General features: G+C 66.9%; 101 protein-coding genes, 2 tRNA genes, 2 pseudogenes and 1 riboswitch. Of the genes and pseudogenes, 49 read left to right on the top strand and 56 right to left on the bottom strand.

Translation table 11 applies throughout. From position 1 onward, the window contains the following. Both A7X12_RS12295 and A7X12_RS12290 read right to left on the bottom strand, forming a co-directional pair. Nucleotides 1-804: pseudogene (locus A7X12_RS12295) on the bottom strand (IS3 family transposase); the annotation flags it as partial. Nucleotides 805-1360: 556 nt separating this feature from the next. Continuing rightward, nucleotides 1361-1434: transfer RNA gene (locus A7X12_RS12290), tRNA-Gln, on the bottom strand. 177 nt (nucleotides 1435-1611) lie between these two features. On the opposite strand from A7X12_RS12290, the gene A7X12_RS12285 reads away from it, so the two are divergent. Then, nucleotides 1612-2649 carry a Ppx/GppA phosphatase family protein gene (locus A7X12_RS12285; protein WP_084445397.1) on the top strand — a complete coding sequence of 346 codons (1038 nt, stop codon included), beginning with the start codon at nucleotides 1612-1614 and terminating at the stop codon, nucleotides 2647-2649. Nucleotides 2650-2667: 18 nt separating this feature from the next. Continuing rightward, nucleotides 2668-3360 (top strand): RlmE family RNA methyltransferase, encoded by a 693-nt coding sequence (locus A7X12_RS12280; RefSeq protein WP_064311918.1) that lies wholly within the window; start codon nucleotides 2668-2670, stop codon nucleotides 3358-3360. A 42-nt stretch (nucleotides 3361-3402) separates the two neighbouring features. Here the strand turns inward: A7X12_RS12280 and A7X12_RS12275 are convergent, their stop codons facing one another. From A7X12_RS12275 to ligK, 3 genes are read right to left on the bottom strand one after another with little or no spacing between them, the layout of a single operon-like run. Continuing rightward, entirely contained in the window at nucleotides 3403-4278 is an 876-nt protein-coding gene (locus tag A7X12_RS12275; protein ID WP_064311917.1) for an amidohydrolase family protein, read from the bottom strand. Continuing rightward, nucleotides 4275-5336: a 4-oxalomesaconate tautomerase gene (locus A7X12_RS12270; RefSeq protein WP_064311916.1), complete on the bottom strand. Its 1062-nt coding sequence runs from the start codon at nucleotides 5334-5336 to the stop codon at nucleotides 4275-4277. The genes A7X12_RS12275 and A7X12_RS12270 overlap by 4 nt, the downstream gene beginning before the upstream one ends. Beyond that, nucleotides 5329-6003, bottom strand: a complete 675-nt coding sequence (gene ligK, locus A7X12_RS12265; RefSeq protein WP_064311915.1) for a 4-carboxy-4-hydroxy-2-oxoadipate aldolase/oxaloacetate decarboxylase — start codon at nucleotides 6001-6003, stop codon at nucleotides 5329-5331. The genes A7X12_RS12270 and ligK overlap by 8 nt, the downstream gene beginning before the upstream one ends. A gap of 100 nt (nucleotides 6004-6103) precedes the next feature. Between ligK and A7X12_RS12260 the strand changes: the two genes are divergently transcribed. The 6 genes from A7X12_RS12260 (at nucleotide 6104) to A7X12_RS12235 (ending at nucleotide 11431) form a co-directional block, all read left to right on the top strand. Next, nucleotides 6104-7261: a LysR substrate-binding domain-containing protein gene (locus A7X12_RS12260; protein WP_064311914.1), complete on the top strand. Its 1158-nt coding sequence runs from the start codon at nucleotides 6104-6106 to the stop codon at nucleotides 7259-7261. A gap of 64 nt (nucleotides 7262-7325) precedes the next feature. After that, nucleotides 7326-8198: an NAD(P)-dependent oxidoreductase gene (locus tag A7X12_RS12255; protein ID WP_064311928.1), complete on the top strand. Its 873-nt coding sequence runs from the start codon at nucleotides 7326-7328 to the stop codon at nucleotides 8196-8198. Then, nucleotides 8195-9220, top strand: coding sequence for an amidohydrolase family protein (locus A7X12_RS12250; protein ID WP_064311913.1), 1026 nt, complete (start codon nucleotides 8195-8197; stop codon nucleotides 9218-9220). Before A7X12_RS12255 ends, A7X12_RS12250 begins: the two co-directional genes overlap by 4 nt. Continuing rightward, nucleotides 9217-9621 carry a protocatechuate 4,5-dioxygenase subunit alpha gene (gene ligA, locus A7X12_RS12245; RefSeq protein WP_064311912.1) on the top strand — a complete coding sequence of 135 codons (405 nt, stop codon included), beginning with the start codon at nucleotides 9217-9219 and terminating at the stop codon, nucleotides 9619-9621. The genes A7X12_RS12250 and ligA overlap by 4 nt, the downstream gene beginning before the upstream one ends. Further along, nucleotides 9621-10466, top strand: coding sequence for a class III extradiol dioxygenase subunit beta (locus A7X12_RS12240; protein WP_064311911.1), 846 nt, complete (start codon nucleotides 9621-9623; stop codon nucleotides 10464-10466). Before ligA ends, A7X12_RS12240 begins: the two co-directional genes overlap by 1 nt. A gap of 23 nt (nucleotides 10467-10489) precedes the next feature. After that, nucleotides 10490-11431, top strand: coding sequence for a Gfo/Idh/MocA family oxidoreductase (locus tag A7X12_RS12235; protein ID WP_064311910.1), 942 nt, complete (start codon nucleotides 10490-10492; stop codon nucleotides 11429-11431). Nucleotides 11432-11574: 143 nt separating this feature from the next. On the opposite strand, the gene A7X12_RS12230 is transcribed toward A7X12_RS12235, so the two are convergent. Beyond that, nucleotides 11575-12447: a helix-turn-helix domain-containing protein gene (locus A7X12_RS12230; protein WP_064311909.1), complete on the bottom strand. Its 873-nt coding sequence runs from the start codon at nucleotides 12445-12447 to the stop codon at nucleotides 11575-11577. Nucleotides 12448-12561: 114 nt separating this feature from the next. Between A7X12_RS12230 and pobA the strand changes: the two genes are divergently transcribed. Both pobA and A7X12_RS12220 read left to right on the top strand, forming a co-directional pair. Next, nucleotides 12562-13731: a 4-hydroxybenzoate 3-monooxygenase gene (gene pobA, locus A7X12_RS12225; protein ID WP_064311908.1), complete on the top strand. Its 1170-nt coding sequence runs from the start codon at nucleotides 12562-12564 to the stop codon at nucleotides 13729-13731. Between the two features lie 2 nt (nucleotides 13732-13733). Continuing rightward, nucleotides 13734-14744 (top strand): aldo/keto reductase, encoded by a 1011-nt coding sequence (locus A7X12_RS12220; protein ID WP_064311907.1) that lies wholly within the window; start codon nucleotides 13734-13736, stop codon nucleotides 14742-14744. A gap of 33 nt (nucleotides 14745-14777) precedes the next feature. On the opposite strand, the gene A7X12_RS12215 is transcribed toward A7X12_RS12220, so the two are convergent. The 3 genes from A7X12_RS12215 to A7X12_RS12205 all read right to left on the bottom strand — a co-directional run bounded on the left by A7X12_RS12215 (nucleotide 14778) and on the right by A7X12_RS12205 (nucleotide 17949). Beyond that, nucleotides 14778-15467 (bottom strand): GntR family transcriptional regulator, encoded by a 690-nt coding sequence (locus A7X12_RS12215; RefSeq protein WP_064311906.1) that lies wholly within the window; start codon nucleotides 15465-15467, stop codon nucleotides 14778-14780. A gap of 43 nt (nucleotides 15468-15510) precedes the next feature. Next, nucleotides 15511-16587, bottom strand: a complete 1077-nt coding sequence (locus A7X12_RS12210; RefSeq protein ID WP_232318488.1) for an aromatic ring-hydroxylating oxygenase subunit alpha — start codon at nucleotides 16585-16587, stop codon at nucleotides 15511-15513. A gap of 162 nt (nucleotides 16588-16749) precedes the next feature. Beyond that, a complete protein-coding gene (locus A7X12_RS12205; RefSeq protein ID WP_064311904.1) occupies nucleotides 16750-17949 on the bottom strand; it encodes an MFS transporter in 1200 nt (399 codons plus the stop codon). Nucleotides 17950-18291: 342 nt separating this feature from the next. On the opposite strand from A7X12_RS12205, the gene A7X12_RS12200 reads away from it, so the two are divergent. Next, a complete protein-coding gene (locus A7X12_RS12200) occupies nucleotides 18292-19224 on the top strand; it encodes a LysR family transcriptional regulator (RefSeq protein WP_064311903.1) in 933 nt (310 codons plus the stop codon). Nucleotides 19225-19227: 3 nt separating this feature from the next. Here A7X12_RS12200 and A7X12_RS12195 read toward each other — a convergent pair whose 3' ends face one another. The 4 genes from A7X12_RS12195 to A7X12_RS12185 all read right to left on the bottom strand — a co-directional run bounded on the left by A7X12_RS12195 (nucleotide 19228) and on the right by A7X12_RS12185 (nucleotide 27651). Then, on the bottom strand, nucleotides 19228-20307 hold the full coding sequence (locus A7X12_RS12195) for a tryptophan 7-halogenase (protein WP_064311902.1): 1080 nt from the start codon (nucleotides 20305-20307) through the stop codon (nucleotides 19228-19230). Further along, a complete protein-coding gene (locus tag A7X12_RS12190; protein WP_064311901.1) occupies nucleotides 20304-23240 on the bottom strand; it encodes a LodA/GoxA family CTQ-dependent oxidase in 2937 nt (978 codons plus the stop codon). The genes A7X12_RS12195 and A7X12_RS12190 overlap by 4 nt, the downstream gene beginning before the upstream one ends. A gap of 519 nt (nucleotides 23241-23759) precedes the next feature. Next, nucleotides 23760-23939: a hypothetical protein gene (locus A7X12_RS25535; RefSeq protein WP_157105584.1), complete on the bottom strand. Its 180-nt coding sequence runs from the start codon at nucleotides 23937-23939 to the stop codon at nucleotides 23760-23762. Between the two features lie 127 nt (nucleotides 23940-24066). Then, nucleotides 24067-27651, bottom strand: a complete 3585-nt coding sequence (locus A7X12_RS12185; protein ID WP_064311900.1) for a hydantoinase B/oxoprolinase family protein — start codon at nucleotides 27649-27651, stop codon at nucleotides 24067-24069. Between the two features lie 96 nt (nucleotides 27652-27747). On the opposite strand from A7X12_RS12185, the gene A7X12_RS12180 reads away from it, so the two are divergent. The 4 genes from A7X12_RS12180 to A7X12_RS12165 are packed head-to-tail and all read left to right on the top strand — an operon-like array spanning nucleotide 27748 to nucleotide 30892. Beyond that, nucleotides 27748-28263, top strand: a complete 516-nt coding sequence (locus A7X12_RS12180; protein WP_064311899.1) for a winged helix DNA-binding protein — start codon at nucleotides 27748-27750, stop codon at nucleotides 28261-28263. A gap of 12 nt (nucleotides 28264-28275) precedes the next feature. Further along, complete coding sequence (locus A7X12_RS12175) at nucleotides 28276-28935, top strand: 5-oxoproline transporter, DUF969 family subunit (RefSeq protein ID WP_064311898.1); 660 nt, start codon at nucleotides 28276-28278, stop codon at nucleotides 28933-28935. Next, a complete protein-coding gene (locus A7X12_RS12170) occupies nucleotides 28932-29894 on the top strand; it encodes a 5-oxoproline transporter, DUF979 family subunit (protein WP_064311897.1) in 963 nt (320 codons plus the stop codon). Before A7X12_RS12175 ends, A7X12_RS12170 begins: the two co-directional genes overlap by 4 nt. Continuing rightward, entirely contained in the window at nucleotides 29891-30892 is a 1002-nt protein-coding gene (locus tag A7X12_RS12165; RefSeq protein ID WP_064311896.1) for a DUF2891 domain-containing protein, read from the top strand. Before A7X12_RS12170 ends, A7X12_RS12165 begins: the two co-directional genes overlap by 4 nt. Before the next feature lie 884 nt (nucleotides 30893-31776). On the opposite strand, the gene A7X12_RS12160 is transcribed toward A7X12_RS12165, so the two are convergent. After that, entirely contained in the window at nucleotides 31777-32169 is a 393-nt protein-coding gene (locus tag A7X12_RS12160; protein ID WP_064311895.1) for a MerR family transcriptional regulator, read from the bottom strand. A gap of 74 nt (nucleotides 32170-32243) precedes the next feature. Here A7X12_RS12160 and A7X12_RS12155 point away from each other — a divergent pair, with 74 nt between their 5' ends. Then, on the top strand, nucleotides 32244-33008 hold the full coding sequence (locus tag A7X12_RS12155) for a glutaredoxin family protein (protein ID WP_064311894.1): 765 nt from the start codon (nucleotides 32244-32246) through the stop codon (nucleotides 33006-33008). A 6-nt stretch (nucleotides 33009-33014) separates the two neighbouring features. Here A7X12_RS12155 and copD read toward each other — a convergent pair whose 3' ends face one another. Both copD and copC read right to left on the bottom strand, forming a co-directional pair. Continuing rightward, nucleotides 33015-33920 (bottom strand): copper homeostasis membrane protein CopD, encoded by a 906-nt coding sequence (copD, locus tag A7X12_RS12150; protein WP_064311893.1) that lies wholly within the window; start codon nucleotides 33918-33920, stop codon nucleotides 33015-33017. Continuing rightward, entirely contained in the window at nucleotides 33920-34303 is a 384-nt protein-coding gene (gene copC, locus A7X12_RS12145) for a copper homeostasis periplasmic binding protein CopC (protein ID WP_064311892.1), read from the bottom strand. The genes copD and copC overlap by 1 nt, the downstream gene beginning before the upstream one ends. 126 nt (nucleotides 34304-34429) lie before the next feature. Between copC and A7X12_RS12140 the strand changes: the two genes are divergently transcribed. The 7 genes from A7X12_RS12140 to A7X12_RS12110 are packed head-to-tail and all read left to right on the top strand — an operon-like array spanning nucleotide 34430 to nucleotide 40159. Further along, nucleotides 34430-34705: a hypothetical protein gene (locus A7X12_RS12140; protein ID WP_064311891.1), complete on the top strand. Its 276-nt coding sequence runs from the start codon at nucleotides 34430-34432 to the stop codon at nucleotides 34703-34705. After that, nucleotides 34702-35142 (top strand): periplasmic heavy metal sensor, encoded by a 441-nt coding sequence (locus A7X12_RS12135; RefSeq protein ID WP_064311890.1) that lies wholly within the window; start codon nucleotides 34702-34704, stop codon nucleotides 35140-35142. The genes A7X12_RS12140 and A7X12_RS12135 overlap by 4 nt, the downstream gene beginning before the upstream one ends. Next, nucleotides 35139-35702: an RNA polymerase sigma factor gene (locus A7X12_RS12130; RefSeq protein ID WP_064311889.1), complete on the top strand. Its 564-nt coding sequence runs from the start codon at nucleotides 35139-35141 to the stop codon at nucleotides 35700-35702. The genes A7X12_RS12135 and A7X12_RS12130 overlap by 4 nt, the downstream gene beginning before the upstream one ends. Nucleotides 35703-35753: 51 nt before the next feature. Continuing rightward, entirely contained in the window at nucleotides 35754-37616 is a 1863-nt protein-coding gene (locus tag A7X12_RS12125) for a copper resistance system multicopper oxidase (protein ID WP_064311888.1), read from the top strand. Continuing rightward, complete coding sequence (locus A7X12_RS12120; RefSeq protein ID WP_064311887.1) at nucleotides 37613-38752, top strand: copper resistance protein B; 1140 nt, start codon at nucleotides 37613-37615, stop codon at nucleotides 38750-38752. Before A7X12_RS12125 ends, A7X12_RS12120 begins: the two co-directional genes overlap by 4 nt. A 10-nt stretch (nucleotides 38753-38762) precedes the next feature. Next, entirely contained in the window at nucleotides 38763-39524 is a 762-nt protein-coding gene (locus tag A7X12_RS12115) for a COG4705 family protein (protein ID WP_157105583.1), read from the top strand. Nucleotides 39525-39574: 50 nt separating this feature from the next. Next, nucleotides 39575-40159 carry a DUF305 domain-containing protein gene (locus A7X12_RS12110; RefSeq protein WP_198162018.1) on the top strand — a complete coding sequence of 195 codons (585 nt, stop codon included), beginning with the start codon at nucleotides 39575-39577 and terminating at the stop codon, nucleotides 40157-40159. Between the two features lie 122 nt (nucleotides 40160-40281). Here the strand turns inward: A7X12_RS12110 and A7X12_RS12105 are convergent, their stop codons facing one another. From A7X12_RS12105 to A7X12_RS12080, 6 genes are all read right to left on the bottom strand, one after another. Then, nucleotides 40282-40695, bottom strand: a complete 414-nt coding sequence (locus A7X12_RS12105; RefSeq protein WP_064311886.1) for an OsmC family protein — start codon at nucleotides 40693-40695, stop codon at nucleotides 40282-40284. A 35-nt stretch (nucleotides 40696-40730) separates the two neighbouring features. Next, nucleotides 40731-41204 carry a hypothetical protein gene (locus A7X12_RS12100; RefSeq protein ID WP_064311885.1) on the bottom strand — a complete coding sequence of 158 codons (474 nt, stop codon included), beginning with the start codon at nucleotides 41202-41204 and terminating at the stop codon, nucleotides 40731-40733. An 11-nt stretch (nucleotides 41205-41215) separates the two neighbouring features. Continuing rightward, on the bottom strand, nucleotides 41216-42451 hold the full coding sequence (locus tag A7X12_RS12095; protein ID WP_064311925.1) for a molybdopterin-dependent oxidoreductase: 1236 nt from the start codon (nucleotides 42449-42451) through the stop codon (nucleotides 41216-41218). 88 nt (nucleotides 42452-42539) lie between these two features. Next, a complete protein-coding gene (locus tag A7X12_RS12090; RefSeq protein ID WP_064311884.1) occupies nucleotides 42540-43691 on the bottom strand; it encodes a TDT family transporter in 1152 nt (383 codons plus the stop codon). Continuing rightward, complete coding sequence (locus A7X12_RS12085) at nucleotides 43688-44560, bottom strand: LysR family transcriptional regulator (protein ID WP_064311883.1); 873 nt, start codon at nucleotides 44558-44560, stop codon at nucleotides 43688-43690. Before A7X12_RS12085 ends, A7X12_RS12090 begins: the two co-directional genes overlap by 4 nt. 79 nt (nucleotides 44561-44639) lie before the next feature. Next, nucleotides 44640-45086: a uracil-DNA glycosylase gene (locus tag A7X12_RS12080; protein ID WP_232318487.1), complete on the bottom strand. Its 447-nt coding sequence runs from the start codon at nucleotides 45084-45086 to the stop codon at nucleotides 44640-44642. Nucleotides 45087-45459: 373 nt separating this feature from the next. Here A7X12_RS12080 and copM point away from each other — a divergent pair, with 373 nt between their 5' ends. Further along, on the top strand, nucleotides 45460-45822 hold the full coding sequence (copM, locus tag A7X12_RS12075) for a CopM family metallochaperone (protein WP_084445393.1): 363 nt from the start codon (nucleotides 45460-45462) through the stop codon (nucleotides 45820-45822). Then, nucleotides 45819-47234, top strand: coding sequence for a YncE family protein (locus A7X12_RS12070; protein WP_064311881.1), 1416 nt, complete (start codon nucleotides 45819-45821; stop codon nucleotides 47232-47234). Before copM ends, A7X12_RS12070 begins: the two co-directional genes overlap by 4 nt. A 24-nt stretch (nucleotides 47235-47258) precedes the next feature. Here the strand turns inward: A7X12_RS12070 and A7X12_RS12065 are convergent, their stop codons facing one another. Together A7X12_RS12065 and A7X12_RS12060 are read right to left on the bottom strand one after the other, a co-directional pair. After that, complete coding sequence (locus tag A7X12_RS12065; protein WP_084445391.1) at nucleotides 47259-47996, bottom strand: DsbA family protein; 738 nt, start codon at nucleotides 47994-47996, stop codon at nucleotides 47259-47261. After that, the gene (locus A7X12_RS12060; RefSeq protein WP_064311880.1) at nucleotides 47993-49405 is read right to left on the bottom strand and encodes a voltage-gated chloride channel family protein; all 1413 of its coding nucleotides are present in this window, start codon (nucleotides 49403-49405) and stop codon (nucleotides 47993-47995) included. Before A7X12_RS12060 ends, A7X12_RS12065 begins: the two co-directional genes overlap by 4 nt. A gap of 23 nt (nucleotides 49406-49428) precedes the next feature. Continuing rightward, nucleotides 49429-49503: riboswitch (Fluoride riboswitch) on the bottom strand. A 304-nt stretch (nucleotides 49504-49807) separates the two neighbouring features. On the opposite strand from A7X12_RS12060, the gene A7X12_RS12055 reads away from it, so the two are divergent. Then, complete coding sequence (locus A7X12_RS12055) at nucleotides 49808-50350, top strand: hypothetical protein (RefSeq protein WP_064311879.1); 543 nt, start codon at nucleotides 49808-49810, stop codon at nucleotides 50348-50350. Between the two features lie 259 nt (nucleotides 50351-50609). Here A7X12_RS12055 and A7X12_RS12050 read toward each other — a convergent pair whose 3' ends face one another. Together A7X12_RS12050 and traA are read right to left on the bottom strand one after the other, a co-directional pair. Next, nucleotides 50610-50840, bottom strand: a complete 231-nt coding sequence (locus A7X12_RS12050; RefSeq protein ID WP_064311878.1) for a hypothetical protein — start codon at nucleotides 50838-50840, stop codon at nucleotides 50610-50612. Nucleotides 50841-50842: 2 nt separating this feature from the next. Beyond that, the gene (gene traA, locus A7X12_RS12045; protein WP_064311877.1) at nucleotides 50843-53872 is read right to left on the bottom strand and encodes a Ti-type conjugative transfer relaxase TraA; all 3030 of its coding nucleotides are present in this window, start codon (nucleotides 53870-53872) and stop codon (nucleotides 50843-50845) included. A gap of 171 nt (nucleotides 53873-54043) precedes the next feature. On the opposite strand from traA, the gene traD reads away from it, so the two are divergent. Then, nucleotides 54044-54367, top strand: a complete 324-nt coding sequence (traD, locus tag A7X12_RS12040) for a conjugal transfer protein TraD (protein ID WP_064311876.1) — start codon at nucleotides 54044-54046, stop codon at nucleotides 54365-54367. 13 nt (nucleotides 54368-54380) lie between these two features. After that, on the top strand, nucleotides 54381-54599 hold the full coding sequence (locus A7X12_RS12035) for a conjugal transfer protein TraD (protein WP_232318486.1): 219 nt from the start codon (nucleotides 54381-54383) through the stop codon (nucleotides 54597-54599). On the opposite strand, the pseudogene A7X12_RS12030 reads toward A7X12_RS12035, so the two are convergent. The 5 genes and pseudogenes from A7X12_RS12030 to A7X12_RS12010 form a co-directional block, all read right to left on the bottom strand. After that, a pseudogene (locus A7X12_RS12030) lies at nucleotides 54594-55061 on the bottom strand (YbaK/EbsC family protein). The gene A7X12_RS12035 and the pseudogene A7X12_RS12030 sit on opposite strands and share 6 nt — an antisense overlap. Continuing rightward, the gene (locus A7X12_RS12025; RefSeq protein WP_064311875.1) at nucleotides 55061-55336 is read right to left on the bottom strand and encodes an HU family DNA-binding protein; all 276 of its coding nucleotides are present in this window, start codon (nucleotides 55334-55336) and stop codon (nucleotides 55061-55063) included. Before A7X12_RS12025 ends, A7X12_RS12030 begins: the two are co-directional and overlap by 1 nt. Nucleotides 55337-55409: 73 nt before the next feature. Next, nucleotides 55410-56333: a HEPN domain-containing protein gene (locus A7X12_RS12020; RefSeq protein WP_064311874.1), complete on the bottom strand. Its 924-nt coding sequence runs from the start codon at nucleotides 56331-56333 to the stop codon at nucleotides 55410-55412. A 71-nt stretch (nucleotides 56334-56404) separates the two neighbouring features. After that, a complete protein-coding gene (locus A7X12_RS12015) occupies nucleotides 56405-56614 on the bottom strand; it encodes a sigma factor-like helix-turn-helix DNA-binding protein (RefSeq protein ID WP_064311873.1) in 210 nt (69 codons plus the stop codon). After that, nucleotides 56611-57519 (bottom strand): ArdC family protein, encoded by a 909-nt coding sequence (locus A7X12_RS12010; RefSeq protein WP_064311872.1) that lies wholly within the window; start codon nucleotides 57517-57519, stop codon nucleotides 56611-56613. Before A7X12_RS12010 ends, A7X12_RS12015 begins: the two co-directional genes overlap by 4 nt. Before the next feature lie 764 nt (nucleotides 57520-58283). Here A7X12_RS12010 and A7X12_RS12005 point away from each other — a divergent pair. After that, a complete protein-coding gene (locus A7X12_RS12005; protein ID WP_064311871.1) occupies nucleotides 58284-58499 on the top strand; it encodes a helix-turn-helix transcriptional regulator in 216 nt (71 codons plus the stop codon). A gap of 123 nt (nucleotides 58500-58622) precedes the next feature. Here the strand turns inward: A7X12_RS12005 and A7X12_RS12000 are convergent, their stop codons facing one another. After that, nucleotides 58623-59213, bottom strand: a complete 591-nt coding sequence (locus A7X12_RS12000; protein ID WP_064311870.1) for a PIN domain-containing protein — start codon at nucleotides 59211-59213, stop codon at nucleotides 58623-58625. Nucleotides 59214-59215: 2 nt separating this feature from the next. Beyond that, on the bottom strand, nucleotides 59216-59671 hold the full coding sequence (locus tag A7X12_RS11995) for an excisionase family DNA-binding protein (RefSeq protein ID WP_064311869.1): 456 nt from the start codon (nucleotides 59669-59671) through the stop codon (nucleotides 59216-59218). A 274-nt stretch (nucleotides 59672-59945) separates the two neighbouring features. Here A7X12_RS11995 and A7X12_RS11990 point away from each other — a divergent pair, with 274 nt between their 5' ends. Further along, the gene (locus A7X12_RS11990) at nucleotides 59946-60332 is read left to right on the top strand and encodes a response regulator (protein WP_064311868.1); all 387 of its coding nucleotides are present in this window, start codon (nucleotides 59946-59948) and stop codon (nucleotides 60330-60332) included. On the opposite strand, the gene A7X12_RS11985 is transcribed toward A7X12_RS11990, so the two are convergent. Next, nucleotides 60322-61836, bottom strand: a complete 1515-nt coding sequence (locus A7X12_RS11985; protein WP_064311867.1) for a PAS domain-containing protein — start codon at nucleotides 61834-61836, stop codon at nucleotides 60322-60324. The two genes, A7X12_RS11990 and A7X12_RS11985, sit on opposite strands and share 11 nt — an antisense overlap. Nucleotides 61837-62297: 461 nt before the next feature. Here A7X12_RS11985 and A7X12_RS11980 point away from each other — a divergent pair, with 461 nt between their 5' ends. The 4 genes from A7X12_RS11980 to A7X12_RS11965 all read left to right on the top strand — a co-directional run bounded on the left by A7X12_RS11980 (nucleotide 62298) and on the right by A7X12_RS11965 (nucleotide 65467). Then, nucleotides 62298-63803, top strand: coding sequence for a serine hydrolase domain-containing protein (locus A7X12_RS11980; protein ID WP_084445389.1), 1506 nt, complete (start codon nucleotides 62298-62300; stop codon nucleotides 63801-63803). 86 nt (nucleotides 63804-63889) lie between these two features. Beyond that, the gene (locus A7X12_RS11975) at nucleotides 63890-64162 is read left to right on the top strand and encodes a PadR family transcriptional regulator (protein ID WP_064311865.1); all 273 of its coding nucleotides are present in this window, start codon (nucleotides 63890-63892) and stop codon (nucleotides 64160-64162) included. Further along, nucleotides 64159-64803 carry a hypothetical protein gene (locus A7X12_RS11970; RefSeq protein ID WP_064311864.1) on the top strand — a complete coding sequence of 215 codons (645 nt, stop codon included), beginning with the start codon at nucleotides 64159-64161 and terminating at the stop codon, nucleotides 64801-64803. The genes A7X12_RS11975 and A7X12_RS11970 overlap by 4 nt, the downstream gene beginning before the upstream one ends. A 145-nt stretch (nucleotides 64804-64948) precedes the next feature. Continuing rightward, the gene (locus A7X12_RS11965) at nucleotides 64949-65467 is read left to right on the top strand and encodes a hypothetical protein (protein ID WP_232318485.1); all 519 of its coding nucleotides are present in this window, start codon (nucleotides 64949-64951) and stop codon (nucleotides 65465-65467) included. A gap of 150 nt (nucleotides 65468-65617) precedes the next feature. Here the strand turns inward: A7X12_RS11965 and A7X12_RS11960 are convergent, their stop codons facing one another. The 3 genes from A7X12_RS11960 to A7X12_RS11950 all read right to left on the bottom strand — a co-directional run bounded on the left by A7X12_RS11960 (nucleotide 65618) and on the right by A7X12_RS11950 (nucleotide 67514). Next, the gene (locus A7X12_RS11960; protein WP_157105582.1) at nucleotides 65618-65911 is read right to left on the bottom strand and encodes a hypothetical protein; all 294 of its coding nucleotides are present in this window, start codon (nucleotides 65909-65911) and stop codon (nucleotides 65618-65620) included. 158 nt (nucleotides 65912-66069) lie between these two features. Further along, nucleotides 66070-67269: a tyrosine-type recombinase/integrase gene (locus tag A7X12_RS11955; RefSeq protein ID WP_064311862.1), complete on the bottom strand. Its 1200-nt coding sequence runs from the start codon at nucleotides 67267-67269 to the stop codon at nucleotides 66070-66072. 154 nt (nucleotides 67270-67423) lie between these two features. Next, nucleotides 67424-67514, bottom strand: a tRNA-Ser gene (locus A7X12_RS11950). A gap of 79 nt (nucleotides 67515-67593) precedes the next feature. On the opposite strand from A7X12_RS11950, the gene A7X12_RS11945 reads away from it, so the two are divergent. Further along, complete coding sequence (locus A7X12_RS11945; protein ID WP_064311861.1) at nucleotides 67594-68484, top strand: peptidylprolyl isomerase; 891 nt, start codon at nucleotides 67594-67596, stop codon at nucleotides 68482-68484. 4 nt (nucleotides 68485-68488) lie between these two features. Here A7X12_RS11945 and A7X12_RS11940 read toward each other — a convergent pair whose 3' ends face one another. Genes A7X12_RS11940 through A7X12_RS11925 form a run of 4 tightly spaced genes read right to left on the bottom strand, consistent with a single transcriptional unit; the run spans nucleotide 68489 to nucleotide 71986 of the window. Beyond that, nucleotides 68489-69082, bottom strand: a complete 594-nt coding sequence (locus tag A7X12_RS11940; protein WP_064311860.1) for an ABC-type transport auxiliary lipoprotein family protein — start codon at nucleotides 69080-69082, stop codon at nucleotides 68489-68491. An 8-nt stretch (nucleotides 69083-69090) separates the two neighbouring features. Then, complete coding sequence (locus A7X12_RS11935) at nucleotides 69091-70056, bottom strand: MlaD family protein (RefSeq protein ID WP_064311859.1); 966 nt, start codon at nucleotides 70054-70056, stop codon at nucleotides 69091-69093. After that, nucleotides 70056-70880, bottom strand: coding sequence for an ABC transporter ATP-binding protein (locus A7X12_RS11930; protein ID WP_064311858.1), 825 nt, complete (start codon nucleotides 70878-70880; stop codon nucleotides 70056-70058). The genes A7X12_RS11935 and A7X12_RS11930 overlap by 1 nt, the downstream gene beginning before the upstream one ends. After that, nucleotides 70877-71986: an ABC transporter permease gene (locus A7X12_RS11925; protein ID WP_064311857.1), complete on the bottom strand. Its 1110-nt coding sequence runs from the start codon at nucleotides 71984-71986 to the stop codon at nucleotides 70877-70879. The genes A7X12_RS11930 and A7X12_RS11925 overlap by 4 nt, the downstream gene beginning before the upstream one ends. Nucleotides 71987-72047: 61 nt before the next feature. Here A7X12_RS11925 and A7X12_RS11920 point away from each other — a divergent pair, with 61 nt between their 5' ends. From A7X12_RS11920 to A7X12_RS11910, 3 genes are all read left to right on the top strand, one after another. Continuing rightward, a complete protein-coding gene (locus tag A7X12_RS11920; protein WP_064311856.1) occupies nucleotides 72048-72725 on the top strand; it encodes an HAD family hydrolase in 678 nt (225 codons plus the stop codon). 91 nt (nucleotides 72726-72816) lie between these two features. Beyond that, complete coding sequence (locus A7X12_RS11915; RefSeq protein ID WP_064311855.1) at nucleotides 72817-74526, top strand: histidine kinase famiy protein; 1710 nt, start codon at nucleotides 72817-72819, stop codon at nucleotides 74524-74526. Next, nucleotides 74523-77120 carry a PAS domain-containing protein gene (locus A7X12_RS11910; RefSeq protein ID WP_232318484.1) on the top strand — a complete coding sequence of 866 codons (2598 nt, stop codon included), beginning with the start codon at nucleotides 74523-74525 and terminating at the stop codon, nucleotides 77118-77120. The genes A7X12_RS11915 and A7X12_RS11910 overlap by 4 nt, the downstream gene beginning before the upstream one ends. Before the next feature lie 7 nt (nucleotides 77121-77127). Here the strand turns inward: A7X12_RS11910 and A7X12_RS11905 are convergent, their stop codons facing one another. The 4 genes from A7X12_RS11905 to A7X12_RS11890 all read right to left on the bottom strand — a co-directional run bounded on the left by A7X12_RS11905 (nucleotide 77128) and on the right by A7X12_RS11890 (nucleotide 81360). Then, the gene (locus tag A7X12_RS11905) at nucleotides 77128-78141 is read right to left on the bottom strand and encodes a glycosyltransferase family 4 protein (protein ID WP_064311854.1); all 1014 of its coding nucleotides are present in this window, start codon (nucleotides 78139-78141) and stop codon (nucleotides 77128-77130) included. 112 nt (nucleotides 78142-78253) lie between these two features. After that, on the bottom strand, nucleotides 78254-79837 hold the full coding sequence (locus A7X12_RS11900; RefSeq protein ID WP_064311853.1) for an alpha-amylase family glycosyl hydrolase: 1584 nt from the start codon (nucleotides 79835-79837) through the stop codon (nucleotides 78254-78256). Nucleotides 79838-79898: 61 nt separating this feature from the next. Then, the gene (locus tag A7X12_RS11895; RefSeq protein WP_064311852.1) at nucleotides 79899-81014 is read right to left on the bottom strand and encodes a glycosidase; all 1116 of its coding nucleotides are present in this window, start codon (nucleotides 81012-81014) and stop codon (nucleotides 79899-79901) included. Nucleotides 81015-81051: 37 nt separating this feature from the next. Further along, nucleotides 81052-81360, bottom strand: coding sequence for a chorismate mutase (locus A7X12_RS11890; RefSeq protein WP_064311919.1), 309 nt, complete (start codon nucleotides 81358-81360; stop codon nucleotides 81052-81054). 81 nt (nucleotides 81361-81441) lie between these two features. Between A7X12_RS11890 and A7X12_RS11885 the strand changes: the two genes are divergently transcribed. Beyond that, nucleotides 81442-82455 (top strand): polyprenyl synthetase family protein, encoded by a 1014-nt coding sequence (locus A7X12_RS11885; RefSeq protein ID WP_064311851.1) that lies wholly within the window; start codon nucleotides 81442-81444, stop codon nucleotides 82453-82455. An 82-nt stretch (nucleotides 82456-82537) separates the two neighbouring features. Here A7X12_RS11885 and A7X12_RS11880 read toward each other — a convergent pair whose 3' ends face one another. Then, complete coding sequence (locus A7X12_RS11880; protein ID WP_064311850.1) at nucleotides 82538-82753, bottom strand: hypothetical protein; 216 nt, start codon at nucleotides 82751-82753, stop codon at nucleotides 82538-82540. Nucleotides 82754-82813: 60 nt separating this feature from the next. On the opposite strand from A7X12_RS11880, the gene hrpB reads away from it, so the two are divergent. Both hrpB and A7X12_RS11870 read left to right on the top strand, forming a co-directional pair. Then, nucleotides 82814-85357: an ATP-dependent helicase HrpB gene (hrpB, locus tag A7X12_RS11875; RefSeq protein ID WP_064311849.1), complete on the top strand. Its 2544-nt coding sequence runs from the start codon at nucleotides 82814-82816 to the stop codon at nucleotides 85355-85357. A gap of 11 nt (nucleotides 85358-85368) precedes the next feature. Beyond that, nucleotides 85369-85650, top strand: coding sequence for an ETC complex I subunit (locus tag A7X12_RS11870; RefSeq protein WP_064311848.1), 282 nt, complete (start codon nucleotides 85369-85371; stop codon nucleotides 85648-85650). Between the two features lie 9 nt (nucleotides 85651-85659). Here A7X12_RS11870 and A7X12_RS11865 read toward each other — a convergent pair whose 3' ends face one another. The 5 genes from A7X12_RS11865 to A7X12_RS11845 all read right to left on the bottom strand — a co-directional run bounded on the left by A7X12_RS11865 (nucleotide 85660) and on the right by A7X12_RS11845 (nucleotide 88849). Further along, a complete protein-coding gene (locus tag A7X12_RS11865; protein ID WP_064311847.1) occupies nucleotides 85660-86190 on the bottom strand; it encodes an NUDIX hydrolase in 531 nt (176 codons plus the stop codon). Between the two features lie 10 nt (nucleotides 86191-86200). Then, nucleotides 86201-86872, bottom strand: a complete 672-nt coding sequence (locus tag A7X12_RS11860; protein WP_084445387.1) for a TPM domain-containing protein — start codon at nucleotides 86870-86872, stop codon at nucleotides 86201-86203. 2 nt (nucleotides 86873-86874) lie between these two features. Then, nucleotides 86875-87750, bottom strand: a complete 876-nt coding sequence (locus tag A7X12_RS11855; RefSeq protein WP_064311845.1) for a TPM domain-containing protein — start codon at nucleotides 87748-87750, stop codon at nucleotides 86875-86877. Next, nucleotides 87750-88130: a TPM domain-containing protein gene (locus A7X12_RS11850; RefSeq protein ID WP_157105586.1), complete on the bottom strand. Its 381-nt coding sequence runs from the start codon at nucleotides 88128-88130 to the stop codon at nucleotides 87750-87752. The genes A7X12_RS11855 and A7X12_RS11850 overlap by 1 nt, the downstream gene beginning before the upstream one ends. A 128-nt stretch (nucleotides 88131-88258) precedes the next feature. Further along, nucleotides 88259-88849 carry a LemA family protein gene (locus A7X12_RS11845; RefSeq protein WP_064311843.1) on the bottom strand — a complete coding sequence of 197 codons (591 nt, stop codon included), beginning with the start codon at nucleotides 88847-88849 and terminating at the stop codon, nucleotides 88259-88261. Between the two features lie 140 nt (nucleotides 88850-88989). On the opposite strand from A7X12_RS11845, the gene mscL reads away from it, so the two are divergent. Continuing rightward, complete coding sequence (gene mscL / locus A7X12_RS11840) at nucleotides 88990-89448, top strand: large conductance mechanosensitive channel protein MscL (protein WP_064311842.1); 459 nt, start codon at nucleotides 88990-88992, stop codon at nucleotides 89446-89448. Nucleotides 89449-89473: 25 nt separating this feature from the next. Here mscL and A7X12_RS11835 read toward each other — a convergent pair whose 3' ends face one another. The 3 genes from A7X12_RS11835 to A7X12_RS11825 form a co-directional block, all read right to left on the bottom strand. Then, nucleotides 89474-90613 (bottom strand): GNAT family N-acetyltransferase, encoded by a 1140-nt coding sequence (locus A7X12_RS11835; protein WP_064311841.1) that lies wholly within the window; start codon nucleotides 90611-90613, stop codon nucleotides 89474-89476. A 97-nt stretch (nucleotides 90614-90710) separates the two neighbouring features. After that, complete coding sequence (locus A7X12_RS11830; protein ID WP_064311840.1) at nucleotides 90711-91166, bottom strand: hypothetical protein; 456 nt, start codon at nucleotides 91164-91166, stop codon at nucleotides 90711-90713. After that, nucleotides 91163-91810, bottom strand: a complete 648-nt coding sequence (locus A7X12_RS11825; RefSeq protein WP_064311839.1) for a histidine phosphatase family protein — start codon at nucleotides 91808-91810, stop codon at nucleotides 91163-91165. The genes A7X12_RS11830 and A7X12_RS11825 overlap by 4 nt, the downstream gene beginning before the upstream one ends. A gap of 264 nt (nucleotides 91811-92074) precedes the next feature. Between A7X12_RS11825 and A7X12_RS11820 the strand changes: the two genes are divergently transcribed. The 3 genes from A7X12_RS11820 to A7X12_RS11810 all read left to right on the top strand — a co-directional run bounded on the left by A7X12_RS11820 (nucleotide 92075) and on the right by A7X12_RS11810 (nucleotide 94984). Continuing rightward, a complete protein-coding gene (locus tag A7X12_RS11820; protein WP_064311838.1) occupies nucleotides 92075-92689 on the top strand; it encodes an outer membrane protein in 615 nt (204 codons plus the stop codon). Between the two features lie 148 nt (nucleotides 92690-92837). Further along, nucleotides 92838-93950 carry a DNA polymerase III subunit beta gene (gene dnaN, locus A7X12_RS11815; RefSeq protein ID WP_064311837.1) on the top strand — a complete coding sequence of 371 codons (1113 nt, stop codon included), beginning with the start codon at nucleotides 92838-92840 and terminating at the stop codon, nucleotides 93948-93950. Nucleotides 93951-94219: 269 nt separating this feature from the next. Next, nucleotides 94220-94984: a Coq4 family protein gene (locus A7X12_RS11810; protein ID WP_064311836.1), complete on the top strand. Its 765-nt coding sequence runs from the start codon at nucleotides 94220-94222 to the stop codon at nucleotides 94982-94984. An 81-nt stretch (nucleotides 94985-95065) separates the two neighbouring features. Here the strand turns inward: A7X12_RS11810 and A7X12_RS11805 are convergent, their stop codons facing one another. Beyond that, the gene (locus tag A7X12_RS11805) at nucleotides 95066-95866 is read right to left on the bottom strand and encodes a hypothetical protein (RefSeq protein WP_064311835.1); all 801 of its coding nucleotides are present in this window, start codon (nucleotides 95864-95866) and stop codon (nucleotides 95066-95068) included. A gap of 75 nt (nucleotides 95867-95941) precedes the next feature. Here A7X12_RS11805 and recF point away from each other — a divergent pair, with 75 nt between their 5' ends. Next, nucleotides 95942-97009, top strand: a complete 1068-nt coding sequence (gene recF / locus A7X12_RS11800) for a DNA replication/repair protein RecF (protein WP_064311834.1) — start codon at nucleotides 95942-95944, stop codon at nucleotides 97007-97009. Between the two features lie 3 nt (nucleotides 97010-97012). Here recF and A7X12_RS11795 read toward each other — a convergent pair whose 3' ends face one another. Next, a complete protein-coding gene (locus A7X12_RS11795) occupies nucleotides 97013-98416 on the bottom strand; it encodes a M20/M25/M40 family metallo-hydrolase (RefSeq protein WP_064311833.1) in 1404 nt (467 codons plus the stop codon). Nucleotides 98417-98512: 96 nt separating this feature from the next. On the opposite strand from A7X12_RS11795, the gene A7X12_RS11790 reads away from it, so the two are divergent. Genes A7X12_RS11790 through A7X12_RS11780 form a run of 3 tightly spaced genes read left to right on the top strand, consistent with a single transcriptional unit; the run spans nucleotide 98513 to nucleotide 103442 of the window. After that, complete coding sequence (locus tag A7X12_RS11790) at nucleotides 98513-100924, top strand: ligase-associated DNA damage response DEXH box helicase (RefSeq protein WP_084445385.1); 2412 nt, start codon at nucleotides 98513-98515, stop codon at nucleotides 100922-100924. A 53-nt stretch (nucleotides 100925-100977) separates the two neighbouring features. After that, nucleotides 100978-101976, top strand: coding sequence for an aspartyl protease family protein (locus A7X12_RS11785; RefSeq protein ID WP_064311831.1), 999 nt, complete (start codon nucleotides 100978-100980; stop codon nucleotides 101974-101976). A 32-nt stretch (nucleotides 101977-102008) separates the two neighbouring features. Further along, on the top strand, nucleotides 102009-103442 hold the full coding sequence (locus tag A7X12_RS11780) for a mannitol dehydrogenase family protein (protein WP_064311830.1): 1434 nt from the start codon (nucleotides 102009-102011) through the stop codon (nucleotides 103440-103442). Nucleotides 103443-103597 lie beyond the last annotated feature (155 nt).

Here is a 103597-nt window from a genome sequence, read left to right as displayed (position 1 = left end):
TCCTTCATGATGGTTGCTTGATGGGATGCCAAGGTGTCCGGGGGCATGCCCCCGGACACCTTGACCGGCGATCTCGGCGGGGGTCTTCCCGCCCAGTTTCGAGTGCGGCCTGATGTGGTTGTAGTCATGCCGCCAGGCGTCGAGCACGAAGCGGGCGTGCGCCAGTGACGTGAACAGCGTCTCGTTGAGGCATTCGTCGCGCAACCGCCCGTTGAAGCTTTCGACGAAGCCGTTCTGCATCGGCTTGCCCGGCGCGATGTAGTGCCATTCGACGCGCCGTTCCTGCGACCAGCGCAGGATGGCCGAGGAGGTCAGCTCGGTGCCATTGTCGCTGACCACCGTATGCGGCTTGCCGCGCAGCCCGATCAACCGCGTCAGTTCGCGCGCGACTCGAACGCCCGACAGCGACGTGTCGGCTACCAGAGCGAGACATTCCCGCGTGTAGTCATCGACCACGCACAGGATGCGGAAGCGACGGCTGCACGTCAGCGTGTCGGATACGAAGTCCAGCGACCAGCGCTGGTTCGGCCCGTCTGGCAACAGCATCGGCGCCCGCGTGCCTAAGGCTCGCTTGCGGCCGCCGCGACGGCGGACCCGCAGGTTCTCCTCGCGGTAGATGCGCCGCAGCTTCTTGTGATTGGGCGTCATGCCCTCCCGCGCCAGAAGATAGCCGAGGCGACGATAGCCGAACCGGCGGCGCTCCGCCGCCAGCTCGCGCAACCGCGCCCGCAAGGGCGCATCATCGCCCCTGGTCGGCTGATACCGGATCACCCTGCGGCTCACGCCAACCAGACTGCACGCCCGAGCCGAATCGTTAGACTCACTTCCTGCGACCGTTGAGGTGTCGTGGCGCACCACGTGGCAGATCGAGAACCACTCCGGTGCGCCATCTTCACAGGCCCTGGCATAGTTCAGGCCGCCATAGGCGGTAACGCCAACACTCTCCACGGCGCCGTTCGAGAAGTTGAATAATGGGTGATTCGGCAAGATCGCGACGAACCCCTCGAGGGCGCCGGTATGAGGCGACCGGCGGATGATACAGGAATATCCTGTCCCCGAATCGCGGAAGGCGATCTTCTCCGCTTCCTTGTTCCAGGGGCCGCGGGTGCGGGGTGCGAGGTCTTTAACGTGGTAGACCGCTTCGACAGGGACGAGGTCGCTGCCAAAGGCCCGCATCTGATTCGTCCGTTCGACGACGGCTTTGGGATCGACGGTTTTTGGAGGTTTTCGTTTGGCCATCCGGCTGCTCCTTTTTGACTGGAGCGCGAATATGATGACCGAGTCTGCAGCTTTGCCAACGCTTTCGCGGGCACACCTAAGTGTCCCGGAGGGCAAGCTAATTTGGCAAGGGACAAGCTGTTGGATGCCCCGTGAGGATTCGAACCTCAATTGACGGAGTCAGAGTCCGTAGTCTTACCTTTAGACGACGGGGCACCGGACAGGACGCGCCAGATAGGGGGATGCAGCGCCCCTGTCAACGCGCAAATGCGCGCTCGCCTTGCTCTTGCGTCAGACCTCGTCTAGCCTCGCATCCAAGCACCGGCCGGACCGTTTTGGTCTGGTGACGGAAGAAGATAAGTGAGTGATGTGATGGGGGATGGCTCCGCCAGAATGCCCCGCGGGAGGCGCGTTTCCGCCGCCCGCCCCGTGGCGCCGCCAGCCGCGAAGGGCCCGGCCGCGCGCTGGCCCGAGGCGCGCCACTATGCGGCGCTGGATCTGGGTACCAACAATTGCCGGCTGCTGATCGCGCGACCGCAGGGGGGCGGGTTCGCCGTGATCGACGCCTTCTCGCGGATCGTGCGGCTGGGCGAGGGACTGGCGACGACCGGTCGCCTGTCCGACGCGGCGATCGAACGCACCCTCGCGGCGCTGCGAATCTGTGCGGACAAGCTGAAGCGCCGCAATGTCGCGCTCGCGCGATCGGTGGCGACCCAGGCTTGTCGCCAGGCCGTGAACGGGGCCGAGTTCATCGAGCGGGCCTATCGCGAAACCGGCATCGCGCTCGACATCATCACGGCCGAGGAGGAAGCACGCCTGGCCGTACTCGGCTGTCATGCGCTGCTCGAACCCGGCGACGGACCGGCGCTGGTGTTCGATATCGGTGGCGGCTCGACCGAGCTGGTACTTGTCGATTCGCACGCGCCCATTCCGCGCATCCTCGACTGGCACAGTGCCCCCTGGGGCGTGGTGTCGCTGAGCGAGGCGACCGGGCAGAGCAAGGCCGTGGGCGCCGATGCCCGCGCCGCCGCCTATGCCGACATGCGCGCCCGGGTGCGGGAGAGCTTCGCGCCCTTCGTCGCCCGGCTGCGCCCCCCCAAGGGCACGCGCCGGCTGCTCGGCACCAGCGGTACGGTGACGACGCTCGCCAGCGTGCATCTGGGGCTCGCTTCCTATGATCGCTCGGCGGTGGACGGGCTGATCGTGCCCAGCGCGGCGATGCGCGAGGTGAGCGGGCGCATTGCGGCCATGAGCGTCAAGGAACGCGCGCAGGTGCCGTGCATCGGCAACGAGCGGGCCGATCTGGTTGCCGCCGGATGCGCGATCCTGGAGACGATCCTCGACATCTGGCCCGCCGAGCGGCTAGGCATCGCCGATCGCGGCATTCGCGAAGGCATATTGCGGCGGCTGATCGGCGGCGCGCCCTTATAAGGTTGTGAGGAAGATTCGATGAGCAGGGGCGGTGGCCGCGGCCATGTTCGCGTGCGCACGGCGCGCGGCCGGACGGCGCAATCGACGCGCTGGCTGGAGCGCCAGCTGAACGACCCCTATGTCCGGCGGGCAAAGGCCGAGGGCTATCGCAGCCGCGCGGCCTATAAGCTGACCGAGCTGGACGAGAAGTTCGGCTTCCTGAAGGGCGCCAAGCGCGTGGTCGATCTCGGCGTCGCCCCGGGCGGCTGGACGCAGGTGGTGCGGCGCGTGCTGCCCAAGGCGGCGGTGGTCGGCATCGATTTGCTGCCGGTCGATCCGATCGACGGTGCGACGCTGTTGCAGATGGACTTCATGGACGACGCCGCGCCGGATCGGCTGATCGAGGCGCTGGGCGGCACGCCGGACCTGATCCTGTCCGACATGGCGGCGAACACCGTCGGGCATCCGCAGACCGATGCCCTGCGTACGATGGCGCTGGTGGAAACCGCGTTCGACTTCGCGATCAAGACGCTGGCGCCCGGCGGCGATTTCGTCGCCAAGGTGTTCGCCGGCGGCGCGGATTCGGCGCTGATCGCCGAGATGAAGCGCAATTTCGCCACCGTGAAGCACGCCAAGCCCCCCGCCAGCCGCAAGGGCTCCGTCGAATGGTATGTGGTGGCGCAGGGCTTCAAGGGGCGCAGCGAAGCCGCGTCGGAGCCGGAGGCGGAGTAAGCGACGGTCCTCCCCCTGGCGGGGGAGGATTGCGGCGGCGGGTCAGGCTTCGTCGGGCCAGTAGAGTCGCATCGGATTGGCGACGAGCAGCTTGTGTTGCAGCGCTGCGGTGGGAGCGAGGCGCGGAATCATGTCGACCAGCGCGCCGTCGTCGGGGATCGCATCCTGCATGTTCGGGTGCGGCCAGTCGGTGCCCCACAGCACGCGATCCGGATAGTCGGCGACCAGCGGCGCGACGGCGCGGGCGAAATCGTCCCAGGGCGGCCCTTTGGCGTCGAGCCGGTCGGGGCAGGTCACCTTGGTCCAGATATCGTCCCGGCTGTCGAGCAGCGCGCGGAAAGCCTGCATGTCCGGTCCGTCGGGCCCCTGCGCCACGTCCGGGCGTCCCATATGATCGATCACCAGCAGCGTCGGGATCGCGTCCAGGAACGGCCGCAGTTCGGCGAGAATGTCCGCCTCGAAATAGACGACGACGTGCCAGCCGAGCGGCTGGATGCGGCGGGCGACCTCCAGGAACTTGTCCTTGGGGGCATCGTCGACCAGCCGCTTGAGGAAGTTGAAGCGCACGCCGCGAATGCCGCCTTCGTGCAGGCGCTCCAGCTCGGCATCGCTGATCGCAGGATCGACGACGGCGACGCCGCGTGCCCTGCCGTTCGACTTGGCGATGGCGTTCAGCGTCGCGGCATTGTCGGTGCCGTGGCAGCTCGCCTGGACGATGACGTTGCGCGCGAAGCCCAGCTTGTCGCGCAGCGCGAACAGCATGTCCGGGCCGGCATCTTCCGGCAGATACTTGGCCTTGGCGCTGAACGGAAACGCCGCCATCGGTCCGAAGACATGGCAATGTGCGTCTACCGCGCCCGGCGGGGGGGTGAAGCGCGGCACGCTGGGATCGGCGTGCCAGCTGGTGATGCGGCTCATGCGAAAACCTCTCCGTCCATCAGCTTGCGGGCGGTCCGCAGCATGGCTGCGGTGACCACTGCGCCGCTTTCGTCCAGTTCCATGACGCAGGTGGTCTCGCCGCTCGGGTGCTCGACCGACAGCGTCTTGCGCGCTCCTTCGGGGATCACCGCCACGTCCGCGGCGGGAGAGCCGGGGATCAGGCAGGCGGTGGCCACGCTGACGGCGCCGAGCACGCCGATCGACGCATGGGCGCGGTGCGGAATGAAGCTGCGCACCGTCACTGCACCGCCATGCTGCGGCGGGGCGACGAGCATCATCTTCGGCACGGATTTCTCGCGCACATCGCCAAGGTTCATCCGTTCGCCCACCGCGAGGCGGATCGTCTCGATTCGGGCCTTCAGCGCCGTATCCGCATCGAGCGTGTCGCGATCTTCATAGCCGGTCACGCCGACATCCGCCGCCTTGATCACCACGCAGGGCATGCCGTTGTCGATCAGCGTGACCGGGATACCTTCGACCACATCGACCGCTCGTCCGCTGGGCAGCAGCGCGCCGCAGGACGAGCCGGCGGTGTCGCGGAATTCGAGCGGGATCGGCGCGGCGGTGCCGGGCACGCCGTCGATCCGCGCATCGCCGGCATAGGTGACGCGGGCCTGGGGTGTCTGCACCGTTGCGACGGCCTGCTGTCCGGTATTGACGAGATAGACACGGACGCGGGTCTCGCCTTCCTCCGCTTGGACGAGCCCGCGTTCGATCGCGAACGGGCCGACACCGGCGAGGATGTTGCCGCAATTCTGCGCGTCGGAGACGATCGCCTGATCGACGAAGACCTGGAGGAACAGGTAATCGACATCCACGCCGTCACGGGTCGACTTGCTGACCACCGCGACCTTGCTGGTCAGCGGATCGGCGCCGCCCATGCCGTCGATCTGGCGGGGGTCCGGCGAGCCCATGATGCGCAGCAGAAAGGCGTCGCGCTCGGCGGTGTCGGCTGGCAGGTCCTCGGGGAGGAAGAAGGCGCCCTTGGAGGTGCCGCCACGCATCCACATCACCCGGGCGGACAGGGTCTCAGACATATTTCAGCCCCATCTCTTCGAGGCGAGGGCGCATGTTGTAGATGTCGAGGCCCAGCTCGCCGGCGGCCAGCCGCTTGCGCTTGGCTTCCTCCAGGGCTTCGCGGGCTTGTGCCTTCTCCAGCACCGCCGCCGCTTGGGCGCGAGGGATAACGCACACGCCGTCGTCGTCTGCCACGATCACGTCGCCAGCGTTCACCAGCGCATTGGCGCACACCACGGGCACGTTGACCGAGCCCAAGGTCGCCTTGATCGTCCCCTGCGCATGGACCGCCTTGGACCAGACCGGGAATCCCATCGCAGTCAGGTCGCGTACATCGCGCACGCCGGCATCGATCACCAGCCCGCGGCAGCCGCGTGCCTGGGCCGAGGTGGCGAGCAGATCGCCGAAATACCCGTCGGTGCAAGGGCTGGTCGGCGCCAGCACCAGGATGTCGCCGTCGCGCAGCTGCTCGATCGCGACATGGACCATCCAATTGTCGCCCGGCGGCGCGGAGATGGTGACGGCGCTGCCGGCGATCCGTGCGCCGGTATAGATCGGCCGCAGGTGCGGGGCGAGCAGGCCCGTGCGGCCCTGCGCCTCGTGGACGGTCGCCACCCCGGCATGGGCGAGGCCGTCGATCACCGCAGGATCGACGCGTTCGATATTTTGGACGACGATGCCAGACATGGCAGCTCCTCTGATCTTTTGCCGGAGGAGGTGCGCGCGCGGCGCGGCGGCATCCAATCGGAAGGATGGCAGGGCCATTAGTTTTTGCTAATCGTGACGGATGCAGGTCGATCATCTCAATATCCGCCACCTCGCCGCGATGGCGGCTGTGGTCCGGCTGGGCAGCGTCAGCCGCGCGGCCGATGCGGTGCACCTCACCCAGCCGGCGGTGACGCAGGGCATCGCCAAGCTGGAGGCGCAACTGGGCCTGGCATTGTTCGAGCGGCGCGCGGCCGGCATGGCGCCGAGTGAGGCCGCCCTGCGGCTGGTGCCGCGGGTGGAGGCGGCGCTGCGGCTGATCGGCAGCAACCGGGTGACGGCGGCGCAGCTGCGCGCGTTCGTGGCGCTGGCGCAGCAGGGCAGCTATCCGGCGGCGGCGCAGATTGCGGGCGTTACCGTTTCCTCGGTCCACCGCGCGGTCGGCGATCTCGCCCTGGCGCTGGAGCAGCGGCTGGTCGACCGGCGCGGTCGCGGCCTGGTGCTGACCCATCACGGCGTGCAGGTAGCGCGGCGGCTGCGGCTGGCGCTCGCCGAGCTGCGCGCCGGCGTGGAAGATCTGGGCGAGCTGCTCGGCCGGGCGTCGGGCCGCATCTCGATCGGCGCGATGCCGCTCTGCCGGGCACGGCTGTTGCCCCATGCGATCAACGCCTTCCGACGCGACCAGGCCGGCATTGACCTGCTGATCCATGAGGGCGCGCATGGCGAACTCGTCGGCCCGCTTCGCGACGGCGAGATCGACCTGATGATCGGCGCGCTGCGCGATTCCGAAACGCTCGGGCCGGATCTGGTCCAGACCCGGCTGTTCGATGACCGGCCCACGATCATCGGTCGCGCCGGCCACCCACTGGCCGAGGAAGTCGATCGGCTGGCGGCCCTCAATCGCTTCGGGTGGATCGTGCCGCCGGAGGGGACACCGCTGCGCACCTTGTGGCGCAACCTGTTTGCCGAGATCGGTGGCCCGTTGCCGCCGGTTCCGATAGAATGCGGATCGGTGATGACCATCCGTGAGCTGCTCCAGGCAGGCGACGAACTCACCCTGCTGTCGATCGACCAGCTTTCGGTCGAACTCGCTAGCGGCCTGCTGGCGGATCTTGGCCCGGCGCCGGGTGCGGTGACCCGCACGATCGGCGTGACGCATCGTGCCGACTGGCGCCCGACGCGCGCGCAAGCAGCATTCCTGGAAACGCTGCACGCCTCTGCGGTTATACTCTATACGTAAAATCTTATAGCGCCCGGGCGGATTCGATTGGCCGTGCGGACACGCCTCCGCCATGCCGCATGCCATGCAAGACAGGATCGCCCTGATCGGCTTTGGAGAGGCTGGCTCGACCTTCGCCCGTGCGGGCGGCTGGGAGGCCGATGCGCGGGTATTCGATCGCAAGACCGACCTGTTCGGCGCCGACGCGATGCACGAGCGCTACGCCGAAGCCGGCGTGGAAGGTGCTACGACGCTGGTCGACGCGGTGGCGGGCCGCCCGCTGATCCTGTCGCTCGTCACGGCCGACCAGGCACTTGCCGCCGCCGAGGCCGCCGCCCCCCACCTGGCGCCGGGCGCGCTTTATTGCGACGGCAACAGCGTTGCGCCGCAGACCAAGCAGGCGGCTGCCCGCGCGGTGGAGGCGGCGGGTGCGCACTATGTCGACATGGCGATTCTCGCCCCCGTCGATCCGGCGCGGCTCGCCGTGCCACTGCTGCTGAGCGGCGCGCAGGCGGATGCCGCGGCTTCGGGGCTGGCCGTGCTGGGCTTTCAGAATATCAGCGTGGTCGGCGATGCCGTCGGCCGCGCCTCGTCGATCAAGATGATCCGGTCGGTGATGGTGAAGGGCATCGAGGCGCTGACCGCCGAATGCATGCTCGCCGCTGAAGCCGCAGGGGTGCGCGACGCGGTGCTCGCTTCGCTCGACGCGAGCGAGCGGCCCCGGCCGTGGGAGGCGCGTGCCGATTATAATCTCGACCGCATGCTGATCCACGGGCTGCGGCGCGCGGCCGAGATGGAGGAAGTGGTCAAGACGATTGAAGCGCTGGGCACCGGCGCCGCCATGACCCGCGGCACGGTCGAGCGCCAGCGCGCGATCGGCATGCTCGGGCTCGGCACCCCGCCCGAGGGGCTGGGGGCCAAGCTCGCCGCGATCGAGGAGAGGACGAAATCCGCATGACGATGATCATCGACTGTCACGGCCATTACACCGTGCTGCCCAAGGCGCACGATGCCTGGCGCGAGGCGCAGAAGGCCGCGTTCAAGGCCGGCGAGACGCCGCCGCCCTATCCGGAGATCAGCGACGCCGAGATCCGCGAGACGATCGAGGCCAACCAGCTGCGCCTCATCAAGGAGCGCGGCGCCGACCTGACGATCTTCTCGCCGCGTGCCTCGGCGATGGCGCCGCATGTCGGCGACGAGACCGTGGCCAAGGAATGGGCGCGCCGCTGCAACGACCTGATCGGGCGGGTGGTCGACCTGTTCCCCGAAACCTTTGTCGGCGTGTGCATGCTGCCGCAGAGCCCCAAGGCCGATATGCAGGGCTCGATCGCGGAGCTGGAGCGCTGCGTCACCGAGCTCGGCTTTATCGGCTGCAACCTCAATCCCGATCCCGGCGGCGGCCATTTCACCCATCCGCCGCTGACCGACCGCTACTGGTACCCCTTCTACGAGAAGATGGTCGAGCTGGACGTGCCGGCGATGATCCACGTCTCGGGCAGCTGCAACCCGGCGATGCACGCCACCGGCGGCTATTACATCGCCGCCGACACGATCGCGTTCATGCAGCTGCTCGAAGGCGATCTGTTCAAGGATTTCCCGACGCTGCGCTTCATCATCCCGCATGGCGGCGGCGCGGTGCCCTATCATTGGGGCCGCTATCGGGGCCTGGCGGACATGCTTAAGAAGCCGTCGCTCGACGAGCATCTGATGCACAACATCTTCTTCGACACCTGTGTCTATCACCAGCCGGGCATCAACCTGCTGGCCGATGTGATCGACAACAAGAACATCCTGTTCGGCTCGGAAATGGTCGGCGCGGTGCGCGGTATCGATCCGACGACGGGCCAGTATTTCGACGACACCAAGCGCTATGTCGACGCGCTCGATCTCCCCGAGGCCGAGCGCCACGCGATCTTCGAGGGGAATGCCCGCCGCGTCTTCCCGCTGCTCGACGCCAAGCTGAAAGCGAGGGGGCTATGACCACCGATATCCACGCCTATCTGGCCGATCTGGAGGATATCCCGGGCACCCGCGTCTACACCGCGGCGCGGGCGCGGCAGGGCTATTGGATGAACCAGTTCGCGATGAGCCTGATGCAGGCCGAGAACCGCGAACGCTTCAAGGCCGACGAGCGCGCCTATCTCGACGCATGGCCGCTTTCCGAGGAGCAGAAGCAGGCGCTGCTGGACCGCGATTACAACCGCTGCCTCGATCTGGGCGGCAATATCTATTTCCTCGCCAAGCTCTTCTCCACCGACGGGCTCAGCTTCCTGCAGGCGGTGGGCACGATGACGGGCATGCGCCCGGAGGAATATCAGGCGATGATGGTCGCCGGCGGCCGTAGCCCGCAGGGCGTCCGCTCGATCCGGGAGAAGCGTTGATGGCACGGATTACCGCGGGCGTCGCGACCAGCCACGTCCCTGCCGTGGGCGCGGCGATCGATCTCGGCAAGACCGCAGAGCCCTATTGGCAGCCGGTGTTCGCCGGCTATGACTGGTCGAAACAGTGGATCGCGGGCGAGAAGCCCGATGTCGTGATCCTGGTCTATAACGACCATGCCTCGGCGTTCGACATGCGGATCATCCCCACCTTCGCGATCGGCTGTGCCGAGCGCTATGGCATCTGCGACGAGGGCTGGGGCCCGCGCCCGGTGCCGGAGGTGATCGGCCATCCCGATCTCGCTTGGCATATCGCGCAGAGCTGCATCCTCGACGAGTTCGACCTGACGATCGTCAACGAGATGCAGGTCGATCACGGCCTTACCGTGCCGCTGAGCCTGCTGTTCGGCCAGCCAGAGGCCTGGCCGGTGCAGGTCGTGCCGCTGGCGGTCAACGTCGTCACCTATCCGCCGCCTTCGGGCAATCGCTGCTGGCTGCTCGGCGAGGCGATCGCGCGGGCGGTGGCGAGCTATCCCGAGGACCTGAAGGTGCAGGTCTGGGGCACCGGGGGCATGAGCCACCAGCTCCAGGGTCCCCGCGCCGGGCTGATCAACGCCGAATGGGACAATCGCTTCCTCGACTGGATGAGCGGCCCGTATGGCGACGAACTGCGCGCGATCCCGCATATCGAATATCTGCGTGAGACGGGGTCCGAGGGCATCGAGATGGTGATGTGGCTGATCATGCGCGGCGCGCTGGGGCGCGACGTGCGGGCGCTGCACCGCCATTACCATGTGCCCGCTTCCAACACCGCGGTCGGGCATCTCGTGCTCGAACCCGTCCGCTGATCCAGACCTTACAGGAGAAACCCATGCGTATTGCCCTGGCCGGCGCCGGCGCGTTCGGCGAAAAGCATCTCGACGGCCTCAAGCTCATCGACGGGGTGGAAATCACCTCGATCATCAGCCGCACCGCCGACCAGGCCGCCGCCGTCGCTGCCAAATATGGCGCCAAGCATCATTCGACCGAGCTGGCCGATGCGCTGGCCCGCGACGATGTCGATGCGGTGATCCTCTGCACCCCCACCCAGATGCACGCGCAGCAGGCGATCGCCTGCATGAACGCCGGCAAGCACGTCCAGGTCGAAATCCCGCTGGCGGACAGCTGGGCGGATTCGCAAGGCGTGCTGGCCAAGCAGCAGGAGACCGGGCTGGTTTGCATGGTCGGCCATACCCGCCGCTTCAATCCGAGCCATCAATGGGTCCACAACCGCATCACCGCGGGCGAACTGGCGGTCCAGCAGATGGACGTGCAGACCTATTTCTTCCGGCGCAAGAACATCAACGCCAAGGGCCAGCCGCGCAGCTGGACCGACCATCTGCTGTGGCACCACGCCGCGCACACGGTGGACCTGTTCGCCTATCAGGCCGGCAAGATCGTCCAGGCGCATGCGGTGCAGGGGCCGATCCATCCCGAGCTGGGCATCGCGATGGACATGTCGATCCAGCTGAAGAGCGAGACCGGCGCGATCTGCACCCTGTCGCTCAGCTTCAACAATGACGGGCCGCTCGGCACCTTCTTCCGCTATATCTGCGACAACGGCACCTATATCGCCCGCTACGACGATCTGGTGGACGGCAAGGAAGCGCCGATCGACGTCAGCAAGGTGGATGTGTCGATGAACGGCATCGAACTGCAGGACCGCGAATTCGTCGCGGCGATCCGCGAGGGGCGCGAGCCCAACAGCTCGGTGGGCAAGGTGTTCGATTGCTACCGCGTGCTCGGCGAGCTGGAGACGCAGCTGGCGGGGTGACCTTCATCCTCCCCCGCCAGGGGGAGGTGGCGCCGCAGGCGACGGAGGGGGCGGATGCCAAAACCTCTCAGCCGGCGTGGTTCCTCCCCCTCCGAGCCGCTGCGCGGCCCACCTCCCCCTGGCGGGGGAGGATCCCGAGTGCGTTATTCGGCTCGCGTGCGAAACCCGCGCGGCGATATGCCGACATGCCGCGCGAAGAAGCGCGAGAAATAGGCCGGGTCCTCGAAGCCGACCGCGTCGGCGATCTCGCTCACCGAGAGCTGCGAATAGAGCAGTAGCCGCCGCGCTTCGAGCAGTGCCCGCGCGTCGAGCATCGCCGCCGGGCTGCTCCCCGCCACGCGCGAACAGGCCAGCCGCAGCGCGGTGACGCTCACCCCCAGCACGCGGGCATGCACCGCCACCGGCTCGCGCAGGCGGAAACGCGCCTCGATGCGCGCCCGCAGACGCGCGACGATCTCCGCCTCCCGCCGGCTACCCGATCCGGTGCCGCCCGCCGGCCGCGCCTGGCGCAGACTGCGCACCAGGATGGAGAGCAGCGCCGCTTCCACCGCGGCGCGCTGGCCGGGCGCGGACCAGTTGAGTTCCTGCTGCACCTCGCCGAGCGCCGCCGCGACCGCCTCGCCCCCGGCCGTGTCGAGGGCCAGCGCCCGCGGTTCGCGGAACAGTGTCTCGAGCGCATTGTCGCGGGTGGCGAGCTGCGCGAGATAGGCGTCGGCGATGGTGCACACCCAGCCGCGCGACTCCGAATGCCAGGTGAAGCCATGCACGATCCCCGCCGGCACCAGCAGCAGCGCGGGCGCATCGAACGCGACTGTCTCCGCCTCCGCGGTCATCGATCCGCCGCCCTCGGCGATGAGGATGACATGGTGGAGGTCGCGGTGCAGATGCGGTCGGATCGTCCATTCGCTGGGGCGCGAGCGATCGTCGAGGCTTTCGACATGGACGAACCCCTCGGCGACGCTGCGCTGCGGTTCGCCATAGAGGTAAAAGGCGGGGACGGGGCTGCGTTGGCGCATCCCGATACTGTGGCAGGGCCGGGCGGATCGTCCAAGTAAAAGGTTGACCTCTCCCTCACGCGCGGCCTGCGGCTGCGGCAGCATGGCGCCAACGAAGATAGAGGAGAGGCGCATATGCGTACCCAGGTTGCGATCATCGGTGCGGGCCCCGCGGGGCTGCTGCTCGGCCATCTGTTGCGGGCGGAGGGGATCGAGGTCGTCGTGGTCGAGCGCGCCACCCCCGACTATATTCTTGGCCGCATTCGCGCCGGCGTGCTGGAACGCACCGCCACCACGCTCATGGAGCGGATCGGCATCGCCGAGCGGATGCGCCGCGAGGGCCTGCCGCATGACGGTTTCGCGCTGGCGGACGGCGACCGGCTGATCCGCATCCCGGTGACCGAGCTCACCGGCCATCATGTGCTGGTCTATGGCCAGACCGAGCTGACCCGCGACCTGATGGACGCCGCCCCCGAACGCGGCCTGCAGGTGATCTACGAGGCCGCCGACGTCGCGCTGCACGATGTCGAGGGCGACGCGCCGTACGTCACCTACACCAAGGACGGCCGGGCGGAACGGATCGACGCCGCCTTTATCTGCGGGTGCGACGGGTTTCACGGCCCCTCGCGCAAGGCGATCCCGGCCAGCGTCGGTACGGCGTTCGAGAAAGTCTATCCGTTCGGCTGGCTCGGCATCCTCGCCGATGTGCCACCGTGCGACCATGAGCTGATCTACGCCAATCACGACCGCGGCTTCGCGCTCGCCTCGATGCGCTCGGCGACGCGTAGCCGCTACTATATCCAGGTGTCGCTCGACGAGAAGCTGGAGGACTGGCCGGACGATCGGCTGTGGGACGAACTGGCGGTGCGGCTGGGGCCGGAGGCGGCGGCGAACCTCACCCGCGGTCCGGCGCTGGAAAAGTCGATCGCGCCGCTGCGCTCGTTCGTGTTCGAGCCGATGCGCCACGGCCGGTTGCTGCTCGCCGGCGACAGCGCGCATATCGTGCCGCCCACGGGTGCCAAGGGGCTCAACCTCGCCGCGTCGGACGTGCACTATCTGTCCGAAGCGCTGGTCCGCCACTTCAAGGCGGGCGATCAGGACGCGATCGGCGGATATTCGCAAAAGGCGCTCGCCCGGGTCTGGAAATCGGAGCGCTTCTCGTGGCAACTGACCAAGCTGATGCATCGTTTCCCGGATAACGATGCGTTCGATCGCCGGATGCAGCTGGCCGACCTGGACTATATCGCCACGTCGCGCGCGGCCCAGACGACGATCGCCGAGAACTATGTAGGATTGCCGCTCTGACCATGACCTCGCTGCCCACCCGCACGATTGGCCCGTTCACCGTCTCGGCGATCGGCCTTGGCTGCATGAACCTCAGCCACGCCTATCTGCCGCGCCCCGACGCGGCAGCGGCGGCGCGGCTGCTGCTCCATGCGCTGGATGCGGGGGTGACCTTCCTCGATACCGCCGCGCTCTACGGCTTCGGCGCGAACGAGGAACTGCTGGGGCGGACGGTCATGCACCGCCGGGCCGAGTTCACCCTGGCGAGCAAGTGCGTGCTGGGCGGGGCGGACGGCAAGCGCGGGATCGACGGCAGCCCGGAGGCGATCACCCGCACGCTGGAGGAGTCGCTGCGTCGGCTGAACGTCGAGCATATCGACCTGTATTACATGCACCGGCTCGACCCCAAGGTGCCGGTGGAGGAGTCGGTCGGCGCGCTGGCCCGTGCGGTGGAAGCCGGCAAGATCGGCGCGATCGGCCTCTCCGAAATGTCGGCGGCGACGCTGCGGCGCGCGCATGCCGTCCACCCGATCGCGGCGATGCAGACCGAATATTCGCCCTGGACGCGCAACCCCGAAATCGCGGTCCTCGATGCCTGCGCCGAGCTGGGGACCGGATTTGTTGCGTTCTCGCCGGTCGCGCGCGGGCTGCTGGCCGGCAGCGTGGGCGCCGAGGGGCTGCCGCAGGGCGACCTGCGCGGCGGCATGCCGCGGTTCCAGGGCGACAATCTCGCGAAGAACCTCCAGATGGCCGAACGCTTCCGCGCCATTGCGGGGGAAGCGGGATGCAGCATGGCCCAGCTTTGCATGGCCTGGGTGCTGTCGCGCCGTGATTTCATCGTACCGATCCCGGGCACGACGCGTATCGACCATCTCGACGATCTGCTCGGCACCTTCACCCGTCCGGTGTCGGCCGAGGCGCTGGCAGCGGTGGATGCGCTTTTTCCCCCCAACGCCGCCGCCGGCCCGCGCTATGCGGCGGAAGCCCAGTCGCAGGTCGATACCGAAGTCTGGGAAGACGAGCAGCTTGCCTGAGCGGCGGCTTCCTTCCCGGCGATAGACGGAGGATCAGTCCGGCAGCATGCGGAACGCGCGGCGGTTCGCGATCGCGACCGCGGCGTGGCCGCGCATCAGTCGCTCGGCCCGGTCCGCGTCGCCGGCACGGATGGCCTCGAACACCGCACGATGCTCCGCATGGGCGGCGAGAAGATGGCGATATTCGCCGTCCAGATCCTCCCAGTCGAGTGCCAGTGCTGCAGCCGAGGCGAAGGGGAGGTGATTGTTTCGGCCCAGCGCCAGTGCGATGGACGGGTTGCCGCTTGCTGCAATCAGGAGGTCGTGGAAGGCGAGATTGTAGCGATAGAATCCGTCCAGATCGCCATCGACGAGATGCCCCTTGGCGAACAGCGCGTCGCCCTCCGCCAGGACGGCTTCGAAGCGCGCCTGCTCCGCGGGGGTGAGGCGTCGTTCGGTCACGCGGCGAACGGCCAGTCCTTCCAGCACGCCGCGCACTTCGATCGCACCGGTGATTGCCGCCGCGTCAACGGCACGCGGGGTGTATCCGCGCGCACCCAGTTTCACGACAAGCCCTTCATGTTCAAGCGCCCGGAGCGCAGTCCGCACCGGCATGCGCGAGACACCCAGCGCCTCCGCGGTGGGAATCTCGGCGATCCGGTCCCCAGGCTTGATCGTGCCGTCGGCAATCATCCGGCGGAGGGCGACCAGCACTTGCTGGCCTGGCTTTGCAGGCTTTTCCATCGTCCGCGCTTAAAGCATCGCGCGGGCGATGGGCCAAGGGGAGTCAGGCGGCTTGGGCGTCCTGCGTCCGTTCGGCGGCAATGGCGCGATCGATCATCAGCCGCGATCGCACACCGCCGGCGTCGATGTTGAGCTTCATCAGGCGGCGCTCGGGATAGCGCAGCAGGTTGGCTTGCTGGCGCTCCAGCATCTCCAGGTCCTCGCCGAAGATCTTGCCCTGGCCGGTGCGGATCGTGTCGGTGAGTGCTGCGTCGGCAACGGCGAAACGGCGTGCCATGCCCCAGAAATAATGGTGCGAGGTTTCGGTCTCGGGCGTGATGAAGTCGACGACGATGCTGGAAGCCTTCCAGCGGTCCTCGGCGTGGTAGCCGCCGTTCCCGGCAAGCGCGACACCCACTTCGATCAGTACGTGGCTCGGCAGGGTGAAGCGGCAGATCTGCCAGCGATCGACGGGCTGGTCGTCGGGCAAGCCGGCGCCGCGCAGCGCCATCTTCCAGAAGGGCGGCGCTTCGATACCGCCCATGAACCGACGGGTGACGACCTGCTCACCGTCGATCAGCGTCTCGACAGGGGCTTCGTCGATTTCCTTCTGGCCGATACTGGTGCTGTGGACATAGGTTTCGTGGGTCAGGTCCATAAGGTTGTCGACCATCAGCCGGTAGTCGCAGGCGATGTGGTAATAGCCGCCCCCATAGGCCCATTCGGCGTTCTCGGCCCAGTCGAGATGGTGGAGTTTACCCGGGTCTGCGGCCTCCGCATCGCCGGGCCACACCCAGATGAAGCCGTAGCGTTCGATCACGGCGAAGCGCCGGACGCCGGCGAACTTCTCCACCCGCTGGCCGGGCATCGATGTTGCGCGACCGGCGCATCCCATGACCAGCCCGTGATAGCCGCAAACCAGCTCGTCATCACGCACGAAGCCCAGCGACAGGGGGGCGCCGCGATGCGGGCAAAAGTCTTCCAGGGCCGTGACTGCGCCGGCTGCGTTGCGGAAGAACACCATGGGCTGGCCGCAGATGGTGCGGCCGAGGGGACGGTCAGCGAGCTCCTCGGCCGATGCGGCGACATACCAGGCGTGCAGGGGCCAGGGGGGCGAGATCGCGTCTAAGGGCGCTGCCACAGCATCCTCCATCCAAATGCATCGTTGTTATTGGATCCAATATGACTGAATTTGGAGGGGGGTCAATCACCAAGTTGCATGCGCTTCGGCACCCGTGATGGGGCTCCTACTGGCGTGACCCATGGCAACGGAGGGCGGGGAAGAACGACTGGCCACCCGCCATCAGTGCTCCTTATGGACCAGCGCCAGCCCGGCCAGGTTCAAGAGGAGGGCCGTTGCGACGAACCCGCTCCAGCCAAGCCCGGCCATGAGAATCGGGGTGAGCAAGGAGAAGAGGCTGCCGCCCAGAAAGGTGCCGGTCGAGTAGAAGGCGTTGAGGCGCATGCGGATCTCGGGAGTTAGTCCGTACAAGGTAGCGCGCAGGGTCACGTCGGTCCCGATCGAGCCGATTCCGACGAGCACCATCCCTGCCACGATGCCGAAGTAGCTTGCGGGTATCAGCAGCAGCGCCACCCACCCGGCGGTGTTGAGGAGGAAGGCCAGCCGCAGTGCCGGCGCCATGCTGCGCCGGTCCGCCAGGCGGCCAAGCACCGGTGCCGAAAGGGCTGCGGTCACCGCGACCAGGGAGAGCCCGCCGATCTGCCGCGTGTCCAGATGGAAGGGGGCCTCCTGGAGATGGAGTGTGAGGCCTACCCAGAGCATGTTGAAGCTGCCGAAGCTCAGCGCCTGGAGCAGGGTCGATCGACGCAGCAGCGCGGAGGTCTGAGCAAGCGTGACAAGCGGGCGCATGAGCTCGCCATAAGGTTGTGGCCGAAGGTCGGGCGTCGGAGGCATGCAGCGCCGCATGACCGTGGCCATGATGAATGTCGCGAGTGCGGCGGATGCGTACACGGCGCGCCAGCCCCACGCGAACCCGGCCATTCCGGCAAGGGACCGTCCCAGCATGATGCCGGTGAGAATGCCCGTGGCGAGCATCCCGGTGATAGTGCCCCGGCGCGCCGGCGCCACCAGTCGGGTGGCGTAGGCCGGTAGAAGATAGGTAACGATGCCACATAGTCCGGCGACAAGGCCGGCTAAGAAGAATAGCGCCGGGTGTTCGGTGGACGCCATCACACTCAGTGCAACCGCCTGGAAGAACAGAAGCGTGGTGGTCATCATCCGATTGTCGATACGATCGCCCAATGGGAGAATGAGAAACATGCCTGCGGCGATGCCGACCTGCGTCATGGTCGGCGCGAGCCCGGCGAAAGACTTTGAAATGCCGAGGCTTCGGGCGATGTCGAGGAGCAGCGGCTGGCTATAATAGTTGTTCGCCACGCATACCGCGCATGTCAGGCCGATCAGCAGAAGCGTGCTCGGTGAGAGGCCGCGGGAGCCGCCCACGCGCGTGCCGCCACCATCGGCTGTGCTGGAGCGGCTCATGCCTGCGGCTCAACCGGCCGCACCGCGTGCGGGTAGCTTGATGACGGTGGGGCGTCGAAAGCGGCGTTGAAGATGGCGTCGTGCGCGACGCCGATCGCTTGGCCGCATTCCATCCGTGCCGACGCTTCGCGGCGAGGTCGAAGAAATCGGCTCGGCGCCCAGGCTCGCCTTTCGTCACGTACCGTCGTGGTCCGGCGCGCTTGGCGAGAGAGGGAAATGTGCGGCATCGATCAATTTACCTTCCTTCGAGACCAGTCGCCTCGCAGGACCCGAGATACGGCTTCCCATCTTCGTCAACTAGGCGCCTCTTTTTAGAAGCAGCTTTCCATTCTATGAGACGTCATGGATCGCCTCGAAGCTATGGCATTGCTGGTCGCAACGGTAGAATGTGGCAGCATGTCGGCTGCTGGTCGCAAGCTTGCGGTGCCTGTTGCCACCCTCAGCAGAAAGCTGTCGGAGCTGGAAGCGCATCTTGGCGTTCGCCTTCTCACGCGCTCCACTCGGAGGCTGGAGCTGACGGAGGCCGGTGCTGCCTATCTCGCCGCTTCCCGTCGCATTCTCGAAGAAGTAGCCGAAGCGGAGCGGGAGGCGACGGGCGAGTATCTGCAGCCTCGCGGCGAGCTCGTGCTCACCTCACCGCTTTCTTTCGGTCGGCTGCACGTTCTGCCGATCGTCAACGCGTTCCTGAGCGAGAATCCCGAAATTTCAGTTCGGCTTGGCCTTTCGGATCAACAGATGGACCTGATGGGCGAGCATATCGACCTCGCCTTTCGCATCGGCAACCTGGCGGACAGTCAGCTGGTAGGCCGCCGCATCGGCGACATACGATGGGTAGTCGTGGGGGCACCCGATTTTCTTGCAGCGCATGGCACGCCCAGCGTGCCGGCCGAGGCGGCAGCACTGCCCTGCGTTGGCGTCGACTACATGCATCTTGCCAGTTCGTGGCGGTTCCGAGATTTGGAAACCGGCGCCGAGCATCTGCAACCCGTGCGGCCGCGCCTAGCGGTGAGTACGGCACATGCTGCCATCGATGCGGCGGCTGCCGGTATGGGGCTGACGCAGACAGTGTTGTACGAGGCAGCGCCCGCGATAGCGGCAGGCAAGCTGAAGATCGTTCTGCCTGCGTACGAGGCCCGGCCGCTTCCTCTCTCGATCGTGTATCCTGGCCGCGGGAGAATGCCGCTCAAGACGCGCAGTTTTCTTGACTTCGCCGCGCCGACACTAGCAGCCGAGATGCAGCGCCTGGATGCGATCGCTCGCGGCGCCAGCCTCTAGCGCTCACCGCATTGGGCTGGCGGCGATGGAGCGGCGTTGCCAGAACGGCGCGGCCGGCCACCGCCGCTCCATTGCATAATAGGTTCGGTGGTGCGCGAGATAGGCGTGCCAGATGCGGGCAATCCGTGTAGCGTGCCCCTGTATCGCCGCGGCGTTTCCGCCGAGCAGCGCGCGCGCCGCCTCACCGGCCTCCATGCCCGTGACCAGCGCGTTGAACAGCCCTTGCGAGGAAAGTGGATCGAGCGACATGGTGCAGTCGCCTGCGGTGAACCAGCCCCTCCCGGCGGCGCTGCCAGCGGCGCTGTGCGCGGCACAAAGCGCCGAGCTCGACGCGTCCGCCGGATCGATATCGCCGATCGCCGCCGCCAGGCCCGGGACGCGCTGCGCCGCATTGGAGGGGCCTTCTTCCAGTACCTGGCGCAGCATCGGCTGATCGCTGTCACCATGGAAGGCGATGACGCGCCTGCCGTCCGCGAGCGCTGCCGTATACCACCAGCCATCCGGCACGGCTTCGGTGTACGTGGCGGGATCCTCGCCGCGCTGCCGCACCCGCTGATAGGCGCAGGCGAGCTTGTCGGTCGCCATGCGGCGCTGGCCGTACGCGCGGAGAAGGCGCGAGCGCCTGCCGCCGGCGTCGATGACGAGATGCGCGTCGAGCGCCTCGCCGGTATCCAGCGCGATCGTCCAGCCGGACGCGGTACGCACCAGCGCCTCGACCGCCGCAGGTGCGATCAGCATCGCCCCGCGTGCCACCGCATCGGCGCGGAGGTCTCGTTCGAAGCGTGCGCGATCGAGCCGCCAGCCGACACCGTCCGGATCGCGAAAGGCGTCGAGCGACACGGCCTCCTCGGAACCCCAGCGGCTGACCTTGAGCGGGGCTTCGGCATGGCCCGCTGCCGCGAAACGCTCCCACGCGCCGATCGCGATCAGAACGCGGCGCGCGGCACCGGGCAGCGTCTCGCCGATCCGCCAGCCGGGATCGACGACGCGATCGATCAGCGCCACCGACGCGAAGGGCGCCAGTGTGGCGGCGGCGGCACACCCCGCCGCGCCCGCACCGATGACCGCGACATCGACCTTCACCGCTGTCGCGGCAGCCCGCGGGGGAAGCGATTGACCAGGTCGATGCCCGACAGGTCGACTTCGGTCGCCGAGCGCACGCCGCGACGTTGCGTGGCCTCGGCGCGCAGCTGCCGGGGGGCGGTGCCGAGCATTTCGCCCTTTTCGGTATAGCTTTCCTCCTCGGGCGTGATCAGCTTGGCATAGTCCTCGACCTCAATGAACGCCGGGAATTCCGGATCGCCGGGGCCTTCTCGAACCTCGACGACGCCGAGGAAATCGAAGTGCTGGATCATATTGTTGATCTGATGGGTGTAGCCGTCCGCGCCGAGCGGCTCGATCCACGCTTCGCGGTTGGCGAACGCCTTTTGTCGCTCCGACATCGGCCGGCTCTTGTCCATCACGATGTCGTAATTCTCGCGCGTCAGCACTTCATTGGGCACGCGCGCCGGCCAGAAGCTCGGGACATAGGGATCGTAGCTCGGCGTATAGCCCGAGCGGCAACTGCTCGTGTCCGTCTGCCACGGCACCGCCATCCAGCGCGTGATCCCGCCGGGGAGCTGGCCGTAGAGCGGGCCATTGGGAATGGTCACCGAATCGGTGGTAAGCACTTCGCTCTGCAGCGGTTCGACCCAGCCTTCGGGAGCATGGAGGAAGCGGAACGGCGCCATGTACATCGTTGCCGAACGCACCGGCCAGGTCATCTCGCAGCCCGGGTGAAAGGCATCGGCGAGGCAGAATTCGAGCGCCGCCTGAGTCAGCATCTCGCCCTGCTCGGCGAGCGGCACCTCTTCGATGTCGCGGGGCGGCTGTCGGTTGGGATCGTAATCCTCGTCGAAATTGCCTTCCGCCCAGCATTGCAGCATCGCCATCTGGCAATCGCTCAGCACCGCATTCTGGCGCGGCGTATCGGCCGGCGGGATGTTCATCGCATCGCCATAGAGCCAGGGCCAAGGCACCGGCGAATAGCTGTCCGTCTGGAAGTTGCGGAAGTTGTTGTAGATCACCCGCCGCTGCTCGCGATAGACGGGGCTGGCGCTGGAGAGCCGCTGGAGCGCCTCCGCGCTGGTCAGGTCGAACGCGCCTTCCCAGCCGAACCCGCCGGCGAACCCGGCATTGACCCATTGCAGCCCTTCCATCCGCTCGAAGATCGGCAGGATCTCGCGGGTGAAGGACGGGCGCTTCGGCGCGGCGAGCATGTTGGCCTTGATCGCGACGTCGCGCATCAAATCCCACATCGTGCGGACCGACTTGCGCTGCGGCCCGTAATTGGGCGGCGCGACGACCACCCAGGCGGGCACGACCTGGAGCTGCTCGCCGTTGAGCACGACCTTGGCCGTGATCGGGCCGTCCGAGACATCATCATACCAGCCTTCGTTGTTGGCGAAGGTGATCGCCGCCGCACCGTCATAGCTTTGCGAAATGCCCTTGCCGCCCAGCAGGGTCAGCCGCTTGGCGTCGTCGGTCGACGCTTCGCCGAGCGCGACGGGGATCTCCATGAACGCGCCGTCGAATTTGGCTGACGCATTGGCGCCGCGCAGGGTCTGCGCCTTGGGCGTGATCGCCAGCCGCGATCGGTCGGCGACACCCGGATTGCGCAGCGTCGTCGGCGGCGCATAGTTCGCCTCCGGAATGTCGAGCGCCAGCTGGAACCCGTACCAAGCCGCCTTCTGGTTGGCGAGCTGGACCGTCCATTCGATCTCCGCGTCCGAATCCTTGCCCGTCAATTCCCGAACGATCTCGCCGCGCGCGTTGCAGCCATAGATCCGGAAGCGCGCGGCCTGGCGCTTGAGCTTCTTGTGCTTGTCGCGGTAGCTGCCGGGGGGCAGCGGCAGCGGATCGATCACTTCGGGGCCGTAGAAATACTCGTCGCTGGAACCCACCCGTGCGACCCCGATCGCTGGATAGATCACCGCCTGGACGATGCAATGGTCCTCGGGAAAGGGTTCGGGATGGGCCGGGCGCGGCGCCACCGGGTCCTGCAACGGCTGACCATTGGCGGTGTGACGCATGCGGGCGCCGGCGGCATAGACCTCGCGCCGCACCACCGCGATGGAGGATTCCTTGCTCGGGGCATTGGCGGCGGGCACGCGCCATATGTTGAACGCGAGACCCTGGCCATACTCGGACTGACCGCGCGCATCGACACGTTGGCGCGGGATTTCCACCGTCGCGACCGGTACGAACGCGCTTTCCGCCTCCGGCCATTCCACCATCGCCTGATCGAGCGGCATGGTTTCCGGATTGGTGCGGCGCTGCACCTCCAGCACGAAGCGATATCCGCGGGTCGACAGGCGGTTGAGGAGGTCGATCGCCAGATAATCGGGGGCGTCGTCGGCCACGTCCTCGGGCGGGGTTTCGGGAACGAGCCGGTATTTGACGATCTCGCCGCCCAGATGGAACGGCAGGATCGCCCAGTAGGTGGTGGTCAGCACCGATCCGCGCGGCGCCGTCATCGCATTCAGGATCGCATTGGTTTCCGGGTGGCGCGCGAGATAGGCGTCATAATCGTGCTGGACGACGCCGGCATAGGTGAACTCGACCATCTGCTGCGCATCGTCGACGAAGAAGCGCGACGCCGCCTGCATGATCAGATCGGCGGTGTTGCCGACTTCTCCAAGCGCATTCTCGCCGGCCACCCCGAATAGCTTGAGGCCGATGCCGAGCGTCGAGCCCAGGTCCGGCGCGGTCGGCGCGGTGTCGCTCGAAAAGCGCATCCAGGCATCCAGGCGCGCATGCGCGAAAATGCCGACGCACCAGTCCTCGGGGATATCCGGGTGCCGGACGAACTGGCCATGGGCGACGCCGTGCAGCTTGCGGAAGACGGCACGCTGCGCGGGTGGCGGATCGACGCGGGTTCGCTTGGCCTGACCCATTTCGACGAACATCTCGACCAGCCGCTTGGTGGCGGTTTCTGGCGTATCGAAACATTTCGGTACGGGCAGTTCCTTTTCCATGTAATCCTCCCGCGAATACGGCCAACACAAATTCACGCGTGTCGAACGAAGATCGTTCGCAGCGCTTTCTTGGGCCCGAGAGATTCATGGCAATCTAGATGGCAGGATTGTTCTTCCTGCGTCCATCATTGGCCCATGGATATCGAATCATCAGTTTGAAGTGATTGAGTCCGATCCGGAGAGCAATTGCGATAATGTCAGGAAGTACGGCCGGCGCAAGCATAAGATGCTGCATGTTGGTGCTTTGATCTCAAGAACGGATGCGTGTGACCCATGCCTCTATCCGAATGCCTTGGAAGGACCGAATATGTCGTCCAGAGGTGTCCGCCGGGCACCGCCGGTAGACAAGCATCAGCAACAGATTGCGCTTGAGCGTGCTTGCCAGCGTACAGGCGTCGATGACCGCGTGTACCGTTTGGAGAACAAACCCCTACAGCTGCTCCGCGTCCAGCTCCGCGGGCGCCGACAACGCGCTGCCACGGGGCTCTATGTGGACCGATCTATCATCCGATATTCGCATTAAGCGCAATTAAGCGAAATAATCGCAATCGGGCTGTGTTTCGGCCAGTAGATGCCGTCGATTATCTCTGCTGAAGCACCATGTGAAGGATGTCCCATGATCGGCGCAGCGACGTGCCGCGGGTCGATGCCGTTGAATACTTGGCGATTGAGCAAAGCGCCGCGCGCGGTTTGTTCCAAGCTGGCTGTTCCTGCTAGCAAGAACGGATCTCGCCGCCGGTGATCGGCTTTGCCCCTATGATCTGCCAGTGCGAGGTACCCCCTGCGCTGACGACCCGAAGGGGCTGCCGCCAGGCCCCCTTAGCGCTTAAGATTCAAGACCCGCACCAAAGCCGCCCCCGCCGGGGGTTTCGATCACAATCCGGTCGCCGCTATCCAGCTCGGCGCGTGCGGTTCCGCCGATCGTCTCGCTCCTGCCGTCCGCGCGTTCGATCCGCTGGGTGCCAGGTTGCCCCGGGCTCCCACCGGCAAGCCCGAACGGTGCCACCGTCCGTCGAGAGGCGACCAACGTGACGATCATCGGCTCAAGCACAGTCACCGCGCGTACCGCGCCGTTGCCGCCCGGCCATCGCCCCGCTCCACCCGATCCTCGCCGGATCGCGAATTGCTCGAGCCGCACCGGATAGCGCAGCTCCAAAATCTCGGGGTCGGTGATCCGGGTGTTGGTCATGTGCGTGTGCACAGCCGAGGCACCGGCAAAGCCGGGGGCCGCGCCTGCGCCGCCGCAGATCGTCTCGTAATATTGGTGGCGGTCGTTGCCGAAAAGGAAGTTGTTCATCGTCCCCTGCGAGGCTGCTGCCGCCCCCAGCGCGCCGAGCAGCGCATTGCACAGCGCCTGGCTGACCTCGGTATTGCCGGCAACCACCGCGCTGCCCGGCGGCGGCGCGAGGAACGAGCCTTCGGGGATGACGATGCGCAGGGGCGCAAGGCAGCCTTCGTTGAGCGGGATCGCCTCCCCCGCCAGGCAACGAAACGCATAGAGCACCACCGCGCGCGTGACCGAGGGCGGCGCGTTGAAATTGCCCGCACTCGCTGGACCGGTGCCGGTGAAGTCGATCACCGCCGTGCGCGCCGCCTGATCGACCATCACCGCCACCTTGAGCGGCGCGCCATTGTCCAGCCGGTCCTCGAACACGCCGTCCTGCAAACCGGCGACCACCCGGTGAATGCTCTCCTCGGCATTGGCCATGACATGGCCCATATAGGCGCGGACCATCGGCCAGCCCCGGGCGGCGACCAGTGCCCGCAGTTCAGCCACCCCGGTGGCATTGGCGGCAAGCTGCGCCTTGATATCGGCGACGTTGACGTCCGGGTTCCGAGCCGGCCATTCGGCCTCGGTCAGCAGCCGGCGGAACGCGGCTTCCTGGAACACGCCGCCATCGACGAGCAGGAAATCGGCGATCACCACACCTTCCTCGGCGAGCCGCGCCGATTCCGGCGGAGTCGATCCGGGGGTGAGCCCGCCGATATCGGCATGATGGCCGCGATTGGCGACGAAGAATCGAAGTTCTCCGCCGTCGAACACCGGGGTGATCACGGTCACGTCGGGGAGATGCGTGCCGCCATGGAAGGGATCGTTGAGCGCGATCGCATCCCCCGGCTTCAGCGTCGCCCCGCGCCGCGCCAGCACCGCGCGCACGCTGTCGCCCATCGCGCCGAGATGCACCGGAACGTGCGGCGCATTCGCCACCAGCCGCCCCTCCACATCGAACAGCGCGCAGGAGAAATCCAGCCGCTCCTTCATGTTGACGCTGCTCGAGGTGTTGCGCAGCACCACCCCCATCCGCTCGGCGATGCCCATGAACTGGGTGTTGAACAGTTCCAGCTGCACCGGATCGGCGATCGCCGGATCTGCTTCGACGCGGGCGCCGGCGCCTTCGTGATCCAGCACAAGTTCGCCGCCGTCCCGCACGCCGAGCACCCAGCCCGGCTCCACCATCGTCGTCGCGGTCGCCTCGCGGATCAGCACCGGGCCTTCCAGACGATCGCCGGGGCGCAACGCCGCGCGATCAAGCACCGGCACCGCATGCTCGGCGCCGCCCGTCCACAACGGCACGACTGCCAGGGCAGCAGGGATCGGCCCCTCACGCGGCGGCAGCGGCGGCAGCGCAACGGTCTCGCCGGGCAGCACCGCCTCGACCATCAGGCTCTCGATCACGATGTCTCGGTCCGGGCTGGTGAAGCCGAACCGCGCCTGGTGCGCGGCCTCGAACGCCGCGCGCATCGTCGTCGCCTCGCCGAGCGGTACGCCAAGGGCGGTGTCGGTTCCGGCATAGCGCAGATGCGCCGTGCTGGCATGGTGCACTGCAGGGCCGCCGCCGAGATCGCCGGCCGCTTCCCTCCCCAGCAGCAGCGCCAGCGCCTCCACGTCCGCGACCACTGCGGGGACAAGAGGTTGCTCGACCGAGCGCTGGCGGAGCGCAGCGCGATCGGCCAACCCCATGCCATAGGCCGAGAGCACGCCCGCCAATGGATGGATCAGCACCTGCCGCATCCCCAGTACCTCGGCGACACGGCAGGCATGCTGCCCGCCCGCACCGCCGAAACATTGCAGCACGAAGCCGGCGACATCCTCGCCGCGCTCCAGGGCGACGCGCTTGATCGCCGCCGCCATGTTAGCGACCGCGATCGAGAGGAAGCCCTCCGCCACGGCGCGCGGATCCTGCGGCGTGCCGGTTGCCGCCGCGATCTGCTCGGCCAGTGCGGCAAAGGCCTGTGCCACCGCGTCCCGGTCGAGCGGCTGGTCCCCGGCGGGGCCGAACACGGCGGGGAAATGCTCGGGGCGGATCTTGCCGACCAGCACATTCGCGTCGGTCACGGTCAGCGGCCCGCCGCGCCGATAGGCAGCCGGACCCGGATTGGCGCCTGCGCTGTCCGGTCCCACCCGGTAGCGCGTGCCGTCGAAATGCAGGATCGAACCGCCGCCGGCCGCCACCGTTTCGATCGCCATCATCGGAACGCGCATCTCGACGCCTGCCACCTCCGCATCGAACACCCGCTCGAAGCTGCCGGCATAGAGCGCCACGTCGGTGGAGGTGCCGCCCATGTCGAAGCCGATCACCCGGTCGAAGCCCGCCCGCTCGGCGGTGCGCGCCGCGGCGACGACGCCGCCGGCCGGGCCGGAGAGGATCGCGTCCTTGCCCTGGAAATGCGCGGCATCGGCAAGCCCGCCATTGGACTGCATGAAATGGAGCGGCGTGCTGCCCAGCGCACCCGCGACCCGATCGACATAGCGGCGCAGCACCGGCGACAGATAGGCGTCGACCACGCTGGTCCGCCCCCGCGCGACCAACCCGATCAGCGGGCTGACCGCATGGCTGGCGGAAACCTGCGCGAACCCCGCCGCGCGTGCCAGGTCGGCGACCCGCGCCTCGGTCGAAGGGTGCGCCCAGGCATGGGTGAGCGCGACCGCCACCGCTTCGTGGCCGGCGATCCGCGCCGCCCGCAGATCGGCAAACACGGCATCTTCGTCGAGCGGCACGATCGTCTGGCCGTCGCGGTCGATCCGCCCGCCAATCTCCAGAACGCCGTCGTGGAGCGGCAGCGCAGGCCTGATCGCGAGATCGAACAGTGCGGGTCGCGCCTGGTTGCCGATCGCCAGCAGATCGGCAAAGCCGCGATCGACCACCAGCAGCGTCCGCGTCCCCTTGCGCTCCAGCAGCGCGTTTGTGGCCACCGTGGTGCCCATCTTCACTTCGTCGATGAGGCCCACCGGCCAGGGATCGTCCACCCCGAGGCCGAGGATTTGCCGGATGCCGGCAATCGCCGCATCTTCATATAGTTCGGGGTTCTCGCTGAGCAACTTGGCGGTGGAGAGTGTGCCGGCGGGCGCGCGCGCGACGATATCGGTGAAGGTGCCGCCACGATCGATCCAGAACCGCCACCCGCCCATGTCCCACACCCTCAACTACAATTTATCGATGAATCGCAGTATAAATGTTGACAGTTCGATTGCATAGCGCAAGCTTCCTGCAGCGGGAGGTAGACGATGTCGGAGCAGGCGAGAGGCAAAGCGATCGTATCGTCAGCGCATCTCGCCGATGGCGCCGCGCCGACCTTGTCGGAGCTGGAGTTCAGCCTCACCCTCGCCGCCACTGCCTATCATCGCTGGATCGCGCGCTGCGCCGCCGCAGCCGGCATCGCGCTGGCCCCGCTCGAAGTGCTGATCCTCCATACCGTCCGCCATCGCGACCGGCCCAAGCGGCTTGCCGACATCGCGCTGGTCCTCGACGTCGAAGACACGCATCTCGTCACCTATGCCATCCGCAAGCTGGAGAAAGCCGGGCTGGTGACGACGCGGCGCGCGGGCAAGGAAAAGCTGATCGCCGCGACGCAGGCGGGCGTGGAGTTCTGCACTGCCTATCGCGCAATCCGGGAGACGGTGCTCGCCGAGTCCGTCGCCGCCGATGGCCCGGATGCCGCGGCGCTGGCCCAGGCCGCCGGGCTGCTACGCCGCCTCTCCGGCCAGTACAACCAAGCGGCCCGCGCCGCCGCGACGCTCTAAGGAGGCGTAGCGATGCTGGTCCTGTCGGGCATCGTCATCATCGTCCTGGGCTTTGCGCTCCGCATCCATCCGCTGCTGGTCGTCACCGCCGCGGCGTTCGCCAGCGCGGCGGCGGCCGGGCATGGGCCGATCGCGGTGATCGCACTGATCGGGAAGGCCTTTGTCGACGCGCGCTTCCTTGCCGTCGCCTGGCTGGCGCTGCCGGCGATCGCGTTGCTCGAACGCGCGGGGCTGCGCGAACAGGCGCGCGCGGTCGTGCAGCGGTTGCGGCGGGCGACGGCCGGCCGTGTGCTGCTCGGTTATTTCCTGCTGCGGCAGGCGGCAGCCGCGCTCGGCCTCACCGCGCTGGGCGGCCATGTGCCGATGGTCCGCCCAATCGTCGCGCCGATGGTGGAGGGCGCGGCCGAGCGCGACGCCGACGCGCCGCTCGACGACGACACGCGCCAGCGCCTCCGTGCCCATGCCGCCGCAGTCGATAATATTGCACTGTTCTTCGGCGAGGACGTGTTCATCGCAGTCGGCTCGATCCTGCTGATCCGGGCGATCCTGCAGCAGGAAGGTGTAACAGTCGCGCCGCTGGAAGTGGCGATATGGGCGATCCCCACCGCGCTTGCCGCGCTGCTGATCCACGGAGCCCGGCTGTTGCGGCTCGACGGCACGCTCCCGCGATGATCGGCTTAGACGCGATCGGCATCGCCGCCGCCACCCTCCCCGCCGCGGTCGCGCTGCACCATGCGCGCGACACGCATTCACCCCGGCACTGGCGGAATGCCGCCTTCTGGGGCGCCTTTGCCGTCACGCTCGGCGCAGGCCCCTGGCTCCCCGATCTGGTCAATGGCTGCCTCGTGCTGGCAATGGTCGCGCTGGCGACGCTGGGACTCAAGCCGGGGCCCGTCACCACGACCGATGACTCGACCCGCGCGACGCTCGCCCGGCGATGGGGCGCCCGGCTGTTCCTGCCGGCGCTGGCGCTGCCGCTGGTTACCCTCGGCGGCACGCTCGCCCTTCCACAGGGGCGGCTGGTGGGCATCACCTTGATCGACCCAAAGCAGGTGACGCTTGCCGCACTTGCCACCGGGGCCGCGGTTGCCCTTGCCCTCGCGCTTCTCCTGACCCGTCCGCCCCGCGGCACCACCGCCACCGAAGCGCGCCGCCTGGTCGACGGGATCGGCTGGCCGATGGTCCTGCCCCAGATGCTCGCGGCGCTGGGCGGCATCTTCGCGCTGGCCGGCGTCGGCAAGGTCGTGGCGGGCGGCGTGCTAGGGTTGGTCGCGGTCAATACGCCCTTCGTCGCGACCCTGGTCTATTGCCTGGGCATGGCGCTGTTCACCCTAGTGATGGGCAACGCCTTTGCAGCCTTCCCGATCATGACGCTGGGCATCGGCGTGCCGATCCTTATCCACCAGCTGCACGGCGACCCCGCCGCGGTGGCAGCGCTAGGCATGCTGTCCGGCTTCTGCGGTACGCTGCTCACGCCGATGGCGGCCAATTTCAACATCGTCCCCGTCGCGGCACTGGAGCTGCGCGACCGGTTCGCGGTGATCCGCGTGCAGGCACCGACCGCGCTGCTGCTGCTCGTCTTCAACATTGCGGCGATGACGCTGCTCGCCTTTCCCGGAAGCCCGAAATGACCCCCGATCTCGCCGCCAGCTTTGCCCGCATCGCGCTCGGCCATGTCGAGCGCGAATATCCGCACAAGGCAGACCATGTGATGGACGGGGATGCGGACGCCTATATCCCGCATCTCGTACACCCCATCTTCTACGGCAGCTTCGATTGGCACAGCTGCATCCACGGCTATTGGCTGCTCGCGCGCGTGCGGCGGCTATTCCCGGAGCTTGCCGAAGTGGCCGCGATCGATGCGCTGTTCACGCGCGCCATCACGCCCGGGAAGGTGGAGGCGGAACGCGCCTATCTCGACCGCCCGAGTGCGCGGAGCTTCGAACGCCCCTATGGCTGGGCCTGGGCATTGATGCTGGCCAGCGAGCTGATCGTTGCCGACAGTCCCCATGTCGCCACCCTGCAACCGCTGGCCGATGCGTTCGTCGCGCGCTTCCAGGCGTTCCTGCCCAAGCTGCACTATCCGGTGCGTGCAGGCTTTCATTCCAACACCGCCTTCGCGCTGGTGCTGGCCGAGCGCTATGCGCGAGTTTCCAGCAACGAAGCGTTCCAGACCACCCTCCGCGAAGCCGCATTGCGGTGGTTCTCACACGATCGTGGCGCGCAGGCATGGGAGCCGAGCGGCGAGGACTTCCTGTCTCCGACGCTAATGGAGGCGCTGGCGATGCATGCGCTGCTGCCGGCGGAGCGGTTCGCACCTTGGTTCGCCGCATTCCTTCCGGATCTCGCCGCCGGGCAGCCCGCCACTCTGTTCACGCCCGCCCGGGTCAGCGATCGCAGCGACGGCAAGATCGCTCACCTCGACGGGCTTAATCTCAGTCGCGCTTGGGCCATGCGAAGCTTGGCACGTTCGGTTTCCGATGTAGTTGCCAGCGTATTGAACGCAGCCGCAGCGCAGCATCTCACAACAGCCATCGACGAAGTGGCAGGGGACTATATGGGTGAGCATTGGCTCGCCAGTTTTGCGATGCTTGCGCTGACCGGGACCGACGGTACGCGAAGGCGATAGGTTCGAGCTGGCGCGTCCCCGCATCGGCCCGCGTCCTTCGGGGCACTTGGGGTAAGCTGCAAGCGAGCGGTTCCCGTAGATGCCCCACCGGCCATACCGCGCCATGGAAGTGAAGGCGAGCGTAGCAAGGGCACAGAGAGGGTGAGGGTGAGGGTGAGTCGACCGACGAACAACGGAATCGGCCCATCGGGAGCGGAGTGCCGGTATACGGGCTCAGCTTCAACCTTCCCTACCTACCCTTGGATGCGCAGCGGAACCAGAAACCGCTATTTCTGCGGCTTTTCTGGCAGTTTTGGGAAGCCCCAAAAAGGGCGCAGGTGGCGGAGCGGGAGGAAGCCCAAGATTGATCTTAAGTAATTCAATTAACAACTAAATACATGAGACCGCGAGACGCGCCCCCACATTTTTCCCCACACTTTTTGTGAGATTGCCAGGAACGATCTGGCACGACTGCCGACCGCTACTCGCCCACTTTCAGCCGCTAGGAGGCGCTTGAGGGCTTCCCAGAAGCGGACATGGCGCGAGCTTGGTTCGCGGTAGGTCCCGACGCGCCGGCAGGGAGGGGGCACCCAGCTGCGCACCTACTCTCAGACGGCCAGCCAGGCGACTGATCAACCCAAAAGCGGACCCGGGCGCACGGCCCGCAGATCCACCTCGCCAGGGACCGGGAGTGGGACTTTCCTGCCGTTCCCGGTTCGCTCCTTGAATGGCGGCTTTCGTCGACAGCGGACGCCCTAGCCGTGCATGGATGCCATCGCCGATCGACTGACGTGAGCTGTGTGCAGAATGCCGGATTCGGGACAACGAAGCCAGTTTAGCTGCCAATCGCCTATAGTCGGCCCCACACCCGATTGCGTTTGTGCAGGACAAGCTGGCGCTGGAGCTCAGGCGCAGCGCTCAAATGCGGTGATGATCGGACACGCGCCAGCGGCTGTGTTGGCGCACTCGCTCGCGAGTTTGGCTAGCGCGGCTCGTGCGGATTGCATCTCGGCGATTTTCGCATCGATCGCCGCGATCCTGGCTTCGGCAAGATGCCGGGCCCGCGTCCGGTCATCGACCGCGTCGAGGCCAAGCAGTTCGCCGATTTCCTCAAGCGTGAAGCCGGCGGTCTGGGCCGAGCGAATGAACCGCAGGCGCCGCACATCGTCGTCGCCATAGCGCCGGATGCCCGCGTCGCGCGTAGGCTCGGCCAGCAACCCCCGCCGCTGGTAATAGCGGACCGTCTCGACCCCGACCCCGCCCTTCGCGGCGAGCTTGCCGATCGTCAGCATTTCCATGCCTTGACTCCGTACCATGGTACGGAACCTATATGGGTCGGGACCGATCAATCGCAAGGCGATGAGGACCCGCAATGACCCACCAATCCCCCAGGCGCGCGACGCTCTATCGCATGGTGATGCCCGAGCATGTTTGCCCCTATGGGCTGAAGGCCAAGCACCTGCTCGAGACCCAGGGCTATGCGGTCGATGACCGCTGGCTCAAGACCCGCGCCGAAACCGACGCGTTCAAGGCCGAGCATGGCGTGAAGACCACGCCGCAGACCTTCATCGATGGTCGGCGGATCGGCGGCTATGACGATCTGCGCCGCTTCTTCGGCAAGTCGGTGCCCGATCCGGATGCCACCAGCTACACGCCGGTCGTCGCTGTGTTCGCGATGACCGCGCTGATGGCGCTCGCCGTAAGCCAATCGGTCTATGGCACGCCGCTCACGGTCCGTGCCGCCGAATGGTTCATCTCGCTCAGCATGTGTGTGCTGGCGCTGCTCAAGCTGCAGGATGTCGAGCGCTTCTCGAGCATGTTTCTCAACTACGATCTGCTGGCGCGGCGCTGGGTGCCCTATTCCTACGTCTATCCGTTCGCCGAAGGTGCGGCTGGTGTGCTGATGACCGCCGGTGTCCTGACCGGGCTCTCCGCCCCGGTGGCGCTGGTGATCGGCGGGATCGGGGCGATCTCGGTGTTCAAGGCGGTCTATATCGACAGGCGGGAGATCAAATGCGCCTGTGTCGGCGGATCGAGCAAGGTGCCGCTCGGCTTCGTCTCGCTGACCGAGAATGTCATGATGGTCGCGATGGCGATCTGGATGGGGCTAGGGTCGCTTGGTCTGGTGCATGGCTGATCGCCGCTACAGGGAAGCCGGGGGCGCGAGCGTGCCGAGCCACGAGACCACCGCCAGGACCGCGAGTATGGCCGAGAACTCCAGCCCGAGGCTGAGCCGCAGACGAGCCATGGTGGTCGGGGTTGCGTCGCCCTGCAGGGCAGGTGCGAGCTGCCAGCGATTTACCGCCGCCAGCACCAGCATCGCCGCGAACAGGCCGAGCTTGGCCAGCAGCAGGCGGCCATAGTCGGTGGTGACGAGCATGCCCAGCCGTTCCGGTCCGACGAGGATATAGCCATTCAGCAGTCCGGTCAGGATGAGCACGGCAACGATGGCTGTCCCGGCGCGCGCAAAGCCCGCGAGTGCGTCGCGGGCGATGTAGAGCGATTCCGCATCCCGCGCGCGACCGACCAGCAGGAGAAAGGCGATCAGCGCACCGAGCCAGGCCGAGGCGGCAAGAAGATGGAGTATGTCACCTAGAAGCTGGGCCGTGCCCCAGACGCCTTCACCCGCCGCGCCATGCCCGGTCCAGGCGAGGCTCGCCACCGCGATGCCACCCGGCAGGACCAGAGCCCGGCAATATCGCATGGTCCAGTGCCGTCTAGCCAGGGCGAGAGCCAGCACCGCCAGCAGCGCGAGCACACGCGCCGTCCATGCCCAGCCGATGCCGGTATCGGTCAACAGCATGATCAGCGTCGCTCGGTCCACCTGCGTCACGCCGACCCCGAGCATCGCGGCCGCCATCAACAGAAAGCCCGCTGCGCTCAGCCCCAAGCCGCTCAGCGACAAGGCGACGATGGGCCATCGCAGCGAAAAGGCCGTCATACGCGCCGCGGCTGGGAGGCCGTAGCGCGCGAAGGCCGGCAAGCCGAACAATGCGCCGAGATCGAGGTAGAGACCCCAGCGCACAGCAACCAACGGCCAGTCGGACATCACCGGACCGTGAAGGTCACGCTGCCGGTAACGCGGTGGGTATCGCCCGACACGGCGTGCCAGTTGACCGCATAGCTGCCGGCGGCGAGCGGTCGACCGAAGGCGATCTCCAACGTCTTGCCATCGGCAGTGACGCTCGTCTTTGCGCCGTTGATCTTCATCGGCGGGTGATCCTTCATGCCGGGCATCGCCGTCATCACTATCTCGGCCCCGGTCATGGCCGGCATCAGCCGCTCGTTGAACGTCAACGTGACCTGACGCGGAGCACTTACCGTCGATGCGGCGGCCGGTGTGCTGCTCACCAATTTGGGATGCGCAAGCGCCGGACCGGCCAGGCCGATAGAGAGTGCCGCCAGCGCCGACAGGATGATCTTCTTCTTCATCGAACCACTCCAACCATGTTCAAGCATCCAATACGCAGCGCCGTCTGCTATCCCTCGATCCGTCGGCAGTGATTTGGCGATGAGGGATGTCACGCCCGGTTGCGTATGGCTGGGGTAGATGGAGTGATGACGATGGATGTGGATGCGGCCCTGCGACGGATGCGGGAACTACCGGTCGATCCGCGACTGGCGGGGATCGAGGGCGGCGTGTTCGACGGTATCGCGGATGCCCGCGGCAAGCCGCTTGGCGGCCGGCTGGTCGGCCTAGCCGCCAGCCTTGCGCTGCTGATCGGTCTGCTTGGCTCGACCATCCCCGGCTATGCCGATCCGGCACCCTCCGCCGCGCCGTTCGGTACACCCTCGGCGCTCGCTCCCTCGACATTGCTCGGTACCGTCGAGTGACCGACCGCCGCCGCCTGCTCCTGATCGCCGCCATCGCCTTTCTGGCAGCAGTCGCCGGCGCGTTCATCGGGCGCGCCTTCATTGCCCGGCCCGCGCCGGTCGAGAATGCGCTGCACACGCTGCTCCATCACGATCTCGATCTGGACAGCGGTCAGAAAGCCCGGATGGACGAGATCGAACGGCGCTTCGCGGTCCGCAAGCAGGCGCTCGATCTCGAGCTGCGCGCCGACAATGCCCGGCTCGCCGGCGCGATCGAGGCGGAACATGGCTATGGCCCCGGCGTCGCGGCGGCGGTCGACCGCTCGCACCAGGCGATGGGGCAGCTCCAGAAGGAAACGCTCGAGCATATCTTCGCGATGCGGGCCGTGCTCAAACCCGATCAGGCGGCGAAATTCGATGCCGCGGTGGTCAAGGCGCTCACGGCCAAGGAACGGTGAGCCTCGACCTCGCCGGCTGCTCGGACGGCGAGCTGGCGGCGCTCGCATTGGCCAGGCGCCAGGCGGCCTATGCCGAACTGATGCGCCGGCATCGCGAGAGCGTGTTCCGGCTGCTGCGCGGGCTCGTCGGAGACAGTGACGCGGCGATCGACCTGACCCAACAGACCTTCATCGCCGCCTTTGGCGCGCTGGCGCGCTATGACGCCGAGCGCCCGTTCCGCGCATGGATCGGGCGGATCGCGGTCAACAAGGCGCGCGACTGGTCGCGGCGGCGGGCGGTGCGCCGCTTCTTCACCTTCGCGCGACCGATCGAGGAGGCGCATGCCGTCGCCGATTCCGCTGCCGCCAGCGACGTCCAGATCGCCGACCGGCGCGAGCTGGAACGAACGATGGCGGCGATCGCCGAGCTGCCGGTCAACCTCAGGCAGGTCCTCGTCCTGCGGACCATCGAGGGCATGAGCCAGGCGGAGACCGGCGAGACCCTCGGGATCGGCGACAAGGCGGTCGAGACTAGGCTCTACCGCGCGCGCAAAAAGCTGGAAGAGATGCTGAGGGGTTGAGGGCGTCTCTGCGTAAACCCTCCATACGCACGCGACAGGGACTGGTATTTCATGGACTTCTCGACCGTCGATCGGCGCACCTTGCTGCGCGGCCTCGGGCTGGCCGGCGGCACCGCGGCGCTCGCGGCATGGATGCCCGCCTGGGCGCAGCCGGTATCGCAAGGCCTGCCGACCGTCTCGGGTGACGACATCACGCTGCGCATCGCCTGGCAGATGATGACGATCGACGGCCACCGTTCGCTCGCGATCGGGATCAACGGCACGGTGCCGGCACCGCTCATCCGGCTGCGCGAAGGCCAGAAGGTGCGGCTCAACGTCATCAACGATCTCGACGAGGACAGTTCGGTCCATTGGCATGGCCTGCTGGTCCCGCCCGAGCATGACGGCGTGCCCGGCATCTCGTTCCCCGGCATCAAGCCGCGCTCCAGCTATCTCTACGAGTTCCCGGTGCGCCAGAGCGGCACTTACTGGTATCACAGCCATTCGGGCTTCCAGGAGCAGCTTGGCCTCTACGGCCCGATCGTGATCGATCCCGCCGGTGCCGATCCGGCCCAGTCCGATCGCGAGCATGTCATCGTGCTGTCGGACCACAGCCAGCTGTCGCCCGAGGCGATCTTCCGGCGGATGAAGGTCAATCCGGGCCATTTCAATTTTCAGCGCCAGACGCTGTCAGGGCTCCTTTCGGGTCGCGACCAGAAGGAGAAGGACCGTCTCGCCTGGGGCAGGATGCGAATGGACCCGGCCGATATCTCCGACGTAACCGGCGCGGCCTATACCTATCTCGTCAATGGTCATGGGCCGGCCGACAACTGGACGGCCCTGTTCACCCTGGGCGAGCGTGTCCGCCTGCGTGTGATCAACGCGTCGTCGATGACGACCTTCAACGTGCGTATTCCCGGCCTCAAGCTGACCATCGTCCAGGCCGACGGCCAGAACGTGATGCCGGTCGCGGTCGACGAGTTCCAGATCGGCGTCGCAGAGACTTACGACGTCATCGTTACGCCGACCGAGGACAAGGCGTTCACGCTGGTCGGCGAGGCGGTCGACCGCTCAGGGCTGGCGCGTGCCACGCTCGCACCGCGTGCCGGCATGGTCGCGCCGGTCCCGGCGCTGCGTCAGCGCCCGCTCGCCACCATGAAGGATATGGGCATGGACATGGGCGGCGACATGGCGCCGCGCGGCGTCGATCCCAGCGCCGAGCAGTACGCCTCGCGCACGCTTGCGACGCCGGGAAGCCCCGCTGCCGCGCCCATGGCCGGCGTGGATCATGCGACCATGGATCGCGGCGCGATGGACCATTCGGCGATGCCGGGGATGGATCATGGTGGCGGCGCGATGGCCGGCCATGACATGGGCTCGATGCGCATGCGCGACTTCGGCAATGCGCCGCAGGTGAAGCGCGGTCCGGGGGTGCAGACGATCTCACCCATGCCGGTCGATCGCACCGGCGAGCCGGGACAGGGCCTAGCCGATGTCGGCCACAAGGTGCTGGTCTATCGCGACCTGATGGCGTTGGAGCGCAATCCCGACGTCCGTGCGCCCTCGCGCAGCATCGACCTCCACCTGACCGGCAACATGGAGCGGTTCATGTGGTCGCTCGACGGCGAGAAGATGTCGGACGTCCACGAGCCGATCCCGTTCACCGAAGGCGAGCGGGTGCGGGTGAACCTGATCAACGACAGCATGATGGCGCATCCGATCCACATCCATGGCCATTTCTTCGAGCTGGTGACGGGGCATGGCGACCGCGCGCCGCGCAAGCACACAGTTATCGTTCAGCCCGGCGGGATCGTCACCTGGGACTTCACCGCGGACGCGGTCGGCGACTGGGCGTTCCACTGCCATCTCCTCTACCACATGGCGGCGGGCATGATGCGCGTCGTCAGCGTGCGTCAGAAGGGAGATGCAGCATGACGCATCTCGCCTCGCTCCTGTCCGCCAGCGCCCTGATCGCGCTCGCATCGCCTGCCGCCGCGCAGGATCATTCGATGCACGATCTGCCGGGCATGGCGATGCCGTCCGCCAAGCCGGCGGCAAAACCCAAGCCGAAGCCCAATCCCGCCACCCTGGCGCCACGCAGAAGCCAGCCTGCTGCAAAACCTGCATCCCCTACGCCCGCAAAGCCCGTACCGGCTCCAAGCGGCCACGAACGCCATGACATGGGCGGCATGGCGATGCCGACGAAGCCGGCGCAGTCTGCACCGGCGCAGGATAATGGCGCCATGCCCGGGATGGACATGCCGGCCGACCATGCTGGCCATAACATGGCGGCGATGCCCTCGGGAGACCAGGCCGGCACCGATCTCCCCGCTGGCAGCGCACCCGCGCCAACGCCACCGATGGATCATTATGCCGATCGCCAGTTCCCCAAGGCCGATATTGCGCATGCCCGTGACATGATGATGCGCGAGAGTGGCGGGCAGACGATGGCGACGGTGATGTTCAACCTCGCCGAATATCAGGCGCGAAGAGGGAGGGATGGCTATCGCTGGGATGGCGAGGCCTGGCTCGGCGGCGATATCAACCGGCTGACCATCAAGTCTGAGGGCGAAGGCGTGCTGCGCCAGGGCGTCGAAGCCGCCGAAGTGCAGGCGCTCTACAGCCGCGCGATCGGTCCCTACTTCAACCTCCAGGCCGGCGTGCGGCACGATTTCAGGCCGAGCCCGTCGCGCACCTATGCCGTCATCGGGTTCGAGGGCCTCGCGCCATACTGGTTCGAGGTCGAGGGCGCGGCGTTCCTGTCCGACAAGGGGGACGTGTTCGGCCGGCTCGAAGGCTATTACGACCAGCGGATTACGCAGCGTGTCGTCCTGCAGCCGCGCATCGAGCTCAACCTGTCGGCGCAGGACGTGCCCGAGAACCGCATCGGCGCCGGCCTCAGCAGTGCCGAGCTCGGCCTGCGTCTGCGCTACGAGGTCACCCGCCAGTTCGCGCCCTATGTCGGCATCTCCCACGAGGCGAAGATCGGCCAGACGGCACGCTACGCCCGCGCCAATGGCGATGATCCGACCACGACCAGCTTCGTCGCCGGCATGCGGATCTGGTTCTGAGGAGGGCGTCATGATCAAGCCGGATATGGACGAAGTCGCCAGCAAGGTGCCGGCGGTCACGCTCGGCTTCTGGGCCATCAAGATTCTGGCCACCACGCTCGGCGAGACTGCGGGCGACACGCTCAGCATGAGCCTCGACATGGGATATCTGGTCAGCACGGCGATATTCGGCGGATTGCTCGCGCTGTTCATTGCGGCGCAGATCAAGGCGCGTACATTCCATCCGGCGCTTTACTGGACGACGATCCTCGCCTCGACGACGGCGGGCACGACGCTCGCCGACTTCGCGACCCGGTCGCTCGGCATCGGCTATAGCGGCGGCTCCTTGCTGCTCCTCACACTCGTGCTCGGCTCGCTGGCTGCCTGGAAAGCGACACTCGGCCGGATCGCCTCGGATGATCTGCGCGGCATGCGCCCGGAGCTGTTCTACTGGGTGACGATCACCTTTTCGCAGACCCTCGGCACGGCGCTGGGCGACTGGCTGGCAGACACCGGCGGACGCGGTTACCTCGGCGCGGCGGTGATCTTCGCGCTCGCGCTCGCCGGGGTCGCCGCGCTCTACCGGTTGACCCGCACCAGCCGGGTGCTGCTGTTCTGGGCCGCTTTCGTCCTGACCCGCCCGCTCGGCGCGGCGGTCGGCGACTTTCTCGACAAGCCGCTCGCCAGCGGCGGCCTCGACCTGAGCCGACCTCTCGCCTCGGCGGTGTTGCTGGGCGCAATCGCCCTGTTACTCGTTGTCATTCCGCAACGTGCCGGGCGGCATCCGGCGTGAAGCGAAACCATGGGGTTATGCAGCGCAGAGATCAGGAGAGAGGTGGAGCGATGAAGGATCAAAAACAGGGCAGCGGCATGGGCTATGGCCGGTTCGCCGCGATGATCGCGACCTCGACGGTCGTGATGTTCGGGCTCATGTATCTCAACACCTATGCGCTCGACCATGTCATGTTCAGCCAGACGCGCATGTGGATGGCGCTCCTCATGGGGGCGGTGATGGCGATCATCATGCTCGGCTTCATGTGGGGCATGTACCCCAATCGGCGCGCCAATATCGGCATCGTCGCCGGTGCCGCGGCCGTCTTCGCAGGCCCATTGTGGCTGGTGCGCAGCCAGGAGACGGTCGACGATGTCGCCTATATGAAGGCGATGATCCCGCACCATTCGATCGCGATCATGACCAGCGAGCGGGCGCACATCCGCGACCCGCAGGTGCGCAGACTGGCCGATGGCATCATCGATGCCCAGGTTCGCGAGATCGCCGAGATGAAGCGGATGATCGCCCGACTGGAAGCCAATCCGGTCGCCGCCGGGGCGCCCGACCTGCGCTCCTATCGCGACCTTGGCACGCAGCCCCCTGCACCGCAGACCGATGAGAGCACCGGCATCGATACGCGCAAGAAGGTCCGATAAGCATGGGTTCGCCACGAATGCTCGCCTGCGGATCCCGGATGGCAACTTGCGACACAAGCTTGATCGGGCCCCCGACTCTCAGCTCCTGAAAGTTGCTCTGGTCCGCGGGGACTTGGGATGGGTCAGGTCGCGTTCGTCTCCACGGTCGCACCGCGCGTAAGCATCCGATGGATCGGGCATATCTCCGCTATTTCGAGCAGACGGGCGCGTCGGTCGCCCGGAAGGTCGGCAGGGAAAGTGATCGCGCGGACGAAATGATCGGGCGGATTGCGCGTCGCATCCCGCGTGAGAACGACTTTTGCCCGAACCGCGCCGAGCGCCCAGCCTTTGCGCTTTGCATACATCCGGATCGTCTGGAGCGTGCATGAAGCCAGCGCCGCCTGGACCAGCTCGTGGGGCGTCGGGCCCAAGTCCAGTCCGCCGAGCTCCACGGGTTCGTCGACGACGAATGCGGCCGGTCCCGCGACCATGCGGAGTTGGAGCCCGCCTGTGCCCAGATCTTCGGCAGTGGTCGGCCGTCCCATTTCCGTGGTCATGCTTTTCCTCGTTAAATCCAATGGACAGTCTGCGGTCAGCCGGTAGCGCCCGAAGACTCGGGCGCCTGCTTACGCGAACTGCCCTTAACCGCCGACGCCGGTTGCTGGCCGGGCATGGCGGACAGATAGGACACGATTGCCGGCATGTCCTTCTCCGCAACCGGCGCCTTGTAGACATCGCGCATCTTGGTGACGATGCCTTTCCACTGGTCCGGCGCCAGTGCCGGCTGAGTCATCGCCATGCTCGCCGAATGGCACGAGGTGCAGCTAGCATTGATGATGTCGGCGTTGGGGCCATCGGGATATTGCTGGTCGTCGATCGGCATATCGATCGAGGACGAAACCAGCGTGAACCCACCCGCCGACACGCTGGACGGCGGGGGTGGAGGCGAATGTTCGGCGACGGTCCTGGGCGCAGGCCGCTCGGTGGGTGGCCCGATCGCCACCAGCGCGAGGACGAATATCGCAAACATGCCGACGACGATCACGCCGATCGAGGGAAATTTCATGGCGCGCCTCCTCAGCCGGCGATGATCGTGGTGGTTTCGATATTGCCGCGCATGAAGCCGCCGGGGTTCCAGATCGGCTGCAGCGGCTGGGCAACGCCGCGGGTGTTCACGCACCGCGCCATGATCGCATTCGAGCCCCGCGCCAGCGGCACTCGGCTGTCCCAGCGGCGGAAGCTATACGCTCCCTGGTCGGGCCCGAGCCGGCTCGCGTACCAGTGCCGCCCGCCATCGGGCGAGACATCGACCCGGGCGACGCCGCAGTCGCCGCCCATCGCGATCCCGCCGACCTCGATCGTCGGCTCCCAGGCGATCGCCTGCCCATCGGGCAGGCTGGTCATCCAGCTGCGCGGGATCATCCGGTTGATCGGCACGGCCGGGAAGTCCTTGGTTCCCGGCGCGACATTGGCGCCCGGCGTTGCCGGAATCTTGTAGGCCTTAGCCATCCAATATTGGTCGTCGGGTCCGGGCAGCACCTCGATCGAGTTCAGCATCTTGACCCAATAGGTCGAATACCAGCCGGGCACGATCAGCCGGCAGGGAAAGCCGTTGAGCAGCGGCAACTGCTCGCCATTCATTCCGAAGGCGACCATCACCTCGCCATCGCGGGCATGGTCGATGTCGAGCGCCTTCTCGAAATCGGGCGCTCCCGCGACCACCGGCTGGTCGAGCGCGCCGAAGCGGACCTGCACCGCGCCGGCCTTGACGCCCGCCAGATCGAGGATGTCGCGCAGCCGTACCCCGAGCCACTTGGCGTTGCCCATCGCGCCATTGCCCCACTGCGCGCCGGGGACGCGCGGCTGGAACAGACCCCGCGAATTGCCCGAGCATTGGTTGACCGCGGCCAGCTCGACCCGCGGCAGCCGCAGCAACGCGTTGAGGCTGATCGACAGCGGCTTCTCGACATGGCCGAAAACGTTGAGGCGGAAGCTGTCGACGTCGATCGAGGTCGGGATATCCGCCCAGTGCCAGCGCACGAAGAACTGGTCGTTCGGCGTGAACACGTCGCGCTCGAACACCTCCATCGGCGTCTCCAGCAGCGGCGGGTGGACGCGCTGCAGGATCATGCTGCCCTTGCCGGGAAAGGCACTGGTCATCGGCCGGGTGCCGTTGCCGCCGGGCAGATGCAGGTCGGTCAGCGTCTCCGCCAACGCCGGGGCCGCCGCCAGGCCGAGCGTGCCAAGCGCGGTGCGGCCGAGAAGCCGGCGGCGGCTGGTCTCGCCGGCAAGTGCGGCGTCTAGCGTATCCATCATCACTCTCCCTGTCGCGTTACAGGCTGGCGGATTGCGGGGCGGTTCGGCAAGCGATCGGACAAACCGTTCCGATCGCCAATGCGGATCAATTCGGCTGGGCGATGCAGGGCGATACGAACAGATGCCCGCGCCAAGCCCCGGCCAGCGTCTTTGCCCCGACGACCAGCCACATCGCGGCAAGGGCGATGGTCAGTATGGTCCCGTAAATCCCGAAGAACCCCAGTCCCAGCGTCGTGCCCAGCCGGAAGGTCGCGACCGTGTAAACCCCGAGCGGGAAGGTATAGCCCCACCAGCCCAAGTTGAACGGAATGCCGGCGCGCCAGTAGCGGATGGTGATCAGGGTCGCGAGAGCGAGCCACCACAGGCCGAAACCCCAGAGCAGCAGCCCGGCGATGGTGCCGATGCCCTGCGCCACGGGCCCGAGCGCCGCCAGTCCGTTGGCCGCGAGGATTGCCGGCGCATCGCCGCCCAGGACGAGCATGCCGAGCGCGCCGGTACCGATGGGGCCGAGCGCCAGCCAGCTCGACGCTGCCATGCTTTCGTGCGGCAGCTTGTGCAGCGCCATGCGCAGGATCAGGATCGCAAGGATGCCGAAGGCGACGGGCACCGAATAGGCCCAGAGCACATAGGAAGTGACGAGGACCGTGAACTGCGCCTGCGCGCCGGCCAGATGCGGTGCCAGCAGCCCGCCGCTGGCACCCGCCACCTCCGCGGCGACGATAGGTAGCAGCCAAACTGCCGTCATCTGGTCCAGGGAATGCTCGTGCCGGGTGAACATTAGATAGGGAATGACCACGCCGCAGCTCAGCGCCATCGCCACGTCGACCCACCACAGCAGCTCGGCGACACCGACGATGCCCTGGCCGAAGCGGCCGATACCGAAGGCGAGGCAGCCATTGATGATCGTCGCCAGCCCCATCGGGATCGTGCCGATGAACATCGACACGGTATTGTGCCCGAAGATCCGCCGGGCCTCCTGCCCGAACAGGATCCAGCGCGCGCCGTAGAGGCCGGCGAACAGGGCGAACAGGCCGATGTTGAACAACCACAGCACCTCGCCGACCGGCCGAAGCATGACACCCCAGCCGGGGATCTGCGGCAACGCCAGCGCGAGGATACCCGTGCCCATCGTCGCGGCGAACCAATTGGGCGTGAACTGGCGGATCATCTCGCGCGGGTGATCGAGGCGGCTCAGCGGCTTCAGGCCCTGAAGAACGGTTTGCGGGTCGGCGTTCATTTCGCCTGCTCCTTGATAAGGTCGGTAAGCGCATCGGCGGCGCGGGTGCGGTAGCGCTCCTTGTGGCGCAACGCGTGAAACGGGCGGTCGGGCAAGCCGAGCGGGAGCTCGACCAAATCGCCGGCCTTGAGCGCGCGCGCGACCACCAGCCGCGAAAGGACCGCGACGCCCGCGCCGGCCTCGACCGCGGTGCGGACGGCTTCGTTCGACGGCAGCGTCATCGTGACGTTGAGCCCGCCGGGATCGAACCCGCGCATGCGCAGCACATCCTCGAAGGTGGAGCGCGTGCCCGAACCCTGCTCGCGCACGATCCAGTTGGCCCGGCGCAGCCAGTCCTCGTCGACATGGCCGGCATCCGCATGGCCGACGAGCACCATTGGATCGGTGCCGACCACCCAATGCGCCAGCGCGGGCTCGTCGATCATGCCCTCGACAAAACCCAGCTCCGCCGCGCCATCGAGCACGCGCCGGGCAGCGCCCTCGCTATTGTCGATGGCTAGCTCGACCGCGATCTGCGGGTGACGGACATGGAAAGCGGCCAGCCGGGGCGGCAGCCAGTAGCTGGCGATGGTCTGGCTGGCAACGAGCCGGAGCGTGCCGCGCTGCAGCCCGCCATATTCGGACAGCACCAGTTCGGCGTGCGCCGCCTGGCCAAGTACAGCGCGGGCTTCGTCGAGGAACATCCGGCCGGCTTCGGTCAGCTCGATGCCGCGCCCCACGCGGTGGAAGAGCGGCACGCCGTGGCGTGCCTCCAGCGCCGCGATCGCGCCGGAAGCGGCGGACTGGGTGACGTTCAGCGCTTCCGCGGCGCGGGTCACATGCTCGCGCTCGGCCACGCCGACAAAGATTCGTAATTGTTCGAGGGTCATCTCGGCCTCCTGAGAACCAGAGATAGACCGTGGCAATCAATCTATCCAACAGTTTGGTATGTTCGATCCAATCGCAACATCAGATTGATTGAGTGCGAAGGATCGTCGCGGCCTGCGCCAGTAAGTCGCCAATGCGCCGCGCGACATCCGGGCTGGTGCAGACATTTGCGGGGCTTGGATGGGGGATTTCGACAATCGTGATGCTGGATCTCGCGTCCGCTATCGTCTGTCGCGCCTGCGCCGCGACGCGGCCTGCCAGAACGACGACCGCCAGCCTCGGTAGCAACGCGATCAGCGCCGGAATGGTCTCGGCACCCTCGCGGATTTCGGCGCGGGTTAGCGCTCGGTTTCTCGCGCCGGGGGCATGCACGATCCGCGGCACCGCGTTCCACAAGAGAGTGTCCTGCCGGACGATTCCCGCTTCGGCCAGGAACCGAGAGAGGTTGCGCCCGGTGCCGCTGGGATTGTCCCGGGAAACGAAGCGGATCGGCGCGTCACCGGGACCCGGCGTTTCCAGCAACAGCAAGAGGCGCGCATCAACGCCGCCGTCGAGCGGATCGACATGGGGGACGCGCCTCCCACCCTCCGCCAGTCGCGCTCGCCAAGCTTCGAGGGGCGCAAATCGCGGCGTCCCAAGGATCGCCAACCTTTCCTCGGGCGTTGGGCCGCTGATCGATCGCGGCTTCATATCGCAATGACAGGAAGGATCGGTTGGACCGGGTAAAGGCGTGCGATCATCTTTGGGCGTCATCGGGCTGTACGGCCCGCTCGTTGGAGAATTTCGATGGCGACTGAGGCATATCCTTGAGAACCCACATCGACTGTTCGATCTCCGCGCTTCCCTCACGCGAGGACATCGGGAAACCTCCTCGTCCAACTCTCATCGATAGAGGATCTACATGAAGAAGCGCTGGCCCATCACAGCGGGCGTCCTCCTCTTCGGTGGAAGCTATGCCGCAGCCGCGCAGGTCGATGGCTTTGCGGAGACCATGGAAGCCGCCATGGCCCGGATGCACACGGCGATGATGATCAAGCCCAGCGGCGATCCCGACCGGGACTTCGCAGCGATGATGATCCCGCACCATCAGGGTGCCGTCGAAATGGCCGAAGCCGAGTTGAAATATGGCAAGGACGAGCGGCTTCGCCGGCTTGCCCAGGGCATCATCGTCGAGCAGCGGCAGGAGATCGCAGTGATGCAGGCGGTCCTCGCAGAAAAGGGCGGCCCGCCCGAAACGCACAGTGCGCACGGAGCAAAGCAATGAAGAATATCAGCCTGATCGCGCTCGCGATCGCGACACCGGCCGCGGCACAGCAGGTGCCCTTCGCCGGCGCTGACCGGCCCGTCAGTGCGCAGGATCGCTTCTATACCTCGGACCAGTTCTCGAACACCGTCTCGGTCATCGACCCTTCCACGAACAAGCTTCTCGGCGTGATCCGGCTCGGCGATCCGACGCCTGCCAATCTCAGCCCACTCTATCGCGGGCAGTTGCTCGTCCATGGCATGGGCTTCTCGCCGGACCACCGGACGCTCGCGGTCATCTCGATCGGTTCGAACTCGGTGAGTTTCATCGACACCGCGACCAACACCGTGAAGCACACGACCTATGTCGGCCGTTCCCCGCACGAGGCGTTCTTCCGTCCCGATGGGCGCGAAGTCTGGGTCAGCGTGCGCGGCGAGGACTATATCGCGGTCCTCGACGGTCGAACCTATGAGGAGACCGGCCGGATCACCGTGCCGAACGGCCCCGGCATGACGATCTTCTCGCCCGATGGCCGCTATGGCTATGTCTGCTCGAGCTTCACGCCCGAGACCGTTGTCATCGACACCGCGTCGAAGAAGATCGTCGGCCGGGTGAAGCAGGAAAGCCCGTTCTGCCCCGACATCGCCGCCTCGCCCGACGGCAAGCAGGTCTGGCTGACATTGAAGGATGTCGGCAAGGTTATGGTGTTCGACGCCCGACCGCCCTTTGCCGTGCTGAAGACAATCCCCACCGGCGCGATCACCAATCACGTCAATCTGGTGCGCACGCCCAAGGGCCAGTTCGCCTATGTCACGATCGGGACCGAAAACCGCGTGAAGGTGTTCCGCACCGATAATTTCGCGCAGGTCGATAGCATCGCGGTGGGCACCCTGCCGCACGGTCTATGGCCGTCGGGCGACGGCAGCCGCATCTATGTCGGACTGGAGAATGGCGACGGCGTTGCGGTCATCGACACCGCAAGCAATCGCGTGATCGCCACCATCCCGATCGGTCAGGGACCGCAGGGCGTCGCCTATGTGCCCGGCGCAGTGCCGAGCGGCGACGGGATGGCCAACCTCCAGCCGCTCGCCAAGGCCGGCGAGAAGATGCAGCTGATGCTCGGCGGGACCGGCCAGTCGCAGGTAACCCTGTTCGACCAGGGACAGGTCCAGATTCTCCAGGCCGTAGTCGCCGGCCTGCCGCCCAAGATGCCGTTCGTGCTCGGCCTGTCGGATCGCGCCGATGGGTCGGGACCGATCGAGCCGCTCGCCAAGTTCATGACGAACCCCGCCGGCGGCGCGATCGTCAACGCGATCGGGCCGCTGCGCCAGATCGTCGCCCCGGACTCCGCGGCCCCGCGCCGCTACCTCGTCATCGTGGCGGGCGAGCCCGACAAGCCCGGTGCGGTCGTGCAGGTGCAGCAAGGGCAATAGCGCGAGCGTCGTGCGGAAGTGCCACTATGCCGGTGACGGCGTCTGGCGCTTCCGCACGACTTCCAGGATCGCGCGCATCGTCTCCTCGTCGACACCGCCCGGGATCAGATAGTCGCCGACCACCATGCCGGGGGTGCCTTGCAGTCCCAAGGATCGCGCAAGCCGGTCATTGTCGGCCAGGATGGCGTCGATGCGCGTGCGATGTTGCGCAAGGTCGCGATCGAGCCGTTCCGGGTCAAGCCCAGCCCGCGCCACGGCAGCCCGTAGAGCCGCATCGTCAAGCGGACCCTCGCGGTTCATCAACGCGGTATCGAATTCGGCGTGCCGGCCCTGAAACGCACTGGCGATCGCATAGCGTGCGGCCTTGCGCGACTGCGCACCCAGGATCGGCCAGTCGCGATAGACGATGCGGAGGTCGGGGTTCGCCGCGATGGCGCGCGCTAGGACGCCGTGCAGCTGCCGGCAATGGCGGCAGGCGTAATCGGAAAAGAGGACCAACGTGATCGCAGGCTTGTCCACGGCGCGCTGCGGCACGCCAGCGATCGGGGCACGCTGGACCTCCGCTACTTTAGCCTGCTGAGCGGCCTCTGTGACGGGGGCGGAAGTGCATGCCGCCAGGACCACCATCGCCGAAGCAGGCACCAAACATCTGAAAAATCTTGTCATCTGCGCTCCTCGCAAGCTGCGAATGATGCGATACCGCAGCGGGGGCGCTCTATGCGCAAGCTCGGCCTTTCCAATCGAGTACTCGATCCAGATCATTCCAATCGGCCGCGCCGATCCTCGTCTGATCGGGATGGCGGTCGCCGCAACAGCGGCGAGCGCGCGGCGCGGATGCCGCGCAGCGTCGTCTCGGGAAGCAGGTCGTGCGCCGGGGTCTTGGGGACCGCGAGGCGCTGGGAGAGATAGATGCCGCTATGGCCCGAGCAGAGATAGGCGACGAAGCAGGCAGTCGCGAAATAGACTGCGTGTGTCGCGCCGAAGAGCTCGATCCCCATGATCGTGCAGGCGAGCGGCGTGTTGGCCGCACCGGCGAACACCGCGATAAAGCCCAATGCAGCGAAAAGGCCGATCGGCGCGCCGAACAGTGCCCCCAGGGTGTGGCCCAGGGCAGCGCCGATGAAGAACAGGGGCGTCACTTCCCCACCCTTGAAGCCGAAGCTCAGCGTCACGACCGTGAAGAGCAGCTTGAGCGCCCAGCTCCAGTAATCAGTGCCCGGCGCGAAGAACCCGGCGATGGTCGCGGCATGGGGATCGGGCGACCAGACGCCGAGCCCAAGATAGTCGCGGGTGCCGAACAGATAGACGAGCGCGATCACGGCGACGCCACCCAGCAAGGGCCGGAGGGGCGGATAGGCCACCAGCTTCTTCACGCGGTCGCCCAGCATGTGGTTGGCTTCGGCGAAGAGCAGCCCGACCAGACCGAAGGCGATGCCTGCCACGGCTGCCTCGACGAGCAGCAGGAGCTGGACCGCGACCGGCCCGACCGACTCTGCGAGATAGTCGATCCGGTAGGGCGTGTGGTGGATGCCCCAAAGCTGGCAGGTCCAGTCGCCGGCCACACCCGCGATCAGGCAGGGGACGAGCGCGCCATATTGGACGCGCCCGATCGCAAGCACCTCTAGCGCGAAGACGGCTCCGGCAAGCGGGGTTCCGAACACCGCGCCGAACCCCGCGGCGATGCCGGCCATGAGCAGGATGCGCGTGCTGGATGCGTCGAGTCGGCACAGCCGGCCGAACGCGCTCGCCAGGCTTCCGCCGAGTTGGACAGCCGTGCCTTCGCGCCCTGCCGAGCCGCCGAACAGATGCGTCGCGACCGTGCCGATGAAGATCAGCGGCGCCATGCGCAGCGGCACGCCGCCGCCGGGCTCGTGGATCTGCTCGACGATAAGGTTGTTGCCGCCTTCGACGCTGCGGCCCATCGCGTGGTAGAGCAGGCCGATCGCAAAGCCTCCGATCGGAAGCAGCATCAGCAGCCAGGGATAGGCGAAGCGCAGCTTCGTCGCAGCGTCGAGGCTCCAGAGAAAGGCTGCGCAGAGCGACCCGACCGCGGCGGCCATCGGGACGAGGATGGCGACCCAGCGCAGCGCCGACATCGCATGGTCGTGTCGGGTCCGCAGGAAGTACGCCAGGTCGAGATTATGGACGAAAGTGTTGAACGTTGCGCGCACGATTCCTCCTTGCTGCCTTGCGGCGCCAAGTAGGAATCATCGACCCTTGCGAGGGCGGTTCGGCCGAAGCCCGGCAGAAATCCATTGCCGTGGGGTGCCTATTCCGGAGGTGCCTATGCGGGTCAAGGCTTTTCCGAGCCTGCCCATCCGACCGATTTCGCTTCAGCTCCAGCGGCAGCTTTCGGCGTGAGCCGACATGCCGAGCCCCAGGGCGGAACGGCGTATTTTGGTCGACAGCTGCCGGCGCGTTTTGGGTCACAGCGACCGTTGCCCGGCAACCTGTAGAACGGCAGGTGCTGCCAAAACATGACATCACACTCGCCGCGCAGGGTTACCAAGTACCCACTTGCTGCTGCCCCTGCGTTTTGCGATCCCGCCGTGACATAGATTCTGGGAGAAGGCATGGCAGGGGCAGAGTATAACGGCGTTGAAGGCATTCTTCGCATCAAGGATGCAGCAGGACGACAAGACACTGCCGCGCCGGAAATCCTTACGCTTCATGCAGCGGTGGAATCGGAACTCGACGTAGTTCTCAAAAGGCTGATGCCTTTCCCGGAGAAGATATTCAGCAAGGGGCCGCAACTCAGTTTTGCTCTCAAGGCTCGGCTGCTCGCTGCACTGTGGAAGAAAGACCCGGCAGACGCAGACAAGCTCAATGCGGTCCTGAAAGCCTTCGAGGATTTGCGGAACGGTATTGCTCACCCGGGCCATGGATCGACAAAAACCCTCAAGGCGAAGTTGGATGAAGCTTACCGAAAGATAGACGCGAGCGCAGGTGACGATCCTGCGATGTTCGAGATCGCCGTGGGCATTTGTGCGTTCATGACCGACGATCCTGATGCCGTTGAGGTCTTCAGGAAAGTCTTAGCCGAATACAACAAGCTAGGTGCCAAGAGGGAGGCGTTTGTGTTCGACACTTGGAACCGATTTTTGCAGAATGAGTAGCCCCTAGATTGCTGGACGGCTTCGATCCTAATTTTGAGGACAGGAGACGACGATGGGGAAGGCTAATTTCAGCGATGAGTTCAAGCGTGACGCGGTGGCCCAGATCACCGAGCCGGGATCAGCTACCCTCGAGCTGAACGATCCAGATTTGGGGCGCGTTGCTGCCAGACGGTTTGACGCCGACCGAGTGTCAGCTTTTAGCAGCGACTGCCGTTGGAGGCCCGACTGGCGAACGGCCCAAGTTGGTCGATAGCGGCGGTTATGGCGTGTTGGGCTGACATGATTTATCCCGCGCCGCCATGCGCAGCCTACCCATTCTATAGCCGTCGCGGATCTTCTCCAAGTCCGGTCCATAGTCGCGCGCATGCAATTCCTGCTGCCGGGCCGCGAAGCCATCAACCGCAGCAGTCAGCCCGGCCAGCTTGCGCGACATGTCGTTGAACGCCTGGACCGTCTGGTCCGCTTCTACGGGAGGTTCGTGGATACCCATGGCTACATTCCTATCCCAAGACCCCGATCGCGATCGCGATCGATCGAGAAGGTGAGCTGACGAATGATCGAGCGGGTACGGGCATCGTCGCCGAGCGCGCGGCCGACACCGCCGTCACGGCTGCCCGGTGCCCATTCCGGCGACCATTGCCGCCCGAACAGCTGACTGCCTCTGCGACTGAGCGTGGCGCCTAGCGCCGGGTCTTTCTCCAGCCCCTTCGCCATCGAGCGCATGGCGTTTTCGACACCGGCGCGCTTCTCTTCATTCTCCCATCCGCTCAGCTTGCCCCGCCGCGCCTGCAGCTGCTGCCAGGCCTGCACGAACCGGTCAGCGCGCAGCTCCGGATTGGCGCGCACCTCGGCCTCCAGCTGCATGTGGCGAATGGCGTTGGCGGTACGGCCATTGGCCGCTTCGCTAACCAGTCCCGGCGTTCGTTCGAACGCCATATCGAGATCGTGGGCGCCGTGGGGATGCAGCGCGTTGACCGCTTCGGCGCTGCGGGCAATCGCCGCCTTCTGAACTTCGAGCGGCGAACGGCCCTGCCCGGTCATACGGCTTGCATCCTGCACGGCACGTGCATAGCCTTCGACCGCCCGCTCCAGCTTCTGGGTCGCGGATGTCTCAGGCGCAGCCGCCGGCACCGAGAGCTTGAGCCCCTCGAAGCGCAGCTTGGTTGGTGCCCGTTCCGGCTCGGGTATGGAAAGCCGCAAGCCGTCGAACATGCCGCGGCGCTGTGCTGGTGCAGGCGCGCTGCGTTCCGGTTCGGCGAGTGGCTCCTTGGCGAGCGTATCGAGAATGCGCGACCGTTCGACGCCGCGACGTGCGGCGAAGCGCTCGGCAGCGGCATCATAGTCGAGGGCATTGTCCTTGGGCCGGTCGCGGGAGAGCGTGCGGGCCAGTTTGCCCTGGTCGGCGAAGTCATCTCGGCCATAATGAAGGTGCACCGCATCGCGGTGCCGCGACAGCGCGACATAGGCAGCGTGCCGGTCGAGCCCCGGCGTCGCCAGCACATGGACGCGGTCGACGGTGACACCCTGCGCCTTGTGGATCGTAGCGGCATAGCCATGGGTGACGTCGCCATAATTCTTGTGATCGAAGGCGACCTGCCGGCCATCGTCGAGCCGCACGGCCATGCGGGCGTGATCGATCTGTTCGATGGTGCCGAGACTGCCATTCTTCACACCCAGGCTGCGTTCGTTGCGCAGGAACATGACCCTGTCGCCAGCTCCGAACAAGCGTTCTCCTCGCGTGGTTCCGACAGCAATTTCAGTATCTAATGCCCCACTGCGCCTCATCACATCCCGGGCAAGTGCATTCAGTTCATCGCATTCCTGGTTGGTGTGGGTGAGAATCATGCGCGATGCCTGCGGATCGGCGATCCGCTCGCGATCCCAGCGCGCGATGAGTGCCGTTCGCGCCTCAACTCGCGTCTCCGAGTCGACAACCATGTCGGCTTGCGCATAGGCCTCCAGCGCCTCGGCGGTGCGCCCGGTTGCGAGCTGGCGTGTTGCCCGCCGCTGCCAGTCGTCGCGCTGCCGGCGAATGTCGGTGATCTCGATGGCGCCGTGCCGCTCGGCAACCGAACGGAACGCCGCCCCCGCTTCGATCGCCTGCAGCTGCTCGGGATCGCCGACCAGCACCACCTTGGCGTGGCGCTTCTCGGCTTCGGCGATTACCCGCTCCATCTGACGCGTGCCGATCATCCCAGCCTCGTCGATGATGAGGATCGACCGGTCGGTGAGCAACTCCCGCCCCCGCTCCCATTGATGCTCCATGCTCGCGATCGTACGCGACGCAATGCCCGAGCCGCTTTCCAGATTCTCGGCAGCAATGCCGGACAGCGCCAGCCCCTGCACCTGATAGCCGGCGATCTCACATGCTTCGCGCGCGACGCCGAGCATCGCCGATTTTCCGGTACCGGCATAGCCGACGACCACGCCCAGATCCTTGCCGCTGGTGACATGATCAAAGGCGCTGCGCTGTTCGCTCGACAGCACCAGTCCACGCATCTCTGCGCGCGCCAAGGCGAGCTTGCGATGCTGCTCGTCCATACCGTGCCGGCGGCTAGCGTCGAGCTTCACCGTCGCGCGTTCCAGCCGCGCTTCGGTTTCGACCATGTCGTGGCTGGTGAAGCGCTCTTCGCCGCGCCCGTCCTTGCCAAGTTTCACCAGCTCGGGCGACGCGCGCACGGCCGCCATTACCTGGTCGAACTGCTCTTTGCCTTCGCTATGGCGATGCACGAACATCGCCAGGTCGCGGGTAGTGAAGGTCGCCTGGGTGCAGGTGATCGCATCGAGCGCCAGCGCCGGATTGGCGAGCAGCTTCTCGCCATTGGCGCGAGCAATGTCGTGATGCTCTTCCAGCCGCTCCGACGACAGACCCTGTTCGGCCATCCGCGCCGCTGCCGGTCCGATCTTGTGCTGCGGCTCCAGCTCAATGCCCTGTGCTTCCAGCGACCGGTGATCGACCCGTGCATCTATATCCAGTTCGGCCAGCCGCGAATTGACGTGACCGGCCCAGCGCTCGCGCCATGTTTCAAGAAGGCCGGTACGATTCCAGTCGCGGTTCTTTTTACCGAACCCGTCCGCATCCACCTCGCGCAGACCAAGCATGACATGCGCGTGCGGCTTGGCCTCGCCGTCCGCACCAATATCCCAATGGACATTGAGATCAGCGACCATGCCGCGGTCCACGAATTCTGCCTGGACGAACTCGCGCGCGAGCCGAATGCCCTCGGCCTGGTTCAGCTCGCGTGGGATCGCGAATTCGATCTCGCGGGCAAGCTGCGCGTCCTTGCGTAGCTCGACGGCTTCGACCGCATTCCACAGCTTCTCCCGATCGGCGAGGTGCTCCGGCGCGCCATCTGGCAGCAGCACTTCGGAATGCACGACGCCGGCCTTGTTCGAGAAGTCGTGATGCCGATCGAGCCGCTGATCGTGCAGTCGCGACGCAGAGCGATAGGCGGCACCGGCCAGCGCCGAAGATCCGCTGGCGCGGCTGATGATCTTGGCCGAGAAATGGTAGATCGCCATAGCGGCAATCCATTTACACTAAACAAGCGACGTCGGCACGACGTATAAGCGCGCCCTCAAAAGATTTCATCTTTCTCGCGACGTGATCATCCCAAGATGTTTCACGACATTTGCGCTGATCGATGCAGTTCCTAAATCAACGAACATCACCCATCAATTACGGAGGTTTCGATGCGCAAGCCACGGGACTTTGATTCGGAACTGAAGGCGCTCGACAGCAAGGCGCGAGAGCTCAAACAGGCCAAGCTCCAGCAGCTCGGCGAGCTGGTCGTCGCGACCGGTGCCGATGCACTTCCAGTCGACCAGCTGGCGGGCGCGCTGCTCGCCGCTGCCGGCGCGTCCGACATGATCGTGCGGGAGGACTGGCGCCAGCGTGGCGCGGCCTTCTTTCAACGGCAGGGCAAAGCTGGCGGCGGCGCTCGTTCGCGTGCGGCATCGGCTGCGGCAGCTGACGACAGCGCGGCACCGGCTGGAAGCGCGACGGGCGCGGAATGATACGCGAGACTGGATGGTGAAGCGCCGCGAACGAACGCGCCAGCTGATCGAGCTGGGCGGCCTGGTGGCGAAAGCCGGGCTGGTCGAACTCACCGACGATGATCGCGCCGTGTTGTTCGGGCTGATGATTGAAGCCGCGGCAACTTTGCAGGGCGAACATCGCGACCAGGCGCTGACACTTTGGCGACGGCGCGGGCGGCGTGCATTCGCCGACAGCGCCGCAGAACTATGACGGCGGCGAGCAGAGATCAGCCCAGGTCGCGCCGACCAGTTTCGCGAGCCCCGCGGGCGTGATCTGCACGGATGCGGTGCGCGATCCAGCTGCGGGATAGACGGTATCGAACTTGCGCAGTGAAATGTCGCAATAGATCGGCAGTGGAGTCGGCAATCCGAACGGGCAGACGCCGCCCACCGGGTGGCCGGTCAGCTGCTCGACTTCCTCGGAGCCAAGCATGCGCGGACGACTGCCCAGCGCGTCCTTCACCTTGCGATTGTCGAGCCGGTAATCACCGGCTGCTACGACCAGCACCACCGCTTCGCCGACGCTCAGCGAGAGCGTCTTGCCGATCTGCCCCGGCAGCACACCAAGCGTGGCGGCAGCTTCGAGCACCGTTGCGGTGCTCTAAGCCTGTTCGATGATCGGAATGTCGGGTGCCCGCGCCTCCAGAAAGGCGCGGACGGCCTCGATTCCCATCAGCCGTTGAGCTTGTCCTTCACGGCCTTGGCGGGCGTGAAGGCGAGCTTCTTCGACGCTGCAATCTGAATCGCCGCGCCGGTGGAAGGATTACGGCCCTCGCGCGCGGCGCTTTCCTTGACCTTGAACTTGCCGAAGCCGTTCAGCGACACTTCCTCGCCGGCCGCTGCCGCTTCGGTGATGGCGGCGAAAATGCCGTCGACCAGCTTGCGTGCATCCGCCTTGGTGAGGCCATGCGCTTCGGAAACGCGGTCGGCGAGATCGGCATTGTTCATGGACGTGTTCTCCGTGTGAAAAGGGGCGTGCCCTCTAGGTGCGGGCCATCAACCTGTCCAGCGGCGGGCGCCATCATGCGGCAGCGGCACGCTCCAGCGCAGCGATACGTTCTTCGCAGATCACCTGCACCGCCTGCCCAAGCACCTCGACGCGTTCGCCCAGCCACGCCAGTTCCTCGACGCTGATGCGGTAGTGCTTCGAATAGCGTGCCTTCACATAAGCCTCTTTCAGCTTCTCGAACCGCGAACGGTCGATACGCTGGTCACGAGGCCAGGCGTCGATCAGGCGCGGATCGATGCGTTCAGCCTGGGTACGCAGGAAGGCCAGATTGTGCACATGGGGCGTATAGAAGGTGCAGACCAATAACACGCAGTGGTAGAGGCTTTCCGCGGTCTGGTGCAGGTCGAACGCTGCCTGCTTGGAGTATTCTTTCTCGATTAGGAAGCGAGCCGCTTCAAAGCGTTTGATGGCTGCGGGGAACCACTCGTCGAAGTACTCCCGCGCCATGGCCAGCGCCTGCGTCGGTGTCTTCGGCTTGGGCTGGTGTAGTTCGCTAGGATCGCTCTGGTACAGCGCAATGCCGTCACGGGCGACGTCCATGAAGAAGTAGCGACCATGCGCGAGACCATCGTTCACCTCCTGCAGCGTGTGCACGATGAAATTGACCGGCGTGCGCAGCGTCTTGGTGATCGCCAGCTCGCGGTTCAGCCGATCCTCGGCGGTCGCCCAAAACTCCACCCGATCGGTGAGCTTGTCACTGTTGACGATCACCAGCAGGTCGAAGTCCGACTGGTAGCCTTTGGCGGTATGTGGCTCGTCGACCCATCCGCCGCGTGCATAGCTGCCGTAGAGGATGACCTTGAGGATGCGCGCCTGCTTCTTCCAGTCCGACGTGGCGATGGCGATCGTGTCGCCAAACTCCTCGAACAGGATCTGGACGACGCGCTCCAGCTCGCGCTGCTTGGCTGGGGGCAGATGGTCGAGGCTGGTCCTCATAGATCGATCCTAACGCGCTGATGCGGCGGCGTACACCTCGCCCGGTTTGACCGGGCGAGGTGTCGCATCGCTCATGGTCGTTTGCCCCGCGCAGCGCGGTCGAGCGCGATCAGCACGCGGGCGACGGTCTGTTCCACCTCGGCCACCGTGCAGCCGTGCCGCCTGGCCGTTTGGATGTAGTCCAAATCGTCGAACCGCACCGATCCGAAGATCGCCCGATCGCGCTCGGAAAGCGCACGGAAGGCGCGGCGCATCCGCCGCAGCCGAAGCCAGCGCATCATTGCTCCGCCTCCCCATCCGACGTGAAACCGAGCAGGTAATCAGCCGCCTTGCTGGCAGCACTCGCCGCCCGGAAGATCGCCTTTTCGTCCTCTCGCAGCACCGCCAGCCAGCTGCCGACATAATCGGCATGCCGAACCGTCGGCCGGATCGCCAGCGACGCGCAGGTGAACGCGCTAGCCATCTCCGCAACCAGCTCCTCGCGGGCATAGGAAGCGCTGCCGAATGCGCCGGATTGGTCGCGATCGAGGCGGGAGCCGTGCCCGGTCCAGTGCCCAAGCTCGTGCAGCACGGTGCGATACCAGTTGATCCGGTTGTAGAATGCCAGCTGCGGCGGCACCGCGACATAGTCCCCCGACGGGCTGTAATAGGCTTCACCGCCGCCGATCCGGATATCCGCGCCGCAAGCTTCCATCAGCGCATGCGCAGCGGGAATGCGGTCCGCCTCCGCTACCGGCTCGCCCGGCCCCGTCACCGCCAACCGCTCGGGCAGGCCGTCGCACTGGTCCACATTGAACACGGTGAACCGCTTGAGAAACGCCAGCTGCCGCGCTTCCCGGTCCTCGTCGCGTGCCCGCTCGGCTTCGTCCTTTGGCGTGAAGCGATCCGCATAGCAGATCGTCGTCCCCCGCTCGCCGCGCCGCACGCTGCCCCCCACCGCCTGCGCCTGCCGAAAGGTTAGCCAGCGCTGCGAAGCATAGCGCCCCTCGATCACCGCCGCCCAGAGGATCAGCACATTGATCCCCGAATAGCGCCGCCCGGTCACCGCGTTTGCCGGCATCGCACAGCCACACGCCGCAGCATCCCAAGGCTGCACCCAGGGCAGCCGTCCCTGTTCCAGCTCTGCAATCACCCGTCCCGTCACCTCGGCATAGAGGCTCGCCCGGTTCTCGTGTCCAACACCCATGGTCCTGCTCCTTCCAAAACACCGCAACCGGCGCCGGAAGGGCGGGGGGAGCGGCAGGAGCGAACCGGCAGTCCTGCCGTCAGAGGCAGGCTGCACCCGCAAGGGCCGAAACAACGTGGAGGAGCCGGGCACCGCCCGGCTTGCGGCATGCCGCGGCAGGACTACAGGGAAGCGACGCTCCCCCCGCCCTGGCCGCGTGCCGGCTGCACAACGCCGCCGCGCCTCAGCGCGGCGACCATCCTGTCAGCGCGACCGCGCTGCCGGGCGCCACCGGCGCCCGGACAGGAACCGCACCCTTGCAACGGGCGGGCCGCACGGGCGGTGTGCGTGCGCCAGCACGTGCGCCAGCCGCCACCCGTGCCCCCCGCCCGAACAAGTGTGCTACGCGGGCACCAAAAGCACGCGCGCCCTGGTGTCGCCGCAGGCGTGCGCCAGCGCGCGCCCCGCACCCGCGTTCCGCTGCCGGCACTCGCCGGCTGCCGATCCGCAGGATCGGCCCACGTCAGCGATCAAAACCCGAAGGGCCGAGACGGCACACCGACTCGGCGCCGCACCAGCGGCGTGCGAGCGCGGTCACGCCGAAGGCGTGAGACGCCCTGGCATACCCGCCTTGAACCCCAGATGTTTCTTGCTCGACGATGGGGGGCCGGGAGTCCCCAGGTTGCCCCATCTGAGCCCAACCAGGCTCTTTTCCAGACCCGCCAATCGGCTCAATCTTGCCCCGGAGCGCTCCACCAACCCTCACACGATGCAAGGTGATCGCAATGCAACCCCAACCCCAAGACCGCATCCTCCGAATCAAGGCTGTCCTGGCACTGACCGGTCTCACCCGCTCCACTCTCTATCGCAAGATGGAAGCCGGCACTTTCCCCAAGAACACCCGGATCAGCACCCGCTGCATGGGCTGGCGCGAGTCCGCGGTCTCCCAATGGCTGGACAACCTCAAGGCACAGGAGGCTGCCGTCCGCCCGCGAGCCTGACGATTCCTTCCCACACGTCCGACTGCACCAATCCTATGAGGTGAAACGGCCTCGGCCCATCGAAAGATCTCCGAGCCCACCGTTTCACCTCACCGCCGCGCGATCCGCCGGACATGCTCGCCATCACAACGACAGCACATGCGCCCGCAGCACATCGACGGTCTCGGTCAGCCCATCGGCTTCCATATCCAGCAGCAACACCTCTGCCGTTTTCTCCGGACGCTTGAACCGCTCGCGCATCCGTCGAATGGCCGCCACGGCTCTGCCCGGATCGAGCGCAATGGTGTCGGCGATGAACTGATCCGCCGACCGGGCCTCCATGTTCAGGCCCGCAAGAATTGCCTCGGGGAAGTCCTTCAGATTCTCGGTGACGATCGTCGCCGCCTGCGTCTTCAGCGCCGCGGCGACGACATGCGCATCGTTCGGATCGGGCAACCCGACACACGCGCCCAGGAAGACGTCATACTCTTCCACGGCCGCATCTTCGAACGCGGCTTCCATGCTCGACCGAGCGCGCGCGGCACAATCCTCGGCATCCGCCACGCCCTTGCCGCCGAGGATCCTGGCGATCGCCGCCTCGGTTTCATCCATCACCCGTTCGGACCAGCGGACGCGGAAAAACTCGGCCTCCGCAAGTGTCAGCAACAGATTGCGCTTGAGCGTGCCCGCCAATGTACAGGCGTCGATAAACGCGGTGTACCGATTGGCGAACAACCCTAGAGGTACTCCGCGTCCAGCGTGGCGAGCGCCGATAGCGCGCTGCCGCGCTTTTCATCGCGCGCGCGCTTGTAGGCGAACAGATCCTCGGCCTTGATCCGACGATGCCGGCCAACGGTGTCGAACGCGATCTCTCCCTTCTCCAGCAACGAAATGAAGAAGGGACGGGAGACGTTCAGAATGTCCGCCGCCTGCTGGGTGGTCAGCATCTGGCTGACCGGCACCAGCGTCACCGCGTCCCCCCGTCCGACGTGCCGCAGCAGCTCCATCAGCAGCCGCGACAGGCCTGGGGTCAGCGTGATCTCGGTCGAGGTCTTGTCATCTTCCAGAACCCTGAGGGTTGCATCGCCCGAGGCGTGCGACGCCAGGATCTGACGAAGCTGATTGGCCGCTGCCTTCTCGCTCGCGGAAGGCAGGCGGCTGCCGAGTTCCTCGGCAAAGGCTGGCATGGTCATGGGGCTCTCCGTGGACCGATCCGCTATCCGATATTCGCATTAAACGCAATCAACGAAATATTCGTAACCGGGATAGGTTCCGACCTTAGACGCGACCCGCACCCGTGGCCGAGTGGGAATGGCGGGGCAGTATCCTGCAGCAACATTGGGCCAGCGCATGCTGCCATGCTCGTCGTGTGGAGAAGCGTCAGCCCGGACCGGAGGCTGCGTGACCTGCGATTGTCAGGGAACGGCCACGGTGTTGCAGCATTTTGCTGCAGATGAAGGTCGTGTCATGAAATCCGTACTCATCGTCGAAGACGAAATCTTCATTGCCATGGAGATCGAGCGGATTCTTCAGGATGCCGGCTACACCGTCGTCGCCATCGCCGCGGATCAGAGCGAGGCGCTATCCGCCGCAGCGGCAGCGGAGGTCGCCTTTGTCGACCTCAACCTGCGCGACGGACCGACCGGCCCTGGTCTTGCGCACGAATTGGCGGAGCGGTTCGGGGTGCGGATCGTCTATGTCACGGCCAATCCGAACCAGATCGACCGACCAGCACCGACCGCTATCGGCTATATTCGAAAGCCCTTCTCCGAAGAGGCAATCGTAGCAGCGGCGGCGATCGCAGCGCAGCTGGAGACGCCGGACGCCACACACCAGGATGTGATCAGCCTCTAGAGGATGGTCGCTGCTGCCGGTGCAGCGCCGCGGCCGGCAGCTCAAGATCCAGCCGCAAACCATCGGAAGCCCATTCGCGTTCGATCCGACCACCCAACTGCTTGATCGCGCTGAGCTCGATCAGCTTGGTGCCGAATCCGTCGGTCATCGGCGCGCTGACCGGCGGCCCGCCGCGCTCCCGCCACTCGATCCGGACATGCGTGTCGGTGGAGACGATCGCTATCCGCACATCGCCTTCAAGGGACGACAGCGACCCATATTTCGCCGCGTTGGTCGCGAGCTCGTGAAACAGAAGCGCGAGCGGCGTCGCAGAGCGATCGTCGATCGTCGCATCGTCGCCGACAAGGACAATGCGGCCCGCATAGGCGTCCAGCAGTTCGCCCAGCATTCCGGACAGGCTGTCCTGCACGGCGCTGGGCCGCGATGCTTCGCTGTGCGGCCGCACGAAGTCATGCGCCCGACCCAGCGCCAGGATACGCTCGCGCAACTCGTCGGCAGTCTGCTTGATCTGGGGGTGGTGACGCGTGGAGAAGCTGATCAGCCCGCTTATCACCGCGAAGATGTTCTTGATGCGGTGACTCAGCTCATGCGCGACGATCTCCCGCTGCGCCTGGATCATCTTCTGATCGTGGATGTCGGTGCAGGTGCCGAACCAGCGCGTGATCGCGCCATCCCGGTCGCGGATCGGCAGCGCTCTGCCCAGCGTCCAGCGATAGGCGCCGTCTGCATTTCTCAGGCGATATTCGATCTCATAGGGATCGCCGGTTGCAAGCGAGTGGCGCCATGCAGCCCAGGCTCTTGGCTGATCTTCCGGGTGGAACATGCCGTTCCATCCTTCCCCGTCGGTCGATCCTGCCGGCACGCCGGTGAATTCGTACCAGCGCGCGTTGTAATAGTCGTGAAAGCCATCCGGGCGGGTCGACCAGACCATCTGCGGCATCGCATCCGCCAGAATCCGGAACTTGGCTTCCTGCTCGTCCAACTCTCGGCCCGTGCGGCGCGACGCGCGCCGGGCATGCAGCAACGCCATGATGTTCGCGGCCAGCACGGTCAGGCCGTCGCGCTGCAGCTGGGTCAACCCGGCGCGGGGCGCACGATCGATGACGCACAGCGCGCCGAGCTGGACCTGGTCTTCCGAGACAAGCGGCGCCCCTGCGTAGAACCGGATATGCGGATCGCCGGTCACCAGCGGATTGTCGACGAACCTCGGGTCCTTCGTCGCGTCGGGCACGACCATGATTTCCGCACCCAACATCGCGTGCGCGCAGAACGAGGTCTCGCGCGGTGTCTCGCCGACATCCAACCCGGTGCGCGCGGGAAACCACTGCCGCTCGCCTTCGACGATGCTCACCAGCGCCATCGGAGAAGCACACAGTGCCGATGCGAAATCGGTGATGCGCGTCAATTCGACGCTGCCGATCAAGTCTGCCAGCCCAAAGCCCTGCAGTGCTTCGTGCCGCTCAGCCTCCTCCAAGCAGAGCGCTCCGTCGATTTCGTCAGTCATGCGCGGAGCATTCTCTTCCTAATAGAGTCGCCGGGTTGAAAGTGGAACAGAAGGCGACCCGCGCAGCCGGAAACGGCTCCACGACATCGTTCGCGGGGAATTGCAACTGGTCCGAGCGGCGTTGAAGCAACCTACCGTCTCCCTGGCGGCAGACGACACCCTAAGGTGCCTGCGCCTCTGATCATCCTTCCCTCGGCCGTTTCGAAGACCGTATTCGTTAACGGACTTACCTAGATCAGGTTCCTCTCGATCCCATGCCCGCGGTTCTGCAAATGGCGGGGCTGAAGAAGGCCGAGACGCTAGCTATCGCGCGGCTGGGTGCCCTGGCCCCGTCGACCCGGCGCCCCTTTTTCAAGCCCCTGCGTTGACCAATAAGTCTACATATGTTGATATGATGCGGTCGGCGTGAGCTTCTGGGCGGGCACTCCGTACCGCCGATCGACGCCGCTGGAGATGCAGCAATGATCTACGCCCTGACTGCGATGTTCGCATTTCTGGCGGGTACGGGCCAGTCAGGGCCGGCCATGGCACAAGCCTCGCCATTGCCTTGCCCGATGCCGGACCGCGCCGCAGGTGGCCGCAGCAACATCCATACCCGCGTCGTCGAGACCAACCTGACGCCGCCGGTGCGTGCACCGGGGGAAGCACCGTCCAGCCTGGCGGCACGCATGCGCCTCTATGGCGTACCGGGGATCAGCATCGCGGTCATCCACCAGGGCCGGATCGACTGGGCCCGCGGCTGGGGCGTGCGGGATACGGCCAGTTGCGCGCCCGTCACGCCGGATACGGCCTTCCAGGCTGCGTCGATCAGCAAGGTTGCCACCGCCGTTATCGCCCTCCGCTTGGTGGAGCAGCACAAACTGGCGCTCGACAGCGACATCAACCTGTCCTTACGCGGCTGGCGCCTCCCCAGCGACGCCCGTCTCGCCCCACGGGGTGTCACGCTGCGACAACTGCTGAGCCACACGGCTGGGCTGAGCGTGCATGGCTTCGACGGCTATCTCCCCGGAGCGCCGTTGCCGACGACGGTGCAGATCCTGGAGGGCGCGGCGCCGGCCAACAACATGGCGGTGCGCAGCGTGCTGCCGGTGGGCGCGCAATTCCAATATTCCGGCGGTGGCTATGTCGTCACGCAACTCGCCCTGCAGGATGTTACCGGCCTGCCCTTTGCCGAGCTCGCGCAGCGCGAACTCCTCGGCCCCTTGCACATGACGCGGAGCGCGTTCGCGCAGTCGCCGTCCGCCGACCTCCTCGCAAACATCGCCTTCGGCCATGCCGCGGGCCAGCCGGTGCCCGGCAACTATCACGTCTATCCCGAGCTGGCGCCGGCCGGGCTTTGGACGAGCGCCGGCGATCTCGCGCGCCTGCTGATCGACCTGCAGGCGTCTGCCGTCGGCCGACCGGGCCACCGGCTGTCCCCGGCGATGGCGCGGGCGATGCTGCGCCCGGTCAAAGATCATTGGGGGCTGGGCGTCGAGCTCTACACCACCGCGCCTGAACGCTTCGGACATGACGGGGTCAACGAAGGCTTCCAGTCGTACATGATCGCCTATGCCGGCAAGGGCGAGGGCATTGTCGCGCTCACCAATGGCGGGCAGGGACGGCGGCTGATCGACGAAGTCGTCCGCGTGGTGGCGACCGACTATGGGTGGACGGACATCGCGCCGCCCGCGGTGCCGGAACAGCAGCTCCCGCTTGCCGTGCTGGCGAAGGCGGCGGGGCGGTTCGAAGGTGGCGGCCTTTCGGTGCGCCTTGAAGCCCGTCCGGACGGTTTGTTCGCCGATGCGGGGGCGCCCAGTCCGGAGCGGCTGATGGCGCTGTCGCCGACGCGGTTCTTCTCCAACGCGCTCGGCGTGGTGATTGCCTTCGATGCGGACTATGCAAGTTTCACGATCGTCGAAGGCGGCCCGCCGATACGCCTTGTCCGGACGACCGCGGCGCCGGCCGCAACGGGCAAGGACCGCTGACCCGAGCAATATGGCGCGCGCTTGACTCTTAAATCTACATATGTTGGTATCATCTCATGGTTCGGAATCGAAAGCCCTCGAAGCAGATGTGTTGCCTCCTGGACGCGCTCTCGGAGACGCAGGGCGAATGGCGACATGGCTATGATCTGATGAAGGCCACCGGCCTGTTGTCCGGGACGCTGTATCCGCTGCTGATGCGGATGACCGAGCAGGGGCTCGTCGAGGCCGAGTGGCGCGAGCCCGCCCAGCCCGGACGACCCGCCCGCCACGCCTACCGCCTGACCTCGGCAGGTACCGCCCTTGCGCGCGACCTCGCGGGGAGTGCGCCGGGCCAACCGTTCAAGGGAGCGCTGGCATGAAGGCATGGTTCGCACGCGCGCTGCTCCGCCTGGCGGCCGCTTGCCTCGGCGAGCGCAAGCGCGACTGGGCCATGGCGATGGAAGCGGAGCTGGAAGCGGCGATCGCCGAAGGCGCGCCGGTGCAGTTCGCGTTCGGTTGCCTCCTGGCAGCAGGGCGCGGGTTGTTTGCGGCCGAGGAAGGACAATTCGTCCTCACCAGCTATGCCGTGGCGATCGGGGTGCTACTGCCGATGGCGGCGCTGCAGATCGGCTGTGCTCTGTTCGGGCTGCCCTATCTCTATCCCGGCCGGCACGGGCTGGGCGGCGCGCTGATCGACGGCGGGCTGCAGGAGAGCCTGCTGCGCGGCGTCTACCAGGCAGCGATCCCGTCGCTGGCGCTGCTGCAGCTGTTGATCGGGCTGGGGCATGTGCGGATCGCCTGGGTGGTGCTGGAGCGCGATTGGGCGGCTGCACTCCGCTGGGGCAGCCTGAGCCTGGCCGCATCGGCGACACTGGTGACGTTCCTCAGCGTGTTGTTCATCGATGGCCGGCAGGCGCTGCTCCAGGGTGCGGTGCTCGCGATCGAGCTGGCGATCATTGCCAGCGTGGCGCGCTGGCACGCGCATTTCTCGCCCGGTTCGGCACCCACGCCGGTCCGGTAAGCACGTCGCACCGCGACGAAATTCGAGTTGGTCTTCGGGTGCACCGCCCCGGAGCGCGTGGCCGCATGGCCACAAGCGGTGCCATGAAGCGACGCGTTCGTCGCTGCGGAGCCCCCGCCGCCTCCTCGGGGCAAGGAGACGATGCATGCGAACCGCAGCCCTGCGTTTCATCCTGCGATGTTCAGCGACAGCCTTATTACTGATGCCCGTCGGGGCGGCCATCGCGGGGCCGGACGATCCCGCCGCCGCCAACCGGTCCCCCTTCCTGGGAACCTGGGAGCTGGACCTCAGCCGCATGCCTGCCAACTATGGTCCGCCGCCCCGCCGGGTCCTCTACACCTTTGAGGATGTCGGCGCCGGTCAGTGGCGGACGACCGTCGACATCACCGCGCCGGACGGCAGCGTCCGGCACATGGCGGTGCGCTACGCACGCGACGGATCGGCGTCGGCAGGCGAAGGCGACAACTCGGAGGCGGACAGCGCGGCGATCAACCAGCCGGCGTCCAACGTGCTGGTCATGAGCCTTGCGAAGAACAAGATGCTGGGCTCGGTGCGGGTGTATGCAATTTCATCGGACGGCAAGGAAATGACGGAATCTGCGGCGGCGGCCGACGCCGGTGGCGCGCCCTTCGTCAGAAACTTCTATTTCCGCCGCCTGCGGTGAGCCGGCCGCGTCGGCAGGAAGGGGCATAAAGCCAGCCAGGCGGAACCGTGGCGGCCGCTCTGCGGCGCAATCGACGTCAATCTGTAGACACACGATCCAGACTTCCGTTGATCGATCGCTCGATCGCCTCGCGCACCGCGGCGGCCGAGGTCAAACGTCTCGCACCGTCACGCGCACCGGCTGAACGAAGCTCGGACCCTCGCGGTCGATGATGCCTCGGGCTACCTGCTCGACGACATGTCTTTTGCCAACGAGGGTGGGCGTCGTCGCGTATTTGGCGGATCCCGCATAGCTCAGGCTTAGCAGCGCGCGTACGTCCACCTCGACGTCGACGAGGCGGCCGGACGCCTCGTCGGCATAGGACCAGACCGGATGCCCAAGCGGCATCTGAAAGGTGAGAGTGCTGGCGCTTATGGTACCTTCGCGCTGACCTGGATGGGCCATGGAGCAGCGCCCTCCGAACCGGATCGCTGCGACATTGCCGATGGGCTGCCAAGCGTCGTAGCGGCGGTCAGGCAAGCAAGCCAAAACCCAAGTGAAGAGCGCAAAACGAGACCTCCCGCATGTGTATTATGCGTATAGCACACGTGAAAGGGTCAACGTCAACTTCGTCCAGACTCCGCCGCTTCCACCTGCTTGCTGATCGGTCGATCGCGCGCCTTCGTACAAAAGGCACTCCAATCACGCATGAGGAACCTTCGCTTGTCGAGGAAGTCGGTCCGGCGATAGGCGGCCTCGACCTTGTTCGAGACCGTGTGGGCAAGCGCCGCCTCTGCAATCTCGCCCGAATAGTCGGTCTGCTCCGCAACCCAATCACGAAATGCCGAGCGGAACCCGTGCACGGTCACCGCGAGATCCATGTCCCGTAGGATCTTGAGGAGGGTCATGTCCGAGAGCGGCTTCTTCACGTTCTGACCGGGGAACACCAAGTCGCTAGCGCCAGCCTTGAACTTCTTGGCGCGCTCGAACACGGCCACTGCTTGGGGTGCGAGAGGCACGACGTGCACTCGCCCCATTTTCATCCGTTCGGCCGGGATCGTCCACAACGCTGCTTCCAGGTTGAGTTCCGACCAGGTCGCTCCCCGAATTTCGCCTGATCGCGCCGCTGTGAGGATCAGCGCTTCCAACGCGACGCGGCCCACCGATTCACGCGCGCCCAGCTTCTCCATGAAATCCGGTACCGAGGCATAAGGCAGAGCCGCGAAATGGTTGTCCTTCTTGGGCTGGCGAGGCAGCCCCTTGGACAGCGAACGCATCGGTGCTTCGGTCGTGCGAAACCCGCGTGCATAGGACCAGTCGAGAACTGTGCCGATGCGTTGCCGGACGCGGCGCGCTGTTTCCGGCTTCGCCAGCCAGATCGGCGCCAGCACATCGCGGATCAGCGGCCCTTCGATCTCGCTGACCAACCGATCGCCCATCTTGGGGAAGGCGTAGGTCTTCAGCGTCGCGATCCACTGGTTTTGATGCTTGCCGTTCTTCCAAGCCTTCTCGTGTTCCTCATGGACCATTTCGGCAGCTCGTCGGAACGTCGGAATGACCTGCCGCTCCTGCTTCCGTTCAGCGACAGGGTCGATGCCCTGCGCGATCTTCTGGCGGGTAGCGAAGGCAGCTTCCCGAGCCTCTTTGAGAGAAACGGCCTTTGAGGAGCCCAGCCCGATATCCTGGCGCTTCCCATTATTCTGGACCCGGAGGATCCAGCTGGCTGCTCCCTTGCCATTGATTTCGAGGAACAGGCCATCCCCATCGGAATAGCGACCGGGTTCGGTAAGCGACCGGATCTTGAGCGCAGTGAGCTTTCCCATGCCACCTCCACCTCATTCTTCCCCACACTTTTCCCCACACTTCGCGTGAGATCGTGTCGGATCGAGTGAAACGCAGCGGAACGAAAAAACCGCTGATTTCTGCGGCTTTTTAGCAGTTTTTAGCGGGTTTGGGGAGGCCCAAAAAGGGCGCAGGTGGCGGAGCGGGAGGGATTCGAACCCTCGATACGGTTTTGCCGTATACTCACTTTCCAGGCGAGCGCCTTCGACCACTCGGCCACCGCTCCGCAGAATACCTGGAAGGCGCGTGCCCTACCGTCCCTTGGCGGCCTAGGCAAGCGCCCGTTGCCATGCCAAGCTCTTCCGATGGCAAAAACCCTGCTTGTCCTCGCCGCCGCGACCCTTACCGCCGCGCCGCTCGCCGCCCAGAATGCCCGGCAGACCGCCGCGCCGCCGCGCCCTGCCCCCTCGGCGGCCGAACCCGTCCCCGAGGACTGGCACGCCATTCCCGATGACGAAATCCTGCTGATCCAACTTGCCAGCGGCAAGCAGGTCGCGATCCGCCTCGCCGCGCGCTTCGCGCCTGCGCATGTCGCCAATATCCGCAAGCTCGCCGCCGCGCGCTGGTGGGATGGGGAGAGCGTCTACCGCGTGCAAGAGAACTGGGTCGCGCAATGGGGCGATCCCACCGAGAAAAAGGCGCTGCCGCCCGAGCTTCTTACCCGCCCGCCCGCCGAGTTCGAGATCGGCGCCTTCACTCCCGCCCAGCGCCTGGCCAAGCCCGATTCCTATGCTAGCGCGACCGGGGTCACGGCCGACGGCTGGCCGATCGCCAGCGACGGCAGGGCCGCATGGCTCACCCATTGCTACGGCATGGTCGGCGTGGCGCGCGATGCGCTGCCCGATACCGGCAGTGGATCGGAGCTGTTCACCCCAATCGGCCAGTCGGCGCGGCGGCTCGACCGCAACTACACGGTGGTGGGGCGGATCATCGAGGGGATGCAGTATCTCTCGGCGCTGCCGCGCAGCGATGCGGCGATGGGCGTCTATGCGACCGAAGCCGAGCGTACCGGCATCGCATGGGTGCGGCTCGCCAGCCAGCTGCCCCCCGACGAGCGGCCGCACTTCCAGGTCCGCGCGACCGACAACCCGCGCTATGCCGCGATGCTGGCGCTGCGCGAGAACCCCGCCCCGCCGACCGTGGCGACGGGGCTCAACGTCTGCGACCTACCGGCAGCGATCCGCCGCCGGCCCTGATCGCTTACTTGCCGACCCAGTCGGCGACTTCGGCGGCGACCTGGTTGGCGGCCTGGTTGAGCGCGGGGCCGATGGCTGCGGTGGTGACCGCGGTGATCGGCACGTGCGCCTCGAAGCGGCGGCGCTCGAACGCCTGGGTGCCCTCGCGGCCGAGCGAGGCGTCGAACACCACCACAGCTTCCATCTTGCTTGCATCGACGCCGAAGCTGCGGACGTCGCCGCCCAGGCTGGCGCTGGGCGTGCTCAGTGACTGGCGGCGGCTGAGCACGATGCGGCCGGTGCGCGCGGCGACGGTATCGGCGAGCAGCCGGCCGAACAGGCTGGCGGGACCTTCCACCCATTGGGCATTCTTCACATAGGCAATGGTGGTGCCGCCCGGGCCGGAATGCACCGGCACGCGGGTGGTGGCCAGTTCCTGCGGCGCGTTCACCGGACCGATGGTCACAGCCTTCACCGTGCCGGATTCCTGCACCGTACCCGCCGGCAGCACCGCCGTCGGCTGCAGCGTCAACAGCGAGGCGGGCGGCTTGGCCGCGAAAGAGATGCATCCGGACAGCGGCACGGCGGCGAGCAGCGCTGCGATGACAGATTTGTTCATCCGGAACCTCACTTCTTCGGCTTGTAGGTGGGCAGCGCAGGCGCCCCGATCAGGCTGGAGGCTCCGCCCTGATCAAGCTTGTGCGCAACATTGGTGAGCGCCAGCGACATCTCGCGCAGATCCTGCACGAGCTGGCCGACCTCGGGCATCGTCTTGTTCGAGAAGGCCTGGATTCCCGGCCGGGCATCGCCGATCGTCGCATCCAGCGTCTCGACGCTCTTGCGCGCCGAGGTGATGGTGGCGTTCAAATTGGCAATGGTCGGCTTGATGTCGCTAGCCATCATGCCATTGGTAGTGGCGGCGAGCTGGCCGATCTGCTGCGCGGCGGCGCCGGCCTGCTGGATGGCGACCCGCGTTTCGGCCAGCGTGGCGGCGATTTCCGGTCCGCGATCCGCCAGCGACTTGGTCAGGCGGTTGGTGTTGGCGAGGATGCCCGAGATCGACGCCTGGTTCTTCTCGTCCAGCAGGTCGGACACGCGCTCGGTGAGCGTGGTCAACCGCTCCAGCAGCTTCGGCGCCGAGCTAAGCAGCGCGCCAAGGCCGCCCTGCTTGGTCGGGATTACCGGCACGCCCAGCGGGCATGCGGCGCGGGGATTGTCCTTGGGGCATTCGATCGGCGGCTGCCCCTTCACGGCGCCGTCGAGCTGCACAGTGCTCGGCCCGGTGAAGCTGCCCTGGATGGTCGCGTTGGTGCCTTCGAGGATCGGCACGTCGGGCCGCACGCTGATGCGCACGCGCACCAGGCTGGGATCCGGCCGCCAGAACTGGATTTCCTTCACCTGCCCGGCGGGCACGCCCGAGAAGCTTACCGAGGAGCCGGGGCTGAGGCCGTCCACCGACTGTTTGAAGAAGATGTCGTACTGGCGCTCGTCCCCGCCGCCCAGCCGCGACAGCCAGACGATGAACAGCGCGAGCACCGCCAGCAGGATCAGCACCACGGCGCCGACCAGCACATGATTGGAACGCGTTTCCATCAGCCCCTCTTATCCTCGTGCACGCGCCGGTTCGGGCCCGCGACCGCAGCGCGGCCGCGCGGTCCATTGAAATATTCCTGGATCCACGGATGGTCCAACGCCAGCAGCTCGGGAATCGTGCCCACGGCGATCACCCGCTTGTCGGCCAGCACCGCGACGCGATCGCAAATGGCGTAGAGTGTGTCGAGATCATGGGTGATCAGGAACACGGTCAGGCCCAGCGTCTTCTGGAGCGAGGCGGTCAGCTCATCGAACGCGGCCGCGCCGATCGGATCCAGCCCCGCGGTGGGCTCGTCGAGAAACAGGAGCTCCGGGTCCAGCGCCAGCGCCCGGGCAAGCCCGGCCCGCTTCTTCATGCCGCCCGACAGCTCTGCGGGATATTTGGGGCCGGCCTCCGGCGGCAGCCCGGTCATCACAACCTTGTAGGCAGCGATTTCCTCGAGCAGCGCCTGATCCAGGCCCGGATAATATTCCTTGAGCGGCACCTGGACGTTCTCGGACACGGTCAGCGTGGAGAACAGCGCGCCGCCCTGGAACAGGATGCCCCAGCGCTTGCGGATATCGACCGCTTCGGTCTCCTCGCGGCCGATCGTGTTCTCGTCGAACACGTCGACGGTGCCGTCGAGCGGCATCTGCAGCCCGATGATCGAGCGCATCAGCACAGACTTGCCGGTGCCCGATCCGCCGACCACGCCGAGTATCTCGCCGCGATGCACGTCGAGGTCTAGATTGTCATGAACGATCTGATCGCCGAAGCCGTTGCGCAGGCCGCGGACGCGGATGATCGTTTCACGGTCCTCGGTGGTGCTGGTGTTGTCGCTCATATCCAGCCAACATTGGTGAAGAACACCGCGAAGAAAGCGTCGAGCACGATCACCAGGAAGATCGCCTGGACGACCGCGGTGGTGGTGCGCTGGCCGACCTGCTCGGCATCGCCTTCCACCTGCATGCCGTGGAAGCAGCCGGCGATCGCGATGATCGCGCCGAACACCGGTGCCTTGACCAGGCCGACCCACAGGTCGGTCAGCGGCACAACCTCTCGAACGCGTTGGATGAACGTGATCGGCGGAATGCCGAGATCCACCCAGCAGAGCAGTCCGCCGCCCATGATCGAGATGATTGACGAATAAAAGCCGAGTAGCGGCAGCATGAAGACCACGGCGAAGACGCGCGGCAGCACTAGCGCCTCCATCGGCGACACGCCGATCGTGCGCATCGCATCGATTTCCTCGGTCAGCTTCATCGTGCCGATCTGTGCGGCGAAGGCGGATCCGGAACGCCCGGCGATCATGATCGCGGTCATCAGGATGCCGAGTTCGCGCAAGGTGATGCGGCCGAGCAGATTGATCGTGTAGATCTCCGCGCCGAACTGGCGCAGCTGCACCGATCCCTGCTGGGCGATGACGATGCCGATCAGAAAGCTCATCAGCCCGATGATCGCGAGCGCGCCGACGCCCACGACTTCGAATCGCTGCACGGTCGCGTTGAAGCGGAAGCGGCGGGGATGGGTGATGACGTGCCACAGGGCGAGGACGGTCGCGCCCATGAAGCCGAGCAGGCCATACAGGGTCCGGCCCGAATTGACGACGGCTGCGCCGATTTCGTTCAGCGCGAAGGTGAAGGATCCCGGCGGCGGCGGCGGCAGCTGAATGGGATGTTCGGCGGCGACCACCTGCTCGAGCAGATGCTGCTCGTCGGCGTTCAGGCCGTCGATCGTCGCACCGCGGTCGCGCGCGAAGCGATGGACCACCCATGCACCGACCGTGTCCATCCGCCCGACTTCGCTGAGATCGAGTCGGGCCACGGGGCCCTCAAGGGTTTCCAGCCGATCGGCCAGGTCGCCCAGGCAGGCGAGCGAAAGGTTGCCGGAGAAGCGGAGCACCGCCTCGCCGTTGCTGTCGGACCGTTCAAAGTCGGCGGGTGCCCTCATCGGAACCCCCTTTCCGCGATTCTGGCTGGAACGGCAAGTTCCTCCGTGGCTAGAGAGCGCAATGCAACGCCTCGCCATCTACGACATGGACAAGACCATCACCGCGAAACCGACATGGACGCGGTTCCTGCTGCACGTCGCCAGCACGCGCGCGCCATGGCGGCTTGCGCTGTTCCCGGTGGTGGGGCTCGGCGGGCTCGCCTATCTTGCCCGTCGGATCGACCGGGCGGGCCTCAAGCGCCTGTCGCACCGGTTGCTGCTCGGGCGCGCCCTGCCCCCGGCCGAGATGACGGCGGTGGCGGAAGCGTTTGCCGAGCTTGAACTGAAGAAAGGCGTGCTGCAGGGTGCCCGCGCGCAGATCGAGGCGGATCGCGCCGCCGGCTACCGACTGGTGATGGCAACCGCGTCGCATCGCTATTATGCCGAGGCTATCGGCAAGCGGCTGGGCTTCGACGACGTGATCGGCACCAATGCGAAGCGGGACGGGCAGGGGCATATTCTCTCCGAACTCGAGGGCGAGAACTGTTACGGGCCCGTAAAGCTCCATATGATCGAAAATTGGCTGGCGGCGCAGGGCCTCCTCCGGGCGAACTGTCATGTTCGTGCCTATTCAGACCATGTTTCCGATGCGCCGCTGCTTGGCTGGGCCGATGAAGCGTTCGCGGTCAACGCGCACGGGCCGCTGGCGAAGCTGGCGCAGACGCGCGGCTGGTCGCGGCTGGACTGGCGGCACAGCTGACAATTCCCTATGCTTCCAAAAGGTTCGAAACCGAAACGGCGTTTCGCGCATTTTTCTGGCGGGTTGCTGTGATCACGAGGAAGCCAGACGCGTGCAGAATGACGACGAGCATAAGCCCGCCGCGACCGGAGAGCCTGCCGGCGATTTGAACGATTCGACCTCCTACAGCCCGACGGGCAATCATCCCACGCATCATTGGAAGCGGTCGATCATCGGGACTCCCGGCCTGGGCGACCGCAGCACGGTATTCTTCGCAGCGTTGCAGATGACGCGGATGCCGATGATCCTTACGGATCCGCGACAGGACGACAATCCGATCGTCTTCGCCAACAAGGCGTTCCTCGATCTCACTGGCTACGAGGAACATGAGATCCTCGGTCGCAACTGCCGCTTCCTGCAGGGCGCGGAGACAGATCGGGATGCCGTCGCGGAACTGCGCGAGGCGGTTGCGCGCAAGGAAGCTATTGCGCTTGAACTGATCAACTATCGCCGCGACGGCTCCTCCTTCTGGAATGCGGTGTTCATCGCTCCCGTCCTCAGCGAGGAGGGCGAGCTGCTCTATTTCTTCGCAAGTCAGCTGGACGTGACGCGGCGGCGCCAATCCGAACAGGCCTTTCGTCAGGCGCAGAAGATGGAGGCGATCGGCCAGCTCACCGCCGGCCTGGCGCACGACTTCAACAATCTGCTTCAGGTCGTGTCGGGCAATATCGACATCGTCGCGACCCAGGTGGCGGACGAGCGGCACCAGCGTCTGCTCAACAACGCCGCCCGTGCCGCCGATCGCGGATCGAAGCTGACCCGCCAGCTGCTCGCCTTCGCGCGCAAGACGCGGCTCGAGCCCAAGACCGTCGACATGAATCAACTGATCAACGATTTCGGCGACCTACTCGACAACACCGTCGGCGCGCAGATCCGGCTGGTCACCGCGCTCGAGCGGCGGTTGCCGGCGGTGCAGATCGATCCTACCCATGTCGAGATGGCGATACTCAACGTATTGCTCAACGCGCGCGACGCCATGCCCAGGGGCGGCACCGTCACGATCGGGACGCGGCTCTGGAAGCTCAACGGCGATGCGCCGATGCACCAGCTGCCGGAGGGCGACTATGTGGTCCTCACGATCCGCGACGAAGGCACCGGCATGACCGAGGATGTGCGCCGCCGCGCGATCGAGCCCTTCTTCACCACCAAGGGCGCCGAACGCGGCACCGGCCTGGGTCTGGCGATGGTGCATGGGTTCGTCCAGCAATCGCTGGGACGGTTGGAAATCGACAGCGCGCCCGGCGAGGGCACCGAGATTCGCATGTTGTTTCCGGTCGCCAATGCGATGGGCGGGACGGCGCCGTCTTCCCCTGCGCCGAAGCACGAGCCCGGCGCGGGCGCGACCGGCGGCAGCGAGACGATCCTTCTGGTCGAGGACAGCGACGACGTCCGCGCGCTGGCGCAGGAGCAGATCGCCGCGCTCGGCTATCGCGTCGTGCTCGCGTCGAGCGGCGAAGAGGCGCTGGAACGGCTCAAGACGGAGAAGATCGACCTTCTCTTCACCGATATCGTCATGCCTGGCGGCATGAGCGGGCTTGAGCTGGTCGAGCAGTTCCGCGCGATCCATCCGGACACGCCGGTGCTGATGACCACCGGCTATAACGAGGATCTGGTCGCCGACATTCCGCGCGGCTCGAATCTCGACGTGATCGGCAAGCCCTATCGCCGCGAGCAGCTGGCGGATCGTATCCGCGCGGCGCTCGACCGGCGCACGTCGGGGCCCCGTCGCGACATCAACCCGATCGTTCCGGCGGAGGGATGAGCACGCCTCCGGGCATCGTCGACGCGGGCGGTCGCACCCCGATGGACCGGCTGATCGCGTCACGCGACTGGTCCGGTTCGCCGCTGGGCGCCCCCGAGACCTGGGACTTGAGCTTGCGCAACGCGCTGGCGCTGATCCTGCCGTCGCATGCCCAGATCGCGCTGTTCTGGGGGCCGGACTATATCGCGGTCTACAATCCAGCCTACGCCCAGACGATCGGCAACAAGCACCCGCAGGCGCAGGGAAGTATCGCCCGGGAGCATTGGGCAGAAACCTGGGACGATCTTGGGCCGATGCTCCACTATGTCCGCGAAACGGGCAAGACGCTCTCCGCGCATGATCGCCGGTTCTACACCGAACGGCACGGCTATGGCGAAATCGTGCATTTCGACATTTCGCTATCCCCCGTGTTCGATGCGGCGGGCGCGGTCGGCGGGGTGATGTCCGTCGTCTCGGAAACCAGCGAGCGGGTGAAGACCGAGCAGCGGCTGCGCGACAGCGAGGTGGCGCTGCGCGCCAGCGAATCGCTCGCCCGCCAGCAGGCGGACGAGCTCGCGGTCATGTACGACAATTCGCCGGTCGGGCTGGCGGTGCTCGATGCCGATCTGCGCTATGTGCGGGTCAACCGGCAGCTGGCGGAATGGAACGGCTTTCCCGTGGCGTACCATATCGGTCGCCATGTCAGCGAGATCGTGCCCGAGCTGACCGATCAGGTCGTGGCCGCGCTGTACCGGGTGCTCGCGGGGGAGGCGCTGCTCGGCATCGAGATCACCGGGCCCACCCGCGGCCGGCCCGAGGGCACCTCCACCTGGCGGCAGAACTGGGTACCGGTCCATGACTGGCAAGGGACGATCCATCAGATCGCCATCTCCTGCGAAGATGTGAGCGAGGAGCGCAACGCCCAGCATGCGCTTGAAACGCTCAACCGCGTCGGCGCGGCGCTGTCGGCGGAGCACGACCTCGAGCGGCTGGTGCAGATGCTCACCGACGCCGGCGTCGAGCTGACGGGTGCGAGCGTCGGCGCCTTCTTCCACAATGTGATGGACGAGAGCGGCGAGCGGTTGCACCTGTTCACCCTGTCCGGAGAGGAGCGCCGCCGCTTCGAGGGACTGGGCCGGCCGCGGGCGACGGGGATCATGGATCCCATCTTCCGCAACGTGGTGATCCGCTCGGACGATGTGACGCGCGAGCCGGCCTATGGGCAATTCGCACCGCATCACGGGATGCCGGACGGACATCCCCTGATCGCCAGCTATCTGGGCGTGCCGGTCGTGTCACGCGACCGATCGGTGCTGGGGGGGCTGCTGTTCGGCCATGCCCAGCCCGGCCGCTTCACCGCCCGGCACGAGGCGCTGGCCCGCAGCCTTGCCGCCCAGGCCGCGGTCGCGATCGACAATGCCCGGCTGCTCGCCGACGTCCGCGCCGCCAACGAGACGCTGGAGCGCCGCGTCGAGGAACGCACCGCCGCGCTGCACGAGACCGAAGCGGCGCTGCGCCAGAGCCAGAAGATGGAGGCGATGGGCCAGCTGACCGGCGGCGTGGCGCACGACTTCAACAATCTGCTCACGCCGATCGTCGGCAGCCTCGACCTGATCCTGCGCAAGCGCGGCGACGATCCGATGCTTCACCGGCTGGTAGACGGTGCGATGCGGTCGGCGGAGCGGGCGAGCACGCTGGTACAGCGCCTGCTCGCCTTTGCCCGCCGCCAGCCGCTGCAACCGGCGCCGGTGGACATGATCGCGCTGGTCGACGGCATGGTTCCGCTGCTCGCCAGCACGCTGGGGCCGAAGATCGCGCTGTCGATCGCCAAGCCCGATACCCTGCCGCCGGCCCATGCCGATGCGAACCAGCTGGAGATGGCGCTGCTCAATCTCGTGGTAAACGCGCGCGACGCGATGCCCGACGGGGGTGCGCTCGACATCCGCTTGGGTATCGGTGCCGCCGCCGAGGCGCCGAGTGCACTGGGCGCGGGGCGTTATGTGCGGCTTGCGGTCTGCGATATCGGCCACGGCATGGACGCGCCGACGCTCGCCCGTGCGATCGAGCCCTTCTTCTCGACCAAGGGCGTGGGGCGCGGGACCGGTCTTGGCCTGTCGATGGTGCACGGCCTGGCGAGCCAGCTCGGCGGTACGATGGGGCTGGAAAGCACGCCCGGCCGCGGTACCGTGGTCGAGCTTTGGTTGCCGGTCAGCGCCGATACCGTCGCTGCGGTCGAGGCACCGCAGCGGCACGAGCCGCACGACGGCGTCGGCACCGTGCTGCTGGTCGATGACGAGGACATCGTGCGCGGTACCGCCGCCGAGATGCTGCAGGCGTTGGGATATCAGGTGCAGACCGCCGATTCCGCCGAGGCGGCGTTACGGATGCTGGACAAGGGCTTCGTGCCCGATCTGCTGCTGACCGACCATCTGATGCCGGGGATGACCGGCACCGAACTGGCCCGGGAGGTCCGGGCGCGGCTCGGCGACGTGCCGACGCTGATCGTATCGGGTTATGCCGATGTGGAGGGGCTGGGGCGGGACTATGCACATCTTCCCAAGCCCTTCCGTCAGGCCGATCTGGCGCGCGCGCTGACCCTGCTCGGGGTGCGCTAGGCGTACCCTAGGCGTCGCCGTCCAGGATGCGGTGATAGAGCGCGATATAGGCATCCGCCATCGCCCCCACCGAAAATCGCGCTTCGACGGCCGCACGACAGGCGGCGCGGTCGATGGCTCCGACGCGGTCGACGGCGGCCACCGCCTCGTCTGCCGAGCGGACCAGGATGCCGGTCGCGCCGTCGTCGATCAGCTCCGGCATCGATCCGCGGCGAATCGCGATCACCGGCGTGCCGCACGCCATCGCCTCGATCACCGACAGGCCGAAGGGCTCGTCGAAGTTGATCAGGTGGAGAAGCGCGCGGGCGCTGCCGAGCGCGCGGAGGCGTTCCTCGCCGCCGACGGGGCCGTGATAGACGATGCGGTCGTTGAGGTGCGGCTGCACGTCCCGCTCGAAATAGCCCTGGTCCTGGACGATGCCGTAGAGATCGAGCCGGCGGCCGGTCGCCCGGGCGACGGCGATCGCTTCGGCCGCGCCCTTGTCGGGGTGCATGCGGCCGAAGAACAGCAGGTCGTCGCTGCCCTCGGCGTCGAAGGCGAATTCGTCGAGCCGGATGCCGTGGTGGATGGTCGCGGCATAGCGCAGCGCCGGGTGCCGATCGGCATCCGAGATCGCGACATAGTGCACGCGCTCCTCGAACGGCTTGTACATCGGCAGGATGCGTTCGGAGGAGAAGCCGTGGATCGTCGTCACCATCGGCGTGTCGACCAGCGGCGCATAGGCGTGCGCGGGGAAATCGGCCTGGTTGTGGATCAGGTCGAACTCGCCCGCCCGGGCGAAGAGGTGCGACTGATGGGCATATTCCCACACCTTTGCGTCGATCGCCGGATCTTCCTCGTAGCCGCGCGGCACAACCCCGGCGAGGCGCGCGGTGGTGACGGAATCCTGCGTGGCGAACAGCGTGACGTCGATGCCCCGGGCGACCAGCGCTTCGGTGAGCAGGCTCGTCACCAGCTCCCAGGGCCCGTAATGCCGCGGCGGGGTGCGCCAGGCGATCGGCGCGAGCATGGCGATCTTCATGCGGGGGTGCCCCTTTCCCGCCCGTACCCCTGCGAAAGCAGGGGCCCAGGGTAGGAGCGCGAATCGCTTGGTGCTCTGGGCCCCTGCTTTCGCAGGGGCGCGGGGAGGATGATCATGCGAGCAGGATGCCTTGGTTCGGGGCGAGGGGGAGGGTCGTACCCTCCACGCGGAAGTCGTGACCGGGCGTGGTGAGCGCGGGCGTCAGTGCCATGGCCCATTCCGGCAACGTCAATGTCTGCGGCGCATCGGACAGGTTGAGCGCGATCAGCACGCGCGCGTCGCCATGCCGGCGTTCATACGCCAGCACGGCGCCATCGCTCGACACCGAATGCCAGCTCCCCATCGACAGCGCCGGATGTGCCCGCCGCAGCTGGAGCAGCGCGCGGGTGTAGGTCAGCATCGAGTCCGGCGCGTCGCGCTGCGCCATCACGTTGCGCTCCGCCCAATCGGGGTTGAGCGGCAGCCAGGGCTCGACCGTGCTGAACCCGGCATGCGCGCTGGCATCCCAGGGCATCGGTGTGCGGACTTCGTCGCGATTGAACGCGGTGTCCGGCTCGCGCAGGGCCTGGGGGTCGCGCACGCGGTCGGGCGGGATGGCGACATTGGGCATGCCGAGTTCGTCGCCCTGGTAGAGCGTCGGCGTACCGCGCAGGGTGAGCAGCAGCAGCATCGCCACCGCCGCCTGCTCGGGACCCACCCGCGAGGCGACGCGCGGCTTGTCGTGGTTGCCGAGCACCCAGTTGGGCCAGCCATCGACCGGGAGCGCGCCTTCATAGTCGCTGATCAGTGCGGCGAGCGCCGCGGCATCCCAGCGGGCGTCGAGCAGGTGGAAGTTGAAGGGCAAGTGCACGCCGTTCCCGCCTTCGCCATAATAGGCGACGAGGCGCGGGATCGGCAGGTAGATCTCGCCGATCAGCACCCGCTCGGGATAGGCTTCCGCCACGTCGCGCATCGCCGCGATGATCTCCATCATCTCGGGCTGGTCGGCGGAATGAACCGGCAGCAGCCGCTCGATGTCCTGCATGCCTTCGCGCCAGTCCGGGTTGGCGGGGTTGTCGGGGAAGTCGGGGTGCTTGATCGCCAGCCACAATACGTCGATGCGAAAGCCGTCGACGCCGCGATCGAACCAGAAGCGCATCGCGTTGAGCATCGCCGCGCGCAGCGCCGGGTTGCGCCAGTTGAGCTCGGGCTGCTCTTTCAGGAACTGGTGGAGATAATATTGGCCGGTGGCATCGTCCCACTCCCAGGCGCTGCCGCCGAAATAGCTCTGCCAGTTGTTGGGCGGGCCGCCGTCGGGGGCGGGGTCGCGCCAGATATACCAGTCACGCTTGGGGCTGGTGCGCGCGGACTTGCTCTCCAGGAACCAGGGGTGTTCGCTCGAGCTGTGGTTGGGGACGAAGTCGAGCAGCAGCTTGAGGCCGCGGGCGTGCGCGGCGTCGCGTAGGCGATCGAAGTCGGCGAGGGTGCCGAAGCGCGGATCGATCCCGCAATAGTCCGCCACGTCATAGCCGAAATCGGCCATGGGCGAGGGGAAGATCGGCGACAGCCATACCGCGTCGACGCCGAGATCGACCAGATAGTCGAGCCGCGCGGTGATACCCGCCAGGTCACCGATGCCGTCGCCGTTCGAGTCGGCGAACGAACGCGGATAGACCTGGTAGATCACGCCCTTTTGCCACCACAGCGGTTCGGTCATTGGGGGAGTCCTGTAGCTCGTGCCCCTGCTTTCGCAGGGGCACGGTGGAAGGCAGGGAGGCTCACCGGAATCGCGCCTTCGGGATATGCGTGATCCGGCAGGCCAGATCCGCCTCGCCGCTCGCGACGATGTAGCGGTCGCCGGCATCGACCAGCCCGGTGGTGAACACCACCGGCGTCGGCAGATACAGCTGGTGCGCGATGTCCGCGGTCAGCGCCGGACTGGCCTCCAGCAGCGGCACCGTGTCTTCCTGCCGCAGGATCACGCTGGGATCGTCGCGGTCGAGCAGCGCCCAGAAGCTGCGGTAGATGCCGACGGAATCGCGCTTCTCGACACCGTGGTAGATCAGCAGCCAGCCCGCATCGGTCAGCACCGGCTGGCTGCCGCCGCCGATCCGCTGGTTCGAGGTCGAGCCCTTGCGCGCGCGGATGCCCGGCCGGTCGAGCGGCTTCCAGTGCAGCCCGTCGGGCGAGCGGGCGAGGTTGATCGAGGGGCCGCCCAGCCAGGGAGAGTCGTCCGGATAGGCGAAATACACCTCGCCCAGCGGCCGGGTGAGCGCGTGGAAGAACCCGCCGATCCGCCCCTCGAACAGCAGCATGTCCTTGTTCTGGTGGTCGAGCACCACCCCGAGCAGCTCCCAGTCGAGGCCGTTGGTGGAGCGATACATCGCGGTGCAGTGCCGCTCCGCCGAGACGCCGCACACGGTCATCCAATAGGTGCCGTCGATCAAACTGATCCGCGCATCCTCGACGCCGTAATCGAGATAGGAGGCCGAGGGCGCGATCGCCTTGTCGTAATGCGCGGCCACCACCGTGCGGGCATCGGCATCCAGCTCCACCGGAAGCAGCCAGGACAGCGAGGTGAGCCCGAGCAGCCGGGGGGTGCGATCCTTGAGCGCGAACTGGCGCGGATCGGCCATGTCGAGCCCGGCTACGGCATGGGCATCGAGCACATAGCCCGACGGCGTCCAGCGAATCGCTCGCGCATGGCCCTCCACCACCGGATCGCGCAGTGCTTCCGCAACGCGCACCATCAGCAGCAGATTGCCGTTGGGCAGCCGTGCGAATCCGGGGTTGAACGCGCCGAGCACGTACGTGCCGTCGTCGACACCGGCCCGCAGCGGCGAGCGGCTGAGGTCGACATCGTCGGGCCGGAAGATCAGATAATCGTCGCTCAAGCGTTTGCCCCCTCGGGTTTCACGCCCAGCAACGGAGTCAGGCCCCGGGGGTTCCGGTATCGCTCTCGGCTTCCTGCGCCTGGCGATGGTGGCGGATCACCTCGTCGATGATGAAACGCAGGAACTTCTCGGAAAATTCGGGGTCGAGATCCGCGGTCTGGGCCAGCCCGCGCAGCCGCGCGATCTGCGCCTCCTCGCGGCCCGGATCGGCCGGGGGCAGCCCGGCTTCGGCCTTGTAGCGCCCGACGGCCTGCGTCACCTTGAACCGCTCGGCGAGCATGAAGACGAGCGCCGCATCGATATTGTCGATGCTCTGGCGGAAGCGGGTCAGCGTCGCGTCGGTCATGGCATTCTCTTTTGCCGCTGCGGCACGGCCATGCAAGCGCCTCTTGCCTTTGCAATGCACAAAGGCCAGAGGCACCTGCATATGAGCGCTACCGTCCACCGCCTGGGGTCGCGAACCCAGCCCTCGCTCGATCCGATCATGGCGCTGGTCGCCCAGGACATGAACCTGGTCAACGCGGTGATCCTCGATCGCATGCAGTCGGAAATCCCGCTGATTCCGGAGCTTGCCGGTCACCTGATCGCGGGCGGCGGCAAGCGGATGCGGCCGATGTTGACGCTCGCGAGCGCCCGGCTGCTCGGTTATTCGGGCACGCGCCACCACAAGCTGTCCGCCGCGGTGGAGTTCATCCACACCGCGACGCTGCTCCATGACGACGTGGTCGACAGTTCCGACCTGCGCCGCGGCCGCCGCACTGCCAACATCATCTGGGGCAACCCGGCCAGCGTGCTGGTCGGCGACTTCCTGTTCAGCCGCTCGTTCGAGCTGATGGTCGAGGCGGAGAGCCTGAAGGCGCTCCACATCCTGTCGAACGCTAGCGCGGTGATCGCGGAAGGCGAAGTGAACCAGCTGACCGCGGTCCGCCGGATCGACCTGTCCGAGGACCGCTATCTCGACATCATCGGTGCCAAGACCGCCGCGCTGTTCGCCGCTGCCTGCCGCGTCGCTGCCGTGGTCGCCGAGCGCCCCGAGGCGGAAGAGCTGGCGCTAGACGCCTATGGCCGCAACCTCGGCATCGCCTTCCAGCTGGTCGACGACGCGATCGATTATATTTCGGACGCGTCGACCATGGGCAAGGATGCCGGCGACGATTTCCGCGAAGGCAAGATGACGCTGCCGGTGATCCTGGCGTACGCGCGCGGCGACGAGACGGAACGCGGCTTCTGGAAGGAAGCGATTTCGGGGCGCCGCATCTCGGACGAGGATTTCGCCGAGGCGATCCGGCTGGTGCGCAGCTGTCGCGCGGTGGACGATACGCTCGCCCGTGCCCGGCATTACGGCCAGCGCGCGATCGACGCCCTGGGCGGCTTCCGCGCCTGCGAGGCGAAGGACGCGATGGTGGAAGCCGTGGAATTCGCGGTGGCGCGCGCCTACTGACGCGCGCCGGCCGGAGCATTTTCCAGTGGATCGCTCGCGATCCGCGACTCGGAAAATGCGGTCATCAAAAGGTGCCGACGGATTATTCGTCGGTCGTCTTCTCTTCTTCGTCCGCGTCGACTTCGAGGGCGTCTTCCTCGTCCATGTCGAGCACGTCCTCGATCGCTTCGACGATCAGGTCGAGCTGCTCGTAGCTCGCCGTCATTTCGATCGTTTCGCCGTCCTCGTCCTCGAGGTGGAGGGTGTAATCGCCGTCGCTATCGGGGGTGATGGTGAACTGGGAAAGGATTCGTGCCATGTCGCGCTCCTCTGGCGGTGAGTCCGCCTAACCACGCTTGTCCCGAATGGTTGCAGCCGAATGACGTCACCCCTGCCGATCCACGCGGTTTTGCCGGCGCTGCTCGCTGCATTGCGTGGGGATAGCAATGCCGTGCTGGTCGCGCCGCCGGGTGCGGGCAAGACCACGGCGGTGGCACCGGCGCTGCTCGGCGAGGCGTGGTGCACCGGAGAAATCCTGTTGCTGTCCCCCCGCAGGCTGGCGGCGCGCGCGGCCGCGGAGCGGATGGCGGCGCTCGCGGGCGAGGGGGTCGGCAGGACCTTCGGCTATGCCACGCGAATGGACACCAAGCGCACGGCGGCGACGCGGGTGACGGTCGTTACCGAGGGAATCTTCGTCAATCGAATCCAGTCCGATCCGGAGCTGGCTGGCGTTTCCGCCGTGCTGTTCGACGAAGTGCATGAGCGCAGCCTCGACAGCGATTTCGGGCTGGCACTGGCGCTCGATGCGCAGGGCGCGCTGCGGCCCGACCTGCGGCTGGTGGCGATGTCGGCGACGCTCGACGGTACCCGCTTCTCGGGACTCATGGGCGATGCGCCGGTGGTGGAGAGCGAAGGCCGCAGCTTCCCGCTGACGTTGCGCCATCTCGGCCGCGCGGCGGAAGCGCGGATCGAGGATAGCGTGGCGGGCGCGGTGCGGCTGGCACTGCGCGAAGAGGAGGGGGGCATCCTCGCTTTCCTGCCGGGTGTGGCCGAGATCGAGCGGACAGCGGAGCGGCTGGGCGACGTAGGCGGCGCGGTGTTGCACCGGCTGCACGGCAGCCTGGAGCCCGCGGCCCAGCGCGCCGCGATCGCACCCGATCCCGAGGGGCGGCGCAAGATCGTGCTGGCGACGTCGATCGCCGAGACCTCGCTGACGCTCGACGGCATCCGCGTGGTGGTCGATTCGGGGCTGGCGCGGCGGCCGCGCTATGATCGTGCGGCGGGGATGACGCGGCTGGTGACCGAGCGGGCCAGCCAGGCGGCGGTCACGCAGCGGGCGGGGCGTGCGGCGCGGCAGGGATCGGGAACGGCCTATCGGCTATGGGAAGAGGCGGCTACGGCGGGGCTGCCGCGCTTCGATCCGCCGGAAATTCTCGAGGCCGACCTGTCGGCGCTGATGCTCGATTGCGCGCTTTGGGGCGTGACCGATCCGCGCCAGCTGGCCTGGCTCGATCCGCCGCCGGAAGCTGCGATCGCCGAGGCGCGGGCGCGGCTGGGGGCACTGGAGGCGATCGACGGCGACGGTCGCCCGACCGACCACGGCAAGGCGATCGCCCGCCTGCCGCTGCCGCCGCGGCTGGGCCATATGCTGGTCCGCGCGAGCGAGCGCGGACTGGCGCGGACCGCGGCCGAGGTCGCGGTGTTGCTCGGCGAACGGGGGCTGGGGGGCAGTGACGCCGATCTCGAACTGCGCCTGCGCCGCTGGAAGGGCGAGCGCGGCCAGCGGGCGGAAAATGGGCGGCGCCTGGCGGAACGGTGGAGCAGGCTGGTCCCCCCTCCCGCGAGCGGGAGGGGGCTAGGGGGTGGGCCCCCGCGCTCCACACGGGATTCCGGTGCGGCGGCCGGGGGGCCACCCCCCGGCCCCCTCCCGCGCGCGGGAGGGGGAGCGCAGGGAGAAGATGTCGCCCTCTGCGTCGCGCTCGCCTTCCCCGATCGCGTCGCCAAGCGCCGCGACGGCTCGGGCGAGACCTGGGCCTCGGTCGGCGGCCGCGGGTTCAAGCTGGACCCGACTTCGCCGCTCGCCCGCGCCGACTGGCTTGCTGTCGCCGAGACGCAGGGCATGGCCGCCGGCGCGCGCATCCTTTCCGCCGCGCCGATCGACGCGGCCACGGTCGAATCGCTGTTCGCCGATCGTATCGAGACTCGCCGCGCCGTGACCTTCGATCCGACCACCGGCCGTATCGAGGCGCTGCGCGAACGCCGGCTGGGCGCCGTTCGCCTCTCCGGCGGCAGCGACTCGGGCGCGACACCCGCCGAGATCGAATCGGCGCTGCTGGAGGGCGTTCGCACCCACGGCCTGCATCTGCTCCCCTGGTCCGACACCGCTCAGGCGCTCCGCACCCGCGGCGCCTATGCGCGCATCGACGCGCTGACCGACGAAGCGCTGCTCGCCACGCTCGACGACTGGCTCCCCGCCGCACTGGCGGGCAAGCGTCGGCTCGATGCGGTGGCACCCGAATCGCTCACCCAGGCGCTGCAGAACCTGCTCGGCTGGGACGGGCTGAAGACGCTCGACCGGCTCGCCCCGGCGCGCTTCGAGACGCCTGCGGGCTCGTCCCATCCGATCGACTATGCCGCCGAAGCCGGTCCCACCGTGGAAGTGCGCGTCCAGGCGCTGTTCGGCCTCGCCGAGCATCCGATGATCGGCGGCCATGTCCCGCTGGTGCTCAGCCTCACGTCGCCCGCGGGCAGGCCGATCCAGACGACGCGCGACCTGCCGGGGTTCTGGAAGGGGAGCTGGGCGGCGGTCGCCAAGGAAATGCGCGGCCGCTATCCCCGCCACCCCTGGCCCGACGACCCGGCGGCGGCCTCCGCGACGCTACGGACGAAAAACGCTGATGCAAGGGCGCGCGGGGCGCGCTAAAGGGTGCCCCCATGAAGTCCGCTCGCATCTATCAGCGCGTCAAGAACGCGATGCAGTCCGGCCGCGCCCGGACCGACAACTGGGTCCTCGAGTTCGAGCCGCACACGCCGCAGCGGCCCGATCCGCTGACCGGCTGGGCCGGCGGCGGCGAGACCGCGAACCAGGTCCGCATTTCCTTCCCGACGCTGGAAGCGGCGAAGGAGTATGCCGAGCGCGAAGGCTATGCCTATCACGTCGTGCCGGCGCCGCAGCGCAAGCTCAAGCTGCAGGCCTACGCCGACAATTTCCGCTGATCGCAGGGCTTAGCCGGCGCGCCCGAGCAGCGCGCCGCTGAGTAGCAGCAGCATCTTGACGTCGACGCCCATGCCCTGCGCGCGGCAATCGGCGATGAATGCGGGCAGCTCGGCCATCGGCACATGATGGACGTTGATGTCCTCGCCATCCACGCCGCCGCCGTCACCGATTCGCGTAAGGCCGTGCACGCGGACCAGCGTGAAGCTCTCGCTGACCATGCCGGGCGAGGCGAAATACTCGCCGAGTTCCTCGACGCGTTCGCAGGCATAGCCGGCTTCTTCCGCAAGCTCACGACGCGCCGCGGCTTCGACCGTGTCGCCCACTTCGGTATCGCCGATCAATCCGGCCGGCAGCTCGATCGAACGGCGGCCCATCGGCACGCGATACTGGTCGACCAGGATCACCCGGTCCTGATCGTCGATGGCGACGATCACCACCGCGCGGATGCCCCTGGCGCGGGCGACATATTCCCATTTGCCCTGGCGGCGCACAGTGATCCACTTGCCCGCCCAGGGGGTCTCGATCGGTTCGTCGGTCATGGGCCGTGCCTTAAAGCTCGATCAGGCGATCGGGAAGCTCGTTCACATCGTCTGCGGCGCGGGGGAAATGCTCCGAGAGCACGATGCCGATCTGGGCGACCGCGGCCGCCATGCCCTCGGCCGGGCGACCTTCCTTCACGTCCGCGAGCAATGCCGCCATCGCCCCGCCCCATACCTCCGGCGTGACCCGCGAATGGATCGCCGAATCGGCGAGGATCTCGGCGCGGTGCTCGGCCAGGCTCAGGTAGAGCAGCACGCCCGTCGAGCCCGTCGTGCGCTTCTCCGCCGCCGTGCGGAACAGCGCCAGCGCGCGGGCATGGACCCGGCGCGTTTTGGTCGATCCCGGCGCAAGCGCGATCCTGAGCGCGTCCTTGGCGAGTACCACCCGCACGAGCAGGAAGGTGAGTGCGGTCACCACCAGCGCGGCGGTGAGATACCAGTGCGCCGGCACGGTCTGCGCCCAGGAATCGATCAGCCGCGTGTGCAGCCACTCGATCGGCCAGGGCTGCCAGGCGAGCAGCGCCAGCACCAGCAGCATGGCGAGGACCGCCCAGTGGAGCGCGACATCGGCATAGTCGTCCGAACGCCGGGCGAGCACCGTGACGATCTCGCCGCTGGTACCCCGTTCGGCCTGCGCCACGGCTGCCGCGACTCGCGCGCGGTCCTGATCGGTCAATCGCATCTTCACCAGCTCCCCGAAGCGCCGCCGCCGCCGAACGACCCGCCGCCGCCGGAGAAGCCGCCACCGCCGCCGCCTCCCCAGCCGCCACCGCCGCCGCCCCAGCCGCCATGGTCGTCGTCATCGTCGCGATGGCTCGCCGCGCGGCCGATCTCGCTGGCAATGGTCCACAGCACGATGGGCAGCACGCCGCTATCGTTGTCGCGCCCGCGATACGCCTGGCCGTCCCACGGTCCGGGCCGACGCCGCCCGCCGAAGCGCGCGAGCATCGGCACCAGGATGACGACGAGGATGATGAACCAGAACAGCAGCCCGATCGGCAGCCCACCGCCCTGCCGCTTTCGCGCGGAGGATTTGGTCGCCGCATCCTGCGCGGCCTTCGCCTTCTGCTCCGCAGCCTCGAGCGGCTGCTTCATCTGCTCTGCAATGGCCTGCGCGCCGGCGACGATGCCGCCCGCCATGTCGCCGGCCTTGAATTTCGGCACGATGACCTGGCTGATGATCTGGTTTGAAAGCGCGTCGGTCATGATCGGTTCGAGGCCATAGCCGACCTCGATCCGCACTTTCCTGTCCGCTGGCGCGACGATCAGGATGATGCCGTTGCTCGCCCCCTTTTGCCCGATCCCCCAAGCGCGGCCGAGCTGATAGCCATAATCGGCGATGTCATAGCCTTGCAGGTCCGGAATCGTCGCTACGACCAATTGGCGGCTGGACGCCTGCTCGACCTCCGTCGAGAGCCGGGTGAGCTGCGCCACCTGCTCGGGCGAAAGCAGATGCGCGTCGTCGACCACGCGACCGGTAAGCTTGGGGAAGGTCGGGTCGGCCAGCGCCGGCAACGGCGTCAGGACGAGCAGGGCCAGAAGCAAACGCAACAGGATCATCAGCTGATCTCACGAAGAATGGAGGTAGCGCCGGCATCGATGCCATCGGCCATCGCGCCTTTCCGGAAACGCGGCAGGATGTCGTTCTGGATAATCCGCGCGGACTCGGCGTCGGTCAGTGCCTTGTGCAGGCCATTGCCTACCTCGATCCGTACCCGGCGTTCGGCGGGGGCTACGATCAGCAGCACGCCATCGTCATAGCCGCGCCTGCCGATCCCCCACCCATCACCCACTCGCTGCCCGAAACGTTCGATCGGCTCACCCGCGAGGCTCGGCACCGTCACGATCACGACCTGATGGCAGGTGCGCACCTCGGCCTGCGCAAGCCGCCGGGTGAGGGTGGCCACCTGCGCGGGCGAGAGGAGGTGCGCACTATCCATTACCCTGCCGGTCAGTCGTGGCAAAGGTCGCTGGAGCTCGCGGCCGCCGGCGACCGGCGGTGCCGGTGTCACCTTCGCGACGGGGCAGCCGTGCAACAGCACGGCGCTCGCAAGGAGCGCCGCGTGGATCAGTTGCCGTTCCCGAAGTTGACCGTCGGCGCCACGTCCGCGCCGGCCTTGGCCTGGAACGGCGTCATCGGCTTGGCGCCGTAGAAGATCTTGGCGCCGACCGCGTCGGGGAAGGTGCGGATGCGGGTGTTATAGTCCTGCACGGCCTGGTTATAGTCGCGGATCGAGATGGTGATCCGGTTCTCGGTACCTTCCAGCTGGCTCATCAGCGTGGTGAAGTTTGCCTGGCTCTTGAGGTCCGGATAGGCCTCGACGCTCGCGAGCAGGCGCGAGAGCGAGCCGCCGAGTTGCTGCTGCGCCTGCTGGAACTGCTGGACCTTGTTCGCGTCGGTAAGGTCGTTTGCGGTGACCTGGATCGACGTCGCCTTCGCGCGGGCATTGATCACATCGCTCAGGATCTTGCCTTCGGAGGCGGCGGCGCCCTTCACCGTCGCGACCAGGTTCGGCACCAGGTCGGCGCGGCGCTGATACTGGGCCTGCACGTCCGCCCATTTCGCCTTGGCATTCTCCTCGGCGGTGGGAACACTGTTGAGTCCGCAGGCCGAGAGCGAGAGCGCTGCAATCGGCACGAGTGCGGTACGAAACTTCATCGGTTCCTCCAAATCCCATCAACGGGGTGTCTTATACGACGCCCACACCGGCAGACGGAAGCGAAATCGGTCGCCGGGGGTTGGCGTCCGCACGGGACTTCGGCAAGGTCGCGACGCCTTCGCAAAGGGAGAGGTGGCGAATGTTGAAGGAATTCCGGTCGTTCATCGCACGCGGCAACGTGCTGGACCTGGCGGTGGGCGTGATCATCGGCGCAGCGTTCGGCAACATCACCAAGTCGCTTACCGACGATATGATCATGCCGCTGGTCGGCTGGATCTTCGGCGGCGTCGATTTTTCCGGCTATTTCCTGCGTCTCGGCGCCATCCCGCCCGGTTACACGGGTTCGCCCTCCAACTATGCCGCACTCAAGGCGGCGGGCGTGCCGCTGATCGGCTTCGGCCAGTTCATCACGGTCGTGATCAACTTCCTGATCCTCGCCTTCATCGTATTCCTGCTGGTGCGCACGGTGAACAAGGTGCTGGCCGCCGCCGAGCGCGACAAGGCCAGCGGCGTCACGCCGCCCGCGCCCGATCCGGCCGATGTGGTGCTGCTTCGCGAGATTCGCGACGAGCTGAAGAAGCGGAACGAGGCGGCCTGAACGGCGACCTCGGCTCAAGCCTAGTCTATTCCGCCTTGCGGAAGGGGGTCAGCGCCTCGAGATAGTCCTGCTCGCGTTCGACCGCCTGCTGCTCGCGCACCAGAAAGTCGGCGACGGCGCGGCGGAAGCCTGGGTCGGGTAGATAGTGCGCCGACCAGGTGGTCACCGGCACATAGCCGCGCGCCAGCTTGTGCTCCCCCTGCGCACCCGCTTCGACCCGGGGCAGGCCGCGCGCGATCGCGGCGTCGATCGCCTGGTAGTAGCAGAGCTCGAAATGGAGGAACGGCACGTCCTCCACACAGCCCCAATAGCGGCCGTAGAGCGCATCGGCGCCGATCAGGTTCAACGCGCCGGCAATCGGCCGACCGTCGCGTTCGGCGAAGATCAACAGCACCCGATCGCCCAGCGCCTCCCCCAGCATCGAGAAGAAGCGGCGGGTGAGATAGGGGCGGCCCCATTTGCGGCTGCCGGTATCCTGGTAGAAGGCCCAGAAGGCGTCCCAATGCGCTTCGGTTACCTCCGCGCCGGTCAGGTGGCGGATGGTCAGGCCTTCCACCGCGGCGGCGCGTTCCTTGCGGATCGCCTTGCGCTTGCGGCTGGCGAGGGCGCCCAGAAATTCTTCGAAGTCCGCATAGCCGTCATTCTGCCAGTGGAACTGGGTGCCGGTTCGGATGAGCCAGCCCGCCGCCTCGAACAGCGGGACCTGCGCTTCCTCGACGAAGGTCGCGTGACCCGAGGACAGGCCGTGTTGGTCCACCACCGCCTCGATCGCGGCGATCAGCGCGGGTGCCTGGGCGGGGTCGCGCAGCAGCAGCCGGGGCCCCGGCACCGGCGTGAACGGCACCGCCACCTGCAGTTTGGGATAATAGCGACCGCCCGCCTGTTCCCAGGCATCGGCCCAGCTGTGGTCGAATACATATTCGCCCTGGCTGTGGCTCTTCCCATAGGCCGGCGCGATGGCAGCGGGCGCGCCGTCCGCCCCGTCGACGACAATGGGAAGCGGTTGCCAGCCGGTCTGCGCAGTTGCCGAGCCGGAGGTTTCGAGGATCGAAAGGAAGGCATGGCTGAGGAACGGGTTGTCGCGCCCGGCACAGGCATCCCACTGCGCCGCCGGGATCGAGGCGACGCCATCAGCGAGGCGAGCGGAGACGGTCGGGGATCGCACGCCGACAAGATAGTGCGTGGGGCGTTTCGTGCCAGTGGTTTCGTCACCTTCCCCGCCGCTTTGCGGAGGGCGCGCGCGCCGTGCCGTGGTTGCGGCGTCAGAGGCAGGCCAGCGTCGCGGCGTCGATCGCGCTCGCCGCCCCCTGCAACGCATAGCCGTCGACGAACGGCACACCTGCCGTGTCGACGCTTTCGACGCTCAGCGCCCGGCCCTCGCGCATCGCCGCGACGATCGCTGCATCGGTGCGGGCATCGGGTGCCCAGGCATCGCGGCGGCTGGCGGTGAGTTCGAAGCGCCGCTCGCCCGCGACCAGCATTACCCGCGCATGGTCCGCCCGCGCGCGGCTGAGACGGACATAGAGTTGGTGCCGCACGCCACGTGCCGGCCAGCTCGCGATGCTGACATAGGCCTCGCCCCGCCGCGCGATGTCGGCCGGTCGCGCCACCGCGAAGCAGCGCGTCGGCGCGACGTCGCGAAACGCCCCCCAGCGCTCGAAAATCCCGATCGTCTCGCGCGGCCCCGCCAGCGCGAGCAGCGCGAGGACCAGAATCATGCTGGCGCCGCGCCGCGCCCGGTGCCGAGATGTACCACCGTCTCCACGCCGCCCTCGATCCGGACGATCGATCCCTGCGGCAGGTCCGGTGCGACGGGCGCGTCGAACTGGGGCAGCACGTCGCGGCCGGTCATCACCCCGCGCAGGATGCGGCTCGACATGCCGTGCATGATCACCAGCCGGTCGCCGGGATCCTCGTCGGTATCGGCAAGCCAGGCGGACACGCGTGCCGCGATCGAATCATACCATTCGCCGCCCTCCGGCGGGCGGGTGTAGAGACCGTGCTCGGCATCAAGGAAGCTGCCCACCTCGCGCTCCAGATCGGCATAATAGCGCCCGCTCCATGCGCCCATGCCGATCTCGACCAGCCGGTCGTCGGTGCGCGTCTGGTGCCAGTCGAGCTCGAGATGCTCGGCGATGATCGCCAGCGTCTGCAGCGCGCGGCCCGCGCTGGAGGCCCAGAGCGTCAGCTTGGGCTTGGGCCCGAGCAGTTCCCGCAGCGCCGCGCCCATCGCATCGGCCTGGGCGAAGCCGGCGCGGGTCAGCGGGGTATGGGGATGGTCGCCCTGCATTCGCCGGGCAATGTTGAACACGGTCTCGCCATGCCGCGCGACAAAGTCGCGGCCTTTCCGGGTGCTGGCCATGGGCCATGTCTCTCGGGCGAAACCCCGGGAAACGCAATGCCCCGTTTTGGCCCTGATTCGTTCATGCCCCCGACAGGGCGCGGGGTGCATCCGTCCCCCCGCTCGCGGAGCACGCCGGGAGCGAATGGGAGGAAGAACAGGTCGCGGCGCCCGCGTTGGCCCGCCCCTTCCCCTCGATACCGAGCGTCCAGCCAAAGCCTCCCGAGGGTTGCGGTTGAAGTCAGGCCGCACCCTGTCGGTGCGGCTTCAGTGAGGAGTAACATCATGCGTACCAAGCTTTTCATCGCCGCTCTGATCGCGTCGTCGGCCTTTGCCGTGCCGGCCTTCGCCCAGTCGCAGGACCAGAGCTTCGCCGGATCGCACGCCGAGGCGATCGTCGGCTGGGACCGCGTCAACGACAAGTCGAGCTATGATGCATCGCGCGACGGCGTCACCTTCGGCGGCAATATCGGCTATGACATCCAGCGCGGCAGCACGGTGTTCGGCGTCGAGGGCGAAGTGACCGGTTCGAGCATTAGCGACCGCACCAGCAACGTGCTCAATCCGGGCGACCGGCTGCGCGTGAAGGCGGGCCGCGATCTGTATGTCGGCGGCCGTCTCGGCTTCGTCGCCAACCCGCGCACGCTGATTTACGCCAAGGCCGGCTACACCAACGCCCAGTTCATCACCGATTATGACTCGCCCGCCACCACCCCGGCGCTCTCCTTCCGCGAGCGCGACAATCTCGGCGGCTGGCGTCTGGGCGCCGGTGCCGAGTTCAAGCTGACCAACCAGGTCTTCGCCAAGGCGGAATATCGCTATTCCAACTATGGCTCGCAGACCAATGGCGTCGATCCGGAGCGTCACCAGATCATCACGGGCCTCGGCGTCCGCTTCTGATCGCCGAAAAGGCAGTTTGACTGTGGAAAAGGGGGTCGGAGCGGCTTGCTCCGGCCCTTTTTCGCGTTAAGGGTACGTCATGGCGCATTGCCACCGGCCGGGTCGCGCCGGGTGAGAAGTAGGGCGACGGCCCGGGGGTTTGAGGTACATGAAGGCGACGATCGAACGCGCAACTCTGTTGAGGGGCCTGAGCCACGTCCAGTCCGTGGTCGAGCGGCGCAACACGATTCCGATCCTGTCCAACGTGCTGATCGATGCGCAGCTGGGCGGCACGATCCGGCTGATGGCGACCGATCTCGATCTGCAGATCGACGAGACGATCCCCGCCGCGGTCGACCAGGTCGGCGCGACGACGGTGTCCGCGCACACGCTGTTCGATATCGTGCGCAAGCTGCCCGAGGGTTCGCAGGTGGTGCTCACCGCGGCCGAGGGCAAGCTGACGGTGGTCGCCGGTCGCGCCCGCTTCCAGCTCGGCACGCTGCCGCGCGACGATTTCCCGATGATCGCCGAGGGCGAGCTGCCGACCACGTTCGAGCTGCCCGCCGAGACGCTCAAGCAGATCATCGACAAGACCCGTTTCGCGATCTCCACCGAGGAGACGCGCTATTATCTGAACGGCATCTTCTTCCACGTGACCGACGATGCCAGCCGCATGCTGCGCGCGGCGGCGACCGACGGCCACCGGCTGGCACGCGTCACCGTGCCCTGCCCGGACGGCGCCGATGCGATGCCGGGCGTGATCGTGCCGCGCAAGTGCGTGGCCGAGCTGCGCAAGCTGCTCGACGAGGTCGATGGCTCGGTGGGCGTGTCGCTGTCGCCGTCGAAGATCCGTTTCGACCTGGGCCAGGCGATCCTGACCTCGAAGCTGATCGACGGCACCTTCCCCGATTACAGCCGCGTCATCCCGACCGCCAACGACAAGCTGCTCAAGCTTGATCCGAAGAGCCTGATGCAGGGCGTCGACCGCGTCTCGACGATCGCGACCGAGAAGACCCGCGCGGTGAAGATGGCGCTGGAGCGCGACAAGGTCGTGCTCTCGGTCACCAGCCCCGAGAACGGCGTGGCGGCGGAAGAAGTGCCCGGCGAATATGCCGCGCAGGGTTTCGAAATCGGCTTCAACAGCCGCTACCTGATGGACATTCTCGGCCAGATCGAAGGCGATCTCGTCGAGGTGCACCTCGCCGATGCGGCTGCGCCGACGCTGATCCGCGAGAATGACAGCTCGCCCGCGCTCTACGTATTGATGCCGATGCGGGTCTGATCCCGCACCGGTTTTTCGTTAGAATTCAGCGGTATGTCCATGGTTGACGGCCGCTTTCCAGTGCCCCCCGCGCTTTCCCCGGCTTTGCCGGTCGCCAGCTTGCGACCATAAGGAGGGCCAAGCCCCGAGGGTCGCACTTCCGGGACTTGGGGTCGGGCGGCGGATCTCCCTGGATCCGTCGTCCGCCTCAAACCGGATGCAGGCCCGGCGTTGAATCCGCGTCGCCGCTCTGCTATTTACATGCCTGTCAGTTACACGGATCGAACAGCATGGCGACTCAGGCACCGCAACCGCTGATCAACCCGGGCGTCCCGCTCAAGCGCGAATGGGGCACCGCCCTGTCCGCGCTTCGCCGGCTGCTCGCCAATGGCGACGATACCGAACAGGTCTTCCGCATCATGCGCGCGCTCAACGGCGATGTCAGCCAGCGCAACTATCGCAAGCTGCTCAGCATGCCGGGTGGCGGCAGGCTTGCCTATCGCAGGTTGGAGTTGTCCCAGCGGCTCTCCGACCGCGGCTGGATCGACAGCTTCGCGCCCGGCACGCTCGGCGCCGCCTATCGCGATTTCCTCGACTCGACCGGCTATTCGGCGGACGGGTTGGTGCAGGTCAGCATGGTCGAGGGCGGCTTCCAGGGCATCGAGGTGGAGCATCCCTATGCCTGGATGGGCCGGCGCGAGCGCGACATCCACGATCTCTGGCACGTGCTAACCGGCTACAAGGCGGACGAGCATCTCGGCGAGCTGTGCCTGGTCGCCTTTTCCTATGCGCAGACCGGCGGCACCGGCTGGGGTTTCATCGCGATCGGCGGTGCGCTCAAGAGTATCCGCACCACCGGGCGGCTCGATTGCGTGAAGGCAATCTGGGAAGGCTATCGCCACGGCAAGCGTGCCGGCTGGCTCCACGCCGAGGATTATGAGCAACTGCTCGAGGAGCCGCTGGACGCGGCTCGCGCTCGGCTGGGGATCGCAGAGCCGAAGCGGTACCGCGTTGCCCAGGCCCGGCTGGCCGAGGCGGGGATCGGGGCGCTTTAGACTGGGGCGCCTTCCCGGCGGACAACAGAAAAAGGGCGCCCGGCCGAAGCCGGAGCGCCCTTTTTCATGGTCGACGGCGATTTACTTCGCGGCCGGAGTCGCTGCCGGCGCGGCGGGAGCGGGCGCAGCAGGCGCACCCTCGGCCGGTGCGGCACCGGCCTTGTCGCCAGCGGCCTTGGCGGCTTCGAGCGCCTTGTTGGCCTGGTCCTCGATCCGCTTGCGGAGCGCGGCACGGTCAAGAACGGTCGGCAGCGCGAACTCGCTGGCGGGAATCGCGCCCGGCTTCACGTCCTGCAGCGTCAGCGCTTCGCCGAGGCGGAGCACGGCGCCCTTGGCGATCACGTCTTCCAGCACCTTCTCGGCCTTGGGGACGCTGGTGAACACGGTCGCCATGCGCGCGCCGGTCAGTTTGGTCTGCATGCTGATCGCCGCGGCGATGTTCTTCAGGCGTGCGTCGTCGCTGACGACGATGCGGATCGAATCGCCGTTGGGGTTGCCCTTGGGCTGGACGCTCCAGATCGTGCCCTTCTGGTCGCCGACCTTCTCCTCGCCGACCTGGACCGCTTCATATTCCGGATCCTGCGGCAGCGCCTGGGGCTTCATGCCCTTGGCCTTGGCGATGTCCTGCGTGGCGCCGACGAAATCGGCGAAGCTCGCGGCGAACTTGTCGTTGCCGTCGGTGATCACGACGTAATCGGTGCCGCCCTTGTGGATCAGCGTTTGCGGGCCGGCTTCCACCTTGGCATCGCCATTGGCGGCAGCCTTGACGGTGATGGTGCCGCGGCCACCGGCGGCAGCGTAATGCGCGGTCACGTCTTCGGGCGCCTTGGAACAGGCCGCGACCAGCGCGAGCGTGGCAATGGTGAGAGTCTTGCGGATCATGTGTTTCTATCCCTTCGCCACGATCTATCTGCCAAGCGGTGTTCGTGGGCAAGGTGCTGCGCTACAGCCGCTGGCATGTCCGTCAAGCGTCTCCTTCTCACCGACTTCCGGAACCACGAAGATGCCCTGCTGACGCCCGGTGCGGACTTCGTCGTGCTGAGCGGCGAGAATGGCGCGGGCAAGACCAACATCCTGGAGGCGGTATCGCTGCTTGCGCCAGGCCGTGGCCTGCGCGGGGCGCCACTGAGCGAAATGGCGCGGCAGGGCGGGCCGGGCGGCTTCGGCATCGCCGCGACGCTCGACGCGGCCGAGATCGGCACCGGCACCCGTGCCGATGCGCCGGAGCGGCGGATCGTGCGGGTCAACGGCGCGACGGCGGCGGCGACCAGCCTCGCGCAATGGCTGGTGGTGTTGTGGCTGACCCCGGCGATGGACCGGCTGTTCCTCGAAGCGCCGGGGGACCGCCGCCGTTTCCTCGATCGGCTGACCCTCGCGCTCAATCCCCGTCACGCGCATGAGGCGACCCGCTACGAAGCGGCGATGCGCGAGCGCAACCGCCTGCTGGCGGACGAGCTGCCGCCCGACCCGGCCTGGCTCGATGCGCTGGAGGCGCGGATGGCAGAGCATGGCGCCGCGATCGACGCGGCTCGCCGGGAGGCAGTGGCGGCGCTGGGTGCCCGGCTTGCCGACCAGCCAGTGGGGCCGTTCGCGCGTGCGGGTCTCGCGCTGGAAGGCTGGCAGGGCGACGCCCCCGCGCTCGCCGCAGCGCTGCGCGAGGGCCGTCGCCGCGATGCCGCCGCCGGGCGGACGCTCACCGGGCCGCACCGCGCCGATCTGCAGGTCGCGCATCTCGACAAGGCCCAGCCCGCGCATCTCTGCTCCACCGGCGAGCAGAAGGCGCTGCTGCTCGGCATCGTCCTCGCCCATGCCGAGCTGGTCGCTGACCGCGTCGGCACCCCGCCGATCCTGCTGCTCGACGAGGTCGCAGCCCATCTCGATCCCGGCCGCCGCGCGGCGCTGTTCGAGCGGCTTGCGGGGCGCGGGCAGGTATGGATGACCGGCACCGAACCCGCGCTGTTCGAGGCGGTCCCCGCCACTGCCACCCGCTACCGCGTGGCGGACGGCAGGGTGGAGCCTGCCTGAGCGTCACTCCTGCTCGGCGTACGCCTTCACCAGATCGAACAGATAGTCGCGGCCGGTGTAGAGCGAGCGGATCTCGATCCGCTCGTTCAGCCCGTGTACGCCATTGCCGTCGGGATCGCCCCAGGCGCCCGGCACGCCATAGGTAGGGATGCCCACGGCGGCGAGGAAGATGCCGTCGGTCGCGCCCGTCGACATGGTCGGCACCAGCGGCACGCCGGGAAAGTATTTCGCTACCAGCGTCTCGGCGGGCTTTATCACCTTCGGGTTCAGTGTCGGCGGCTTCGCGATCGGGCGCAGCGGCGGCACCGGGGTGATGCTGACCTTCGCGTCGCCGATCGCAGCGGCGAGCGCCCGCTGCGTCTCCTCGCTGCTATGGCCAGGGAAGATGCGGCAATTGACGTTGGCTGCCGCGCGCTGCGGCAGCGCGTTGTTGGCATGGCCGCCCTCCAGCAGCGTCGCGACGCAGGTGGTGCGCAGCATCGAGTGATAGACGCGGTCGCCGTTGAGCAGGGCTTCGGCCGCCTTGTCCTGCGGGTCGACCGCGATCGATACCATGGCCTTGCCCAGCGCGTCCTTCCGCGCCGCACCTGCCGTGAGGAAATAGGCGCGGGTAGTGTCGGAAAGCTCCAGCGGGAAGTCATAGGCGCGAATCTTCACCAGCGCATCGGCCAGTTCGTAGATTGCATTCTCCGGCACGGGGATCGAGCTGTGGCCGCCGGGGTTGGTGGTCTCGAGGCGGAAATTCTGCACCGCCTTCTCGCCGACCTGCATGCTCTGGACGAGCACCTTGCCATGCCCGTCCGACTTGCCGCCGCCGCCTTCATTGAGCGCGAATTCGGCGTCGATCAGGTCGCGCTTGTTCTTGGCAAGCCATTCGGCGCCGTTGAACGCCCAGGTCGTCTCCTCGCCGCAGGTCAGCGCCAGCTTCACGGTACGCGTGGGCTTGTACCCCGCCTGCTGAAAGCGGATCAGCGCATCCGCCCAGACCGCCGCCATCGCCTTGTCGTCGGCGGTGCCGCGGGCGTAATAATAGCCATTCTCCTCGATCAGCTTGAACGGATCGCGCGTCCAGTCCTCGCGCTTGGCGGCGACCACGTCGAGATGCGCGAGCAGCAGCAGCGGCTTGGCCTTTTTCGACGTGCCCGGATAGACCGCGACCAGCCCGCCATCCTTGGGATGCTCGGGGGTGGAGAACAGCGTGAGCTGCTCGTCCTTGAAACCGGCCGCCTTCAGCCGCGCGGCGATCTGCTCGGCCGCCTGGGTGCAGCTGCCGACATTCACCACGGTGTTGGTCTCGACCAGTTCCTTGTAGAGTTCGAAGAACTTGGCTTGGTCCGGCCGCGTCTGCGCAGCGGCGGGTGCGGCGAGCGCGAGCGCGAGCGCGGCGGTGGCGAGAAGCATCTTCATCCGGTTTTCCCCATTTGCCCTGCGCGCAATGGAGCATGGGAAGGGCGAGAAGGGAAGCGCCTCCACAGACGCTTGCGCGCTCCCTACATAGGATCCGTGCCCGCCGATCTCCCCGCACCTCTGGCCGACTGGTTCACCGCGCGCGGATGGGCGCCGCGGCGGCATCAATGGTACATGCTCGCCGCCGCACGCGCGGGGCGGCATGCGCTGCTCGTCGCGCCCACGGGTGCGGGCAAGACGCTGTCGGGCTTTCTGCCGACGCTGGCCGATCTGATCGAGGCGCCGGCCGAGGGGCTGCACACGCTTTACATTTCGCCGCTCAAGGCGCTGGCGGTGGATGTGCAGCGCAACCTGCTGACCCCGATCGAGCAGATGGGCCTGCCAATCCGGGTCGAGACGCGCACCGGCGACACGCCGCACGAGAAGAAGGTCCGCCAGCGCGCCCGCCCGCCCCAGGTGCTGATGACCACCCCCGAATCGCTCGGCCTGCTGCTCTCCTATGAGGACAGCCTGACGATGTTCGCCGGGCTGAAGACGGTGGTGATCGACGAGATCCACGCCTTCGCCACGGGCAAGCGCGGCGACCTGCTGGCGCTGGCGCTCGCCCGGCTGGAGCGGCTGGCGCCGGGCTTCCGCCGGGTCGGGCTCTCCGCCACCGTTGCCGATCCGGACGGCTATCGCGCCTGGCTCGCGCCCTATGGCGATATCGATGCGGTCACCCTGGTGCAGGGCGAGAAGGGTGCCGATCCCGACATCGCGATCCTGCTCCCCGAAGGCCGCGTGCCCTGGGCCGGGCATTCGGGCATCTATGCCATCCCGCAGGTGATGGCGGAGATCGAGACGCACAGGACGACGATCGTCTTCTGCAACACGCGCGGCCTCGCCGAACTCGTCTTCCAGCAATTGTGGAAGGTCAACGATCTCAAGCTGCCGATCGGCGTGCACCATGGCAGCCTCAGCCTGGAGGCGCGGCAAAAGGCCGAGCAGGCGATGGCCGACGGGCGGCTGCGCGCGCTGGTCGCCACCGCCAGCCTCGACCTCGGCGTCGACTGGGGCGATGTCGATTGCGTGATCCAGATGGGCGCGCCCAAGGGCTCGTCGCGGCTCCTCCAGCGGATCGGCCGCGCCAACCACCGGCTCGACGAGGCGAGCGAGGCGGTGCTGATCCCGGGCAACCGATTCGAATATCTGGAGGCGCGCGCGGCGCTCGACGCTGTCGAGGCGGGCGAGCTCGACCCCGACATCTTCCGCCCCGGCGCACTCGACGTGCTGGCCCAGCATGTGATGGGCTGCGCCTGCGCCGCACCCTTCCTCGCCGCCGATATGCTGCAGGAAGTTCGTGCAGCATTGCCCTATTCGGCGCTTTCGCAAGAGGTGTTCGACCGGGTCCTGAACTTCATCGCCGATGGCGGCTACAGCTTGCGCGCCTATGACAAGTTCAAGCGGCTGACCCAAGGCAAGGACGGCGTCTGGCGCGTCACCCAGCCCAATTTTGTTGCGCAACACCGGCTCAACGCCGGGATCATCGTCGAATCGCCGATGCTCGAGGTGCGCTTCAAGAACGGCAAGCGGCTGGGCAAGGTGGAGGAGGGGTTCGCCGCCGCGCTCTCGCCCGGCGATACCTTCTTCTTCGGCGGGCTCGCGCTGGAAGTGGAGCGGGTGGAGGCGACCGACCTGATCGTCCGCGCCACCGCCAAGCAGGCGCGGGTGCCGAGCTATATGGGCGCGCGCCTGGCGATCACCGCCAACCTTGCCGACCGGGTGCGGACCTTCCTGTTCGATCGCAGCCAATGGGCCCGCTTCCCGACGGACGTGCGCGAATGGCTGGAGACGCAGGACCGTCGCTCGACGCTCCCCGCGCCCGGCCAATTGCTGGTCGAGACCTTCCCGCACGAAGGCCGCCACCACCTCGTCATCTACAGCTTCGAAGGCTGGAACGCGCACCAGTCGCTCGGCATGCTGGTCACGCGGCGGATGGAGGCGATGGGGCTGAAGCCGCTGGGCTTCGTCGCCAACGACTATGCGCTGGCGGTGTACGGACTGGAGAAGATCGCCGATCCGCACCCGCTCTTTTCGCCCGACATCCTGGAACATGAGTTCGTCGACTGGGTGCAGGGCTCGGCGCTGCTCAAGCGCGCGTTCCGCGAAGTGGCGATCATCGGCGGGTTGGTCGAGCGCCAGCATCCGGGCAAGAGGAAGACCGGGCGGCAGGTAACCTTCTCTACCGACCTGATCTACGACGTGCTGCGGAAATACGAGCCCGACCACCTGCTGCTGCGCGCCGCCTGGGAAGATGCGCGCGCCAAGATGACCGATGTCGGCCGCCTCGCCCGGCTGCTCGACGAGGCGGGGGAGCGGATGCTGCATGTCGATCTGGAACGGGTGAGCCCGCTGGCAGTGCCGGTGCTGATCATGATCGGCCGGGAATCGGTAGCGCAAGGCGCCACCGAAGATGCGCTGCTCGAAGAAGCGGAGGCCATTGCCGCCGAGGCGATGCGGCTCGACTAAGCCCGTTCTTTTGCGGGATTGCTGCGCAGCATGGACAGGCGTATTTTCCCGCAATGTTCGGAGTCTCTTCCTCGCTCGTCCTTTGGGCCCTGCCGCTTGGCCTGCTGGCGAGCGGACCCGGGACGCCCACGGATCCGGCAGGCGCGCCTGCCGCGGCGCAGCCGGACGCCATCCAGCTGGCGCTCGGCGAGACCAGCGCCCGGCTCACGGTACCGGTCGCGATCACGCAGCAGGGGCCCTATAACTTCATCATCGATACCGGGGCCGAACGCACCGTCGTCTCGCGCGAACTGGCCGGGCGGCTGGGGCTTGCGGCAGGCGGGACGGTGCACGTCACCTCGATGACCGGGCGCAGCGTAGTCGCGACCGTCATTGTCCCCGAACTGAAGATCGAGTCGATCGGCACGGCGCATGCGATCATAGCGCCGGCGTTCGATGCGGCGAACATCGGCGCGGCCGGGCTGCTCGGCATCGATACGCTGCGCGACCATCAGGTCACGATCGACTTCGATACCGGCACCATGGCGGTGCGGCCGAGCGTGAAGCGGAAGCGGAACGAGAAGCACGATCCGGACGAGATCATCGTTTCCGCCAAGGATCAGTTCGGGCAGTTGATCGTCACCGACGCCTATTACGCCAACAGTCGGGTGCAGGTGGTACTCGACACCGGCTCGCAGGTGACGATGGGCAACGAGGCGCTACGCCGGAAGGTCGGCAAGAGCGTGGGCGTGCTGCAGACGATCGAGCTGACCAGCGTCGACGGCGGCAAGACCCAGGCGCAATATGGCCATGTCCCGGCGATGCGGGTGAGCAACGTCGCATTCGATGCGCTACCGGTGGCCTTTGCCGAAGCGGAGCCGTTCAAGCGGTTTGGCCTCGTCAAGCGACCGGCGATCATGCTGGGCATGGACGCGATGCGCAGCTTCCGCCGGGTGGAGATCGATTTCCCCAACCGGCAGGTGCGCTTCTTCCTGCCGCGCGGCACGCGGGAGAAGCGTCCAAACTTCGAATCGCCCTTGCTGCCCGGTCTCCACCGTCCTGCGCGCGATTGACTTTACCCGTCGGGTCTGATTGGCCTGACCATATGACCACGCTTTCGCGCGCGACGCTCGCCGGGCTTCCTGCCGGCATCCTCCGCCCCGGCCACGACCTGGCCGCGATCCGTACCGGTATCGTCCATTTCGGCCCCGGCGCCTTCCACCGCGCCCACCAGGCGGCGTTCATCGACAGGGTGCTGGACAGCGATCCGCGCTGGGGCATCGCCGCGGTCTCGCTGCGCAGCGGTACCACCACCGATGCGCTCAAGGCACAGGACGGTCTCTATACGCTGGCGGTGATCGACCGCGCGCCTTCGACCCGCATCATCGCGGCGCATTCGGACGCAATCGGGCCGGGCGAGGGCGCCCGCCTCCGCGCCCTGCTCGCCAGCCCCGAGGTGCGGATCGCCACCAGCACGGTGACCGAGAAGGGCTATTGCCTGGGTGGGGACGGTACGCTGGACATGCACCATCCCGACATCGTCCATGATCGCGCGCGTCCGGAGGAGCCGGCGAGCGTGATCGGCTGGATCGTGACCGGCCTCGCCGATCGCCGCGCGGGCGGCGTGCCGCCCTTCGCGATGCTGTGCTGTGACAATATGACCGGCAATGGCAGCAAGCTCCGCGCCGCCTGCGTCGCGCTCGCCCGAGAATGGGACGCGGGCCTTGCCGACTGGATCTCGAGGGAAGTGGCCTTCCCGGATTCGATGGTCGATTCGATCACGCCGGCGAGCGACGCGGCCTTCCTCGCCAAAGTGGCGGGTGCGCTCGGCGTCGAGGACAAGGGCGCAGTGCAGCGCGAATCCTTTACCCAATGGGTGCTGCAGCGCTTCGACATGGTCGACGGCCCGGATCTCGCCGCGGCGGGCGTCACGCTGACCAGCGATGTGCGCGGCTATGAGCAGGCCAAGCTGCGCATCCTCAACGGCAGCCATTCGAGCCTTGCCTATATCGGCCTGCTGCTCGGCCATGAGACGGTGTTCGAGGCGATGTCCGACACGGCGCTCGGCGGCTTCGTGACGCGGCTGGCGCATCAGGATATCGCGGCGTCGCTGGGCACGGTCGATGGGCTCGACGTGCCCGGATATGTCGATGCCGTGCTCGATCGATTCCGCAACCCGGCGATACGGCACCTGCTCGCGCAGATCGCCTGGGACGGGTCGCAGAAGCTGCCCTACCGTCTGCTCGACGCGACGGCGGCGGCGCTGGATGTCGGGCGGCCGGTCGCGCGGCTGGCGGTGCCGGTGGCGGCGTGGATCGCCTTCCTCGCGGCCAAGGCCAAGGCGGGGGAAACGATCACCGATCCGCTGGCGGAGGTTTTGGCGGCAGCGACCACCGATGCGGCACCGGTCGACGCGGTGTTGGCGCTGCGGCAGGTCTTCCCGGCGCGCGTGGCCGAGGATGCGCGGTATCGCGAAGCGCTGGGGTCTGCGTTCGAAGCGATCCAGGCCGGCAAGCTGGGCGATCTGCTCGCGGGCTGAGCGGGCCTTTGTTCTAGAGCAATTTCACATTGACCGTTGATATCCAGCGGCCTGGAAGAAGTTGGGACATTCGCGGTGCGGGAAGCGATCAAGCAGTTCGCCGATGCGCTCGACAAAAGCATCGACGGTTCGGGCTGGCTGCTGGCGCAGGAGCG

Origin of the sequence: Sphingomonas sp. TDK1, assembly GCF_001650735.1 — a bacterium.
In the GTDB taxonomy this organism is placed as follows: domain Bacteria; phylum Pseudomonadota; class Alphaproteobacteria; order Sphingomonadales; family Sphingomonadaceae; genus Sphingomonas.
This window is presented reverse-complemented; position numbering and strand designations above follow the sequence as displayed.

What these genes read in the sequence shown, in the direction of transcription:
- A7X12_RS12285 (WP_084445397.1), top strand. Translation starts at nt 1,612, where the DNA reads ATGCCCCGCGGGAGGCGCGTTTCCGCCGCCCGCCCCGTGGCGCCGCCA.
- A7X12_RS12280 (WP_064311918.1), top strand. Translation starts at nt 2,668, where the DNA reads ATGAGCAGGGGCGGTGGCCGCGGCCATGTTCGCGTGCGCACGGCGCGC.
- A7X12_RS12275 (WP_064311917.1), bottom strand. Translation starts at nt 4,278, where the DNA reads ATGAGCCGCATCACCAGCTGGCACGCCGATCCCAGCGTGCCGCGCTTC.
- A7X12_RS12270 (WP_064311916.1), bottom strand. Translation starts at nt 5,336, where the DNA reads ATGTCTGAGACCCTGTCCGCCCGGGTGATGTGGATGCGTGGCGGCACC.
- ligK (WP_064311915.1), bottom strand. Translation starts at nt 6,003, where the DNA reads ATGTCTGGCATCGTCGTCCAAAATATCGAACGCGTCGATCCTGCGGTG.
- A7X12_RS12260 (WP_064311914.1), top strand. Translation starts at nt 6,104, where the DNA reads ATGCAGGTCGATCATCTCAATATCCGCCACCTCGCCGCGATGGCGGCT.
- A7X12_RS12255 (WP_064311928.1), top strand. Translation starts at nt 7,326, where the DNA reads ATGCAAGACAGGATCGCCCTGATCGGCTTTGGAGAGGCTGGCTCGACC.
- A7X12_RS12250 (WP_064311913.1), top strand. Translation starts at nt 8,195, where the DNA reads ATGACGATGATCATCGACTGTCACGGCCATTACACCGTGCTGCCCAAG.
- ligA (WP_064311912.1), top strand. Translation starts at nt 9,217, where the DNA reads ATGACCACCGATATCCACGCCTATCTGGCCGATCTGGAGGATATCCCG.
- A7X12_RS12240 (WP_064311911.1), top strand. Translation starts at nt 9,621, where the DNA reads ATGGCACGGATTACCGCGGGCGTCGCGACCAGCCACGTCCCTGCCGTG.
- A7X12_RS12235 (WP_064311910.1), top strand. Translation starts at nt 10,490, where the DNA reads ATGCGTATTGCCCTGGCCGGCGCCGGCGCGTTCGGCGAAAAGCATCTC.
- A7X12_RS12230 (WP_064311909.1), bottom strand. Translation starts at nt 12,447, where the DNA reads ATGCGCCAACGCAGCCCCGTCCCCGCCTTTTACCTCTATGGCGAACCG.
- pobA (WP_064311908.1), top strand. Translation starts at nt 12,562, where the DNA reads ATGCGTACCCAGGTTGCGATCATCGGTGCGGGCCCCGCGGGGCTGCTG.
- A7X12_RS12220 (WP_064311907.1), top strand. Translation starts at nt 13,734, where the DNA reads ATGACCTCGCTGCCCACCCGCACGATTGGCCCGTTCACCGTCTCGGCG.
- A7X12_RS12215 (WP_064311906.1), bottom strand. Translation starts at nt 15,467, where the DNA reads ATGGAAAAGCCTGCAAAGCCAGGCCAGCAAGTGCTGGTCGCCCTCCGC.
- A7X12_RS12205 (WP_064311904.1), bottom strand. Translation starts at nt 17,949, where the DNA reads ATGAGCCGCTCCAGCACAGCCGATGGTGGCGGCACGCGCGTGGGCGGC.
- A7X12_RS12200 (WP_064311903.1), top strand. Translation starts at nt 18,292, where the DNA reads ATGGATCGCCTCGAAGCTATGGCATTGCTGGTCGCAACGGTAGAATGT.
- A7X12_RS12190 (WP_064311901.1), bottom strand. Translation starts at nt 23,240, where the DNA reads ATGGAAAAGGAACTGCCCGTACCGAAATGTTTCGATACGCCAGAAACC.
- A7X12_RS12185 (WP_064311900.1), bottom strand. Translation starts at nt 27,651, where the DNA reads ATGGGCGGGTGGCGGTTCTGGATCGATCGTGGCGGCACCTTCACCGAT.
- A7X12_RS12180 (WP_064311899.1), top strand. Translation starts at nt 27,748, where the DNA reads ATGTCGGAGCAGGCGAGAGGCAAAGCGATCGTATCGTCAGCGCATCTC.
- A7X12_RS12175 (WP_064311898.1), top strand. Translation starts at nt 28,276, where the DNA reads ATGCTGGTCCTGTCGGGCATCGTCATCATCGTCCTGGGCTTTGCGCTC.
- A7X12_RS12170 (WP_064311897.1), top strand. Translation starts at nt 28,932, where the DNA reads ATGATCGGCTTAGACGCGATCGGCATCGCCGCCGCCACCCTCCCCGCC.
- A7X12_RS12165 (WP_064311896.1), top strand. Translation starts at nt 29,891, where the DNA reads ATGACCCCCGATCTCGCCGCCAGCTTTGCCCGCATCGCGCTCGGCCAT.
- A7X12_RS12160 (WP_064311895.1), bottom strand. Translation starts at nt 32,169, where the DNA reads ATGGAAATGCTGACGATCGGCAAGCTCGCCGCGAAGGGCGGGGTCGGG.
- A7X12_RS12155 (WP_064311894.1), top strand. Translation starts at nt 32,244, where the DNA reads ATGACCCACCAATCCCCCAGGCGCGCGACGCTCTATCGCATGGTGATG.
- copD (WP_064311893.1), bottom strand. Translation starts at nt 33,920, where the DNA reads ATGTCCGACTGGCCGTTGGTTGCTGTGCGCTGGGGTCTCTACCTCGAT.
- copC (WP_064311892.1), bottom strand. Translation starts at nt 34,303, where the DNA reads ATGAAGAAGAAGATCATCCTGTCGGCGCTGGCGGCACTCTCTATCGGC.
- A7X12_RS12140 (WP_064311891.1), top strand. Translation starts at nt 34,430, where the DNA reads ATGACGATGGATGTGGATGCGGCCCTGCGACGGATGCGGGAACTACCG.
- A7X12_RS12125 (WP_064311888.1), top strand. Translation starts at nt 35,754, where the DNA reads ATGGACTTCTCGACCGTCGATCGGCGCACCTTGCTGCGCGGCCTCGGG.
- A7X12_RS12120 (WP_064311887.1), top strand. Translation starts at nt 37,613, where the DNA reads ATGACGCATCTCGCCTCGCTCCTGTCCGCCAGCGCCCTGATCGCGCTC.
- A7X12_RS12115 (WP_157105583.1), top strand. Translation starts at nt 38,763, where the DNA reads ATGATCAAGCCGGATATGGACGAAGTCGCCAGCAAGGTGCCGGCGGTC.
- A7X12_RS12110 (WP_198162018.1), top strand. Translation starts at nt 39,575, where the DNA reads ATGAAGGATCAAAAACAGGGCAGCGGCATGGGCTATGGCCGGTTCGCC.
- A7X12_RS12105 (WP_064311886.1), bottom strand. Translation starts at nt 40,695, where the DNA reads ATGACCACGGAAATGGGACGGCCGACCACTGCCGAAGATCTGGGCACA.
- A7X12_RS12100 (WP_064311885.1), bottom strand. Translation starts at nt 41,204, where the DNA reads ATGAAATTTCCCTCGATCGGCGTGATCGTCGTCGGCATGTTTGCGATA.
- A7X12_RS12095 (WP_064311925.1), bottom strand. Translation starts at nt 42,451, where the DNA reads ATGGATACGCTAGACGCCGCACTTGCCGGCGAGACCAGCCGCCGCCGG.
- A7X12_RS12090 (WP_064311884.1), bottom strand. Translation starts at nt 43,691, where the DNA reads ATGAACGCCGACCCGCAAACCGTTCTTCAGGGCCTGAAGCCGCTGAGC.
- A7X12_RS12085 (WP_064311883.1), bottom strand. Translation starts at nt 44,560, where the DNA reads ATGACCCTCGAACAATTACGAATCTTTGTCGGCGTGGCCGAGCGCGAG.
- copM (WP_084445393.1), top strand. Translation starts at nt 45,460, where the DNA reads ATGAAGAAGCGCTGGCCCATCACAGCGGGCGTCCTCCTCTTCGGTGGA.
- A7X12_RS12070 (WP_064311881.1), top strand. Translation starts at nt 45,819, where the DNA reads ATGAAGAATATCAGCCTGATCGCGCTCGCGATCGCGACACCGGCCGCG.
- A7X12_RS12065 (WP_084445391.1), bottom strand. Translation starts at nt 47,996, where the DNA reads ATGATCTGGATCGAGTACTCGATTGGAAAGGCCGAGCTTGCGCATAGA.
- A7X12_RS12055 (WP_064311879.1), top strand. Translation starts at nt 49,808, where the DNA reads ATGGCAGGGGCAGAGTATAACGGCGTTGAAGGCATTCTTCGCATCAAG.
- A7X12_RS12050 (WP_064311878.1), bottom strand. Translation starts at nt 50,840, where the DNA reads ATGGGTATCCACGAACCTCCCGTAGAAGCGGACCAGACGGTCCAGGCG.
- traA (WP_064311877.1), bottom strand. Translation starts at nt 53,872, where the DNA reads ATGGCGATCTACCATTTCTCGGCCAAGATCATCAGCCGCGCCAGCGGA.
- traD (WP_064311876.1), top strand. Translation starts at nt 54,044, where the DNA reads ATGCGCAAGCCACGGGACTTTGATTCGGAACTGAAGGCGCTCGACAGC.
- A7X12_RS12035 (WP_232318486.1), top strand. Translation starts at nt 54,381, where the DNA reads ATGGTGAAGCGCCGCGAACGAACGCGCCAGCTGATCGAGCTGGGCGGC.
- A7X12_RS12025 (WP_064311875.1), bottom strand. Translation starts at nt 55,336, where the DNA reads ATGAACAATGCCGATCTCGCCGACCGCGTTTCCGAAGCGCATGGCCTC.
- A7X12_RS12020 (WP_064311874.1), bottom strand. Translation starts at nt 56,333, where the DNA reads ATGAGGACCAGCCTCGACCATCTGCCCCCAGCCAAGCAGCGCGAGCTG.
- A7X12_RS12015 (WP_064311873.1), bottom strand. Translation starts at nt 56,614, where the DNA reads ATGATGCGCTGGCTTCGGCTGCGGCGGATGCGCCGCGCCTTCCGTGCG.
- A7X12_RS12010 (WP_064311872.1), bottom strand. Translation starts at nt 57,519, where the DNA reads ATGGGTGTTGGACACGAGAACCGGGCGAGCCTCTATGCCGAGGTGACG.
- A7X12_RS12005 (WP_064311871.1), top strand. Translation starts at nt 58,284, where the DNA reads ATGCAACCCCAACCCCAAGACCGCATCCTCCGAATCAAGGCTGTCCTG.
- A7X12_RS11995 (WP_064311869.1), bottom strand. Translation starts at nt 59,671, where the DNA reads ATGACCATGCCAGCCTTTGCCGAGGAACTCGGCAGCCGCCTGCCTTCC.
- A7X12_RS11990 (WP_064311868.1), top strand. Translation starts at nt 59,946, where the DNA reads ATGAAATCCGTACTCATCGTCGAAGACGAAATCTTCATTGCCATGGAG.
- A7X12_RS11985 (WP_064311867.1), bottom strand. Translation starts at nt 61,836, where the DNA reads ATGACTGACGAAATCGACGGAGCGCTCTGCTTGGAGGAGGCTGAGCGG.
- A7X12_RS11980 (WP_084445389.1), top strand. Translation starts at nt 62,298, where the DNA reads ATGATCTACGCCCTGACTGCGATGTTCGCATTTCTGGCGGGTACGGGC.
- A7X12_RS11975 (WP_064311865.1), top strand. Translation starts at nt 63,890, where the DNA reads ATGTGTTGCCTCCTGGACGCGCTCTCGGAGACGCAGGGCGAATGGCGA.
- A7X12_RS11970 (WP_064311864.1), top strand. Translation starts at nt 64,159, where the DNA reads ATGAAGGCATGGTTCGCACGCGCGCTGCTCCGCCTGGCGGCCGCTTGC.
- A7X12_RS11965 (WP_232318485.1), top strand. Translation starts at nt 64,949, where the DNA reads ATGCGAACCGCAGCCCTGCGTTTCATCCTGCGATGTTCAGCGACAGCC.
- A7X12_RS11960 (WP_157105582.1), bottom strand. Translation starts at nt 65,911, where the DNA reads ATGGCCCATCCAGGTCAGCGCGAAGGTACCATAAGCGCCAGCACTCTC.
- A7X12_RS11955 (WP_064311862.1), bottom strand. Translation starts at nt 67,269, where the DNA reads ATGGGAAAGCTCACTGCGCTCAAGATCCGGTCGCTTACCGAACCCGGT.
- A7X12_RS11945 (WP_064311861.1), top strand. Translation starts at nt 67,594, where the DNA reads ATGGCAAAAACCCTGCTTGTCCTCGCCGCCGCGACCCTTACCGCCGCG.
- A7X12_RS11940 (WP_064311860.1), bottom strand. Translation starts at nt 69,082, where the DNA reads ATGAACAAATCTGTCATCGCAGCGCTGCTCGCCGCCGTGCCGCTGTCC.
- A7X12_RS11935 (WP_064311859.1), bottom strand. Translation starts at nt 70,056, where the DNA reads ATGGAAACGCGTTCCAATCATGTGCTGGTCGGCGCCGTGGTGCTGATC.
- A7X12_RS11930 (WP_064311858.1), bottom strand. Translation starts at nt 70,880, where the DNA reads ATGAGCGACAACACCAGCACCACCGAGGACCGTGAAACGATCATCCGC.
- A7X12_RS11925 (WP_064311857.1), bottom strand. Translation starts at nt 71,986, where the DNA reads ATGAGGGCACCCGCCGACTTTGAACGGTCCGACAGCAACGGCGAGGCG.
- A7X12_RS11920 (WP_064311856.1), top strand. Translation starts at nt 72,048, where the DNA reads ATGCAACGCCTCGCCATCTACGACATGGACAAGACCATCACCGCGAAA.
- A7X12_RS11910 (WP_232318484.1), top strand. Translation starts at nt 74,523, where the DNA reads ATGAGCACGCCTCCGGGCATCGTCGACGCGGGCGGTCGCACCCCGATG.
- A7X12_RS11905 (WP_064311854.1), bottom strand. Translation starts at nt 78,141, where the DNA reads ATGAAGATCGCCATGCTCGCGCCGATCGCCTGGCGCACCCCGCCGCGG.
- A7X12_RS11900 (WP_064311853.1), bottom strand. Translation starts at nt 79,837, where the DNA reads ATGACCGAACCGCTGTGGTGGCAAAAGGGCGTGATCTACCAGGTCTAT.
- A7X12_RS11890 (WP_064311919.1), bottom strand. Translation starts at nt 81,360, where the DNA reads ATGACCGACGCGACGCTGACCCGCTTCCGCCAGAGCATCGACAATATC.
- A7X12_RS11885 (WP_064311851.1), top strand. Translation starts at nt 81,442, where the DNA reads ATGAGCGCTACCGTCCACCGCCTGGGGTCGCGAACCCAGCCCTCGCTC.
- A7X12_RS11880 (WP_064311850.1), bottom strand. Translation starts at nt 82,753, where the DNA reads ATGGCACGAATCCTTTCCCAGTTCACCATCACCCCCGATAGCGACGGC.
- hrpB (WP_064311849.1), top strand. Translation starts at nt 82,814, where the DNA reads ATGACGTCACCCCTGCCGATCCACGCGGTTTTGCCGGCGCTGCTCGCT.
- A7X12_RS11870 (WP_064311848.1), top strand. Translation starts at nt 85,369, where the DNA reads ATGAAGTCCGCTCGCATCTATCAGCGCGTCAAGAACGCGATGCAGTCC.
- A7X12_RS11865 (WP_064311847.1), bottom strand. Translation starts at nt 86,190, where the DNA reads ATGACCGACGAACCGATCGAGACCCCCTGGGCGGGCAAGTGGATCACT.
- A7X12_RS11860 (WP_084445387.1), bottom strand. Translation starts at nt 86,872, where the DNA reads ATGCGATTGACCGATCAGGACCGCGCGCGAGTCGCGGCAGCCGTGGCG.
- A7X12_RS11855 (WP_064311845.1), bottom strand. Translation starts at nt 87,750, where the DNA reads ATGATCCTGTTGCGTTTGCTTCTGGCCCTGCTCGTCCTGACGCCGTTG.
- A7X12_RS11850 (WP_157105586.1), bottom strand. Translation starts at nt 88,130, where the DNA reads ATGGATAGTGCGCACCTCCTCTCGCCCGCGCAGGTGGCCACCCTCACC.
- A7X12_RS11845 (WP_064311843.1), bottom strand. Translation starts at nt 88,849, where the DNA reads ATGAAGTTTCGTACCGCACTCGTGCCGATTGCAGCGCTCTCGCTCTCG.
- mscL (WP_064311842.1), top strand. Translation starts at nt 88,990, where the DNA reads ATGTTGAAGGAATTCCGGTCGTTCATCGCACGCGGCAACGTGCTGGAC.
- A7X12_RS11830 (WP_064311840.1), bottom strand. Translation starts at nt 91,166, where the DNA reads ATGATTCTGGTCCTCGCGCTGCTCGCGCTGGCGGGGCCGCGCGAGACG.
- A7X12_RS11825 (WP_064311839.1), bottom strand. Translation starts at nt 91,810, where the DNA reads ATGGCCAGCACCCGGAAAGGCCGCGACTTTGTCGCGCGGCATGGCGAG.
- A7X12_RS11820 (WP_064311838.1), top strand. Translation starts at nt 92,075, where the DNA reads ATGCGTACCAAGCTTTTCATCGCCGCTCTGATCGCGTCGTCGGCCTTT.
- dnaN (WP_064311837.1), top strand. Translation starts at nt 92,838, where the DNA reads ATGAAGGCGACGATCGAACGCGCAACTCTGTTGAGGGGCCTGAGCCAC.
- A7X12_RS11810 (WP_064311836.1), top strand. Translation starts at nt 94,220, where the DNA reads ATGGCGACTCAGGCACCGCAACCGCTGATCAACCCGGGCGTCCCGCTC.
- A7X12_RS11805 (WP_064311835.1), bottom strand. Translation starts at nt 95,866, where the DNA reads ATGATCCGCAAGACTCTCACCATTGCCACGCTCGCGCTGGTCGCGGCC.
- recF (WP_064311834.1), top strand. Translation starts at nt 95,942, where the DNA reads ATGTCCGTCAAGCGTCTCCTTCTCACCGACTTCCGGAACCACGAAGAT.
- A7X12_RS11795 (WP_064311833.1), bottom strand. Translation starts at nt 98,416, where the DNA reads ATGAAGATGCTTCTCGCCACCGCCGCGCTCGCGCTCGCGCTCGCCGCA.
- A7X12_RS11785 (WP_064311831.1), top strand. Translation starts at nt 100,978, where the DNA reads ATGTTCGGAGTCTCTTCCTCGCTCGTCCTTTGGGCCCTGCCGCTTGGC.
- A7X12_RS11780 (WP_064311830.1), top strand. Translation starts at nt 102,009, where the DNA reads ATGACCACGCTTTCGCGCGCGACGCTCGCCGGGCTTCCTGCCGGCATC.